General features: G+C 40.2%; 105 protein-coding genes (1 of these 105 cut by a window edge). 27 read left to right on the top strand and 78 right to left on the bottom strand.

Translation table 11 applies throughout. The annotated features are described in order from the left end of the window. Positions 1-132: 132 nt before the first annotated feature. The 15 genes from ybgF to PING_RS03745 form a co-directional block, all read right to left on the bottom strand. Entirely contained in the window at positions 133-900 is a 768-nt protein-coding gene (gene ybgF, locus PING_RS03815; RefSeq protein ID WP_011769140.1) for a tol-pal system protein YbgF, read from the bottom strand. Positions 901-906: 6 nt separating this feature from the next. Then, positions 907-1,494, bottom strand: a complete 588-nt coding sequence (gene pal, locus PING_RS03810) for a peptidoglycan-associated lipoprotein Pal (RefSeq protein WP_011769139.1) — start codon at positions 1,492-1,494, stop codon at positions 907-909. A gap of 28 nt (positions 1,495-1,522) precedes the next feature. Next, positions 1,523-2,836, bottom strand: coding sequence for a Tol-Pal system beta propeller repeat protein TolB (tolB, locus tag PING_RS03805; protein WP_011769138.1), 1,314 nt, complete (start codon positions 2,834-2,836; stop codon positions 1,523-1,525). Positions 2,837-2,850: 14 nt separating this feature from the next. Next, positions 2,851-3,765 (bottom strand): cell envelope integrity protein TolA, encoded by a 915-nt coding sequence (tolA, locus tag PING_RS03800; RefSeq protein WP_011769137.1) that lies wholly within the window; start codon positions 3,763-3,765, stop codon positions 2,851-2,853. Then, positions 3,762-4,199, bottom strand: a complete 438-nt coding sequence (gene tolR / locus PING_RS03795; RefSeq protein ID WP_011769136.1) for a protein TolR — start codon at positions 4,197-4,199, stop codon at positions 3,762-3,764. The genes tolA and tolR overlap by 4 nt, the downstream gene beginning before the upstream one ends. 8 nt (positions 4,200-4,207) lie before the next feature. Next, positions 4,208-4,891 carry a protein TolQ gene (gene tolQ, locus PING_RS03790; RefSeq protein WP_011769135.1) on the bottom strand — a complete coding sequence of 228 codons (684 nt, stop codon included), beginning with the start codon at positions 4,889-4,891 and terminating at the stop codon, positions 4,208-4,210. Then, a complete protein-coding gene (gene ybgC, locus PING_RS03785; protein WP_041765915.1) occupies positions 4,881-5,279 on the bottom strand; it encodes a tol-pal system-associated acyl-CoA thioesterase in 399 nt (132 codons plus the stop codon). Before ybgC ends, tolQ begins: the two co-directional genes overlap by 11 nt. 403 nt (positions 5,280-5,682) lie before the next feature. Further along, on the bottom strand, positions 5,683-5,811 hold the full coding sequence (gene cydX, locus PING_RS03780) for a cytochrome bd-I oxidase subunit CydX (protein ID WP_011769133.1): 129 nt from the start codon (positions 5,809-5,811) through the stop codon (positions 5,683-5,685). Positions 5,812-5,833: 22 nt separating this feature from the next. Next, entirely contained in the window at positions 5,834-6,973 is a 1,140-nt protein-coding gene (gene cydB / locus PING_RS03775) for a cytochrome d ubiquinol oxidase subunit II (protein WP_011769132.1), read from the bottom strand. Positions 6,974-6,982: 9 nt separating this feature from the next. Beyond that, complete coding sequence (locus tag PING_RS03770; RefSeq protein WP_011769131.1) at positions 6,983-8,563, bottom strand: cytochrome ubiquinol oxidase subunit I; 1,581 nt, start codon at positions 8,561-8,563, stop codon at positions 6,983-6,985. A gap of 775 nt (positions 8,564-9,338) precedes the next feature. Then, the gene (ruvB, locus tag PING_RS03765; protein WP_011769130.1) at positions 9,339-10,343 is read right to left on the bottom strand and encodes a Holliday junction branch migration DNA helicase RuvB; all 1,005 of its coding nucleotides are present in this window, start codon (positions 10,341-10,343) and stop codon (positions 9,339-9,341) included. A 30-nt stretch (positions 10,344-10,373) separates the two neighbouring features. After that, positions 10,374-10,997 carry a Holliday junction branch migration protein RuvA gene (ruvA, locus tag PING_RS03760; protein ID WP_011769129.1) on the bottom strand — a complete coding sequence of 208 codons (624 nt, stop codon included), beginning with the start codon at positions 10,995-10,997 and terminating at the stop codon, positions 10,374-10,376. Between the two features lie 97 nt (positions 10,998-11,094). Then, on the bottom strand, positions 11,095-11,979 hold the full coding sequence (rarD, locus tag PING_RS03755) for an EamA family transporter RarD (protein WP_011769128.1): 885 nt from the start codon (positions 11,977-11,979) through the stop codon (positions 11,095-11,097). Between the two features lie 50 nt (positions 11,980-12,029). Beyond that, positions 12,030-12,551 (bottom strand): crossover junction endodeoxyribonuclease RuvC, encoded by a 522-nt coding sequence (ruvC, locus tag PING_RS03750; protein ID WP_011769127.1) that lies wholly within the window; start codon positions 12,549-12,551, stop codon positions 12,030-12,032. A gap of 356 nt (positions 12,552-12,907) precedes the next feature. After that, positions 12,908-13,285, bottom strand: coding sequence for a DUF3461 family protein (locus tag PING_RS03745; RefSeq protein WP_011769126.1), 378 nt, complete (start codon positions 13,283-13,285; stop codon positions 12,908-12,910). 1,081 nt (positions 13,286-14,366) lie between these two features. Here PING_RS03745 and PING_RS03740 point away from each other — a divergent pair. Genes PING_RS03740 through PING_RS03735 form a run of 3 tightly spaced genes read left to right on the top strand, consistent with a single transcriptional unit; the run spans position 14,367 to position 17,635 of the window. Beyond that, entirely contained in the window at positions 14,367-16,151 is a 1,785-nt protein-coding gene (locus PING_RS03740) for an ATP-binding protein (protein WP_011769125.1), read from the top strand. Positions 16,152-16,166: 15 nt separating this feature from the next. Next, entirely contained in the window at positions 16,167-16,298 is a 132-nt protein-coding gene (locus PING_RS21580; RefSeq protein ID WP_011769124.1) for a response regulator, read from the top strand. Continuing rightward, a complete protein-coding gene (locus PING_RS03735; protein WP_011769123.1) occupies positions 16,295-17,635 on the top strand; it encodes a sigma-54-dependent transcriptional regulator in 1,341 nt (446 codons plus the stop codon). Before PING_RS21580 ends, PING_RS03735 begins: the two co-directional genes overlap by 4 nt. A 31-nt stretch (positions 17,636-17,666) precedes the next feature. Here PING_RS03735 and sfsA read toward each other — a convergent pair whose 3' ends face one another. From sfsA to PING_RS03680, 11 genes are all read right to left on the bottom strand, one after another. Next, positions 17,667-18,353, bottom strand: a complete 687-nt coding sequence (gene sfsA / locus PING_RS03730) for a DNA/RNA nuclease SfsA (protein ID WP_011769122.1) — start codon at positions 18,351-18,353, stop codon at positions 17,667-17,669. A gap of 224 nt (positions 18,354-18,577) precedes the next feature. Next, the gene (locus PING_RS03725; RefSeq protein ID WP_011769121.1) at positions 18,578-19,951 is read right to left on the bottom strand and encodes a TRAP transporter large permease; all 1,374 of its coding nucleotides are present in this window, start codon (positions 19,949-19,951) and stop codon (positions 18,578-18,580) included. Between the two features lie 2 nt (positions 19,952-19,953). Further along, positions 19,954-20,577 (bottom strand): TRAP transporter small permease, encoded by a 624-nt coding sequence (locus PING_RS03720; protein WP_011769120.1) that lies wholly within the window; start codon positions 20,575-20,577, stop codon positions 19,954-19,956. 116 nt (positions 20,578-20,693) lie between these two features. Then, positions 20,694-21,692 carry a DctP family TRAP transporter solute-binding subunit gene (locus PING_RS03715; protein WP_011769119.1) on the bottom strand — a complete coding sequence of 333 codons (999 nt, stop codon included), beginning with the start codon at positions 21,690-21,692 and terminating at the stop codon, positions 20,694-20,696. Positions 21,693-22,135: 443 nt separating this feature from the next. Then, a complete protein-coding gene (locus tag PING_RS03710; protein WP_011769118.1) occupies positions 22,136-24,091 on the bottom strand; it encodes a cation:proton antiporter in 1,956 nt (651 codons plus the stop codon). A 424-nt stretch (positions 24,092-24,515) separates the two neighbouring features. Beyond that, a complete protein-coding gene (locus PING_RS03705; RefSeq protein ID WP_011769117.1) occupies positions 24,516-24,824 on the bottom strand; it encodes a 4a-hydroxytetrahydrobiopterin dehydratase in 309 nt (102 codons plus the stop codon). A 200-nt stretch (positions 24,825-25,024) separates the two neighbouring features. Beyond that, positions 25,025-25,687 (bottom strand): DNA-methyltransferase, encoded by a 663-nt coding sequence (locus PING_RS03700; protein ID WP_011769116.1) that lies wholly within the window; start codon positions 25,685-25,687, stop codon positions 25,025-25,027. Positions 25,688-25,881: 194 nt separating this feature from the next. After that, a complete protein-coding gene (locus PING_RS03695; protein ID WP_011769115.1) occupies positions 25,882-27,591 on the bottom strand; it encodes a bifunctional protein-serine/threonine kinase/phosphatase in 1,710 nt (569 codons plus the stop codon). 162 nt (positions 27,592-27,753) lie between these two features. After that, positions 27,754-28,566: a formate/nitrite transporter family protein gene (locus PING_RS03690; RefSeq protein WP_011769114.1), complete on the bottom strand. Its 813-nt coding sequence runs from the start codon at positions 28,564-28,566 to the stop codon at positions 27,754-27,756. A 143-nt stretch (positions 28,567-28,709) separates the two neighbouring features. Beyond that, positions 28,710-29,150, bottom strand: a complete 441-nt coding sequence (cynS, locus tag PING_RS03685) for a cyanase (protein ID WP_011769113.1) — start codon at positions 29,148-29,150, stop codon at positions 28,710-28,712. 576 nt (positions 29,151-29,726) lie between these two features. Beyond that, positions 29,727-30,425, bottom strand: a complete 699-nt coding sequence (locus tag PING_RS03680; RefSeq protein WP_011769112.1) for a DUF2202 domain-containing protein — start codon at positions 30,423-30,425, stop codon at positions 29,727-29,729. A 352-nt stretch (positions 30,426-30,777) separates the two neighbouring features. Between PING_RS03680 and PING_RS03675 the strand changes: the two genes are divergently transcribed. Then, complete coding sequence (locus PING_RS03675) at positions 30,778-31,386, top strand: OmpW family outer membrane protein (RefSeq protein WP_011769111.1); 609 nt, start codon at positions 30,778-30,780, stop codon at positions 31,384-31,386. Between the two features lie 239 nt (positions 31,387-31,625). On the opposite strand, the gene aspS is transcribed toward PING_RS03675, so the two are convergent. Further along, positions 31,626-33,404, bottom strand: a complete 1,779-nt coding sequence (gene aspS / locus PING_RS03670) for an aspartate--tRNA ligase (RefSeq protein ID WP_011769110.1) — start codon at positions 33,402-33,404, stop codon at positions 31,626-31,628. A 158-nt stretch (positions 33,405-33,562) separates the two neighbouring features. Between aspS and cmoA the strand changes: the two genes are divergently transcribed. The 3 genes from cmoA to PING_RS03655 all read left to right on the top strand — a co-directional run bounded on the left by cmoA (position 33,563) and on the right by PING_RS03655 (position 36,615). Then, positions 33,563-34,291 (top strand): carboxy-S-adenosyl-L-methionine synthase CmoA, encoded by a 729-nt coding sequence (gene cmoA / locus PING_RS03665; RefSeq protein ID WP_011769109.1) that lies wholly within the window; start codon positions 33,563-33,565, stop codon positions 34,289-34,291. Positions 34,292-34,855: 564 nt separating this feature from the next. After that, positions 34,856-35,842, top strand: coding sequence for a tRNA 5-methoxyuridine(34)/uridine 5-oxyacetic acid(34) synthase CmoB (gene cmoB / locus PING_RS03660; RefSeq protein WP_011769108.1), 987 nt, complete (start codon positions 34,856-34,858; stop codon positions 35,840-35,842). Between the two features lie 179 nt (positions 35,843-36,021). Further along, the gene (locus tag PING_RS03655; protein ID WP_011769107.1) at positions 36,022-36,615 is read left to right on the top strand and encodes a CoA pyrophosphatase; all 594 of its coding nucleotides are present in this window, start codon (positions 36,022-36,024) and stop codon (positions 36,613-36,615) included. A 288-nt stretch (positions 36,616-36,903) separates the two neighbouring features. Here the strand turns inward: PING_RS03655 and PING_RS21750 are convergent, their stop codons facing one another. Further along, positions 36,904-37,068 (bottom strand): diguanylate cyclase domain-containing protein, encoded by a 165-nt coding sequence (locus tag PING_RS21750; RefSeq protein ID WP_157035301.1) that lies wholly within the window; start codon positions 37,066-37,068, stop codon positions 36,904-36,906. 329 nt (positions 37,069-37,397) lie between these two features. Between PING_RS21750 and nhaD the strand changes: the two genes are divergently transcribed. Further along, positions 37,398-38,825, top strand: a complete 1,428-nt coding sequence (gene nhaD / locus PING_RS03650) for a sodium:proton antiporter NhaD (RefSeq protein ID WP_011769106.1) — start codon at positions 37,398-37,400, stop codon at positions 38,823-38,825. 80 nt (positions 38,826-38,905) lie between these two features. On the opposite strand, the gene PING_RS03645 is transcribed toward nhaD, so the two are convergent. Further along, a complete protein-coding gene (locus PING_RS03645) occupies positions 38,906-39,835 on the bottom strand; it encodes a DUF368 domain-containing protein (RefSeq protein WP_011769105.1) in 930 nt (309 codons plus the stop codon). A 270-nt stretch (positions 39,836-40,105) separates the two neighbouring features. Further along, positions 40,106-41,113, bottom strand: coding sequence for an adenosine deaminase (locus PING_RS03640; protein WP_011769104.1), 1,008 nt, complete (start codon positions 41,111-41,113; stop codon positions 40,106-40,108). Positions 41,114-41,644: 531 nt separating this feature from the next. On the opposite strand from PING_RS03640, the gene PING_RS03635 reads away from it, so the two are divergent. Together PING_RS03635 and PING_RS03630 are read left to right on the top strand one after the other, a co-directional pair. Then, positions 41,645-43,474, top strand: a complete 1,830-nt coding sequence (locus PING_RS03635) for an ABC transporter ATP-binding protein (protein WP_011769103.1) — start codon at positions 41,645-41,647, stop codon at positions 43,472-43,474. Between the two features lie 283 nt (positions 43,475-43,757). Beyond that, positions 43,758-44,753 (top strand): OmpA family protein, encoded by a 996-nt coding sequence (locus PING_RS03630; RefSeq protein WP_011769102.1) that lies wholly within the window; start codon positions 43,758-43,760, stop codon positions 44,751-44,753. 269 nt (positions 44,754-45,022) lie between these two features. On the opposite strand, the gene PING_RS03625 is transcribed toward PING_RS03630, so the two are convergent. After that, on the bottom strand, positions 45,023-45,901 hold the full coding sequence (locus PING_RS03625; RefSeq protein ID WP_232279399.1) for a sterol desaturase family protein: 879 nt from the start codon (positions 45,899-45,901) through the stop codon (positions 45,023-45,025). 92 nt (positions 45,902-45,993) lie between these two features. On the opposite strand from PING_RS03625, the gene PING_RS03620 reads away from it, so the two are divergent. Then, a complete protein-coding gene (locus PING_RS03620) occupies positions 45,994-47,283 on the top strand; it encodes an imelysin family protein (RefSeq protein ID WP_011769100.1) in 1,290 nt (429 codons plus the stop codon). 67 nt (positions 47,284-47,350) lie between these two features. Then, on the top strand, positions 47,351-48,826 hold the full coding sequence (locus PING_RS03615) for a di-heme oxidoreductase family protein (protein ID WP_011769099.1): 1,476 nt from the start codon (positions 47,351-47,353) through the stop codon (positions 48,824-48,826). Positions 48,827-48,917: 91 nt separating this feature from the next. On the opposite strand, the gene PING_RS03610 is transcribed toward PING_RS03615, so the two are convergent. Further along, positions 48,918-50,033 (bottom strand): site-2 protease family protein, encoded by a 1,116-nt coding sequence (locus PING_RS03610; protein WP_041765909.1) that lies wholly within the window; start codon positions 50,031-50,033, stop codon positions 48,918-48,920. Between the two features lie 228 nt (positions 50,034-50,261). On the opposite strand from PING_RS03610, the gene PING_RS03605 reads away from it, so the two are divergent. Next, on the top strand, positions 50,262-50,840 hold the full coding sequence (locus PING_RS03605) for a thymidine kinase (RefSeq protein ID WP_011769097.1): 579 nt from the start codon (positions 50,262-50,264) through the stop codon (positions 50,838-50,840). A 385-nt stretch (positions 50,841-51,225) separates the two neighbouring features. Then, complete coding sequence (locus PING_RS03600; RefSeq protein WP_011769096.1) at positions 51,226-52,188, top strand: glucosaminidase domain-containing protein; 963 nt, start codon at positions 51,226-51,228, stop codon at positions 52,186-52,188. A 105-nt stretch (positions 52,189-52,293) separates the two neighbouring features. On the opposite strand, the gene PING_RS03595 is transcribed toward PING_RS03600, so the two are convergent. After that, positions 52,294-53,472: a cystathionine beta-lyase gene (locus PING_RS03595; RefSeq protein WP_086004600.1), complete on the bottom strand. Its 1,179-nt coding sequence runs from the start codon at positions 53,470-53,472 to the stop codon at positions 52,294-52,296. 222 nt (positions 53,473-53,694) lie between these two features. On the opposite strand from PING_RS03595, the gene PING_RS03590 reads away from it, so the two are divergent. Continuing rightward, positions 53,695-54,189 (top strand): YcxB family protein, encoded by a 495-nt coding sequence (locus tag PING_RS03590; protein ID WP_011769094.1) that lies wholly within the window; start codon positions 53,695-53,697, stop codon positions 54,187-54,189. Positions 54,190-54,219: 30 nt separating this feature from the next. On the opposite strand, the gene PING_RS03585 is transcribed toward PING_RS03590, so the two are convergent. The 3 genes from PING_RS03585 to PING_RS03575 form a co-directional block, all read right to left on the bottom strand. After that, the gene (locus PING_RS03585) at positions 54,220-54,576 is read right to left on the bottom strand and encodes a structural toxin protein RtxA (RefSeq protein WP_011769093.1); all 357 of its coding nucleotides are present in this window, start codon (positions 54,574-54,576) and stop codon (positions 54,220-54,222) included. 64 nt (positions 54,577-54,640) lie between these two features. Continuing rightward, the gene (locus PING_RS03580; RefSeq protein ID WP_011769092.1) at positions 54,641-55,246 is read right to left on the bottom strand and encodes a prepilin-type N-terminal cleavage/methylation domain-containing protein; all 606 of its coding nucleotides are present in this window, start codon (positions 55,244-55,246) and stop codon (positions 54,641-54,643) included. Continuing rightward, positions 55,240-55,752: a GspH/FimT family pseudopilin gene (locus tag PING_RS03575; RefSeq protein ID WP_157035300.1), complete on the bottom strand. Its 513-nt coding sequence runs from the start codon at positions 55,750-55,752 to the stop codon at positions 55,240-55,242. Before PING_RS03575 ends, PING_RS03580 begins: the two co-directional genes overlap by 7 nt. A 301-nt stretch (positions 55,753-56,053) precedes the next feature. Between PING_RS03575 and PING_RS03565 the strand changes: the two genes are divergently transcribed. Continuing rightward, positions 56,054-56,251 (top strand): DUF3545 family protein, encoded by a 198-nt coding sequence (locus tag PING_RS03565; protein WP_011769090.1) that lies wholly within the window; start codon positions 56,054-56,056, stop codon positions 56,249-56,251. Between the two features lie 331 nt (positions 56,252-56,582). Here PING_RS03565 and PING_RS03560 read toward each other — a convergent pair whose 3' ends face one another. The 14 genes from PING_RS03560 to mazG all read right to left on the bottom strand — a co-directional run bounded on the left by PING_RS03560 (position 56,583) and on the right by mazG (position 69,456). Further along, positions 56,583-56,783: a hypothetical protein gene (locus tag PING_RS03560; protein ID WP_041765901.1), complete on the bottom strand. Its 201-nt coding sequence runs from the start codon at positions 56,781-56,783 to the stop codon at positions 56,583-56,585. A 202-nt stretch (positions 56,784-56,985) separates the two neighbouring features. Beyond that, positions 56,986-57,954 carry an RNA polymerase sigma factor RpoS gene (gene rpoS / locus PING_RS03555; protein WP_011769089.1) on the bottom strand — a complete coding sequence of 323 codons (969 nt, stop codon included), beginning with the start codon at positions 57,952-57,954 and terminating at the stop codon, positions 56,986-56,988. 131 nt (positions 57,955-58,085) lie between these two features. Beyond that, on the bottom strand, positions 58,086-58,943 hold the full coding sequence (locus tag PING_RS03550) for a peptidoglycan DD-metalloendopeptidase family protein (RefSeq protein WP_011769088.1): 858 nt from the start codon (positions 58,941-58,943) through the stop codon (positions 58,086-58,088). A 468-nt stretch (positions 58,944-59,411) separates the two neighbouring features. Beyond that, the gene (surE, locus tag PING_RS03545; RefSeq protein ID WP_041765899.1) at positions 59,412-60,152 is read right to left on the bottom strand and encodes a 5'/3'-nucleotidase SurE; all 741 of its coding nucleotides are present in this window, start codon (positions 60,150-60,152) and stop codon (positions 59,412-59,414) included. Continuing rightward, entirely contained in the window at positions 60,149-61,183 is a 1,035-nt protein-coding gene (gene truD / locus PING_RS03540) for a tRNA pseudouridine(13) synthase TruD (RefSeq protein WP_011769086.1), read from the bottom strand. Before truD ends, surE begins: the two co-directional genes overlap by 4 nt. Continuing rightward, the gene (gene ispF / locus PING_RS03535) at positions 61,180-61,662 is read right to left on the bottom strand and encodes a 2-C-methyl-D-erythritol 2,4-cyclodiphosphate synthase (protein WP_011769085.1); all 483 of its coding nucleotides are present in this window, start codon (positions 61,660-61,662) and stop codon (positions 61,180-61,182) included. Before ispF ends, truD begins: the two co-directional genes overlap by 4 nt. 13 nt (positions 61,663-61,675) lie before the next feature. Then, on the bottom strand, positions 61,676-62,365 hold the full coding sequence (gene ispD / locus PING_RS03530) for a 2-C-methyl-D-erythritol 4-phosphate cytidylyltransferase (RefSeq protein WP_011769084.1): 690 nt from the start codon (positions 62,363-62,365) through the stop codon (positions 61,676-61,678). Positions 62,366-62,368: 3 nt separating this feature from the next. Beyond that, positions 62,369-62,647 (bottom strand): cell division protein FtsB, encoded by a 279-nt coding sequence (gene ftsB, locus PING_RS03525; RefSeq protein ID WP_011769083.1) that lies wholly within the window; start codon positions 62,645-62,647, stop codon positions 62,369-62,371. 167 nt (positions 62,648-62,814) lie between these two features. Further along, a complete protein-coding gene (locus tag PING_RS03520; protein WP_011769082.1) occupies positions 62,815-63,384 on the bottom strand; it encodes a hypothetical protein in 570 nt (189 codons plus the stop codon). A 235-nt stretch (positions 63,385-63,619) separates the two neighbouring features. After that, positions 63,620-64,927: a phosphopyruvate hydratase gene (eno, locus tag PING_RS03515; protein ID WP_011769081.1), complete on the bottom strand. Its 1,308-nt coding sequence runs from the start codon at positions 64,925-64,927 to the stop codon at positions 63,620-63,622. 109 nt (positions 64,928-65,036) lie between these two features. After that, positions 65,037-66,674, bottom strand: a complete 1,638-nt coding sequence (locus PING_RS03510; RefSeq protein WP_011769080.1) for a CTP synthase — start codon at positions 66,672-66,674, stop codon at positions 65,037-65,039. Positions 66,675-66,882: 208 nt separating this feature from the next. After that, positions 66,883-67,122 carry a hypothetical protein gene (locus tag PING_RS20400; protein ID WP_011769079.1) on the bottom strand — a complete coding sequence of 80 codons (240 nt, stop codon included), beginning with the start codon at positions 67,120-67,122 and terminating at the stop codon, positions 66,883-66,885. A gap of 163 nt (positions 67,123-67,285) precedes the next feature. After that, a complete protein-coding gene (locus PING_RS03505; protein ID WP_011769078.1) occupies positions 67,286-68,260 on the bottom strand; it encodes a porin in 975 nt (324 codons plus the stop codon). Positions 68,261-68,637: 377 nt separating this feature from the next. Beyond that, positions 68,638-69,456, bottom strand: coding sequence for a nucleoside triphosphate pyrophosphohydrolase (mazG, locus tag PING_RS03500; RefSeq protein WP_011769077.1), 819 nt, complete (start codon positions 69,454-69,456; stop codon positions 68,638-68,640). Between the two features lie 442 nt (positions 69,457-69,898). Between mazG and PING_RS03495 the strand changes: the two genes are divergently transcribed. Next, positions 69,899-70,927, top strand: coding sequence for an efflux RND transporter periplasmic adaptor subunit (locus PING_RS03495; RefSeq protein WP_011769076.1), 1,029 nt, complete (start codon positions 69,899-69,901; stop codon positions 70,925-70,927). Further along, positions 70,927-74,124, top strand: a complete 3,198-nt coding sequence (locus tag PING_RS03490; protein ID WP_011769075.1) for an efflux RND transporter permease subunit — start codon at positions 70,927-70,929, stop codon at positions 74,122-74,124. The genes PING_RS03495 and PING_RS03490 overlap by 1 nt, the downstream gene beginning before the upstream one ends. A 129-nt stretch (positions 74,125-74,253) precedes the next feature. On the opposite strand, the gene PING_RS03485 is transcribed toward PING_RS03490, so the two are convergent. The 14 genes from PING_RS03485 to paaZ form a co-directional block, all read right to left on the bottom strand. Then, the gene (locus tag PING_RS03485) at positions 74,254-74,844 is read right to left on the bottom strand and encodes an acyltransferase (protein WP_011769074.1); all 591 of its coding nucleotides are present in this window, start codon (positions 74,842-74,844) and stop codon (positions 74,254-74,256) included. An 18-nt stretch (positions 74,845-74,862) separates the two neighbouring features. Continuing rightward, positions 74,863-75,792, bottom strand: coding sequence for a PaaX family transcriptional regulator (locus tag PING_RS03480; protein WP_041765896.1), 930 nt, complete (start codon positions 75,790-75,792; stop codon positions 74,863-74,865). Positions 75,793-75,979: 187 nt separating this feature from the next. Beyond that, positions 75,980-77,275, bottom strand: a complete 1,296-nt coding sequence (gene paaK / locus PING_RS03475) for a phenylacetate--CoA ligase PaaK (protein ID WP_011769072.1) — start codon at positions 77,273-77,275, stop codon at positions 75,980-75,982. 66 nt (positions 77,276-77,341) lie between these two features. Further along, positions 77,342-78,547, bottom strand: a complete 1,206-nt coding sequence (gene pcaF, locus PING_RS03470; RefSeq protein ID WP_011769071.1) for a 3-oxoadipyl-CoA thiolase — start codon at positions 78,545-78,547, stop codon at positions 77,342-77,344. Next, entirely contained in the window at positions 78,540-78,980 is a 441-nt protein-coding gene (gene paaI / locus PING_RS03465; protein ID WP_011769070.1) for a hydroxyphenylacetyl-CoA thioesterase PaaI, read from the bottom strand. The genes pcaF and paaI overlap by 8 nt, the downstream gene beginning before the upstream one ends. Beyond that, on the bottom strand, positions 78,970-80,505 hold the full coding sequence (locus PING_RS03460) for a 3-hydroxyacyl-CoA dehydrogenase (protein WP_011769069.1): 1,536 nt from the start codon (positions 80,503-80,505) through the stop codon (positions 78,970-78,972). Before PING_RS03460 ends, paaI begins: the two co-directional genes overlap by 11 nt. A 3-nt stretch (positions 80,506-80,508) precedes the next feature. Further along, positions 80,509-81,297, bottom strand: coding sequence for a 2-(1,2-epoxy-1,2-dihydrophenyl)acetyl-CoA isomerase PaaG (gene paaG, locus PING_RS03455; protein ID WP_011769068.1), 789 nt, complete (start codon positions 81,295-81,297; stop codon positions 80,509-80,511). A 4-nt stretch (positions 81,298-81,301) separates the two neighbouring features. Beyond that, complete coding sequence (locus PING_RS03450; protein WP_011769067.1) at positions 81,302-82,087, bottom strand: enoyl-CoA hydratase-related protein; 786 nt, start codon at positions 82,085-82,087, stop codon at positions 81,302-81,304. A gap of 12 nt (positions 82,088-82,099) precedes the next feature. Continuing rightward, entirely contained in the window at positions 82,100-83,155 is a 1,056-nt protein-coding gene (gene paaE / locus PING_RS03445) for a 1,2-phenylacetyl-CoA epoxidase subunit PaaE (protein ID WP_011769066.1), read from the bottom strand. Positions 83,156-83,168: 13 nt separating this feature from the next. Next, positions 83,169-83,675, bottom strand: coding sequence for a 1,2-phenylacetyl-CoA epoxidase subunit PaaD (gene paaD, locus PING_RS03440; RefSeq protein WP_011769065.1), 507 nt, complete (start codon positions 83,673-83,675; stop codon positions 83,169-83,171). An 8-nt stretch (positions 83,676-83,683) separates the two neighbouring features. Further along, positions 83,684-84,442: a 1,2-phenylacetyl-CoA epoxidase subunit PaaC gene (gene paaC, locus PING_RS03435; protein ID WP_011769064.1), complete on the bottom strand. Its 759-nt coding sequence runs from the start codon at positions 84,440-84,442 to the stop codon at positions 83,684-83,686. Between the two features lie 15 nt (positions 84,443-84,457). After that, entirely contained in the window at positions 84,458-84,745 is a 288-nt protein-coding gene (gene paaB, locus PING_RS03430) for a 1,2-phenylacetyl-CoA epoxidase subunit PaaB (RefSeq protein WP_011769063.1), read from the bottom strand. Between the two features lie 14 nt (positions 84,746-84,759). Continuing rightward, positions 84,760-85,689, bottom strand: coding sequence for a 1,2-phenylacetyl-CoA epoxidase subunit PaaA (gene paaA, locus PING_RS03425; protein WP_011769062.1), 930 nt, complete (start codon positions 85,687-85,689; stop codon positions 84,760-84,762). Positions 85,690-85,945: 256 nt separating this feature from the next. After that, complete coding sequence (paaZ, locus tag PING_RS03420; RefSeq protein WP_011769061.1) at positions 85,946-87,997, bottom strand: phenylacetic acid degradation bifunctional protein PaaZ; 2,052 nt, start codon at positions 87,995-87,997, stop codon at positions 85,946-85,948. Between the two features lie 237 nt (positions 87,998-88,234). Between paaZ and PING_RS03415 the strand changes: the two genes are divergently transcribed. From PING_RS03415 to PING_RS03405, 3 genes are read left to right on the top strand one after another with little or no spacing between them, the layout of a single operon-like run. Continuing rightward, positions 88,235-89,272 (top strand): TRAP transporter substrate-binding protein, encoded by a 1,038-nt coding sequence (locus tag PING_RS03415; protein ID WP_011769060.1) that lies wholly within the window; start codon positions 88,235-88,237, stop codon positions 89,270-89,272. A 9-nt stretch (positions 89,273-89,281) separates the two neighbouring features. Next, the gene (locus PING_RS03410; RefSeq protein ID WP_011769059.1) at positions 89,282-89,803 is read left to right on the top strand and encodes a TRAP transporter small permease; all 522 of its coding nucleotides are present in this window, start codon (positions 89,282-89,284) and stop codon (positions 89,801-89,803) included. 2 nt (positions 89,804-89,805) lie between these two features. Further along, a complete protein-coding gene (locus PING_RS03405; protein ID WP_011769058.1) occupies positions 89,806-91,110 on the top strand; it encodes a TRAP transporter large permease in 1,305 nt (434 codons plus the stop codon). 115 nt (positions 91,111-91,225) lie between these two features. Here PING_RS03405 and PING_RS03400 read toward each other — a convergent pair whose 3' ends face one another. The 8 genes from PING_RS03400 to lepA all read right to left on the bottom strand — a co-directional run bounded on the left by PING_RS03400 (position 91,226) and on the right by lepA (position 100,324). Then, the gene (locus PING_RS03400; protein WP_011769057.1) at positions 91,226-92,377 is read right to left on the bottom strand and encodes a glycerate kinase family protein; all 1,152 of its coding nucleotides are present in this window, start codon (positions 92,375-92,377) and stop codon (positions 91,226-91,228) included. A 257-nt stretch (positions 92,378-92,634) separates the two neighbouring features. Then, a complete protein-coding gene (locus tag PING_RS03395) occupies positions 92,635-93,861 on the bottom strand; it encodes an aminotransferase class V-fold PLP-dependent enzyme (RefSeq protein WP_157035299.1) in 1,227 nt (408 codons plus the stop codon). Positions 93,862-94,139: 278 nt separating this feature from the next. Next, positions 94,140-94,874 carry a pyridoxine 5'-phosphate synthase gene (pdxJ, locus tag PING_RS03390; RefSeq protein ID WP_011769055.1) on the bottom strand — a complete coding sequence of 245 codons (735 nt, stop codon included), beginning with the start codon at positions 94,872-94,874 and terminating at the stop codon, positions 94,140-94,142. A gap of 21 nt (positions 94,875-94,895) precedes the next feature. After that, positions 94,896-95,597 carry a DNA repair protein RecO gene (gene recO, locus PING_RS03385; RefSeq protein ID WP_011769054.1) on the bottom strand — a complete coding sequence of 234 codons (702 nt, stop codon included), beginning with the start codon at positions 95,595-95,597 and terminating at the stop codon, positions 94,896-94,898. 148 nt (positions 95,598-95,745) lie between these two features. Further along, positions 95,746-96,648 carry a GTPase Era gene (gene era, locus PING_RS03380; protein WP_011769053.1) on the bottom strand — a complete coding sequence of 301 codons (903 nt, stop codon included), beginning with the start codon at positions 96,646-96,648 and terminating at the stop codon, positions 95,746-95,748. A gap of 91 nt (positions 96,649-96,739) precedes the next feature. After that, positions 96,740-97,426: a ribonuclease III gene (rnc, locus tag PING_RS03375; protein WP_011769052.1), complete on the bottom strand. Its 687-nt coding sequence runs from the start codon at positions 97,424-97,426 to the stop codon at positions 96,740-96,742. After that, positions 97,423-98,328 carry a signal peptidase I gene (gene lepB, locus PING_RS03370; protein ID WP_011769051.1) on the bottom strand — a complete coding sequence of 302 codons (906 nt, stop codon included), beginning with the start codon at positions 98,326-98,328 and terminating at the stop codon, positions 97,423-97,425. The genes rnc and lepB overlap by 4 nt, the downstream gene beginning before the upstream one ends. A 199-nt stretch (positions 98,329-98,527) precedes the next feature. Next, complete coding sequence (gene lepA / locus PING_RS03365) at positions 98,528-100,324, bottom strand: translation elongation factor 4 (RefSeq protein ID WP_011769050.1); 1,797 nt, start codon at positions 100,322-100,324, stop codon at positions 98,528-98,530. 777 nt (positions 100,325-101,101) lie between these two features. Here lepA and PING_RS03360 point away from each other — a divergent pair. From PING_RS03360 to PING_RS03350, 3 genes are all read left to right on the top strand, one after another. Further along, positions 101,102-101,584: an RNA recognition motif domain-containing protein gene (locus PING_RS03360; protein ID WP_011769049.1), complete on the top strand. Its 483-nt coding sequence runs from the start codon at positions 101,102-101,104 to the stop codon at positions 101,582-101,584. Positions 101,585-101,702: 118 nt separating this feature from the next. Beyond that, positions 101,703-104,141, top strand: a complete 2,439-nt coding sequence (locus PING_RS03355; protein ID WP_011769048.1) for a cation:proton antiporter — start codon at positions 101,703-101,705, stop codon at positions 104,139-104,141. A gap of 166 nt (positions 104,142-104,307) precedes the next feature. Beyond that, positions 104,308-106,089: a choice-of-anchor I family protein gene (locus PING_RS03350; RefSeq protein WP_041765889.1), complete on the top strand. Its 1,782-nt coding sequence runs from the start codon at positions 104,308-104,310 to the stop codon at positions 106,087-106,089. Positions 106,090-106,139: 50 nt separating this feature from the next. Here the strand turns inward: PING_RS03350 and PING_RS03345 are convergent, their stop codons facing one another. From PING_RS03345 to PING_RS03335, 3 genes are all read right to left on the bottom strand, one after another. Continuing rightward, positions 106,140-106,739, bottom strand: coding sequence for a DUF4202 domain-containing protein (locus tag PING_RS03345; RefSeq protein WP_011769046.1), 600 nt, complete (start codon positions 106,737-106,739; stop codon positions 106,140-106,142). 143 nt (positions 106,740-106,882) lie between these two features. Continuing rightward, positions 106,883-108,937, bottom strand: a complete 2,055-nt coding sequence (locus PING_RS03340; protein ID WP_041765886.1) for a S9 family peptidase — start codon at positions 108,935-108,937, stop codon at positions 106,883-106,885. A gap of 134 nt (positions 108,938-109,071) precedes the next feature. Next, positions 109,072-109,620, bottom strand: coding sequence for an HPP family protein (locus PING_RS03335; RefSeq protein WP_041766857.1), 549 nt, complete (start codon positions 109,618-109,620; stop codon positions 109,072-109,074). Positions 109,621-109,912: 292 nt separating this feature from the next. Here PING_RS03335 and PING_RS03330 point away from each other — a divergent pair, with 292 nt between their 5' ends. Together PING_RS03330 and PING_RS03325 are read left to right on the top strand one after the other, a co-directional pair. After that, complete coding sequence (locus PING_RS03330) at positions 109,913-110,356, top strand: RrF2 family transcriptional regulator (RefSeq protein WP_011769043.1); 444 nt, start codon at positions 109,913-109,915, stop codon at positions 110,354-110,356. A gap of 61 nt (positions 110,357-110,417) precedes the next feature. Then, positions 110,418-111,602 (top strand): NnrS family protein, encoded by a 1,185-nt coding sequence (locus tag PING_RS03325; protein WP_011769042.1) that lies wholly within the window; start codon positions 110,418-110,420, stop codon positions 111,600-111,602. Positions 111,603-111,644: 42 nt separating this feature from the next. On the opposite strand, the gene murI is transcribed toward PING_RS03325, so the two are convergent. Next, the gene (murI, locus tag PING_RS03320; protein ID WP_011769041.1) at positions 111,645-112,451 is read right to left on the bottom strand and encodes a glutamate racemase; all 807 of its coding nucleotides are present in this window, start codon (positions 112,449-112,451) and stop codon (positions 111,645-111,647) included. A gap of 139 nt (positions 112,452-112,590) precedes the next feature. Between murI and trmA the strand changes: the two genes are divergently transcribed. Next, the gene (trmA, locus tag PING_RS03315) at positions 112,591-113,688 is read left to right on the top strand and encodes a tRNA (uridine(54)-C5)-methyltransferase TrmA (RefSeq protein WP_011769040.1); all 1,098 of its coding nucleotides are present in this window, start codon (positions 112,591-112,593) and stop codon (positions 113,686-113,688) included. Positions 113,689-113,720: 32 nt separating this feature from the next. On the opposite strand, the gene PING_RS03310 is transcribed toward trmA, so the two are convergent. Further along, a complete protein-coding gene (locus PING_RS03310; RefSeq protein ID WP_011769039.1) occupies positions 113,721-114,551 on the bottom strand; it encodes a prephenate dehydratase in 831 nt (276 codons plus the stop codon). Positions 114,552-114,664: 113 nt separating this feature from the next. Continuing rightward, positions 114,665-115,343 carry the 3' portion of an RNA polymerase sigma factor RpoH gene (gene rpoH, locus PING_RS03305; protein WP_011769038.1) on the bottom strand. Its footprint extends 173 nt past the window's final position, so 679 of the gene's 852 nt are visible here — the last part of the coding sequence; its start codon lies off the right edge, out of view — the gene reads right to left on this strand; its stop codon occupies positions 114,665-114,667.

Genomic DNA, 115,343 nt, shown 5'->3' with positions numbered 1-115,343 from the left:
GCGGCGTATACTATACAATATTATGAATATCGCAACAAAAAACGCTTGTTTTTTTTCTGTTTGCCGACAAAGTAAACAAATTGCAAAACAACGGGGATTGCAACTTGTTATATGATTAAATCCTAATCGTATTTATAAAGCATTTAATTGTTTTTGTGCGAGCCCTGCGGCCGATGAATTTGGGTATTCTTTTAACACTTTTTGATAAAACTCTTTTGCCGAAGCTAATTCTCCCAAATATTCATCAATAATACCTATTTTAAATAAAGAATCCGCACGTTTAACCGACTCGGGAAACTTTTCACTCACCGTCAGGAAAGCGACGCGCGCTTCTTTACGTTTTTTCTGCTGATATAATACTAGCCCCAACCAATAATGAGAATTTGCGATATATTCGGATTCCGGATAATCAATAACAAATGCCTCAAAAGCAGTAATTGCCTGATCATAATCCTTATTAACTAAAACCAAATCCACAGCAGCTTGATAGGCCAATTGTTCACCTGCAGAACTTGCGGTTGCAGTGCTATTAGCAGTAGTAGGGGTTGAGACGGCCTTAGGCTGGTCAACCAGTTGGTATAGATTACGTTGGCGATTTTCAATCTCACTGATTTTATGCTCAAACAGCTCCATGCCCCCCTTAATTTCTCTCAACTCTTTAGATAGTTGAGTCAATTGGTTTTGCATGATGATTTGCATTCTATTACGTGATTCCAATAGACGAGCAAACTTTTCTAATTGTTTTTCAACACTCACTCCTTCTGCGGCTGTTACGACACTGACAGACCCAGTTACGCCACTCGCAGAGCCAGTTACGTCACTGACGGGTGCAGTAGCAAAAGTGGAGCTTGAAAAAAAAGTGGCCAGAATAATAGCCATTTGAAGATTATTTTTTTTCATTTATTATTAATAAACCAGTTCTGCGCGGCGGTTATCTGCCCAAGAAGCTTCAGAATGTCCAAAGTTAAGCGGTTTTTCTTCACCGTAGCTTACAACGCTAATTTGATCTGGTAAAACACCCATATTTTCCAGATAAACAGAAACTGACATTGCTCGACGTTCACTTAAGGCGATATTGTAACCAGGCGTCCCTTTTTCATCGGTATGCCCTTCAATCGTCACTTTTTTCGAAGGATTGTTGACTAAGAATTTAGCATGCGCATCCAAAATAGAAGTAAACTCTGGTTTTATCATAGAGGTATCAAAATCAAACTGAATGGTTTTTTGCAAGATGGCATCTGAATACTGCTGAGCCATTAACTCTTCTTCAGTTAGCTCTACCACTTGAAGCCCATCTGTTTCAATTTTATTCTCTTCCGCAGCTCGTTCCATCGCAGCTAGTTCCATCGCAGCTTTGTCCATCGCCGCTTGTTCCATTGCCGCTTTATTAGCTTCCATCGCCGCTGAATCGTTATAACTCTTTGAACTACAAGCACTCAAAGCTAACAGTGGCAGTGCAATTAATAAACTTTTTGAAATCATACTTAGTTTCATATTTTTCCCTTTTTAGTTGTTAATTAACTTACTTTAAAAATGGAGACCACGCAGGCGATTTAACCTCGCCACTTTGTGCAGGAATATTCGCTTTAAAACGACCGTCCATAGAGACTAACGCCAGACCTTGACTACCTTTATAAACAGTACTGTAAATTATCATACTGCCATTCGGCGCAACGCTTGGTGACTCGTCTAAATGTGTTTTGGTCAAGGTTCTTAGTTCGCCAGAGGCCAGATCTTGTGCGGCTATTTTATAATTACCATCAAGGCGGCTAACGAGCACTAGATTAGCACCATCGGGGGTAATTGCACCACCTAAATTAAGATCACCTTCCCAGGTAAGCCGTTTTGTCACTTTCGATTGAAGATCAACTTGATAAATTTGAGGCCCTCCACCGCGAGTAGAAGTAAAAGTTAAACTATTGCCGTCTGGCGACCAATTAGGTTCGGTATCTATAGCGCGATTATTAGTGATTCTACGTAACGCTTTGCTTTGTATTTCTAAGGTGTAGATCTCGGGCTGCCCGTCTTTTGATAATACTATTGCCAAAGATTTACCGTCTGGGGACCAACTGGGTGAGCCATTTATTTTTGGAAAAGAGGTCATTAACTCACGTTTTTGGCTATATAAATCTTGTATATAGACTTCTGAACGGCGGTGCTCAAAGCTAACATAGGCCAATTTTCTTCCATCCGGAGACCATGTTGGTGACATAATAGGCTGTTTTGAACGCAGTATTAATTTTTCGTTATAACCGTCATAATCAGAAATACGTAATTGGTAGGGATAGTCACTTTTGCGATCCACTGCAATATAGGCAATCCGGGTTAAAAATACGCCTTTTTCACCCGTTAATTTTTCATAGGCAACATCACTAATACGATGTGCAAAGCGACGTAATTGAGTTTTATTTACGGTGCCACGGCGACTTTCTAAAATAGGACTGTAGTCAGCAATATTTGCATTTCCCGCCACAACGTCTACCAATTCATAGGTAACAATATATTTCCCGGCTTCCGGTGAAGGTGAGACTTCCCCCATCAATAAAGCTTCAATCCCCATTTTATGCCACAGGGCATAATCAAGGCCGAGACTCTTTGACGGAGTATTAGGCATTTGCTCAATAGGAAGGGGACTAAATTGACCACTACGTTGTAAATCTGCAGCGATAATCTCTGAAAAATTTCCCGGTTTTTCGCCATCACCTAACCACTTAAATGGAATAACAGCGATCGGCCTAGCAGTATTAACCCCTTCGGTAATTAAAATTTCTAAGCGGGCAGAAGCCTGAGACGACAATATAATCATTGAAATTGATAAAAATAAACGTAACAGCATATGGCTTGGTTTCCTTAAAATTCAGGTTTTAAATTAAGATCAAAATCACGGAATTTTGCTGAAATATCCGGATCTTTAGGTATAGGTAATGTGTTTGCTTTTAACGCAGCACGCTTAGCTGATTCACAAAGTTGAATATCACCACTGCTCCGCTTTGCGCTAATCACTAACCCATCTGCGGCTAAACGAATGCTCAAGGTGCAGCTTTTACCTTTCATACTGGGCTCAATTTGCCAGTTTCGTCCTATCTTATCTTGGATAAGCGCTGTGTAGCGGGCAATTTCGGATAATTGTCGAGAGCTCTGGGCATTTGAAAAGGTATCTTCAAATTGCGCGTCCATCTGCTTATCAAGTTCAGCTCGACGTAAACGTTCCTTTTCTTGTTCGGCCTTAACTTTAGCCGCTGCAGCCGCTTTTTCAGCGGCCGCTTTTTCTGCAGCCGCTTTTTCTGCAGCCGCTTTTTCTGCAGCCGCTTTTTCTGCAGCCGCTTTTTCTGCAGCCGCTTTTTCAGCAGCTACTTTTTCAGCAGCTACTTTTTCAGCAGCTACTTTTTCAGCAGCTACTTTTTCAGCAGCCGCTTTTTCAGCGGCTACTTTTTTAGCTTTTTCTGCATCCTGTTTAGCTTTTAACTTTTCTGCGGCTTGTTTTTTTTCTGCAGCAACCCGTTCGGCTGCTTTTTTCTTCTCTTGTTCAATACGCTGTTTTTCTTGCTCTACTTTCTTTCTTTCAGCTTGTTTTTTTTCACTTTGACGCTGAGCCAAATTATCAAGCAATTTTTGGTCAACAACGGTGGCATTGATAATAGGTACTTCATTTTTAGGTTTTATTTTAGGGTTGGAAAAATTCACATTCAAAAGCAACAGAGTGCCAACAATAATATGCATCAAAAGTGCGCCAATAAACGCAATTAATGTTGATCTATTTTTCATTCTTCTTCTGGCTCAGTCATTAGTCCAATGGAAGGCACACCAGCAGATTGCAACAAAACCATTAAGTCTATAACGCTTTTATAGTTAACATCCCCATCACCTTTAACCACAAATTGAGCATTGGGATCGATCGCTAATTGTGCGCGAACTAAAGCCGTCATCTGCTGCCCATCAATCGGCGACTCAATACTCTCACCAACACTTAAATAATAGCGACCCTGTTTATCGATGGAAGCGATCATTGGCGGTTTACTGTCTTCCGCCAGGGTTTCTGCGGCAGCTTGCGGCAAATCAACTTTAACTCCCTGTGTCACAAGGGGAGCGGTTACCATAAAAATAATTAATAAAACCAACATAACGTCGATATAAGGAACGACATTAATTTCAGCAATAACGCGGCGTCTTTTGGGGCTTCGATATGAATATTGTTGCATAACCTTCCCTAGTCACTTTCAGTCGTTGACTGACGGTGTAAAATGGAGGTGAATTCTTCCATTAAGTTAATATATGCCGTTTCTAATTTACCCACTTGTGTCGAAAAACGATTATATGCCATAACAGCAGGAATCGCTGCAAATAACCCCATCGCAGTGGCGATTAACGCTTCAGCAATACCCGGGGCGACCATAGTCAAAGTGGCTTGCTGCACTTCTCCTAATGCAATAAAGGAGTTCATAATCCCCCATACTGTACCAAATAATCCAATATAGGGACTAATAGAGCCTATTGTCGCTAAAACAGGAAGACCCGTTTCTAACTCATCAATTTCCCTTGATAAAGTAACACGCATAATACGATGAGCACCTTCAGTCGTACTGTCGACAGTGCGCCCTGGAATCCGATGTAAACGTGAAAACTCCTTAAAACCGCCATGAAATATTTTTTCACCACCTGTAATTCGCTCACTACGGGCAGCCGATTCTTTGTATAAACGGCTTAAATCATGACCCGACCAGAAACGCTCTTCAAAAAGTTTCAGTGCTTTTTCTGACGATTTAAGATTTTTTGTTCGGGAGAAAATCAATGTCCAGGAATAAATGGACATTCCAAGCAAAAGAATTAATACAAATTTCACAAGCCAACTAGCTTGTAAAAACAGACCTAAAAAAGACATATCAGCATGCACTGGCGATTACCTCAATAATTTCAGCCGGAATAGCTGCGGGTTTCATTTTCTGTAAATTAACACAGGCGATTAGAGTGCTAGCTTGGCATAGAAGTTCCCCGTTTTCATGAAAAACTTCTTGTTGAAATATTAAGCTAGCTTTTTTGTGACCGGTTATTTGTGTTTTCACGCTCAGTAACGCATTAAAACGGGCAGGTTTAAGACAATCCATCTCCACTTTACGCACTACAAATGCAATATTTTTATCCAATAATGTGTCTTGTTGGATGTCAAGCTCACGTAAAAATTCAGTACGCCCGCGCTCAAAAAATTTCAGATAATTTGCGTAATAAACAACACCACCGGCATCGGTGTCTTCATAATAAATTCGTACGGCTAAAGTTGACATGAATACACAGTTTTTCCAAAAAATAATAAAAGCTAAAACTACTATAAATACCATATTTTGTCGAATAATGTCAGATATTTTAGTCAATCAAAAAAAAAGAGGCAGTAATTGCCTCTTTTGCTTTTAGGATTGTTAAATCACACTATGCGATTGAATATGAAAATCACCAATATTCCTCAGGAAAAAGTATTTTTCACAGCCGATAATAAAGATAAAACCTACTCCAGGGATAAACGCTGCACTTAATGCCTGAATCCGTAACCATAAACCCATTGAGCTGAACTTGCGGCTAGATGATTAAAATATATAAGCAGTAACCCACTTAAAAATAACGCGAGCAACAGTGAAACAACCCGCGTTATTAAAAACTTAAATAGACACTGCAATATATCGATATAAACATTTAAGAGTGCTGATCTTCATCAATACCCTCCGCATTCTCGTTTGCTTCAACTTGCTCGTACCACAGGGCATTAATAATACCTAATGAGCAAGCCAACAAAACCCCTAACATCCACGCTAAATACCACATAAAATTCCCTTATTATAAATTATTAATATGCTGAATTTTTATTCTGTTCCATATGTTTTTTGCCAATTCGACCAAACATTTTGAAATAACACCAACAGGTATAAAGTAAAATAATGGGCAAGAAAATAGCAGCCGCCATGGTCATAATATTAAGCGTCATCTCACTTGAGACTGCATCCCAAACCGTTAAACTGAAATTGGGCTCAATGCTTGATGGCATAATAAAAGGGAATGTACTAACGGCAAAAGTCATTAATACACCCACTTGGGTAACACTGCTAAAGAAAAAAGCAAAAGCATTACGATTAAACTTACTGGCAATCCAAACTAATATTGGAAATGACAACCCTACTAATGGTGCAATCATAGTAAGCGGATATTTGTCATAGTTAGCTAACCAGGCACCCGATTGCAACTGAGCAGATTTTAGTAACGGGTTAGCCGGCCCGTTTAAATCCATTAATGAGGTGATCACATAACCATCAATACCGTAAGCGACCCAAACTCCCGCCAATGCAAACAACAGCATGGCTAATGGCGCACAATATAATGAAAGCAAACGTGCTCGTTGCTGCACAACGCCTTCAGTTTTCATTTGCAGCCAAGTTGAGCCCTGTAAAATAAATAAAGTTAAAGAGAAAACTCCCGTTAACAAAGCAAAAGGGTTTAACAAGTCAAAAAAACTACCCTGGTAAGTTGAACGCAAGTATTCATCAAAGACAAAGGGCACGCCTTGCAGCAAATTACCAAAAGCGACACCAAAAATGATCGGTGGCACAGCGCTACCGATGAAAATCCCCCAGTCCCAACTGCTTCTCCAACGCGGATCGCTGATTTTATTGCGGTAATCAAAGCCTACCGGGCGGAAAAACAAAGCAAACAAGGTCAGCATCATCGCTACATAAAAACCAGAAAATGCAGTGGCGTAAACGGTCGGCCAGGCAGCAAAGATAGCCCCGGCTGCCAGCACTAACCAGACCTGATTTCCTTCCCAATGCGGCGCAATGCTATTGATCATAATCCGCCGTTCCTGATCGGTTTTACCCATAAAAGGCAGCAGTGCACCCACTCCCATATCAAACCCATCGGTAATAACAAAACCAATCAGTAAAACACTTATCAATAACCACCAGATTAATTTTAAGGTTTCGTAATCAAACATAAGAATCTCCTATCCCTGTTTATTGTTTTGTGTTTGTGTGTGATCAGCTAACTGCTCGAAATGATATTTTCCTGTTTTAAGGGTACTTGGCCCTAACCGGGCAAAGTGGAACATTAAGTACATCTCAACCGCTATTAATACGGTATAGAATGCGGCAATTGAAATAATGCTAAAGAGCAGTTGTTCACTTGAAATACTTGAGACACTCATATGGGTTGGCAATATTTCTGCAATCGCCCAGGGCTGACGACCATACTCGGCAACAATCCATCCTGCCTCTATTGCTATCCAAGGTAACGGCAGACTATAAAGTACAATTTTAAGGAAAGTTTTATTTTTGCCTATCCGGCTACGAGCTGATTGATAAAATGCAAATAAGAAGATAAATAACATCAACAAACCACAGCCGACCATGATTCTAAAGGCCCAAAAAATCGGCGCGACCCCGGGAATACTGTTATCAACAGCCATCTGAATTTGTTCTTCAGTAGCATCAACAACATTTGGCGCATATCTTTTCAGCAATAGTCCGTAACCTAAATCTATTTTCACGGCTTCAAAGGCGGCTATTTTTTCAGCCGATTCATCACCATTGCGCAGATCCGTTAAATGGGCGTAAGCAATCATTCCGTTGCGAATACGGGCTTCATGTTCCACCATTAACTCTTTTAATCCAATGACTTCCTCATCGAGTGAACGCGTTGCAATAATACCCAAAGCATAGGGAATTTTAATGGCATAGTCGGTACGCTGCTCGTCCTGATTAGGGATGCCAAACAGCGTGAAAGCCGCGGGAGCAGGATGGGTTTCCCATTCGGACTCAATCGCGGCGAGTTTGACTTGCTGCACATCACCTACCTCATAACCACTTTCATCACCTAATACAATAGTTGATAAAATACCGGCGGTACCAAAAGCTGCAGCAATGGCAAAAGAACGTTTGGCAAAGGCAAGATCACGCCCTTTCAGCAAATAATATGCGCTGATTGCCAATACAAACATGGCGCCTGTGACATAACCAGAGGCCACGGTATGCACAAATTTGACTTGTGCAACCGGATTAAAAACTAAATCAGCAAAACTGGTCATTTCCATGCGCATGGTTGTATAGTTAAACTCAGCACCAACCGGGTTCTGCATCCAGGCATTGGCAACTAAAATCCATAACGCCGACATACTTGAACCGAATGCCACCAAAAAAGTAGCCCCTAGATGCTGCAATTTACTCAGTCTCTCCCATCCGAAAAAGAATAAACCCACAAAGGTGGACTCTAAAAAGAAGGCCATCATGCCTTCAATAGCTAAGGGTGCACCAAATACATCACCAACATAATGCGAATAATAAGACCAGTTAGTACCAAACTGGAACTCCATGGTTAAACCCGTGGCTACACCAAGCGCGAAGTTAATACCAAATAGTTTACCCCAAAACTTGGTCATATCTTGGTAAACTTGCTTACCGGTCATTACATATAACGATTCCATGATCAGCAATAACCACGCCAAGCCGAGTGTTAGCGGTACAAATAAAAAGTGATACAAGGCGGTCATTGCAAATTGTAACCGCGATAAATCAACTATGTCATCCATTCGTTTCTCCTAAATAAATAATTATTTGTTATTGTTCTGCAGCAATATTTCTTGCGAGGCAACTTCTCCAAAAAGATGATCTTCATAAAACGCAATAGGATCTAAAAAACAAAATCACTTAATGGTAAAAAACAATAACTTTAATAATTAAAATCAGTAATTAAAATCAGTAATTAAAATCAGTAATTAAAATCAGTGTTATTTCACGGATTAATGGCATTGAAAAGATACCGTGTTGCGGTAAATATTTTTAATAATGTTCTCATCTGAACGATAAAAAAAGCAAGCTACCAGCTCAATGTTAATAAGCTGTTAACCACGGCAACATTCTCCACTTCAAGTTTAACAATACTTTAACATCAATGAGTTACATCATAACTACGTGTTATTTATACTCAGTAATTTGATTTAGATCAAGCTTTCATTTGTAACAGACGACCCCTAAATTCTTTATTCAGATGACCAGATTGAGGAATCGTTTTATCTTTCAAAGGGAGACTAAAATGCAATAGGTTAGTTAAAAAGTTAGTTAAAAGGTTAGCTAAAAGGTTAGCTAAAAATTTAAGCGCTTTATCTTGTATTGAAGGGTGTTCTATAACTAATGATTATCAGGAGAGAGCAAGTCTTAAAGGGTGAGTGGCAAGAGAGAATATTAACCATCTGACAGGGTATTGAACAAAATCAACAGACATTAATAATTAATATTGTTATTGATTTCCTTACTCTTTGAAGACACCTGGGCCCTCAAAGAGTCTTATATTTTTTTCATCTTACGTTATTGAGGTTTATCAAACCCAAAGTGTAGATAGGTTCTATTAGTGGCAATGCGTCCGCGAGGTGTACGCTGTAAAAACCCCTGCTGAATAAGGTAGGGCTCTAGGACATCTTCAATGGTTTCTTTCTCTTCACCAATGGCAGCGGCTAAATTATCTAAGCCGACCGGTCCGCCCATAAAAGTATCTAAAATCGCCATCAACAATTTTCTATCCATATAATCAAAGCCTTCATTATCCACTTCGAGCATATCCAGGGCTAATTTTGCGACATCGTCATCAATAACATTGGCTTTTTTAACCTGAGCATAATCCCGCACCCGACGTAATAAACGATTAGCGATACGCGGTGTACCGCGTGAGCGCCGGGCAATCTCAACGGCACCTGCTTCACTCATATTAAGCTTAAAATGTCCGGCACTGCGCAGCACTATCCGCGTGAGTGATTTAAGGTCGTAATATTCAAGGCGCTGCACAATACCAAAACGGTCTCGCAAAGGAGAAGTTAAGGATCCTGCTCGCGTTGTTGCACCGATTAAGGTAAATGCGGGGAGATCAAGTTTAATAGAGCGCGCAGCGGGACCTTCACCAATCATAATATCCAGTTGGTAATCTTCCATCGCAGGATATAATATTTCCTCCACAACCGGGCTTAATCTGTGTATCTCATCAATAAATAACACATCATTTTCTTCAAGATTGGTTAACAACGCCGCTAAATCACCGGCCTTTTCAAGAATAGGTCCCGAGGTGGTTTTAATATTCACCTCCAGTTCGTTGGCAACAATATGAGATAAGGTTGTTTTACCCAATCCTGGCGGACCAAAAATAAGCAGGTGATCTAATGCCTCATTACGTTGACGTGCCGCCTCAATAAAAATTTCCATCTGCTTATTAACCTGCGGCTGGCCTTCGTAATCGGCTAAAAATTTTGGACGGATAGCCCGATCAATAAAATTTTCATCAATCTTTTGTGTGCCTGAAATCAGACGATCTTCATCTATCATTTTTTACCCGACCTTTCTTATGATTATCGTTTAGAGCATACTTTTTAATGAACTGCGGATCAAAGCCTCACAATCCATGCCTTCCACATAAACTTGCTGGATCGCTTTTTCTGCCAAAACTGGCTTGTACCCTAAACTTACCAGCGCACTGATAGCTTCATCTTTGGCATTACCGCTCGCAGCGCTATTGGTAAATTCGTTTTCAAAGACCATTTTGTCTGATGCCGGTGTTAATAAATCGGCACCCGTCCAGTTTTTGAGTCGGTCTTTCATTTCAACCACTAAACGCTCCGCGGTTTTTTTACCCACCCCCGGCAATTTAACTAAAGTAGTGACGGCATCATTATGAATACACTGCACGAATTGATTTGCTGACATGCCCGACAAAATAGCCAGTGCTAACTTTGGACCCACCCCATTCACTTTTATTAATTCACGAAACATCGCACGTTCATGTTTATCAGCAAAACCGTATAATAGCTGGGCATCTTCACGCACCACAAAATGCGTATAAATAATGGCTTCTTGCCCTGCATCGGGTAAAGCATAAAAAGAGCTCATCGGCAATTGTACTTCGTAGCCTATACCTGACACTTCTATTAACACTTCTGGAGGTTGCTTTTCTAATAAAACACCACGTAATCGTCCAATCATTCTAACATCCTAGCTAATAATATAATGCGACAAGCATAAAAAACAACTGAGTAAATATCCAGTATTATTTTTTAGTAACTACTCTGATAAACCAGACTTATAACCACTTTTTAAGCTTATTCTCACCAGCAAATAACAAGATACCCGCCCAGATAAAGATAAAAGTGATGATTCTCGCCAAACTTAATACTTCACCATAGATAAACACTGCCATCAGAAACATCATTGAGGGGGCAAGATATTGGAAAAATCCCAGAGTTGACAGTTTTAAACGTAATGCCGCTTGTGCGAAAAAGAAAAGCGGCATCGCGGTCGCAATACCGGTAAACATTAACCAAAGATTTAACGACCAATTATTATTAAGCATATTCACGTTTTCACCGTTAGCGACAAAAAACAGGTAATATAATGCCACGGGTAACACTAATAAGGTTTCAAAAAACAAGCCAATTAGGGCTTCAATTTTAATTTTTTTACGCAATAAACCATAAAACCCAAAACTAATGGGCAATACTAAAGAAACCCAGGGTAAACTGCCTACCTGTACAACCTGAATAAGCACACCGATCAGGGCTAATGAGACAGCAATCCATTTGACTCTGCTTAAGGCTTCATTCAGGAAAACCAAACCCAAAACAACATTAATAAGCGGGTTAATAAAATACCCTAAACTTGCCTCTAACATACGTCCATTATTTATCGCCCAAATAAAAACGCTCCAATTGACCGAAATTAAGAGACTCGTACAGGTTAAAAATAAAATGTTTTTAGGTGTTTTAAGGATACTCAGCGCTTTTCCCCATCCCCCCAGAAAAGTGATAACAATGGCGATAAACACCACCGACCAGATCACCCGATGCGCGAGTATTTCATAAACAGGAATAAACCCAAGATACTTAAAAAAGATGGGGTTAATTCCCCACAGGAGATAGGCACTAAGCGCATAGACAATACCAAGCTGCGTTTGAGAAAGATCTTTCATTGTTACCTCTAAGGCGAGTCGGGGGGAGAATAAAGCGTGTTAAAAATAAGTTAGCGAAACCTGCCACGAACGGTTTTAGAAACCTTGCCGGACATTGCAACAATAGTCTGGGCTGTATGCGCATGGCATATGGCAACCGCCAGACCATCGGCAGCATCGGCCTGAGGTCTGCCTGAAAGATTTAAAATCTGCATCACCATCTGTTGGACTTGTTCTTTAGTTGCACCGCCACTACCGGAAACAGCCTGCTTAATCTGCCTGGCTGAATATTCACAGACATATAAATCAGCCTGAGTAGCAGCAACAATGGCAGCGCCGCGAGCCTGCCCGAGTTTTAATGCAGAATCCGGATTTTTTGCCATAAAGACTTGTTCAATACCAAACTCAGTGGGTTGGTATTGTTTGATAATTTCGCTGATACCATTAAAAATCATATCCAGTTTGGGGGCTAGTGTATCGCCTTTAGTACGGATACAACCACTGGCAATATAAATACATTTACTGCCTTTTTGCTGAACAACACCATACCCGGTGATTCGTGAACCGGGATCTATACCAAGAATAATACTCACAACAAAACCTTAAAAAAAGATCACAAAATATATAACTAAACGGCTTCAAAATGCGCATCAAAGAGATAGTTATATATACTCAGCAAAAGTCGCTAACTGTACGCTTTGCGGTGAAATAGAGCAAAGCAAAATCACAAAATTTTTTTATTTTTTTTGAATAGAGAGAGTTAGAATAAAGGTCACGGTAGCCGGCTATTTGCTTGCCTTCCAAAAATAGAGCAAGGCCATTAACCCTTTAATTATCGAAAGGGATAGCGCTATAGTTAACAAAATGAAGGGTAATATGGAGCTGATACAGATCAAAAGAGCAACTTTAATGCTCTCTTGATTCAATTATTTGTAACGCTTAAAAATAATTACATTTGCTCTAGTTTGCGTTCAATTTCTTTTATTTTACTTGCAACCACAGATTCCAAATGTTTTAAATCCTCCAATACCTGCACTTTTAGTTCTTTCTCTTCTTTGACATGTTCCGTCAACGAATCGAGCTCTTTTAGAACATAACGCAGGGTGCTACCAATCTCAGAAACATTTCTAAATCCGCTACTGCCGTGATCCTGACTTATTTTTTTTCTCTGCCTTGGAAATTTAAACTTAAGACTTTTAGCCAGAAACTGGCGCGAAGCCTTACGAAAATATATTTTTAGAATATCAGTATCGCCTTCCTGGCGAAGTGTATATTTATCGATATTGTCATAATTTACAACACCAATGCTTTTTAAATTTGAGTACATAATAATTCCTTGAAATAAGTGATGAACTTATGTAATACGGATTAAGCTGAGTGTATACCCATGTTACTTCAACATGCTTTGTCAGGCGCAAGGTCTTCGATCAGAGCAAGACGCAACATGACCTTTCGAGCGATTAACTGCGTTAATCCTCTAGCGGTAGATGTAAATAGTTATTCCCTTTTCGATTGATGCAACGCAGCGTTGGTTTTCGAACTTGCACCCCATAGGGCAAGGAAAATGGTGCCAATCTGTGTTGTTATAAAATCGCTATGTAGAATAACGATACTTCAATTTTATGCCTAGCATCTCAGCACAATTTTTCTTGCTGACTTTGCATCTTGAAGTATCATGGGTATAAAATTAATTTAATTAAATTAATCTTAGATTACCGTTTTAATTGTTCCCCTAAAAGTTTTAAATACACTATGTATTAACTATTAGACCTTGCTTACATTATTTTTATAAAAACATTTTATAAAAAATTAACATATCGAACGGTTGGGTGTTTTTCTTATTGCATTTAAACCCAGCTAATAAACCAGAGCAATACTCATTTTACAATAAGTCACTCATCCAGTGATGCTATTCCGCTAAAATAAAGGCTTCTAGCCACCCATATTCAATCCTTTTTCTGCTGGATTCGATGAGCATTGGAAGCCATCTTGAATATGCTTACTGGTTAGGAAAGTGCATTAAGCTTAATCTCGCTTTCTTTGAGTCTTAGGCACTGAGCATATTGAGCATACTTAGCGGTTAGCAGAAAATTATTTTAACATCTCAGATTATCTGCCTGTACTGTTATAAATATACTTTATCCTTTTCACTTATCAAACCTCCAGTCAGAAACTGTTGCTTCGACACGCTTAAATACCCACCATTTAAAACGAGAACCCCTTGTAAATAAACAGTAAATTCCAGATCTTCCCGCCTTTTTATTCATTCCCCTTCAGCCCACTGAATATTCAGCCCCTAATTTTGTGAGTCACTTGGCAAATGAATAAAAGGCTAATAGTAAAAAATCAGGTAATCTATACCCTATATCCAGAAATTTAGGAGTTAACAGCAATGGCACCCACCCATAATGAGTCATAGTCATACCCAACGAATAACACTTGTACTTATTTTTTTCTATTTTCTAACCCTTATTCTGTCTGTTAATTGGTTATGGAAATTTAGTTATGAACGTCTTATCACGACCAATCAGGAACAACTTGAGCGCTTTAGCCGTCACCTTGAAAGTCAACTCGAACGCTTTGTTTATATTCCACAACTGTTATCTCGACAAGGGATATTGATTGACACATTAAATTCAGTCAATAACCCAGCTCAACGTGATATCACTAACCGCCACCTAGCGTCTATTAATGAAATTATTGGCGCATCGGACACTTACCTTCTCGATGCTAAGGGAACAACTATTGCGGCCAGTAATTGGTCAACGAGCACCTCTTTTGTTGGCAAAAATTTCGCTTTCCGCCCCTACTTTCAACAGGCGATAAATAATCAGCGGGGACATTATTTTGCGCTGGGTTCCACTTCTGGTCAGCGCGGTTATTATTTTTCCTATCCCGTTAAATATGCCGCAGGAGTGTTAGGTGTGGTGGTCATTAAAATGGATCTTTCTTCAATAGAAAAAAATTGGTCGGGAAAAGATCAGCATTTTCTGGTTACTGATAAAAATCATATTGTCTTTATTTCCAGCGAAAAATCTTGGTTATTCCACAGTATGGCCCCGCTTTCAACTCAATTAAAAAATCAGATTTTAAATAGTCGCCGATACCTTTCTCGAGAAATCAAAACATTATCCTTTTCAGGTGAGTTAGATAAGAGCCCTGCGGCGCTCAGTTTAAATACTAATAAACGATTAGGGAAAAATTATTTATCACTCACCAAAACGTTAAACAATGCGGATTGGCAGGTGCGGGTGCTTGTCCCGACAACATCCTTATTAATTAATGTCAGCATACTTATTGTGTTTCTTTCCTTGTTTTATTTATCCGTCTATCTTATTTACATTTTGATAAGTCAAAAACAAAATAGACGCCATGAACAAACGCGATTACAAGATAACGCTAAGCAACAACTTGAATTTCAGGTGATGCGCCGCACCTCTGCATTACATGCGGAAATAGATGAAAGACGCAAAGCTGAACGGGCGCTGCGGGAGACTCAAAAAGAGTTGATCCAGTCTGCCAAATTAGCCGTGTTAGGGCAACTTTCAGCCAGCATTAGTCATGAGTTGAATAACCCTCTGGCGGCCATTCGCAGTTATGCTGAAAATGCCATTATATTTCTTGAGCGTGATAAAATAGATAAAGTTTCCAATAACTTAATACGCATTACCTACCTTACCGACCGGATGGCAAAAATTAGTTCTCAGCTCAAAGCTTTTGCACGAAAATCAAACGGCGAGCTTTCTATTATCTCTTTACAGCCGGTGTTAATGGCATCCTACGAATTGGTTAAACCCCAACTTAAGGCAAGCCGAGTATTATTACATATGAACCTGCCCGATAAACCGGTTCAGGTAAAAGCTGAGCCTATTCAGTTAGAGCAAATAGTGGTTAATTTACTTTCCAATGCCATTCAGGCAATGGAAGAATGTAAAGAAAAACAGATTGAAATAATATTATCAGTGAATGGTCAACAGGCACAGATTGAAGTGATAGACACCGGTATAGGTATTAATGAAAGTGATTTAGCAAAATTATTCGAACCTTTCTTTACCACTAAAGAAATGGGGCTTGGTTTAGGTCTGTCAATTTCCCAGCAGATCATAAAAAATATGCACGGTAAAATTTGGGCGAAAAACAGACAAGATCAGGGTGCCAAATTTTGTGTTAGCCTGCCATTACAGAATGAATGAAGGAAGAGTAGAATTATGAATCCGGTTTTTTTTATTGATGATGAATATGATTTACGTAGCGCAAGTGAACAAACTTTTGAATTGGCAGAGATTGATGCGCGCTTTTTGAGCGATGCCGAGTATTACAGCATTAAGGAAGAGTTATGAATCCGGTTTTTTTTATTGATGATGAATATGATTTATGCAGCGCAAGTGAACAAACCTTTGAATTGGCAGAGATTGAGGCGCGCTTTTTTAGCGATGCCGAGTCTGCGTTATTAGCAATGAAAAACACACTTCCGGTGGTTGTGATAACGGATATCCGTTTACCGGGTTTATCTGGCCAGCAATTATTAACCACGCTGCACCAGCGAGATCCGGACTTGCCGGTTATTCTAATCACCGGACATGGTGATATTTCAATGGCGGTTCAGGCGATTCGCGCCGGCGCTTATGATTTCATCGAAAAACCTTTTTTATCGGACAGGTTAATTGAAACCACCCGTAAAGCCATTGAAAAACGCCAGCTTACCCTGGAGAATCGCGATCTTAAAAAAGCACTGCAAAGTAAAGAAACACTGGGTCCACGTATTATTGGTCATACCCCGAGTATTATTTTACTAAAGAAAATGGTCAGCCAAGTTGCTGATAGCCAGGCCGATATTTTATTATTTGGCGAAACCGGCACAGGTAAAGAATTAGTCGCACGCTCCCTGCATGAGCAAAGTCAGCGTAATACAAAAAACTTTGTCGCGGTTAATTGTGGCGCGATACCGGAAAATCTTATCGAAAGTGAACTTTACGGACATGAAAAAGGCGCGTTCACCGGGGCAGGTACGCAGCGTATAGGAAAGTTTGAGTATGCGCAGGGGGGAACTCTTTTTCTCGATGAAATTGAGTCCATGCCGATGCAGGCACAAGTGCGTTTGTTAAGAGTATTGCAGGAACGCAGTTTAGAACGTATTGGCTCAAACAAGGCAATTTCCTTAGATATCCGTATTATCGCTGCCACCAAAATAGATTTAAAAACGGCCCCTGATTTCAGACAAGATTTGTATTACAGGCTAAATGTTGTCACTCTTGATTTACCCACTTTAAAACAACGCAAAGAAGATATTCCGACCTTATTTCATCACTTTTTATTAGTTGCAGCAGCGCGTTACGGTAAAGCTGCTCCCGCGCTTCCGGCGAATGCGCTACAGGCATTATTAGCCCATGACTGGCCGGGAAATGTGCGCGAGCTAAGAAATGCGGCCGAACGTTTTATTTTACTCGGATCATTAACCGGATTAAATAACGATAATAACGTTGCCGATAGCGGCTTAAGTTTATCAGCTCAGGTAGAAGCATTTGAAAAAGCCTTAATAGAACAGGCGCTAAGTGTCACTGGCGGCAGCATTAAAGAGACGATGACCACACTCAATTTGGCGCGTAAAACCCTTTACGATAAAATGCAAAAACACGATTTGGAAAAACAAAATTATAAAGAGCCGGAACGCTCTTAAACTGCGCGAAGCAGCCGCTTTATGGTGCAAGTTATTCTTCAAGGCAAGGCAGGGTCAATTCAGGATAATAACAATATACTTCTACGCCTGCTTTTTTAGCCTGCTCAAATAATTGTGCATATTTCACGTCAAGGTGCCCCGCTGCCTGCACCGATTTAATACCACTATGAAGTACAGCAAACAGTAAGACACTGCGATGACCCTGTTGTTTCATTTCTATTAACTCGCGAAGGTGTTTTTGACCACGCGTTGTGACGGTATCAGGGAAAAAACCTTTGCCTTCGGCAAGGGGCTGTTCAAGCAAAGTACAACTTTTCACTTCAACATAACAATCGGCTTTATTTTCATTGCTTAGCAGAAAATCGATGCGGCTATTTTCAGTACCATACTTCACTTCTGCTTTAATCTGGCTATAACCCGAAAGCGCTTCGATTTCGCTATTATGTAGCGCCTCTTTAACCAACTGGTTAGCCCTGGCTGTATTCACGCAAATCCAGTGACCGCCTTTAGTAAAAGTGAGCTCCCAGGTGTACTTATATTTACGTTTAAGATTGTTTGAGGTGCTGTACCAAACCTGATCGCCCGGCTCTGCACACCCGGTCATCGCTCCGGTGTTGGGACAATAAATGGTCAGAACATTCCCATTATGCAATTCAATATCGGCCAGAAAGCGCTTATAACGCCTGATCAGTATCGCTTTTTGTAAATTTTCAAACATATTTTAAACTTACCCCAGTTGGTTAAATTTTAAGCGGAAAAGGTCCGGCACATTAACTTAACAGTTGCGGATCAGCTTATTTTTAATAACTATCCGCCGTAAATGAATTAATGAAATGAGTCACTGTTAAGCAGGATAAATTAACCAGAGAGTTTAAGAAACTTAAAAGCCGATAAATAAGTTTATTTATCGGCTTTTAATAGCAAATGAAAAATGCGCTGCTGTTAGTGAGTAATGATTTCAGGTCCCATCATCAGGGTGGGTAACCAGGTTGAAACCCATGGCACATAAGTGACTATCATCAAAAACAGGAACATAACACCGACCAGCGGTAACGCGGCTTTCACGACCCTCATCATCGACATCTGTGCGACACCTGCGGTCACAAACAGATTCAGTCCCACGGGCGGGGTGATCATGCCTATCTCCATATTCACCACCATCATAATACCGAGGTGAATAGGATCAATTCCCAATGATGTGGCTATCGGAAAGACCAAAGGCGCAACGATAATAAGCAGGCCGGAGGGCTCCATAAATTGTCCACCGATTAATAAGATGATATTAACCACAATCAGGAAAGTAATAGGTCCTAGACCGGCATCCAGCATTGATGCGGTGATCATTTGCGGAATCTGCTCTTCAGTTAAAACATGTTTTAAAATCAATGCATTGGCAACAATAAACATTAACATAATTGTTAATTTTCCCGCTTCATAAAGGGTTTTACGGGTATCTTCATGAAAAAATACACGTGACGCTTTACGCCAGTACGCTTTAGCCCGTTTATCTTCAGACTCTTTATCGGATAAAGGCCCCATATCTTTATAGATAAAATTAGAGATAAAAAAGGCATAAACTGCCGCTACAGCCGCGGCCTCGGTCGGTGTAAAGATACCGCCATAAATCCCGCCAAGAATAATAACAATCAGCAGTAATCCCCAACCCGCCTCTTTAGCCGAATCAAAAACCTCTTTCCAGCCAACAAAAGGCTGAGCCGGAATATTCTTAATCCGCGCATAAATATAGATAGCAATCATCAGCATTAAACCCGCGAGCAAACCCGGTATGACGCCACCTAAGAACATTCGCCCGACAGACACATCCGTCGCCGCCGCATAAACCACCATCACGATCGAGGGCGGAATCAAAATCCCTAAGGTGCCGGCATTACAGATAACACCTGCCGCAAAATCTTTGCTGTAACCATTTTTAACCATTCCAGCAATCACGATCCCGCCAATTGCAACAACGGTTGCCGGAGACGATCCCGACAGTGCAGCAAACATCATACAGGCAACCACCGAGGCCATTGCCAGACCACCACGCAGTGAGCCCACTATTGCGATTGCAAAACGTATAATCCGCTTAGCGACGCCACCCGTTGCCATAAAACTGGACGCTAATACAAAGAAAGGGATAGCCAATAAAGTATAATGTCCGGCAAACGCGTTAAACAGTGTTTGCGCAACTGACGCTAAGGACGCATCAGAATGTATTAATAAAAAGATCATACTCGACAGACCCAGTGAAACCGCAATAGGCACACCGACCGTCATAAATACAATCACCATTAGAAAAAGGGTTAACATCGCCATAATTATTCTCCTTTCTCTGAATTGTGTAACGAATCTAAATCTTCTTCGGCTTCATGACTTGCAATCATCTTATCTATTTTGTTGGTTGCAACCAGCCAGGCAATTTGCAGAAATCGATAGGTCATCATTGCCATGCTCAGTGGCAGCGCAAAATAGGGGATAAAACGGGGTAATTTTTCATATCGTTCACCTTCATTGAGCCAGCCAGATAAAAATTGTAAGAAATCCGGCATTGGAATATCCTGGGTTTCATACCAGGCCTGGTCGGTTATAAAAGGGAGCCAGTAGTCCCAAGAACCAATTAATAATAAAATTGAAAACGTTAAGCATGAAGCAACGGCGATTAATGCAAAGACTTTTTTAAGCCCTGCAGGCGCAAGATTAATAATCACGTCGACCCCGATATGAAAATGTTTTTTCACCAGATAAGAGGCACCAACCAGCACCATCCAGGCAAACATAAACACGGTCAGCTCCAATGCCCATAAAATATTATCATTGAATAGATATCGGACAACGACATTGGCAAAGGTTAACAGGGTCATCAAACCTAAAAAGAGCGCAATGAGTGTCTCTTCCATATAGTCAGTTATTTCCCCTAATCGGGTAAAAAATCCATGCTTCATTTCCCACACTCCGGGCTTATTGGTTATTAGCTATTAGCTATTAGAAAAAACTTGCTGTCTCATTCTCCCATTTGCAAATACAGTACTGCGTATTGGCAAATGGGTAGATAATAATATTATTTATTTGATGCTATTGCAGCTTCAAGAAGATCACTACCAATATCTTTTTCGAATTTTTTCCAGACAGGTTTCAGTGCGTCAACCCAGGCTTGACGCTGCTCAGCTGTTAAAGTGCGCACCACGCCACCGGCATCAATAATTTTTTGTTTATTTTCTTCATTAACTCTCATTGACTCACCATTTCTAGTTTGAGTCACTTCAGACATTATTGTGCCTAACTGCTCACGTACATCTGTTGGTAAACCCTTCCACCAATCATCAGATGTCACAACCAGGTAATCCAGAATACCGTGATTCGTTTCGGTCACACCATCTTGTACTTCGAAGAATTTTTTGCCGTAGGTATTTGACCAGGTATTTTCCTGACCATCGATAACTTTGGTTTGCAGGCCACCATAAACTTCACTGAAAGACATTTTTTGGGGGTTGGCGCCAAGTTGTTCAAATTGAGCAACAAGCACATCGGATGCTTGGACTCGGAACTTAAGACCTTCAGCATCACTTGGCAATAACAAAGGTTTGCTCGCTGACATCTGTTTCATGCCATTGTGCCAAAATGCCAATCCTTTGATTCCTCGACGGACCATCGAATCTTTCAAAATATCACCGGATGCTGAATTTTGAAAACGGTCTACGGCGGCCACGTCAGCGAATAAAAAGGGAAGATCAAAAATGCGGAATTTTTTAGTTATTTTCTCAAACTTAGATAAAGAAGGAGCAGCCATCTGCAGATCACCGCTTAAAATAGCTTCTAAGGCCTGGTCATCATTATAAAGCGTGGTATTAGGAAAAACTTCCATACAAGCCTTGCCATCCATCTCTTTATTCACTCGCTCAGATAATAAAGAAGCGGCGATGCCCTTAGGGTGGCTGGTCTCATTGGTTACATGGCTGAATTTGATCACTATTTCACCCGGCTCGCAACTTGCTGATGCATTAAAGCTTGCAAGTACAGCAACGGTGCCAAGGGAAAGGGTCATTAATTTTTTTAACATGTTGTACTCCTGTACGATAGTTTTAGTCTAATTGCGCATTGATGATGCAGGACGCTGGTTGAACTACATATTCTTTATAGTAATTAACACATAGCAATCAACGTTGGATTAGCAATTAACGTGCCAACATCAAAAGAAGGTTACAAAGGCCGCTCAATCAAACAATCTTCTGAATAAGGTTAACCTGAATTCTTATTAAAAAAGGTTAAAGTGGGTGGAAAACCGCCCACTTAAGTCATGTTATGGGTGAACTATTACCAATTTACTTTTAATCGGGGAATTAAACTTGGAATGGGGGGTGAAATGATATTTAAAATGGTTATCTAATAGCATATTGAAAAAACGGTGGGATAGCATTATACGCAGCCCCTGAATGTCGTTTCCAGCGACTTGCTTCGCTCATTTATTTTGCGTAATGCAGATCCTGAACCGCAAATAAGAAATTAAGTTTTTTTTGCTTTGCCGTTGTGATTAATGCTTTTTGTTATCAATGTTTTTATTTTTTCATAATGATTTGGATTCTTATCACTCTTAGGACTTTGGGCGCTTAAAGACTCCTGTTCTCGCGCTTCTTGTAAGACCTGCTGCTGTTTTTCAGCCCATTTTGTACCAAGATGTTGAGCTGATACCGGCAATAAACTAATCAATTCAATGTCACTGCTCGGTATTGACTCTGATGCGGTATATATAAATACTTTTTCATTTTTTATGTACACAAGTGGCAGTGCAGAATCACCATAACAGGTACGGAAATTGGTAAAAGTAAAATTTTCCGTAAGATTGGTACTTTTAACCACAGCACCCTGATATATTAAACTGACTAATTTAGCGTAGGAAACTGTTTTACCAAATAAACATAACCGTTGCCGGTATGTTTCTGACAATTGGTGCCTGGGTTTTTTTACATCCCCGTTATCTAACCCATATACATTTTCTTTACCCAATAAATCTTGATACTGGAAAACCACCAGAGGATTAAGCTCTGTGTAGGGAGACAGCACTAATAATCGCCCTATGCCGGTCATATCTAAAAAATTAAGTGCATGCGCCGATGCCGGGTTGCCATAATAGACAGGAATATTCATCATGCGCGCAAGTCTGATATTATCCCAATTATTATCAGCGAGCAGCATATTGATATTCTTTGACATTAAAACGGCCGCTAACTCTCTCGAAAAACGGGAAGCGCCAAAAATAAGCAGTCCCTGTGATTTTTCTTTGTTGACGCGTAAAAATTTTGCCCAAGGCCCTGCTGTCAGACTTTGAATAACCACGGTTCCAATAATAATCAGAAAGACTAAAGGGACAATTAATTCGGCTCCTTCTACCCCTATTTTTTCCAGTTTAATAGCAAACAGGGATGATACCGCTGCTGCGACAATGCCTCGCGGCGCCATCCAACTTAAAAACCATTTATCCTGTTTAGTTAAGGATGTGCCCAGTCCGCAACACCAAACACTTAAGGGGCGGGCAATAAACAGCACCACCAATAAAAGAACAAGACCTTGCCAACCTAAACTCAGTAGCGCCTCGGAATCGACACGAGCGGCGAGTAGAATAAATAAGACCGAAATCACTAATACCGTTAATGTTTCTTTAAACTCTAGAATATCGGAAACGCCAACACCACGCATATTCGCCAATACAATCCCCATAACAGTAACGGTCAGTAAACCAGACTCTTCCTGCATGAGATTAGCGCTGACAAATACACCCAGCATAATAGTGACCACAGCGGTATTCTTTAAATAATGAGGTAACAAATTATTTCTTAGCAGGTAGCCCAAATAATAACCACTGATCAGGCCAAAACCCAAGCCTATTACTAAGGTTGTGGCCAAAGCTGAAAGTATATGTACCGCTGGATCAGAAGTGAATGAAATGTACTCAAAAACCAGAACCGCAAGCACTGCGCCAACGGGATCAATAAGGATCCCCTCCCAACGTAAAATACTGGCTAATTCTGTTTTGGGTTTGATACTACGTAGCATAGGGACTATCACCGTAGGCCCGGTGACCACCACCAGCGCACCAAACAGAATAGCCATCGACCATTGAAATTCGAGTATAATATGTGTGGCGCTGGCAATACATCCCCATGTAATAAGCGTACCGAGAGAAACGAGGTGGGTCACCATTCGCCCGTGATTTTTAAGCTCTTTAAAGTTGAGCGTTAAAGCCCCTTCAAAAAGAATAATCGCAACCCCTAAAGAGATAATAGGAAAGAGCAGTTCGCCAAATAGCTCATCAGGTTTGAGAATATTCAATCCGGGACCAATAAGTAAACCACAGATCAACAGAGGTAATATAGCTGGTAATCGAATTTTCCAACCAATCCACTGACACAATAAAGATAAAATGCCCACCAAGCCTAGCATAGCGGTAATTTTGTCAACCATAAATTTCCCCTAAAACTTTTTCAATATAAAAAGGTAACTTCCTGAGTCGACATAGAACTACATTGGTGCGCTTGTTTTTTTAAAAATCATATCTGTAAAATATAAAAAAAACATTAAAGTTATAGCTCGATCATATTTTAATAGCAAGATAACAGCGTCTTTTTAATTTTTTCCTAAGATAGTAAAATAGCGCCTGACAGTTTAGAGAAAGACACTTAATTTATTGATAGTTAATAAATTACAGAGGATATAAAAATAAACAGCAAGAGCAGATTATTTCAAATGTTGATAAAGATTTGAAATTAAGTATGAATAGCACAGCGCAGAGGGAAATAGTATCATAGAGTAATACTCGCCAGCAGATGAAGGACGAGTATCTATAAAGCAGCAGTGCCTAACAACCGCGAATGCTGTAACGCTCAGTTTAAAAATGCGGGATAAATGATTCCATTTTTTTAGCCAAATCAAAATCTTTAAAGCTTATTCCCGCAACATCATGAGTGGTTAACTGAATAACAACTTTGTTATAGATATTAAACCATTCGGGGTGATGATTTTTCTTTTCCGCATAAAGAGCACTTTGTGTCATAAATGCAAATGCCTGCATAAAGTTTTTAAACTTAAAGGTTTTACTTAATTTTTCATCCTCAATTTTCCAGGGGATAGCTAAATCACAATTCAGTTTTTCAAGCTCAATCAATAACTCACTACCACTCAATTTTTTCAAATCCATTTATTCTCTCCTTTGCAAAGCCAGATAATTTCAAGGGTGCCAGCACCCCTTCTAATATAACGCGAAAAGGCTAAAAAGCTAAAAGGTGGGAAGGCGATAAAGCTGTAAAGCGATAATGCGGGAAGGCATAGCGAACACAGCAAAAAGGTTTGCCTGTCCTCGGTTAGCGTCAATAGCCGTTATGTGCCCCGTTAAATAACTTATCGTTTTTCAAGTATTCTATTTTGATAGTGTTGGTGTGCCGACTCTGAGAGATCACAGCCACTGTATCGGCGTTCCAGATTTTGTGCCGCTACCAACGTTGCCCCTGAGCCAAAAAAAGGATCGATGACCAACTCCCCCTTAACACTGCTTTGAGCAATCAAGGTTTCCATTAGCGGTACTGGTTTTTCTGTTGGGTAACCCCGGAAAACGCGTTTGTATTCAAGGATATCTGGCGTGGCTAAATTATTTAGTTTTTTCTTACCTTTTTCAAAAAACAGAATATATTCATGACGGGCTCTGTAATGATAACCCATGCCAATACAAACCTTATCCCAGATAATTGGCTTCCAAAATTTAAAACCTACTTTTTCAGCAATCGGCTTTATTACAAACATTGTTTCTTGATCACAGAATAAATAGAAATGTGAGTTTTTCTTTAGGACTCGATATATCTCGGTTAGCAAGCTTTCAAAACGATCATTGGAGAAGATACCAAACCATTCATTGCTTGATGCTTTACTCACTTTCAGTCTTGTCGTTGTGCCAATTTTCCGATGCTTCTCCAGTGACTCATAGGGTGGGTCTGTAATTAATAAATCAACACTCTCATCTGCAAGCGTTGAAAGCCAATTTACTGCGTCATCTTTATAAACTTGCATTATACCTCGATCTCAAAGTGCCACACACACGTCCATTTTTGTAAACGTTAGAGACTACACCTTTGTTCAGATAACGGCAATCTATACAATAGCTTCGCTAAAGGCTGGAGGGCTAGAATGCTTGAAGGCTCGAAGCTCGATGCCTGAAAACTGACGACTAACGGCTGACGGCTGACGGCTGACGGCTCGAAACATTATACAGCCAGTTGAATAACAATGATTAACAGTAAAATCAAACTAATACCCTGCCAAAACATAACCGGATCACGTTCTATTAGCGGCCTGCTGCTACGGGATATAAAGGCTTTATTTGGGTGGTGCAGATCATGTACAAATTCTGATAACTCCTCATAACGTTTTAAGGGTTCAACGTTTAATGCTTTACGCAATGTGTCATCAATCCAAATTGGAAATTCGATATCATCATTAATTAAACTCTTATAAATTAAACGACGCTGTGCAGAAAGGCTTCTAACTTGTGCTATTTCAGCATGGTATGGAAAACGCCCCGATAACATTTGATAAGTAATAACGGCTAATGCGTATATGTCCGAACGTGAGCTACCGACTTCTCCTAAAAAGTATTCTGGCGCTGAGTAGCGCATAGTGCCACGTACCGCTTCTTCGTTTTTGATATCGGTTACACCGGCAATAAAAGTTGATCCAAAATCAATAATTTTAACCACGTTATTGCAGTCGATCATAATATTATTGGGTCGTAAATCTTGGTGAATCATTTCTTGTCGATGAAACGCCTGCAGTCCTTTTGCCGTTTGTTCGATAATTTTTCTAACTTGATTAATCGTCGGTTTCGGGTTATCAGTCATCCATTGTGTGAGTGTAATACCATCAATATATTCGCTCACCAAATATAAAAAATTCCGCTTGCGTGTCGGCTCTATGGCTTTAGCAACATGGGGATTATTCAGGCGCTTAGCTATCCACTCTTCCAGCATAAAGCTTTCAAGATATTGCCTATTATTACGTAATTCCGTTGAGGGCGTTTTAATCACCACGGTTTGCCCGCTTTCACTGTCGAGCGCTAAAAAAACATGGCTACGGCTACTGATATATATTTCACGCAGTATTTCATAACCATCAAACTGCATTCTGGGCGTTAATCTAGGCGGGAGTGGCAGCAGTGTAATATGCTGTTGTAATTCACTCAGTTGATAGTTTGGCAGATGTTCAATGCGCACAATTTGAATGCTGAGGTTGTCATCACTTCCTGCGGAAATGGCTTGTGTGATGATCTGTTGGGCCGCAATATCTAAGGTTTCTGAGTCGACAATACAGCTTAGTATCTGCTGGTGACTAATAAATTCATACACGCCATCGGTCGCAATAATAAATACATCACCTTTTTCAATGGTTTCACTGTGGTAATCAATTTCTAATACTGGCTCAATGCCTAAGGCGCGCGTTAAATAATTGACTTCAGCCGAAACAACCCGGCGATGATCCTTGGTTAATTGTTCTAATTGATTACCTAAAAGTCGAAAAATACGGGTATCACCCGAATGGAATAGATGAGCCGTATTAGATTTCAAAACTAGTGCGCTAAAAGTCGCCACATAGCCTTTATCTCTTTCGAAACGGTAGGGGCTGTTACGAGTTTGTGCATACAGCCAATAATTAATCGACTTAATGACTTTTTCCGCTGATGTTTTAACCGCCCAGGCATCAGAAGTACAATAATAATCATCGAGAAAACTAGCAACGGCCGTACTGCTAGCTATTTGGCTCACCTTACTTGAGCTAATGCCATCTGCCATTGCCAAAACAATACCCTTAGTGCTTAATAATGGCTCCTCGGGAATACAATGACCAATAGCGTCTTGGTTAATTTCTTTCACACCTTTATTGGTGGCTTGCCCAATACTAACGCTTAACGGTTGGCTCATTATTTACATCCTAATCTATGGGGCATTTTTTTGTGAGTATGAGGGTAAATATTGCCTATAAAATCATTCTCTTTATGTGAATAATTTTATAGCTAATATTTATAAAAAAGCGCCAAAGTGTTATTACTTTGGCGCTTTAAAGGTATTAATTAAAGGTTTCTATTAAACAAGTTTACGCGCTGGTGATGTCTTAACATGTGTATAATACAAGGGTAAAGCTACAAATAATAAGCCACCTACTAAGTTACCAAGAACAGTAGGTACTTCGTTCCATAATATGTAATCAGTCACGGTAAATTCACCGCCCATAATCATAGAGAACGGGAATAAAAACATATTTACAATTGAATGCTCAAATCCCATGTAGAAGAACAACATAACAGGCATCCACATTGCCGCCATTTTAGCACCCGCAGAAGTTGATATCATTGCACCAACAACGCCCATTGATACCATCCAGTTACATAACATACCGCGAACAAAGATAGTGAGCCAACCACCAACACCATGTTCTTGATAACCTAAGGTTCTTGATTCACCAATAGTACTCACCTTAGCGGCGATAGCACCACCGTCCGTTGAATAACCATAGGTTAAAATAAAAGACATTAAAAAGGCAGTTGTTAATGCTCCAGCAAAGTTACCAAGAAATACTAGACCCCAATTGCGCATGACACCGCCAAAGGTTACCCCAGGACGTTTATCCAATAACGCCAGTGGCGCAAGTGTAAATACACCGGTTAGTAAGTCAAATTTCATTAAATACAGCATAATAAAACCAACAGGGAAAAGAACTGCGCCTAATATAGGGCTACCTGTTTTTGTTGCCACCGTTATTGCAAAAACGGCAGCTAAACCTAAAATAGCGCCGGCCATGAATCCACGGATAAGGGTGTCTTTAGTAGACATGTATATTTTTTGTTCACCAGAATCAACCATCTTGGTAACAAATTCACTCGGTTCAATATAAGACATTTAAATTCTCACTTTTAATATTAAATTATTCAATAACATGCATTTCAATGACAAAGACAAGTGGAAAACTGCTAATTTCCACTTATTTTCAAAAAGATCTTGTGAAATAACAACTTACGATAAAGACTATCAACAATAAAAATTTACCAGGCACTATAGGGTAAAAACTTACCATTTAGGGTTAAAATGACACGGTCACCTTTAGGATTTTCTTCTTTTTGAACATCCATAGAAAAATCGATAGCACTCATAATACCGTCTCCAAATTTTTCTTGAATCACTTCTTTTAGCGTATCTCCATATACACCGACCACTTCGTATAATCGGTAAACTAAAGGATCTTGCGGGACTGATTTATCCCACTCTTTAGTTGGATATTCCATTAGTACTGATTTGGTTTCTGCTGGTAAGCCTAGAAACTCAACCAGTTTATCGGCTACCTCGGATGAACAACTATTCATGCCTAAACAGGCTGAGGTTGTCCAAACCACGGACATTCCCGCTGCGTCTGCAATCGCCTGCCAAGATAAGTCATTCTCTTTTTTGGCAGCAAAAATAAGTTCAGTTACGTCTATTTTAATCATAATAATATTCCTAATAATGGTGAATACTGAATGTGCATAAAAAAATCAATATTGTTTAGTAAGCTATTGTGCAAGCCAAGTTAATCAAACAATCAAATCATGGCGTACAATTGGCAGATAAAATCAGCATGCAATTAATAAATAATTAACATACTAGGTAATAAGCAAAAACTATGCCATGTTTTCAATTTCTTTATTATCAACGTGTTAGGTTTTTTATTTGTTTTTTTGTATGAAGATTAGCACCAGAAAGGTTAAATTATATTGTTATTGCACCAAATGGGGCACGATCAAAGCTATTGGTAGTTATGATTTTTAAATTAAGGCAACACAATAAATAGAAGTGTTTTTAGTTAAGCGGAAAAGTAATGATTAATTATTTTATAGCTAATCTTTTTCTTGAAATTCTATGTTGATAAAAACGCACGGTTGTACCAATCAATAGAGCGAAGTAATACTTGCTGACTTTTAATCAAGGTTAAAAAGCCGAGTTGATCTTGGTTTTTTGTACCTTGGATCTGAGGCTTTTTTATAAGGATTATAAAATTGAGGACACTCAACCATCAAACCAGTAAGTCAACGGCCTAGAATGGTATCCATTTCAGCTTGAGTTAGATATTGAGCCTCATAATCACCCTCTCCAATCACCGCCTCGATCCGCCTCACAAAAGCGCGCAGGTGATTTTCTGATCCGCTAAGTAATGTGTTATATGCGGTTTGTAAGGCTTTTTGAGTGGTATAGGCTAAACCGCATGGAGAGGGATATCCATTATCAATCATTACGTCTGGACACAGCGCAATATCTTTTATGTTTAGCTCTTCAATATAAGCCGCGACGTATAAGGCTTCAAGCTCGCTGATCATGCCTTGATCTATTAAAAACTGATACTGTTCAGTAAAGTACCAGCCCCATTCCGCTCCAGCAAAAACACCGATAATATCGGACAAATTATCGCTATTAGGATTTGGATCTGGCACATTAAACATCTCCAGTTTATCACGCATCATATCAGTATGAATTTGCTCTGCACCCGTCGCTATAAGCTTAAAAATTTTTTGCTGTGGATATTGCTCTGCCAAAGTTAAGTAAACATCACGTGCGAATTTTTCTTCTTCGCGCATAAAGGTCAAATGGGATACTTCTACAACATCGAGCGCGACTAATGGAGGTACAAGCACTTTTTCTGCCTCTGCTCCATAATATTTTGCAACCAAAGTATTAGCCCCCAAAAGAGCAATTAATATAAAAATAACACTGATCAATATTTTATTCATAGCGAGCCTCTGGTTAGCCTTTTTTCACACAACGATGACATTGAATGATTTATTCAATCTCGGTTTAATTATAGAATATTATCCTTTTTATGCGGAACTGGAATGCTAAAGGCTAGAGGCGGGAAGGCGGGAGGGCTTGAAAGCTGACGGCTGACGGCTAAAAGCTCGAAACTCGAAGCTCAAAGCTCAAAGACATTTAATTTTAAATTTTTGCTTTTTATTGACCTATGTTGGAGTTTTATAACACTTGCAGATGAAGTTTAATCAAAAATTGATCTAGATTAATAGTTCCCCGCATGATGCTTGTTAGCTTGCATGTCATTGATATTTTGTTTAATAAAAAAGGAATCTGATGATGAAAGCTATTCTATCTGTTGCACTTGTTTCTACCCTTTGTTCTTCTGTTGCTCTTGCTCATAATGCTGGTGACTTATTTGTTCGTGGTGGTGCTGCTATTGTTATGCCAAATGAAAGCAGTGATAAAGTGGGTGGCAATGAGTTAAAAATTGATAATAATACTCAAGCTGCGGCCACATTTACTTATATGACAACTGATAAAATAGGTATCGAGTTGCTTTTGGCGACACCCTTTACACATGATGTTTCTCTAGATGGCAATAAAGTGGCTGAAGTCTCTCAGTTACCCCCTTCTTTGATGGTGCAATACTATTTTGGTCAGCCAGATAGTCAATTTCGTCCTTATGTTGGTGCGGGTCTGAACTATACTTTTTTCTTTGAAGAAGAAGGGTATGGAGCATTATCTGGAACGGATGTTAGCGTAGATAATTCTCTGGGTGGGGCTGTTCAAGCTGGTTTGGATGTAAAACTTGATGAACATTGGTTTGCTAATGTTTCTGTTTGGTATATGGATATTAATACTGATGTTCATACCGCTGTTGGTACTATCAATACTGACATTGATCCCGTGTCTGCTATGTTGGGTCTTGGTTACACTTTTTAATTTAGCCTAATCTAAAGTGTTTTTTAAAAACCTTGGTGTTTTAATGACATCAAGGTTTTTTATTTTCTATCAGACAGAAAGGCGGAAGGCGGAAGGCTTGAAAGCTGACGGCTCGAAACTCTAACGCATTAACGCCTTAACGCCCGAAAGCTCAAAGCTCAAAGCTGACGGCTGACAGCTGACAGCTCGAAACCCTCAAGCCCCAAAGCCCTAAAGCCCCAAGCCTTAAACCCCTAAGCTTATTCACTAATAACTTTCTTCGGATCGGCAACAACAGCAACGTTTAACTCAGCCAGCACCGCCGGGTTAGCAAAACTTGGTGCATTGGTTAAAGGACAGGCAGCAGAAGCCGTTTTCGGGAAAGCAATGACGTCACGAATTGAGCTTGTGCCGGTCATTAACATCACTAAACGGTCTAAACCAAAGGCTAAACCTGCATGCGGTGGAGCACCGTATTTAAGGGCTTCTAATAAGAAACCAAATTTATCTTCAGCTTCTTCATCGCTGATCTTTAGAATGCGGAAAATAGCCGCCTGCATATCTTGTTTATGGATACGCACACTACCACCACCGAGTTCACAACCGTTTAAGACCATATCGTAGGCATTGGAGATAGCGCCAACAGGATTTGCTTCCAATTCTTCAACTGTTAAACCAATGGGCGCGGTAAAAGGATGGTGCAGCGGTGTTAATCCGCCATCATCCAGCGGTTCAAACATCGGGAAATCGATAACCCAAAGCGGTTTCCATTGATCTTTAACCAACCCTAAGTCTTGCGCGACTTTAAGACGTAATGCGCCGATAGCTTCGCTGACAATATTTGATTTGTCAGCGCCAAATAAGATGATATCACCATCTTTTGCACCCGTACGGATGAGTAACTCTGTGACAATTTCTTCATTTAAGAATTTAGCAACCGGTGATTGTACACCTTCTAAACCTTTAGCCACTTCATTGACTTTCATCCATGCAAGTCCTTTAGCACCGTAGATAGTCACAAATTTTCCATATTCATCAATATTTTTACGCGAAAGTTTTGCGCCACCCGGTACACAGATAACGGCAACACGGCTGTCCGGATCATTTGCAGGACCGGAGAAAACGTTAAATTCAACGTCTTTCATTAAATCAGCAACATCATACAGTTCAAAATCAATACGCAGATCAGGTTTATCACTGCCAAAACGGCGCAGTGCTTCGGCATAAGTCATTTTAGGAAAGTTGCCTAAATCAACATTGAGCATCTCTTTGAAAAGCTTCACTATCATCTCTTCGCTGATCTCCATCACCTGATCCGCATTCATAAAGGAGGTTTCAATATCTATTTGGGTAAATTCAGGCTGGCGGTCGGCACGTAAATCTTCATCTCGGAAACATTTAACAATTTGGTAATAACGATCCATACCGGACATCATTAATAATTGTTTAAACAGCTGTGGAGATTGCGGCAAGGCAAAGAATTTCCCTTTATGGGTTCGGCTTGGCACTAAATAATCACGCGCGCCTTCCGGTGTCGCTTTGGTCAAAATAGGCGTTTCAACGTCTAAAAAATCCTGATCATCGAGGAAACGACGCACAAAACTGCTTACTTTAGCGCGGAACTGCATCCGTTTGGCCATTTCCGGGCGACGTAAATCCAGATAACGGTAACGTAAACGCTGCTCTTCACTGTTCTGCTGGTTGCTATCAAGCGGTAATGGCTCTGAGCGGTTTAATATTTCGAGTTCAAGGCCTAGAATCTCAATCCCACCGGTGGTCATATCTTTGTTGACTTGACCTTCGGGACGCGCGCGAACTAAGCCTTTAATTTGGATACAGAATTCATTACGTACCGTAGTCGCAAGTGCCGTTGCTATGGGTGTATCTGCATCAAAAAACACTTGTACAATACCGGCACGGTCGCGCATATCTAAAAAGATTACACCGCCTAAATCGCGCTGTTTATTGATCCAACCTACTAACTGAATTTCCTGACCTAAGACGGCTTCAGTCACTTCGCCACAATACATAGTGCGCATTATCGATTCCTGTTTTAAATATCATATAAAAATAATGCGTGCATTATAGAAGAAAACAGTTAATAGCAACACAGCTAAATAAAAAAATGACCATCTGCTTTATTTTAAGTAAAATACGGCGCAACATCTCAGCATGAATCACTAACGGGTAAACTAACATGAGTAAAACGGACAATATCTACAGCAAACGGCGCGCACAGATCGACGGATTTAGTTTTGATGAGCAGGTCGTGCAGGTATTCCCGGATATGATCAAACGCTCGGTGCCCGGTTATGAAACCATTATTAACAGCATCGGTACTATCACCGAACGCTGCGCGGTTGAAAACAGTAATCTCTACGATTTGGGCTGCTCACTTGGTGCCGCAACCCTGTCGATGCGTCGCGGGCTGAATAAAGCAGGATGCCAAATCATTGCGGTGGACAACTCACAGCAAATGGTTGAACGCTGTGAGCAATACATTCATGCTTATAAATCCGATACACCTGTTCAGGTCTTATGTGATGATATTTGTAATATCCACATTGAAAATGCATCTGTTGTGATCTTGAATTTCACTCTGCAGTTTTTGACACCTGAAAAACGTTTAAACCTGCTTACCAATATCTATAACGGCTTATTACCAGGCGGGGTTTTAGTGCTGTCGGAAAAATTTGTTTTTGAGGATCCGCTTAACCACCAGCTATTAAACGATCTGCATTTAGACTTTAAACGCAGCCAGGGTTACAGTGAACTTGAAATTAGCCAGAAACGTGCCTCATTAGATAACGTTTTAATTGCCGATACCGTTGAACAACATTATTTACGTTTACGAAAAGCCGGCTTTAAGCATAACAATCTCTGGTACCAATATTTTAATTTTGGCTCAATCATCAGTATTAAATAACTCTTTAAATCGAGGGTTAACAATCAGCATTAAATAATCCTTTAAATCGGGGGTTAACAATCAGCATTAAATAACCCTTTAAATCGAGGGTTAACAATCAGCATTAAATAACTCTTTAAATCGGGGGTTAACAATCAGCATTAAATAATCCTTTAAATCGGGGGTTAACAATCAGCATTAAATAACCCTTTAAATCGAGGGTTAACAATCAGCATTAAATAACTCTTTAAATCGAGGGTTAATAATCAGCATTAAATAACCCTTTAAATCGAGGGTTAACAATCAGCATTAAATAATCCTTTAAATCGGGGGTTAACAATCAGCATTAAATAACCCTTTAAATCGGGGGTTAACAATCAGCATTAAATAACTCTTTAAATCGAGGGTTAATAATCAGCATTAAATAACCCTTTAAATCGAGGGTTAACAATCAGCATCAAATAATCCTTTAAATCGGGGGTTAACAATCAGCATTAAATAACCCTTTAAATCGGGGGTTAACAATCAGCATTAAATAACCCTTCAAAAAGGGAAGATACACATAAAATTATCACAAGGTTCGCCATGATCGACTTTACAAACTTCTACAGCAGCATCGCTAAAAACCGTTTAAGCCATTGGTTACGGACTCTGCCAATGCAGTTACATGAATGGGAAAATACCCATGTGCATGGCCAATTAGCCAGTTGGATTAGGGTCTTAAATAAGTTTCCTGATATTAAAACGAGTCATATCGAGCTTAAAGATCGTGTTGAGATAGGATCTGCCACTGAATTATCACCGGGTGAAACCAAAAAACTGGAAAATTTATTACAAAAATTTCATCCCTGGCGCAAAGGCCCCTTTGTCATTCACGGAATACATATTGATACAGAATGGCGCAGTGATTGGAAATGGGATCGGCTACTGCCGCATATTAGCCCGCTTAAATACCGTTATGTCTTAGATGTGGGTTGTGGCAGCGGTTATCATATGTGGCGTATGCGCGGTGAAGGTGCTGAATTTGTTGTTGGCATTGATCCCAGTGAGCTGTTTTTATGCCAGTTTGAAGCTGTGCGCCATTTTGCCAATAAAGAGCAAAATGTACATTTATTACCTTTAGGTATTCAGGAACTGCCTAAGTTAGGCGCTTTTGATACGGTCTTTTCAATGGGCGTTTTATATCACAGAAAATCGCCCATGGATCATATTACCCAGTTGCAGGATCAGTTGGTCGAAGGCGGCGAACTGGTACTCGAAACCCTCGTCATTGGCGGTGATGAAAATGCGGTATTAGTGCCTCAGGACAGATATGCAAAAATGCGCAATATCTGGTTTTTACCCAGCGCACAAGCGTTAAAACTATGGGTTGAAAAGTGCGGTTTTGAAAATGTGCGCATTGCCGATATTAACGATACCTTAACTGGCGAGCAGCGCAGTACTGCCTGGATGACCAATGAATCACTGGAGGATTATTTAGATCCTAATGATCCCAGCAGAACAGTAGAAGGTTACCCGGCACCAAAACGTGCCTTATTAATTGCTAAAAAAGCCATAAAAGCATTAAGTTAAACAGGTAAAATTAATAGTGATTAAGCTTTGAACTGGAGGGGTGAGGGCTGACGCAGTGATGTATGAGTGACTGTGTTAAAACCATTATTGCTAAAATAAGCCGCGCGTCCAGCAACTTTGTGCCATGCACTCCTTTGCTGTTATGATTAATACACCCAATATTTTTTAGGTTTTTTTGAATGAATAAACAAATTTTTTTAAGTCGTTTTTTATTTCATAATAGACAAAATGTTTCTGACCTGATCGCGCATAAGTCCCCTCTTAATTTAAACCAACAAGGGTTAAAAAAAGCCGCTGTTTTGTTACCTTTGATAAAGCGCCAAAATGGCTTAAACCTAATATTTACTGAACGGGCTTTACATTTACGTCACCACCCTGGACAAATTAGTTTTCCTGGCGGCCGATATGAGCCATCGGATCATTCTTTACAGCAAACAGCCCTGCGCGAAACAGAAGAAGAGATCGGTATTTTACAGCGCCAGGTAAGTCTCTTTGGTTCATTGCCTAATCTACCGACAGGAAGTGGATTTATGATTAGCCCTTTTCTCGGTTTTATCGATAATGAGCATACTATCGCAATTGAGCCGCAGGAGGTACGCAGTGTTTTTGAAGTGCCCCTTTCTTACCTCTTAGATGTCAATAATTATTATAAACAACATTTATTTACCCATAAAAAACGTCACTTCACTTATTGTATTCCATACCAAAACAGATTAATTTGGGGAGCAACAGCGCAAATTCTTAAAAACCTACAGGAGCATTTAGCCAAGTAATCCCCTTAATCTTTAATTAAAAAATAAAACTCACAAAAAATGACTCAATACGCACCAAAATTACGGCTGGCCTTTAGTGCTTATTTACAAAAAAATAAACAGATCAAGAAAATGCAAAGTAGCAAAGCCTCTGATTGAGTCATCGTAATTACTGCGAATGAAAAAAGACGTTCTTGTCCATTTCCCCTATACCTAGATGAAGGTATTAGCTTGCAGCGCAATCCTATAGTTTTCCGCAGACAGTTAGGCTCGATAGAGGGCTTTATCAGCGCGTTCCATCATACTGTCCTAGCTGTCTCCATAATGAAAAATACTTATGCCAAAAGAACAGGTAACACAGCCAAACGAAGGGAAGTTGTGCTGCTCAATTATTTCTCGGATTTTATCTGCGAGCTGTTTTGCACTTTTAAGGTCATTTTCGGGGCAAATAATTAAAAACTCTTCCTTCCCCATCGGCCTACTGTATCAACGCGCGGATATTTTTTTAAAATAGTAACTAATTCCCGGATAACTTGATCCTCCGATTAAGCTTAAGGGTATTAATTAAGCACCATTATTAGCATCCTATTTACCTACAACCATAAAAACAGTATTGACAGTATTATGCTTACTCTTCTCTTTGGATTTTTTTCTAAAAAACCCAAAAATCAAGTGCCTGTCATAGTATTTTTGGGGATGTCGTGCCATGATTTCTAACAGGAAAAGTGACTGTTCAAGACTGTAACCCCGCAGGTACAGACGCCTCAAAAATGAAAAATTAACTCATTGCAGACAGGAAGAGTATGGTGAAATTTAGAATCTTATTTACTTTGATCTTAACTCTATCAAGTTTTGGCGCACTGGCCAGCCAAGCAACAACATCTATGGTCGGTACACCCGTTGCCTGGTTTGCACTGATCATTTTTGTGCTCGCTTATTTGTTAGTGGCGAGCGAAGAGGTCCTGCACTTGCGAAAATCAAAACCCGTGTTAGTTGCCGCGGGTTTAATTTGGCTGGCCATTGGCTGGCATGCTTATGGTACCGGTGATGCTGAAACAGTGCAGCTGACCTTTCGTCATAACCTTCTGGAATATTCCGAGTTATTGCTGTTTTTATTAGTCGCTATGACCTATATCAACGCCATGGAAGAGCGTCGTTTATTTGATGCCTTGCGCAGCTGGATAGTCCATAAGCGTTTATCCTATCGCAGCTTATTCTGGCTTACCGGCCTATTGGCCTTTTTCATTTCTCCTATTGCTGATAATTTAACCACCGCATTGCTGATGTGTGCCGTGGTTATCAAAGTGGCCCCCGGAAAAAAACAGTTTATCAACCTTGCTTGTATCAACATAGTGGTGGCTTCCAATGCGGGGGGGGCATTTAGCCCCTTTGGTGATATAACCACATTGATGGTTTGGCAAAAAGGACTAGTGGCATTTGATCAGTTTTTAGTCTTATTTATCCCCTCTCTGGTCAGTTTTATACTCCCGGCATTAATCATGTCATTTTTTATTGGTAAGGGGCCCATCAGCGATATATCTGAGCGCGTTGAATTAAAACGTGGCGCAAAACGGATCATCGCACTGTTTTTATTTACTATTTCAACGGCTGTCGCAAGCTTTAGTTTATTTAGTCTTCCGCCCGTATTGGGTATGATGATGGGCTTAGGGTATTTGCAGTTTTTCGGCTATTTTTTACGTCAAACATTGGCCTCAAGTCTTGCCAAAAAAAGAGCCTGTGCTATTGCTAGTGGCGACGATCAAAGGTTGAATTATCTGGGTAATGTTGTGCCTTTTGATGTATTTAACCGTATCGCTCAAGCCGAATGGGATACACTGTTATTCTTTTATGGCGTGGTGATGTGTGTCGGAGGTCTGGGATATATAGGTTACCTTGAACTGGTCTCGAATCTTCTCTATACCCAGTGGGATCCGACTTATGCCAATATTGCCGTAGGATTATTGAGTGCGGTTATCGACAACATCCCAGTTATGTTTGCTGTCTTAACCATGCAACCGGATATGGCCTTAGGCCAGTGGTTATTGGTTACACTAACAGCCGGTATTGGTGGCAGTTTATTATCAATCGGCTCAGCAGCTGGTGTTGCACTGATGGGACATGCGCGCGGCAGTTATACCTTTGTCGGACACTTACGCTGGTCACCTGTTATTTTGCTTGGTTATGTCGCTGGCATTGCCTGCCACTTGTGGTTAAATCAACATTTTTTTTAGCTCAATCAATAAAAACTTTACGCTTTAGTATAAAAAGGCGGTCAAATTTAGCCGCCTTTTAGCTTCCTATTATTGACAGATTAAAGATTATTTACGTTTTTTTCGCCCAATTTTTCCAGTGCAAAAACCACCAGCAAACCTGAGATCATTAATAATATACAAGGTAAAAGCTGTGCAGAGTGACCCGTTATTAGCTCAAAATCAGCCGGTAGAACATTGGCTTGAGTCAGTGGTTTTTCAATACCATGTGAGTCGGTATACACAGATAAAACGGCTTTCCACGGCCACACCAAATATAAAGATCCCGCAATAAATCCAGCTAACAGCGCAATAACACGTTGATGATAATGATCCAGTAACCAGGTTAAAATCCTCACAAAACTCAACAAACCGACCACACAACCACTGCCAAATAACGCCAGAGTAGTTAGATCTAATGCTTTGATTGCGCCTAATACATGGCCATAAACACCCAGTAACAAAAGAATAAAACTGCCTGAAATTCCCGGCAGGATCATGGCGCAGATAGCAATCGCACCAGCCATAAATATATAGGCATTACTTGCCACCACCTCAGCAGGACGCAGCTGCCCAATGGCAACCGCCAAGGCAATGCCTGCCACCAACAATATGATGCCCCCAACATTCCAACCTCGCATTTGCCGTAATACAAAAATACTAGAAGCGATAATAAGACCAAAGAAAAAAGACCAAACTAATAAGGGGTGAGACGCCAACAAATAAGTAACAAGTCGGGCTAAAGAGAGGATACTAACAATAATTCCTAATCCCAGACTCAGTAAAAAATATCCGTTAATATGTAACCATGCAGCTTTAACCCCTTGATTTTTTAATATTGTAATAAATTGCAGATTAAAACGGCTGAGGCTATGTAATAACTCAGAGTAAATACCCGTAATAAATGCAATGGTTCCCCCGGAAACACCGGGTACAACATCTGCAGCCCCCATTGCCAATCCACGTAAAAAAATACCGAAAAAATGTTTCATTTACAAAACCTTAGTTTAAAAAACGACTGATAATAGAGCAATATACCCAAACTATTTTAAGACGCAGGTATCTGCATCTTAATTAGTTTGGGTATAAAATAGCCTGATATGACAGAACTTTTATCAGGCTCCGTTAATAGTAAATTTTATGAATTATGATTGCCAGATAATAATCAGATAGCTTAATGGCTTTGCTTTTAATGCATTGAGCCTTACTTGATTAAAGCAGTAAAAACTTAAAAACTGACTAATAACATTAGTCCATAATAATTAACGATAATCAGCAAGTTGTTGCTGCATTGTGTTTTTATATTCAAGCGAGGTAAAACTGCCCTTAATACTATTGCTCACTAGCCGTTTTGCTTGTGCTTTTGTCATGGCTAATGAATCCCTCAAGACAACAAAGTTTTCGGTCATATAACCGCCGAAATAGGCAGGATCATCAGAATTGACCGTCACACAAACACCCAGTTCCAACATTTGTAAAATAGTATGCTCAGACATATCAGCAAACACTTTCAACTTGGTATTGGATAACGGGCAAATCGTTAGCGGCATCTGTGCCGCAATTAAATACTCCATCAGCGCCTTATCGAAAATGGCACTGACACCATGATCAACACGTGATACTTTTAAATCATTAAGCGCAGTCCAAATATACTCAGCAGGCCCCTCCTCTCCCGCATGGGCCACGGTTAATAATCCCAGCTCCCGCGCTTTGGCAAATACTCGACTGAATTTTTCCGGCGGATGCCCTTTTTCCGAGCTGTCTAAACCAACTGCCTTAATTTTATCTAAATGGGGGATGGCCTGTTGTAATGTAATAAAGGCGTCATCTTCGCTAAGATGACGTAAAAAACACAGTATTAATTCACTGCTGATACCTAATTTTTCACGTCCATCAACTAATGCACGGTTTATCCCATCGATAATGGTTGAAAAATCAATACCGCGTGCCGTATGGGTTTGCGGATCAAAAAATGGTTCAACATGCAATACATTTTGTTGCTGACATTTCAATAAATAAGCCCAGGTTAAATCATAAAAATCCTGCTCAACGACCAAGACGTCTGCGCCTTGATAATAGATATCTAAAAAGTCCTGCAGATTATTAAATTGGTAGGCTTCTTTAATCTGCTCAACGGACGTAAAAGGGATCTTCACATTATTACGTTTTGCCAGTGTAAACATTAACTCTGGCTCTAAACTGCCCTCTAAGTGCAGGTGTAATTCAACTTTTGGTAATGCATTTAACCAATCAAAATTTATTTCTGACATACTTACGTTCACCTTCTCATTTTTATTATTATAAGCTTAACGCTTTAAGTTTTGACTCTTGTTGTAGCTTAGCTTTTATTGATAAATCATCTTCCAGCATTTTGCTTGGTGCGAAACATTCGATTGTCCCTGCGGAATAATAATTTATTGTTGTTTTTCTTGCCCGTAAGCGGTCGCACAACACTTCTAATCAGCAGCAGAAAAATAGTTTTTATTGATACCTTTCCCACTTACTTATTTGAATATAGGAAAGTGATTAATATTATCGGTTAAAATCACCAATACAGGCGTTTTTTGTCTTTCTACAAAGCGAGCAGCCTTAAATTTACCCGCACAAATCATGGGCCATCATTTGCACAATATGTTATAAAAAATCGATGGATAAGACTAAAACATACATTTATATCGAGCACTTAGTGTAAACTCAAGCGTCACGCATTTCACTTACTGTTTTTCTGATTTATAAAATATAAAATATAAAATTTACAAATTACTAAGCTGCAGGGTATAGAGCAACCAAAAGGTAACCAGATGTTTAACTTTTTCGAAAAAATAGTCCCCGCATTGAATGACGCGGAACCCAAACAACCCCCAAACACACTACTGGCTTTTTGTCTTTATTATACAAATGGTTATAAAATACCACTTGTATTGATGACAGTTTTAACCGCTTTGTTAGCCATTCTTGAGGTGCAATTATTTGGTTTTATGGGGCAGCTCGTTGACTGGTTAATCACTAAAAATCCAGAAACCTTATTAAGCGACGAAAGCGACACATTACTGGCCATGTCAATTATGGTACTGGTGATTATCCCGTTACTTATTCTGTTCCACTCATTAGTTGTGCATCAGGTTTTACTTGGTAACTACCCAATGTCTATTCGTTGGTTCGCGCATCGTTATCTGCTCAAACAAAGCATTTCATTTTACCAGGACGATTTTGCCGGTCGTATTGCCACTAAGGTAATGCAAACCGCATTGGCCGTTAGGGAAACGGTCATGAAGCTGCTCGATGTAATGGTTTATATCACAGTGTACTTTATCTCGATGGTGGTGATGCTTGCCAAAGCCGATATACGTCTGGCGATTCCAATGCTTATCTGGTTAGTTATTTATGTCATGCTGCAAACTCATTTTCTGCCTAAATTAAGAAAAATAGCCACTGAACAGGCCGATGCACGCTCTACTATGACAGGTCGTATTGTTGATAGTTATACCAATATATCAACGGTTAAGCTCTTTGCTCATACGGATGCAGAGTCCGCCTATGCAAAACAGGGGATGAAAAGCTTTTTGAATACCGTTTACCGGCAGATGCGTTTAGTCACCTGCATTAATGTCAGCGTACAAGTTTCAAATTATATTTTAGCTTTTGTTATCACTGCACTGGCGATCGGATTATGGATGCAAAGCGCCATCACTATTGGCGCTATTGCAATCGCAATCAGCTTAGCCCTGCGTTTAAATGGTATGTCGCAATGGATAATGTGGGAAATAAGTTCACTCTTTGAGAATATCGGCACTGTTACCGATGGTATGTCAACGCTTGCAAAACCCAATATTATAGAAGATAAAAAAGAGGCAAAACCTCTGGTGGTGAATCAGGGTGCAATATATTTTGATAATGTCAGTTTTCATTATGGCGAAGAAAAAGGCATTCTCACTGATCTCAATCTACAGATAAAAGCAGGCGAAAAAATTGGTTTAGTAGGCCGCTCCGGTGCTGGGAAATCTACCCTGGTCAATTTACTGCTGCGTTTTTATGATGTTGAGAAAGGCCGGATTATCATTGACGGGCAGAATATTAACGATGTTCAGCAGGAAAGTTTACGTTTTAAAATCGGCATGGTCACCCAAGATACCTCCTTATTACACCGCTCGATTCGTGAAAATATTCTTTACGGTCGTCCAGACGCGACCGAAGAAGATATGATCAATGCCACCCAACAAGCACAGGCCCATCAATTTATTTTGGGCTTAATCGATAATACCGGCAACACAGGTTATGATGCGCAAGTCGGTGAACGTGGCGTAAAACTTTCCGGTGGACAACGCCAACGTATCGCTATTGCCCGCGTTTTGCTTAAAGATGCACCCATTCTGGTTTTAGATGAGGCAACATCGGCACTGGACTCAGAAGTAGAAGCTGCAATTAATGAAAGTTTGTATAACTTGATGCAGGACAAAACAGTGATCGCTATTGCTCATCGTCTATCAACCATCGCCGCGATGGATAGGTTAATTGTCTTAGATGAAGGGAGAATAGTTGAGCAGGGTACGCATAGCGAACTTATTCAGGGTAAAGGTATTTATGCTCAGCTTTGGGCTCATCAAACGGGTGGCTTTTTAGGGATGGATTAATAATCGCATAAGCACTAAAAGTGTTTTTTCTTGCTTGCTGAGATTACCCCTGACGGTGCCAAAAGTTTTATTCACTCTGTTTTTAATGTTGAGTGAGTAGACTATTTGAAATTATATTGCTTAAAAACAACTTATTTATTATCAAACGGTTATAATAAAAGCGCAAGATATACTGTATAGGTAAGAGTAGGAAAAAATAAAGAATTAACTTACCAAAAGTACAAAAGCTTCTCACATTGTAGAGGCAATGATAAAAACTATACATAACTAAAAGGATATAACTATGTCTAAAATGAATTACATACTGCCATTGGCATTACTGGTCTCCGGTGCAGCAACTGCCGCAACCGAAGCAACTGAAAACCCTTGGTATACCGGTGCCCGCTTGGGTGGCGCTCACTATAGTGATTTTGCGGAGAACATCTGGACACCGGATAATCAAGATCAGAATGATCTTGCGGGCGGTATTTTCCTAGGTTATAACTACAAACCATGGTTGGCTGTTGAAACAGGTTACACATACCTTGGTGAAGCTCAGTTTGGAAACAATCGCTCCGTCGAACAACAAGGCATCGATCTTGTTGGTAAATTCACTTGGCAAGCAACAGATTCTCTTGATGTTTTCGCTAAGGCCGGCGGATTTTACTACTTTGCTGATGGCAAAGGTGAGTTTAACACTTCTCACGATAGAGGGCTGATTCCAACTACAGGTGCTGGTGTAGAATACTTTTTCAATAAAAACGTCTCTGCACGCCTTGAGTATCAATACTATCATGATATAGATCTTAAAGATTCAGGGGTCGATACTAGCTGGAATACGCATTTTTATGGTGTCAGTCTAGTTTATAGCTGGGGTGCACCTGCGCCAATAACAATGACAGCTATGGAACCAGCGGTTGCTGAGCCACAAAAAACAATTGACATTGAGCCACTGATCATTGAAATACCCTTTGCGTTTGATAGTGTTAAATTAGCACCTAAATATATCGACCAATTAAAACCCATTGCACAGCAGCTCATTAAATACCCGGAAGCAGAGTTAATCGTCATTGGTCATACTGATAGCACCGGCCCAGAGTCTTACAATCAACAGTTATCTGAGCGACGTGCAGCATTAGTTGCTGATTACTTAGCAACTCACTTTGCTATTGCTAAAAACCGCATCAAGGAAAGTGGTCGCGGCGAACTAGCGCCAAAAGCAAGTAATGCAACCAAAGACGGACGAGCGTTAAACCGTCGTGTATCAGTATTTACACCCGGCTTAACCGTTGTAAAATAAATATACTTACTTAAGTAGCAATTCGCATCAATAAAAAGGCTAATGTTACGCAGTAAAAATAAATGATTGTCAGGTATTTGATTGAGTAACAGCGGCTTATTACCAATCAAAGAAACGATCTTCGTTTTTATCTTAGTCGTGAAATTGATCTGATAATGATGCGGAATGCTATATAGTTTAACAAAAGTGTCCAGTGGCACTTTTGTTCTTTTCCGACATTGATAAATTATTTTGTTGTTATGATCATACAACATAATGACCCTTCTACTTTAGTACACAATGCCCGACCACTGTTGCTTTAATGTTTGCCTGTTTTTTAATTTTTGGTCAAAACCAAAAACCTTAACCTGCTCATTTTTACTCAATAATAAACTATTAAACAAAGCATCCCAAATAGCTAAGGTGGACCCAAAATTTTGATTAAAGTGCTTAATTTTAGCACTGTGATGAATTTGGTGCTGGGCTGGGCTGATAAAAAATCGCTCCCACTTGCCAAACCCCAGCCAAATATGACTATGACGTAAATTACTTCCTGCGACATCAAATAAAAAAACAAATAGATTAACCCCGAGCAGATCAAACACTGTGATCTTATTTTTAAACAGGTAAATAAAAAAAACACTGAGTAATACGTTCACTATCAGACCGCGCAGTGCATTGATAGTGAATTCAACAGGATGAATACGATATAGCGTTAAGGGTGTCATGCTTGTTGCACTATGATGTACAGCATGAAAACGCCACAGAAAGGGCATTTTATGCAGCGCTAAATGGAGCAAATATTTGGAAAAATCGTGACTTACAAACAATGCAAATGCAAAACCTAATGATAAATAACTATCATTGACATAAAACCAATGCCCTTCTCCAAAAAGCTGTTTAATTATTTGATTAAGCCATAAAATGCAACTTATCTGCATCGCCAGCATCGGCACGAGCAATAGTTTTGTCCCCCCTTGATTGACAAAAATCCACACAAGATCCACAAATGATGAGCTATTAATCCAGTGCTGCTTTTTAAAAATTAATGCACCGTAAAGCCATATAGACAAGATTAAAGCAGATAACAGATATAGCCAGTAAACCCTTTTATTGGGATCTAAGATAAAAAATAGCGGTTGCATTACCCCCTCAAACCCTTCCCACACAGCTTATTCCCCAAAAAATAAAGCACTTGCTTTTGATAATGATAATCAATACTATTCGTATTTAGGAATTGAATCAACAGGGTATTAACTTTATGTTTAAAAAAAATCTAATCATCACTCTCATACTGACCTTTTTCTGCTCAACCGCCTTTGCTGCATTTGCAGATAAAGCCGAGCATCGTAGCGCGAGTTCGACACAGGTTAGTGAATCAGAGGTTAAAGCCAACTATGTGAAAATGGCTTATGCAGCTTATGAAGACTCACTTAACAGTGCCTTATACTTACAAAATAACATAGGAAAATTGCTGGCAAGTCCAAGTGAAGGGCAATTACTACAAGCCAAAGCCGCCTATAAATTAGCCCGTATTCCCTACCAGCAAACAGAAATTATGCGTTGGGACACCGATATTACTATTACTGCAGAACTTGATAAAGATGGCGGACCGGCAAGCGTTGATCAGTGGGAAGGACAAGTGAATGCCTGGCCGCTAGACGAGCAGGCGATCGATTATGTTCAAGGGAATGCTAACGCAGGGATTATTAATAAAAAAAACGGCCCTGCTATTAACCCCGATTATTTAATTGCTCAAAATGGCATGGGAGGCGAAGCCAATGTTACAACCGGTTTTCATGCTATTGAATTTTTGCTTTGGGGACAGGATCTTAATGGTACCAACGCAGGCGCGGGTCAACGTAACGTTAATGATTTTCAGACCGATCTTAGCGGTAAATGCAGCGTCAATAACTGTGATCGTAGACGTACCTATTTACAAGCCGCCAGCCAATTATTGGTTGCGGATTTGAGAGAGATGCGTGATCAGTGGAGTGCAACGGCAAGCAGGCAACAAGGCACTCTGGCGTATAACTTTTTAGCTTCCGATGATGGGATTCGTTACATCTTATTTGCGATGAAAAGCATGGCAACCGATGAACTGGCTTCCGCACGCATGAATGAAGGATTAGACGGATTAGATCCCGAACAGGAGCATGATTGCTTTAGCGATCTCAGCCATCTTGCTATTTATTATAATTTTCAAGCTATTCGTAATGCCTTTTACGGCGGTTATCAAAATACTATGGGTCAATATGTTAGCGGTGCCAGTCTGGGTGATTATATCCACCAGCAAAGCCCGGCTATTTTTAAGCAGTTTGATGATCAATTCAATGACATTGAAAAAAACATGAAAATTGTTTTTGATGCCGGTGAGCGTATTAACAATCCAATTCGTTTTGACCAGATAATAGGTCAAGCAGAAACGGCTCCGCAACGCACCGCTGCCTTTAATGCTGTCTATCAATTGGTCGATTTACAATTCGCCTTTAATGATCTGCAGGCATTATTCTCCCTACCTGCTCTGATTATTTCCGGTGACGGTGACTAATCTGCCCGCAGACAGTTTATATAAAAATTCCACCCTATCAATTTTTCTTACAATAGCGGCTCTATTTATGATTAACAAAAATATTTTTCCTTTATCAGTGCTGCTTTCCTGTCTTTCCTGTAATAGTTTAGCGCTGGATAAAAATCAGCATCTAGCGGGCGGTACAGCCAGCGTGGACAACAAAATGGCCTCAGCCTTTTCAATGCATTCAGCGAATATGACCAAAGCCAAAAATATTTTAAGCTTTAACGGCGGCAATAAATTTTTTGAAGAGCCCTGGGCACAAAGTGTTGGTTCCGTAAGCTCTCAAGATGGGTTAGGTCCCCTTTTTAACAGTAATGCCTGTCAAAATTGTCATGTACGTGATGGCCGGGGACATGCATCGGAAGCTGCAAAGGGGCAATTGGGGAATGATTTTTCTACCCTGTTAATTCGCGCCTCCAAGAGTGAGCTAACAACAGCGCAAACAGCACGTATCAAACAATCATTGCAAGCGAATGTTGGTGATGCCTGTATTGGTGGACAACTGCAGCACAAAGCTGTGTTTGGTGTTACAAATGAAGCTAATCAACAACTGAGTTATCGTTATAAGACGGTTAATTTTGCCGATGGGAAAACTATTGAGCTGCGCAGTCCAATTTGGCATGTTAAGGGTATTAGCTGCGATATTGGGCAAGATACTGTTCTTTCTGCGCGCGTTGCACCCGCAATGATTGGTCTGGGTTTACTGGCGCTGATTGATAAGCAAGATATTTTAGCCAGGCAGGATATTGATGATGCCAATCAAGATGGTATCTCCGGTAAAGCCAATCAAGTTTGGTCAATCGCGGCGCAGGGTGTCACCTTAGGCCGTTTTGGCTGGAAAGCGGGACAGCCAAGCTTAAGGCAGCAGGCAGCAGGCGCTTTTTTAGGCGATATGGGGATTACTAGTGATTTAGCTACCAATGAAAACTGTTTAAGCACGCAATCCGATTGTCTTAATGCAAAAAATGGTAATAGTCATCATAACAATACACCGGAAGAATTTGAAGTGTCAACGCGGATCCTCGACAAGGTCACTTTTTATGCTCATCATCTCGCCGTCCCGATACGCCGCAACGCCTATGCACCAAAAGTTTTACAGGGTAAACAACTTTTTAATAAAATAGGTTGTGGACAATGCCATAGCGAAAGCTATACAACCCAAAAGAGTGAGCAGTTTAGTGAACTCTCCGAGCAAAAAATTTATCCCTACAGCGATCTGTTATTACATGATATGGGGACAGGGTTAACTGATTTTGATCAACACAGTAATGCCGTCGACGGTGAAATACCGGTTGAGTTTTTAGCGCAGGCAAATGAATGGCGAACCCCTCCTCTATGGGGAATTGGTTTGGCACAGACAGTTGATCCTAAAGCTACTTTTTTACATGATGGTCGCGCCAGAACCATTTTGGAAGCAGTTCTCTGGCACAGTGGTGAAGCGCAGACAAGTAAATTGGCCCTATTGAAACTGGATAAGGTCGAGCGTCAGGCACTGCTTGCTTTTTTGCACGACTTATAAGGAAATAAAAAAGCAGATCTGTTTTAATGCAGATCGGCTCTTTCACGCAATGACAATTACTAGCTACCTAACTTCCTGACTTCCTAACTTCCTAACTCCCTAAGATCTTCATTGGTAATGCCAGGATCTCTTCAGGCGAATCTGCAAAATACATAATAATAGCCACCAAAATGCCAACGGTTAACAGATACCACACTGTTGAAAAAATTTGCCCGTAACGATCCAGTGGAAGCAGATGACTTTGATGACGACCACGCCACTCCATAATAATTTCGACACTGCCAATTATTAGCAAAAAGCCTAATAAGGCTAATCCTAAACTATAGCTGATGAATACACCCAGCGCAGCGGCTAGCATACAAGCAACTAATCCAAGCTTACTATTGATTGAAAAGCTAATACTTTTTAGAATATGCCCACCATCCAGCGGTAAAATTGGCAGCAAGTTAAAAAGATTTAAAAGACTGTTAAAAACAGCCAGTCCGGCAAAAAAAGTAATATCGGTAGACCAATAAAGCAGCAGACAGGCAATCGACAGGAATAAACCAAAGGTTGGCCCCATAATGGAAATAACCACATTTTGCCAGCGTGTATTAATTTTATCATCGCTAACAGCCAGTCCCCCAAAAAAAGGGATCAGGTAAATACCCTTGGTTTTCATAGAAAAATACTGCATAGCACGAATATGGCCGTACTCATGAAAAACCAGGCAAGCGATTAATGACAGCGCAAATTGCCAGGAGAAAAACCAGCTATAGGCGGCCAAGCTCGCACCAGCAAGGATCACTTTAAATAATTTGGCACTTTTAAATAATTTAAGACCCAATGAGAGCAGTCCCACAGTGCTAAATTTCTTTTTAATCTGCGGCTTTTTTATCGGGACTTGCTGCTCGATATCTTTACTGTTACGGCTGCCTTGATCAATGATACGACCATCTATCATTAACTGATACTCAATAGTAAAGGGCTGCCAAGTTAAATCAATAGCGAGCTGACATTGCATTGCCGGTTGCGCCTGCTCTTCAGGCTCGACTGCCCGAGGCACGTTATTATGCAGCTCAAAATGATGACTCGATTTTGCGTCTAGATTTTCTGTTGCACTTAACTGCGAGACTAAATTATCCCCCCAATACAGCTCTTGCCACCCGGCAAGGGAGCCCTCGAGCCTTAATGTTTTTCCAAAATGTTCAAGTTGTAGCAATTCCACTATGCGCTTCCCGTTTGTTGAAGATAGCCATATTATGCCTTCATTGAATAACAACACAAGGGCTACTCCTAGTAAAAAAATACCTTCATAAATAACAAAAAAAGCAGAGCCCTTAGAAAAAAGACACTATTAATTGCCCATCAGCACTGCGAAATAAACAATCAATTTAACTAACAGAATGTTATTATCAGCTCCCCCAATTTCTCTCTCCCAATAAGGTACCTCTCTGTGGCGCAGCTCTATTTCTATCACTCAACCATGAATGCCGGTAAATCAACCTCTCTATTGCAATCCGCCTATAACTACCGGGAGCGTGGCATGCAGTGCTTGGTCATGACACCCAGCATTGATAATCGCGCCGGCGTGGGGAAAGTCGCCTCGAGAATTGGGCTGGAGTGTGATGCACAACTGTTTTCTGGTGAGGATAATTTAGCAAAAATGATAGAGATCGCCCATCGGGTAGAGCATCAGCATTGTATTCTAATTGATGAAGCACAATTTCTCACTAAAGAGCAGGTTAAACAGTTAACCTGGATCGTGGATAAGTTATCAATTCCTATTTTGTGTTACGGCATTAAAACCGATTTTCAAGGTGAATTATTTACCGGTAGCCACTATCTGCTGGCTTGGGCTGATAAATTGGTTGAGTTAAAAACCATCTGCCACTGTGGCCGTAAAGCTAATATGGTGTTACGACTGGATAAACAGGGTAAGCCAATCACCAAAGGAGCACAGGTTGAAATTGGCGGTAATGAAAGCTATGAATCCGTTTGCAGGAAACACTTTCGCATTTTTATATGGGATTAAATTTCTTTGATTTAAGCCAAATACCAGCAGGTTATCTTCATCATTTAGGACGAATCCTTCAACCGATAACAGCGAGCCTCTCTTAATAAAAGACTTAAAATATGTGCGTCTGTTTTCATTGCCAACTAAGATAATCTTATGGGCTAATCGCCATCCTTGCATGATCAGGCAATATAAAAATCTGCCACAGTACAAAAGATCTGCTAAAATCGCCTGTTATTACTTCAACAAAAGCTAAAATAACAGTTCAAATAACAGTTCAAATAACAGTTCAAATAACAGTTCAAATAACAGTTCAAATAGCAGTTTAAATAACAAGTAAGCCGTTTGAAGGATTAAACGCATTAATAAAATATATTCTCAATTATCCTTAGGAACAGCCTATATGAAAAAACACTTTTATCGCATAACATGCGTATTAGCCTTCGCTATAACACTAATTATAAGTGGATGCTCAACACAAAAAAAGCCCCTGATAATACCCAAAATAAAAACACCAAATCCGATTGTTAACATAAAGCAAGTGCCTGAAGGACCTCTTGAAATCAGCATTGTGTCGTTGCAAGAATTGGATAAATTATTTGATAAATACCAGTACAGCAGTGAAAATTGGGAAAACGGCAAGTGGGAATTACCACGTATCACCTTTGAAAAAGTGACAGATAATTGGCAAAAAAATTCGCAAAAACTTCCTGTCGAAACTAAAAAATCATTCTTTTTCCGCCTGATGGCACCCCTTATTTTAATGGCCAACGAAAATATTCTTGGTGAGCGAGAAATAGTCAAATACGATTCTTTAAATTCACCTGAACTGAAAAAAGTGGCCCTTAAATATCGTCTTATAAAAAATAAAAAAAACCGAATAACCGCCACGATGCGTAATATGTTATTGAATAAAGTTGATATTTTACCGCCCTCCCTTGCACTTGCACAGGCAGCCGAGGAAAGTGGCTGGGGCACCTCCCGTTTCGCAAAAGAAGGTAATGCTTTTTTTGGTCAATGGGATTTCAGTGGTAACGGCATGAAACCTAAACGACAACGTAAGGCGCTGGGAAATTATGGCGTAGCGCGTTTTGATAGTCCGCTGGCATCCGTTGAAGGTTATATGCTTAATATCAATACCAATAACGCTTATAAGAAATTACGCAGGGTACGTGCACAACTGCGCGATAAGAATCAAAAAATAACCGGTCTTAAATTAGTAGGAACATTGAATAAATATTCTGAACGTGGCCAGGCATATACCGAGGGTTTACGTAAGATGATCCGTTATAACAAACTGCAATTCATTGATAATAGCTATTTAGCCGATAATAGATTAATTCATTTAATCAGCGGACAAGAGTGATAAAAAAAGAGATTTAGTATCATTAATAAGATATGCGCACTGGGTTAAACTGCGCATATCTTTCTGCTGCCGGCAGCTAATATTAAACTTTTATTTACCTTAACGTTATTTACTTAAGGCTTTATTCATTCGTTCAAATCCGGCTTCTAAATCAGCAATCAGATCATCTACATTTTCCAGACCAACATGCAGGCGGATCAGCGGCTTGCTTTTATCCCACTGTGTTACCGTGCGTATTTTATCAATACCAAAGACGCCCAGAATAAGACTTTCAAAACCGCCCCATGAAAAGCCCATTTTAAAATAATCCATATTCTCAACTAAAGCAGTCACCGATTTTAAATTTCCCTCTTTTAAAACAAATGAAAATAAACCATTACTACCACTAAAATCGCGTTTAAAGAACTCATGACCCGGACAGGTTTCGAAAGCGGGATGACGCAGGTGATCAACTTCAGGGCGAGTTGCTAACCAATTAGCGACGGCAAGCGCATTTTTTTCATGTTGCGCCATACGTACACCTAACGTACGTAATCCACGACTGGCTAAATAAACATCGTCAGGCGAAGTACATTGACCCAATAAATAACTGTGTTCTCGCAGCGTTGGCCAATACTTGGTATTCGCCGTGGCAGTGCCCATCATAACATCGGAATGCCCAACGATATATTTAGTCGCCGCTTGAATGGAGATATCAACACCCATTTCGAAGGGACGTGAATTGATAGGAGAAGCCCAAGTATTATCTAACATCACTATCAGATTATTTTCATGGGCAATACGGCTTAATGTGGGTACATCTTGAATTTCCATGGTGATGGAACCTGGTGATTCAAGAAATAACACTTTGGTATTAGGCTGTATTAGCTCACTGATCCCCGCACCAATTAACGGGTCATAATAAGTCGTTTCGATACCAAATCCGGCCAGTAAAGTATCACATAAAGCACGGGTAGGTTCGTAAGCGTTATCAAGCATCAATAAATGATCGCCCGCTTTTAAAAAGGACATTAATGCACTGCTAATCGCAGCGGTACCGGAAGGATATAAGGCGGTACCAGCACCACCTTCAAGTTCAGCAATAGCCTCTTGAAAAGCAAAGTGAGTCGGTCCGCCACGGCGTCCATAATACATTTCGCCATTGTTTTTATTTTTGCCGGCAAAACGCATATCTTCCATCGTATCAAACAACATAGTTGAAGCACGCACCACCGGAGGATTAACCACCCCTTTTGTCCATTTTTTATTACGTCCTAGACATACAATTTGTGTTTCTTTTTTCATATTTATTTCCATCGGTAAATATCGCAAGTAATACCATATTAGCATTTCACAGAGTGATGAACAGTGAGAATAAAGCCATAGCTTAGAAGAAAAAATTGCTTTACGGGTTAATTTCGCAAAACAGCTCAGAATAATCCAATCAGTAATCTAATAAATTTATTACAACGCTAGAGACAATTATCTTATATAATTTGCAGGCGATACTCTATTAAGGTCTTAATCATGTTATTTCAGTCAGAATTTGTGCTCAACCGTGAACATTTTGAAGAATGTTTTGATCAATCATTATTGTTAGGGGGAAAAGCGACGCCGAAATATAAATTGATGGCCTTTCTTGTTTTTGCAGGTAGCGCGATTATCGTATTTGCTGACCAACAAAAGACAGTGGGTTTGTTTATTATTTCTCTCTCTTTTGTTGAATATTTCAGTTTTCGTTACCGCCGTGCATGGTGGTTAATGAGACAGATGTGGAGCAAAAATTCTCATAATACCATTACCTTAACGATCAGCGAACGGGGTGTAAAAACAGAAAGTTTATATAATAACAATGAACTGCTCTGGAATGAGATTAAACACGGGGTTGAAACCCCAAAAGGGTTGATGCTGTATTTGAAAAGTGGGGCTAAAAATTACCTCTCAAAATCCAGCTTAAATAAACAAGCGATTGCATTTATCAAGTTGAAAGTTGCTCAGCCAGTAATAAAAGAGCAGTCATAAGGCTGCTCCATCAACCCCGAAAAGGCTCATTCAACAGCCATTAAGCACAAGCTGTTTAGACTGAAAATCAAAATTTTCCACTGTTTTTATTTCCAGAACGGCATACGCGGGCATCTCATAGGGATGAGAGTTTATTAATGCTTGTAAAGCCGATTGAATTATCTCTGCTGAGCAGACCATTTCAACTTTATATTCGGCTATTTTTGTCATTTGATTTTTTGTACCAATAAAAGCATTACTCGCAGCAAGAGGACGATATTGGCCATCTCCCAGAGTTTGCCATGCACAACAATCATAATCCCCAATACGCCCCGCCCCTGCTTTAAATAAGGCACTTTTTACGCTTCCTAGATGTGAAACTGGTACATAAAAAATCAACTGATACATTTTATTTCCCTTTTATTAGCAGCCAATATGATTATCGAATAAGTAAACGTTATAATTCAAAAGGCTAGAGTTCAAGATTTCGAACTTGCACCGTAGTGTTAATGGCATATTTATAATCGCTATCGGCGGCCAGCTCGCCAGACAGATGAATTTCAACAGAACGTATGCTTGCCGATGCACTGGAAACAACTGATTCAGTAAAAGTCAGATCGGTTATTGTTATAAAATTGTTATCTGAAAGTCCTTCCCAGTAACCTGTTGAGTCACAATGAGCGGCAAGGGGATCAACTCCACTGCCAAATTTAATTTCATTCTCAGCAGGCAAAAATTTGAATCCCATTCGATTTGTATCAGTAATAGCGGTGGCAGAGTCATGATTGTAAGAATAGACGATGCACTTTAATGTATCGCTAGTAAATGTATCAACCATTTTAGTATCGCCACTGCCCACTAAAAAATCGCTGCCTCCGTATCCTGCCCGCCTGATATCAGTTTCCATAATTAACATAATCGACTGCAAATCAGTACGTAACCGTGAATATTTTAAACTTTTTGCACCGGAAGAGACACCGGTGACATACAGGCCAATCACCATAGATAACAGTACTGAGCCAAGTAATAGCGCCAGCATCAGTTCAATTAATGAATATCCTCTGTTTTTAGTTAACATTGTTCATATCCTAATCGAGCGCTGTCCGGAGAACATATTCTTAAACGTATTCTTGACTGGATCACTTTTAATGAGTCCCCGTTACTATTACTCAAGGTCACATTACCGAGATTAGTGTCAAATCGCATCGGCTGGTAGGAGGCTTGGTTACTGCCAAAATTTGTCGCAGCAAACAGCTTTTTACCGTCGGCTAACTGTTCCACTTTATTATGACCGTTTAACGAACATGAATCAGCGACAGGACTATTTGACATCGCCATTTTCCAACTATTAGAATTTGTGGCCTGGCAAAAATGTACATAAATCTGTCGATTACCTTTAATAGCCTGAGTCTGCGCTAAACGCAAAAAGTGATAAAGATGTTCAGTTTTTTGTATTAAAGTCTGCTGTGCAAAGAGAGCCCCGTAATTACTGATGCCAGCTGCTACCAGAATCATGATTACCGTTAGAGAAGCCAATAACTCAATGAATGTAAAGCCACGATTATTGTTATGTTTAATTTCCATATAAAACCTTTCAACAGCATCCATTTTGATCAAAAATTGAGGTCTTTGGGTTTATATATCCCTCAAAAAAGTTTGATGCAGAAATAATTTTTGCATCAACAAAGCTTAGTTTAAACAGATGCTTAATCAAGTAACTCTCTTTTTTTTTATTAAGAATTATCCGAATATTATTACTCGCCTTGCTGATGATTTTAGGTTGTAAAAAAATCAAAAAATCTTTTTAATGTCATAAAGTTGCAACAATAATTCCTTATTGTGTCCGTACGCAGAATTTTTCTGCCGTGAAACCAAGGAAAATAATATGCAATACAGCAAGACTGATACTGATATTTTTGCCGATGATGCTCTTTTTTTTACGGCAAAGAAAAAAATTCCAAAGGTGCGAAAATGGCGTGAAATTGAAGCCATTAAAGAACAGCAAAAGTTATCAAAAGAGTTACTTGATATGGGTTTAGACCTTGATTTTTCATTAAGCGAATGGGCTCAACTTAGATTATAAATTAATGACTTATCTCTTAGTTAATCTATTGATGGCATATAAAACACTGAATATGGAAATGCTTGGTGTTTTTATATGCAACCAAATTCGGCTCTGTTCTTAGGAGTCTTGTGCCCTCAATGTCCTGCGAGTCAATGTCCTGCCATACACTGCGAGTAACTGCAAACCTGCTAAATTTTTCTTGAAAAGGATGCAATTATGCCAAGCTGAACAGGCGCTACTAACAGATAGCTTATTGGTAATTCTTCTGATCACTGACCACAGTCATGCAAGAACGCTGAAGTGACCTACGAAAGCATTTCTTAGGATTGGTTTGTAGAATAATACCCGGCTAGCCACCGACTTTTTTTAGCGCGCTATTGCGCATTAATACATTATTATAATCAACCAGACTGCTTGCCTGCGGGTAACGGGTATCGGCAAATAGTGGATTTTTGTGTACTGAGTTTTTATGTACTGAACATTTGTGTGCTAAACATTTATGTGCTGAATATTTGAGTGCTAAACAATAGCGCTTTAATTCATTTAGCATCAATTTTTTCTAATATATTGTGATACATCTACTTGCTTGCAAATGATTTATATACCCATTTCTTTATTAAACAAAAAAATCCCCAACCTTTGACAAGATCAGGGATTATTATCTCTCTGTAAAATCGTTCCAGTTTTCTTAAAAAGTCCTTAACCTATCGGCATTGCATCAAAAGATGCTTTTTTTAATGCGCTTTTGATAGCTAAACTTGAAACAATGATTCGATTGATAAACCCTGCTCAGAGAGTACATCACGTAAATATTTTAGCGCTTCAACTTGTATCTGCCGCACACGTTCGCGTGTCAGACCGATCTCTTTCCCCACATTTTCAAGTGTTGCAGCTTCATAACCTAACAAACCAAATCGTCTTGCTAATACTTCACGCTGTTTAGGATTAAGGTCTTCTAACCACTTAACAATACGCAGTTTCATATCAGCCTCTTGCAGTTCATTTTCCGGTGAAGCCTCTTTTCGATCTGGAATAATATCCAATAATTCTTTATCAGAATTATTTCCTATGGGGATATCAACGGAACTAATACGCTCATTAAGTTTTAAAATCTTAGAGACTTCTTTCGCGGAGACTCCCAAAACTTCGGCGATCTCTTCAGCCGTTGGTTCGTGAGTAAGCGTGTGTGTTAATTCACGGGCAGTTCGTAAATACACATTTAATTTTTTTACTATGTGGATAGGCAAACGAATAGTACGGGTTTGATTCATTATCGCGCGTTCAATCGTTTGACGTATCCACCAGGTTGCATAGGTTGAAAAGCGAAAGCCTTTTTCCGGATCAAATTTTTCAACAGCCCGAATAAGCCCTAGGTTACCCTCTTCAACTAAATCTAATAATGATAATCCACGATTATTATAACGACGGGAAATTTTCACTACCAGGCGTAAATTACTTTCTATCATGCGTTTACGTGATACTTGATCACCGCGCAGTAAACGCCGGGCGTAATAAACTTCTTCTTCTGCTGTTAATAGTGGCGAGAAACCAATTTCACCTAAATAAAGTTGAGTTGCATCCATGCTTTTTACTTCATTAGCAACAGCTATCTTAGCGGCACTAAAATCTTCATCATCAATTGTATCTGTATCTGTATCTGCATTTTCATCCAGATCAAAAGGGAGACTTTTTTTGCTCTCTAATTTTAAATCCTTAATCATAACCACGTCCTCTTTAAAAAGCTTAACCTGCTATTACAAAAAACCTGTTATTTTATGTTAAGATTTATAGATATCTGCCCATAAAAAAGCTATTCCATTCATGAACTAATGATAATTAATTAAGTAAACTATTAGCGTTTAGGTAAATAACGCATGGGATCGATAGACTTTCCTTGATAACGGATTTCAAAGTGCAGTTTCACACTATCTGTACCACTATCACCCATTGTTGCTATTTTTTGGCCTGCTTTTACCTGTTGTTTTTCGCTTATTAGTAGCTGCTCATTATGTGCATAAGCACTTAAATAATCATCATTATGTTTGATGATAATTAAATTACCAAAACCACGAAGACCCGCACCTGCGTAAACAACCTCACCGGACGCTGCCGTGTAGATAGGCGTTCCACGCTGATTTGAGAGACTGAGCCCTTTCATTCCTGTTTCAGAGGAAGCAAAAGTTTTTGTCAATTTTCCTTTTGCGGGCCATTGCCAATGGCTTATTTTAACATTTAATTTTTTAGGCTTAGTTATTTTTACATCGGTTTTTCTCGTAGAGGAAGAATAGGTGATTGGATTTTTTTGTACAATAGCAGGTTGACTTTCTTTGCTATAAACTTGATCTGTGTTTGATATTTTTTTGTCTTTTATTGGGGGAGGCTTTCTTTTTACTGCTGGCTTTTTAACAGAAATGGTATTTCTCTTCTTGGCTGCGCTTAAATGTAAAGTTTGTCCTTCCTTAATAAGATAGGGTGCAGATAATTGATTGTAGTTCGCCAAATCATTAACATTAATATTCGCCCGCCAGGAAATAGAAAATAAAGTATCACCTTTTTGCACTTGATAACTTTTAGCAGTTATTCCCGATGTTTGCTGCTTAACGGTTTGATAGCGAGTGCTCCCCGTTACATCGGAAACAGGAACAGGGCCATATGAAGATGAGCAACCACTTAAACCTAAAGTGACTAACAGAAAAGCTAAAATTCTCACCGGTAATTAGTTCTCAGTAGCAGGGTATAAAAGAGCGCTAAAAAAAATATCAGCCAACTTTTAAAATAACCCTGTTTGCCAGAATTAGATCGCATTCCCTACCCTCCTAATAATATTAAAGGTGTGACTGAAAAAAGATCTAAATATAAGCCTAAAAATAGATTCCAGAAAACCAGCTTTAAACAAAAATCTAAGCAGTTTACCAGTCAATGACAAAATCACGTTACAATAAGAGCAAATGAATTAAAAAAGGGAGTATTAAATATTCCCCCTACCTGCGCTGCAGCTGTTTATTCAGAAGATCCTGTTATTCTCTCGATTGTGATCAGCTAAAGCGCTTCAAAATCCTTCCATACTATTATAGTTCAGACCATAATTGTGAAGCGAGAGTCACGAGCGTCTTGTTAACTGCGTAATACTTGAGCTCTCGTTTCTTATTTTATTACATTAAAATGAGTATTTTGTCGGTCACTTGTCTAACCATTTTGTCAGGTCGGATAACTGCTCAGTCGCGGTTAAATCAATCTTAAGGGGAGTGATTGAGACATATCCATTTTCAATAGCATGGAAATCAGTCCCGTCACCTGCTTCCGCAATCTTCCCGGGAGGACCAACCCAAAAGATTTCTTTTCCTCTGGGGTCAACACTTTTTTCAATCATTTCCGCTTTGTGGCGTTTCCCTAAGCGGGTTATTTTAATGCCTTTAATCTGCGCTAAAGGGAGATCAGGCACATTCACATTAAGCACTTGATCTGTTGATAAAGGTGATGCTAATAACTTGCCAACCAGCTGTTTTGCATAAAAAGCAGCACTCTCAAAATGCGTTTGACCCGCCAAAGAAATAGCAATAGCAGGCAGACCTAGAAATCGCCCCTCCATTGCTGCTGCAACTGTCCCCGAATAGAGCACATCATCGCCCATATTTGCACCATGATTAATCCCGGACACAACTAATTTAGGCACTGTTATACAGATTTTGTTAAGCGCTAAATGCACACAATCCGTCGGCGTACCACTTACCGCTATAAAACCGTTGTCTAAATACTGCAGACGTAATGGATTTTCTAATGTTAGTGCGTTACTCGCACCACTGTGATTTCGGTCAGGCGCGACCACTTTCACATCCGCCAGATCTTTTAATGCATGATATAACGCGTTTAAACCAGGCGCATAAACACCATCATCATTACTTATTAATAGGGTCATCAGCTTGCCTTTATTAATTCACGCAACACACTGGTTGCGTAACAACCAGAAGGTAAATAAAACTCAACTCTGACCGTTTTATTATCCAGCCAGATTGATGAAAATTTTTCAGGTACTAATAATAGCGGACGACGCTCCTGCTTTAAGCCATTTTTAGCCAGCCCCGCTTGAATCTCCTGATAGGGGGTTAACAGTTCACTTTCATATTGTTTTGCATCATCTAATGAAGTCAATTCGCCCGCTCCCCACAAAGGGGCTGTCAAACAAACTTCGCGGCTTTTTAACCGCTGCTTGGTCTGCTTGTCAAGTTCCGTTAGCGGGAAAAATGAACGGTTAGCCACAAACTGCACACAATCTCCGAGGATCGGTTTATCATATAAATCATCTTTAACACGTGCTGACACAACCTGATTAAACAAGTAACTGCGCGCAGCACTTAAATACATACCGCGTTTAAAACGATCTTTAATTTTACGGCCCCGGAACATTAATAATGCTGCATTAACATTGTGTCCATCAAAACCAAAACGCTGTGATCCATAATAATTTGGCACACCCCCTTGAACCTGCAATAGTGCTTTTTCCATTGCACTTTTATCACTAATTTCACGTATAACAATGGCAAAAGTATTACCCGCTAATGCCCCTATTTTAATCTTTTTATTATGGCGAACAACATTAAGGATAGTCACACCGGGCGATTCAAAGGTACTAAAATCAGGTGTTATCTTTCCGGGAATATGTAATGAAAACCACTGTTTAGTATCAGCATTTCGATCTTTAAGTCCTGCGTAGCTGACATTTTTAGCTGGAATAGCAGCAAACTTGGCTAATTCCCTGGCTAGATAGGCCGTATTTTCACCCACTTTTTGCACCCATAAGCAAACATGTTCCCCCTCACCCGTTAACTCAAACCCAAGGTTTTCCTCAACGTTAAAGTCTTCACATGACTGTTTAAATATACCTTCACTTTGTGGCGCGCCATACAGATAATTAAAATCTAAGTTAAATACTTGTTTTTCTTCTTCTGTCATATTTTTTTCTTCATTAATAAAACCACAGCATGCGTAGCGATTCCTTCGCTACGCCCAATCGCACCTAATCTTTCCGTCGTCGTCGCTTTGACATTAACATTTTGGATTTCAGTGTCGACGAGTTGTGAGATTTCGACGCACATATCTGGAATAAACGCGGCCATCTTAGGTTGTTCCGCAACAATAGTCAGATCTATATTTCCAATTTGATAACCGCGCTCTTTAACCTGCAGAAAAACATTTTCCAATAATTTTCGGCTATCAATCCCTGCATACTGCGGATCATTGTCTGGAAAGTGACGACCGATATCACCTAATGCTAATGCCCCTAACAGGGCATCACATAATGCATGTAAAGCCACGTCACCATCGGAATGTGCAATTAATCCCTGATGATAAGGGATTTTCACGCCGGCAATAGTGATAGGTCCTTGCCCACCAAATTTGTGCACATCAAAGCCATGTCCGATACGGATCATAAGTTACCCTTTATTATTTGCTTGTTGGTGATGATAAATATAATTCGGCGAGTGTTAAATCTTCAGATCGAGTCACTTTTAAATTATCACTACGCCCTTCAATGATGGCAACCGGTAATCCTGCCATTTCCATTGCCGATGCCTCATCGGTGATCTGCTCTGGAAATTCGGCGCTTTCTATCGCATTAATTAATACTTTATTTTCAAACATCTGCGGTGTCAAAGCATGCCAAAGATTTGTCCTACTGACAGTCTGAGTGATCTGACCATCGAAATCACTGCGTTTCATGGTATCGCGTACCCGAGTCCCAAGAATTGCGCCATGTTTTGACTGCACTGCCGTATTGATAAGTTTATTGATATCGGTGCTTTTAATACAGGGGCGTGCCGCGTCATGCACCAGAACATATTCCTCGCTCGGCAGCACTTTTAATGCACATAACACAGAATCAACACGCTCTTTTCCGCCAATAACCACTTTTATCTTAGAATTTTCAGCAAGCGGCAGCTGTGCAAACCAACAATCATTCTCTGCAATGACAACAATGACCTTTTTTATATCAGGGTGGTTCAAAAATGGCGCGATGCTGTGTTCGATAATTGTCTTACCTAACAGGGGCAGGTATTGTTTAGGGATATGGGCCCCAACACGTTGACCTATCCCAGCAGCGGCAATCACCGCATTTAAATTTAATCGACTCATTCATTAATCTTCTTTTGGCACAATACGGAAAAAAGTTTCACCCTCTTTAACTAAACCTAACTCATTGCGCGCACGTTCTTCTATTGCGTCCGTCCCCTCTTTGAGATCTTTTATTTCAGAAAACATCATCTGATTACGCTGCCTTAATTCACTGTTATTTTCCAGAATAAGAGTAACCTCTTCCTGCAAATTATGCCGATCCCCTAATCCATTTTTTCCAAACCAGAGGTGGTATTGTAACAAAACCAGCAAACAGAGCATAAAAAACACAAATAAACGCATAAAAGGTCAGGCTCCACAGTAAAACGAGTAAGGTTAATAGGAGGTTATTTTTACATATTAAGCGTTAAATTTAAACGCACGCTAACAAGTAAAAAATCCCCATCAAAAGACAAGGATCCACAAGCTATCATTTTCTAATACCCGATTTAATTAAGATGAATAAACGATTAAGCCGCTTTCCAAAATAATAGCTTGTTTTCAAGCTGTGGAAAAACCGGGTGAATAAAAATTTTATAAGTTGTCAGCATACCGACAATTATTTTAATCACCACCATCTGTTCAATGCCAAGCAGGTAATAGGCATAACCTCCGACGAACGCTGAGCTAAGCATTAAAATTTGAAATAAACGCAGACGTTTCATACTTAATGCGGTTAATATCACCGTAAAATCAACCCAAGTTAGTAACAATCCTAAGGATGGATTTGCCAAATAACTGTTAATTGCAAAATTGGCAAAATAAGCAAAACCAGCCAACATCAGTACTAACAATAGGTTAATAATTTTTTTAGGGGTCTTAGTAAAATCACAAGCATAACGGTATAAAGTAACACCACCAACGACTAAGTTCAGTAACACCTTAGGCATAACACCGATTAGCAATCCCCAAAGGGTATCATTAGCAACAGAAAGAAAAGAAGCAAGACGCACTCTTTTCATGCCATTAAAAACCAATAATAAAATATAAAAAAGGACACTCGTCCAACCTAAGACTTCGACTAATAATTCCATACTCATTTTTGACTACTATCTCCACTGTGACATTATTTTTAAAAGAGGCAGTAGTTTACTCTTTCTTTTTTTGTTAATAAATGATCTAACCCACTAAATTCGCCCAATCCCTTTGAGCATCGAGCCATCAGCCATCGAGCCGACAGCCATCAACGGACAGCCGACAGCTCGACAGCTTTTCTTCAGGCAAAAAAAATCCCCACCGGAGTGAGGATTATGATTCAAACTGAATTAGTTTAAATTAAAAGTTAAAAGTACCTTTAACTTCTTTAAGACCATTGTAAGGTGCTTTTGAACCTAGCGCTTCTTCAATACGTAGAAGCTGGTTATATTTAGCAACACGATCACTACGGCTTAATGAACCCGTTTTGATTTGGCCAGCAGCAGTACCAACAGCAAGGTCTGCAATAGTTGAATCTTCTGTTTCACCAGAACGGTGAGAGATAACAGCAGTAAAGCCAGCATCTTTAGCCATTTTGATTGCAGCAAGAGTTTCAGTTAAAGAACCGATTTGGTTGAATTTGATTAAGATAGAGTTAGTAATACCTTCTTTGATACCACGAGCCAGAATCTTAGTGTTTGTGACAAACAAATCGTCACCGACTAGTTGAATTTTATCACCTAGTAGTTCAGTTTGGTGTTTGAAACCATCCCAATCAGACTCGTCAAGACCATCTTCGATAGAAACAATTGGGTATTGGTTAACAAGATCTTCAAGGAAGTAGTTGAACTCTTTAGCAGTAAAAGTCTTACCTTCACCTTTAAGTTCGTACATGCCAGTTTCTTTGTTATAGAACTCAGATGCAGCACAATCCATTGCTAGAGTGATGTCTTTACCTAGTTCGTAACCTGCGTTTGCAACAGCCACTTTAATGGCAGCAAGTGCAGCAGCGTTAGACTCAAGGTTTGGAGCAAAACCACCTTCATCACCAACAGCCGTTGAGTGGCCATCAGCTTTAAGTACTTTAGCAAGGCTATGGAATACTTCAGCGCCCATACGCAGACCTTCACGGAATGTAGATGCGCCAACAGGTTGAATCATGAACTCTTGGATATCAACAGAGTTATCAGCATGCTCACCACCATTGATGATATTCATCATTGGAAGCGGCATAGAGTAAACACCGGGTGTACCGTTAAGGTCAGCGATATGCGCGTACAGAGGCACTTTTTTCGATACTGCAGCCGCTTTTGCTGCCGCCAGTGAAACAGCCAAAATAGCATTTGCGCCAAATTTAGCTTTGTTTTCAGTACCATCTAAATCAATCATGATTTGATCAAGTTCAGCTTGTTTAACTGCATCTTTACCAATAAGCGCTTCAGCGATTGGGCCGTTAACAGCAGTAACAGCTTTAAGCACGCCTTTACCTAAGTAACGCGCTTTATCACCGTCACGCAGTTCTAATGCTTCACGAGAACCGGTAGATGCGCCAGAAGGTGCTGCAGCCATACCGATTGAACCGTCAGCTAAGTGAACTTCAGCTTCAACAGTTGGGTTACCACGTGAATCCATGATTTCGCGACCAAGTACTTTTACGATAGTGGACATAATTGTTCCTTTAGTTGTATTAAAAATAAGTTTAAAAATGGGTTATATAATTCCAGATCACTTTAATGCGTTATTTTTTAACAAAAAAAAGTGATCTGGTCAACAAAAACTATTCAAATCGGCCCTGTTGATGATCTATCGCAGATTTTATGAAACCTTTAAATAAAGGGTGTCCATCTCTTGGTGTCGAGGTGAATTCCGGATGGAATTGAGAAGCAACGAACCAGGGATGATTTGGGATTTCAATAATTTCGACTAATTTTTTATCTTCAGATAAACCGGTGACCACTAGCCCCGCTTTCTCTAAAATAGGTAATAAATTATTATTTACCTCATAACGATGACGATGGCGTTCAAATATCTCTTTTGTGCCGTACATATCAAACACTTTAGAACCTTTTTTAAGGTGGCAAAGCTGTGCACCTACCCGCATCGTGCCCCCTAAATCCGAATTTTCGGTGCGCTGTTCAACTTCACCGGTTTTATCAAGCCACTCAGTGATCAAGCCAACAACAGGTTGGTCACAGTTAGCCTCAAATTCCGTTGAATGGGCATTTTTAAGGCCAGCGACATTGCGTGCAAACTCAATGATCGCAACCTGCATCCCTAAACAGATACCTAAATAAGGTATTTTATTTACGCGTGCATATTGAGCCGCGAGGATTTTACCTTCAATACCGCGTTCACCAAAACCGCCCGGCACTAAAATCGCATCAACGCCTTCTAAAATAGAAACGCCTCTCACTTCAACATCCTGCGAGTCGATGTATTTTATTTTGACCGATGCCGCATTTTTAAGCCCGCCATGTTTAAGCGCTTCATTAACAGATTTATAGGCATCTGGCAGTTCAGTGTATTTACCTACCATGCCAATGATAACTTCATTTGAGGTGTTCGCTTCTTCAGAAACGACTTGCGCCCATTCGCTTAAGTCAGCTTCGGGGCAGTCAAGACCAAAACGTTTGACACAAATCTCATCAAGACCCTGCGCTTTTAACAAGGCTGGAATTTTATAGATAGAATCTACATCGCGTAATAAAATCACCGATTTTTCGGTGACATTACAGAATAAGGCGATCTTCACACGTTCGTTAATGGGAATATTCACTTCAGAGCGGCAGACTAAAATATCTGGCTGAATACCTAAACTGCGCAACTCTTTAACCGAATGCTGTGTGGGTTTGGTTTTAACTTCACCGGCGGTTTTTAAGTAAGGCAGTAATGTCAGGTGCATGTAGATAACACTGTCACGCCCGACTTTTAGCCCCAGCTGACGAATCGCTTCCAAAAAGGGCTGTGATTCAATATCACCTACCGTGCCACCGAGTTCAACGATCGCAATATCATGGCCTTTACCACCAGCAACAATACGTTCTTGAATCTCGTTAGTAATATGTGGAATAACCTGGATGGTTGCACCAAGGTAATCACCACGACGCTCTTTAGCCATCACTTCAGAATAAACACGACCCGTTGTAAAGTTATTACGGGCGGTCATTCTGGTGCGGATATAACGCTCATAATGCCCTAAATCAAGATCTGTTTCTGCACCGTCATCGGTTACAAAAACTTCACCATGTTGTATTGGACTCATGGTGCCAGGGTCTACGTTAATATAAGGATCTAGTTTCAGAATGGTGACATCCAGACCACGTGCTTCTAGAATAGCAGCCAGTGAACCTGCTGCAATGCCTTTACCGAGTGATGAAACAACACCACCCGTTACGAAAATATATTTTGTCGTCATAGTAACCCTGAAAATTTAGGAATGGGAAAAATAAACTCAGCTTCAATTGTAAAAATAAAAACGCAAAAAACCATCAGCTTACGAAATCACTGAGGTTAATAATAAGCAGGTAATTTATTACAATTTTAAAATGAGAATTTAGAGCATTTAGATGGGAATATAGTATAGCAAGAGCGCTCATTTTCGACAATCTTTTCTATTCATTAACTTAAAAACATGCAGCTATGTTAATGACTAAAAAATTTAGCACTTTATTGTTGATCGCGAGCAATGCGCAGAAGAGATCTGCCGGGTGAATTTTTAGTGGCGTTATTTCAATTTTATCTTTTCTTAAAACGGGGTTATTGCCTGTTAACGGAGTGATTAAATGAATTAACGGAGTGATTAAATGAATTAACGGGGTGATTAAATGAATTGACGGGGTGATTAAATGAATTGACGGGGTCATTGAATCAATTTTTTGGTTTATAGAATAAGGGTCTACAACAGCTAAGTTGATATTAATTGATTATAAATTAAAAAAACGGTCTTAAATGCTTTATAGATGCATTCAAGACCGTTCCAATATTATCTTAGTTTAAAAACCGAGGTTTTTTAGACAACACTATACCTTATAGGTATAAACGTGCACCAAGTGCCCACTTGTTATCATCTGCAGTAGTAGCATCGTCGTCACCAAGATCAACCTGGTAACCAACATAAGTCAGAACATTGTTAAACGGCTTGTATTCTACCTGGAATGCCGTTGATTCATTTAATGTCTTATTAGTTAGATCATTTTCAACAGTTTCATAGTTAACACTGAGGTTTACGCTGCTTGGTAATGCGTAAGCTGCAATCGCGCTTGTCTGCGATGTTTCAGCAAGTGCATTGTTCATAAACTCGTTGTCAGCATAAGAAACGGCTGCATATAATCCGTTACCGTAAGAACCATATTTTGCTGAAACAATATTTGAAACAGCTTTGTCTGCAGCAACATCACCGGTGTTGTGTGCATAACCTAGAGTTACGTCCATTACTGAGTAGGTTAATGCCGCTTGCACACGAGTATCATATGCAGCGTGCTTACCCTGCCAACCTAGACCTAATTTAAGCGCGCCTGCAGTGCCTAAATCTAGTTTATTGCTGTAACTGACCATTCTTTCAGCACGTCCTGTACCAAGATTATAGTGGTCGCTGTATAAAGATCCGTTAGCGAATGCAACAGGTAAATCTGCAACGCCACCAACACTGTAGTATGGAGACCATTGTGTACCGATGATAGCAGTACCGTTGTCTGCATGGCTAAGCCCAAGGTAACCTAAACGTGTGGAAAATGAGTTTGCTCCGCCGTCTAATGTATTTACTGACCACTCAGTGCGAAGAAACATAGTGTAACCTTCGCCTAAATCACGAGTAGCTTCAAAATTGATACGCGGTGATACTGAAGCTACCTGAGTTTCGCCTTCATCTGATCCAGCTAAACCCATTGCAACATGGCCGCCGATAGAAAAAGTATTAGCTGCATCGTTGTATAATTCAACCGCTGAACTTGCGTTGGCGAATAAAAGTGCTGGGATTGCGACTGCTAGTAATGTTTTTTTCATAGTTTTCCTGTTTATCTTTTTTTTAGGTTAAATGCGCAGGCAATACAGCATAATAGTGTATGCTCGGCGCTAATCTTGAGTAAAGTCTGCCTCATTATTACCAGGTAATAAGAAATGTTCTTTACTCTGTATAATTTACTAGCTTGCCACCTAGCAAACGTTGATAAATTATTTACTGCCCGTATTAAACACCCTGTCTAATTCGTCAAGGTTACTTTAAATATTGCCAACATTAACGAAAGGCTATCGTACCTATAATATAAAAATAAACAGTGATCGAACTCGAATATTGCAAAGGTACTTTTTTATCGTTTCTATTTAAATAACCCTTGCTTTTTAAGGGGGTTAGCAGTTATCAGCTATCAGCCGACAGCACTTTAACCCTGCTGCTTTTTGACTTGTTCCCAAACTGCATCCAACTCATCGATGGTGCAGTCCTGCATTTTTTTCCCCTGTTTTAATACAGCTAACTCAACCAGACGAAAACGTTTTTCGAATTTACTGTTCGCCTGACGTAATACTTGTTCAGGATTGCATTTTAAATGACGCACTAAATTCACATTTGCAAATAACAGATCCCCTAACTCTTCTTCAATACGCGCCTGTTGTTGCTGCTCGCTGAGATCATCACGTTTTACTTCCACTAACACTTCGTCTATCTCTTCATAAATTTTATCAACAACAGGCGGCAAACTATCCCAATCAAAGCCCACACTCGCACAGCGTTTTTGAATTTTATAAGCACGGTTTAATGCCGGTAAGCTTAAGGGAATATTATCTAATAGACTGTCGCTTTTATTTTCTGACAACGCTTTTGCGGCACGCTCCTTGTCTTTTTCAGCTTCCCAGTTGGCATGAATGGCGTCTTCACTGGCAAACTCGGCCTTGGCAAATACGTGCGGATGGCGACGAATCAGCTTTTCGCTGATCGCCTCAATAATATCATTAAACTCAAACAGCCCCTGCTCTTTTGCCATCTGCGCATAAAAGACCACTTGAAATAATAAATCCCCCAGCTCCCCTTTTAACTCATCGAAGTCTTTCAGCTTTATAGCGTCAGCAACCTCGTAAGCTTCTTCTATAGTATGAGACACAATGGAATCAAAGGTTTGTTTGTTGTCCCAGGGACAGCCATTTTCAGGATCGCGCAGTTGTTCCATAATCTTTAACAGAGGTTGTAAATTAGCCGTTGGCATAAAGAGATCCTTAATAACATTAATAAATAAACTGCTAAGAATAAATGAATTGTCGAAGATTATAAACAGGATATGAATGATCACGGGATATACAGACGCACACTACAATAAGGTGCTGTTAAGCAGCCACTGAGATCTTTGCTTTATAGCCTTATAGCCTTATAGCCTTATAGCCTTATAGCCTTATAGCCTTATAGCCTTATAGCCTTATAGCTTTATAGCTTTATAGCCTTATAGCCTTTATCCCATTACAGCCTTACCGCTTTTTAGCTTTACAGCCTTATGGCTTTTATAGCTTTTATCGCTTTTTAGCTCAGAAATCAAACACAACCGGGCAGATAATAACTACATTTAATGATATAACATTTTGAGCTTGGAAATAAGATAAAACTATATTAGCATAAGCTAATTAAAATTAAGGTTCATTGTCAAGGGCGCACTCATGAAATCAAAATATTATTCACTCTCAGCATTTTTTATAAGCTTGTTTTTTGCCATTATTTACAGTAAATCGCTTTTAGCAGATACATTGTTTGAAGTAATCGATCAGAAAAAAGAACAGATCGTCGTTTTAGATGCCACCATTGAGGCCATTAATAAAGCAACGGTTTCTTCACAAACCAGCGGGCGTATTACAAAAATTAATTTTGATACAAATGATTATGTCGAACAAGACAGCATTATATTGGAAATGACCAACAAAGAGCAGGGAGCACAGCTCGCCGCTGCGGAAGCTAATGTATTACGCACTCAGGCGGCCTATAATGAATCAAAATTAAATTATGATCGTTATAAAAAACTTTTTCCTAAAGGTGCTATTTCACAAGGGCAATTAGATCAGGCTGCAGCGACAGCTGAAACCAATAAACAGCTTATAAAGGCAGCCCAGGCGGGTTTAATCCAAGCCAAAGAATCCTTAGATTATACTATTATCAAAGCCCCCTTCGCAGGTGTTGTGACCGAACGGCATGTCGAGATTGGTGAAACAGTCAATCCCGGCGCGCCACTTTTTTCCGGTATGTCATTAACCAACCTGCGTGCGATAACTGAGATTCCGCAACGTTATCTTGTGGCGCTGCGTAATAATCCAGAGTTTATTATTACTCTCAGTGATGGCAGTAAACTGTTTTCGAATAAAATCACGTTATTTAACTATGCCGATCAACAGTCTCATGCTTTTAAGGTCCGTATAGACTTACCGCCTACCGAGAAACTCTTATTACCCGGAATGTGGGTGAAAGTACAATTTGTTTGGGGAGAATCAAAAATGATTAGCGTACCCAGCAGCGCAATCTTGACCAATAACGAACTGAATGCAGTCTATCGGGATGTTGATGGTAAAGCGGTGTTAACTCAAGTTCGATTGGGTAATAGTCTGGATAACGAGGTTGAAATTTTATCCGGATTACATTCCGGCGATAAAATCAGTATTGATGCTTACCAAAAGCTACAACAGCTAGGGGCTAAATAATGAATTCTCAACTCAATATTTCAGGGAGAATTGCACAATATTTCCAAGGGGCTGCCATCACCCCTTTGCTTGCTATTGTCGGATTATTATTAGGTTTTTTCGCTATTATGGTAACTCCCAAGGAGGAGGAACCACAAATCGATGTCACTTTTGCAGATATCTATATCCCCTTCCCCGGCGCCTCCCCTAAAGAGGTAGAAAACTTAGTGACCATTCCGATGGAACAGGTGATTTCTGAAATAAAAGGGATTGATACTACTTACTCTTTTTCGCAACCCGATGGTGCGATGATCATCGTTATTTTTAAGGTGGGTGAACAACGTAACGATGCGATTGTCAATTTGTACAACCAAGTTTATTCCAATATGGATAAACTGCCGATGAATGCAGGTATCGGCCAACCCTTGATTAAACCGCGCGCCATTGATGATGTACCCATCTCCTCATTAACCCTTTGGTCAAAAGATAAAAATGTCACCCCACAGCAATTGACTCAGGTTGCTCATGGCTTGGAAAGCGAACTTAAACATATTAATGGCACCCGTGATATCTATACGGTTGGCGGGCATCAACTGATTGTTGATATACGTATCGATCCCATAAAAATGAACAGTTTTGGCGTCAGTTTTGATCAGATCAATCAAGTGTTAGCCAGTAACAATGCCAGCTCATCGCCGGTTTCTTTAATACAGAATAACCAGCAGATAAAAGTACAAACAGGGCAGTTTTTACAAAACATTTCTGAAATAAAAAAATTGATTGTTTCGGTTAAAAGTGGTTTTCCAGTTTATTTAGAAGATGTCGCCGAAGTTAATCTGTCCGCCGATATTCCAACGAAAAATGTGTTACACGGTGAAGATGGCAAGTTATATCCCGCGGTAACGATAGCGATTGCCAAGCAGCCCGGTAAAAATGCCGTTGATGTCACCAATGCAATAGCAGCGCGCATTAATGAAATTAAAAATGTGCTTATCCCAAACAATATTGAGGTGACCATTTCGCGCGATTATGGCGCCACCGCGGAAGATAAATCCAACACGTTAATTGCTAAACTTATCTTCGCCACCAGCGCAGTAATTATTTTAGTGTTATTAACCATGGGCTGGCGGGAAGCAGTTGTGGTAGGCGTGGCTATTTCGATCACTTTGACTATTACTCTGTTTGCCTCATGGGCCTACGGATTTACCCTGAACCGGGTTTCTCTGTTTGCACTTATTTTCTCGATAGGGATTCTGGTCGATGATGCGATTGTGGTAGTGGAAAATATTCACCGCCATATGAAGTTAAGTAATGAAAAACTCAGTAAAATCATTCCCGTTGCGGTCGATGAAGTTGGAGGGCCGACTATACTTGCAACCTTTACGGTTATTGCAGCCCTTTTGCCAATGGCTTTTGTCAGTGGCTTAATGGGCCCTTATATGAGTCCCATTCCCATTAATGCCAGCATGGGAATGCTGATTTCATTAGCTGTTGCTTTTGTGCTTTCCCCCTGGTTAAGCGGAAAATTATTAAAATCTCACAGGCCAACTAAAAAGCCAATCACTCACGCAAGCGAAGAAGTTAAGCCGATCACAGAAAATTTTATGGACCGCTTATTCCATAAAATAATTGGCCCCTTTGTGCTGGGCAAAAAAGCGAAAATGGCGCGTTGGATTCTATTTGTTGTGGTGATGATTTTAATCCTGTTATCTGTGCTTCTACCCCTTACAAAATTAGTGGTTCTGAAGATGTTACCCTTTGATAATAAATCAGAATTTCAAATCATTGTGGACTTACCCGAAGGCAGTCCTATCGAAGAAACCCAACGTTTACTGGTGGAGTTGAGTACAGTTGTTATCGATGTCCCTGAAATTAAAAACTTTCAAATTTATGCCGGGACTGCGGCGCCGATTAACTTTAATGGTCTGGTGCGTCATTACGATATGCGCAGCACCCAGGAGCTCGGTGATATTCAGGTTAATCTTATCGATAAAAGTAAGCGGCAGCGCGATAGCCATAAGATAGCGCTCAGTATCCGCGGCCAACTGCAAAAAATAGCTCAACCTTATCAAGCCAATGTAAAAGTCGTCGAAGTACCACCGGGACCACCGGTATGGTCACCCATTGTGGCAGAAGTCTATGCCCCGAATGCGGCGCTTAGGCAGCAGACAGCCAAGCAGTTACAGGCCTTGTTTTATGGTACTGACGATGTAGTTGATGTTGATATAATGTATCCAGAGGATCAGGAAAAATGGCAAGTTAATATTGACCGCAGTAAGGCAGCGCGCTTAATGCTGTCCTATGCCAATATAGTGGACGCAGTATCAACCTCCATTGGCGGCAAAGATATTAATATTCTACACAGCGATAAACAAAAGTATGCCATCCCTATTCGTCTCCAGCTTAAAGAGGGTGATAAAGTCAATTTGGCACAGGTCTTAAATCTTAAACTCGCCAACCAGAATGGTAAATTAATTTCTCTGTCCGAGGTAATTGAGATTAAGAAAACCCTGGTGGATAAACCTATTATGCATAAAAACATGATTCCAATGATTATGCTGACGGCGGATATGACGGGACAATTAGACAGCCCTTTATATGGTATGTTCTCTATATACAACACCATCAAAGAAAAAAAATTAGATATCAATCAATATCTTATTAATCAACCTAAGGGTACTGAAGAAGTCGCCATCTTATGGGATGGTGAATGGAAAATAACCTATGAAACCTTCCGGGATATGGGTATTGCTTATGGCGTTGGAATGATATTGATTTATCTATTAGTCGTTGCGCAGTTCCGCTCCTATATTGTCCCGCTTATTATTATGGCGCCCATTCCCTTAACTATTATCGGCGTGATGCCCGGACATGCCCTGTTAGGACAACAATTTGCTGCGACCTCAATGATCGGGATGATCGCCCTGGCAGGTATTATTGTCAGAAACTCAATTTTGTTAGTTGATTTTATTAATCATCAAACAAACAATGGGAAACCTTTTAGCGAAGCGGTTATTAATGCAGGGGCAGTACGTGCCAAACCTATTATTTTAACCGGCTTAGCGGCGATGATTGGGGCATTTTTTATTCTTGATGATCCCATTTTTGGCGGTTTGGCAATCAGCCTGATTTTTGGTATTTTTATCTCAACAATATTAACCTTACTGATTATTCCGGTGCTTTATTACGCCTTTATGCATAAGCGCTTTGAGTCCTAAGCTGCTTCTTTATTATTAGGGACGCATATAAAAAGACCGCCTAAATCGGCGGTCTTTTTATTTTTTTAAAGCACAATCAACCGTCTTTAACCCCAAACGACTTGAAGATGCCAAACCAGGCAGTTGAATTTATGTTTTCACACTGTGGGTTTTTTTAAAGATAATGCCCTCTCTATCTTTTTCTGGATAGGGTAGTGGAGCCGTTTCAATAAGTGAACTCTTACAGCGCTCAACAAGCTCATGGTACATTACTGTGCCTTTAATTTTCCAGGTTAATTCATCATCTGAGACTGTACGTTTTACTGTCGCAGGACTGCCGAGTATTAAGCTTCTCGCATCAAAATGACTATTTGCCTTAATAAAACTGTGCGCGCCTACAATGGATTCTTTACCTATTACAGATAAATCCATTACCACCGCATTCATTCCAATAAGGCAATTTTCTTCGATATGACAACCATGAATAATTGCGCCATGACCAATATGACTATTTTCTTCTAATAGTGTTTCATAATCAGGAAAACCATGAATCACACAGTTATCCTGTATATTGCTGCCATCCATAATGCGGATACCGCCCATATCACCACGAACAGCGACTTGCGGGCCAATATAAACATTTTTTCCTATTATCACATCACCAATAATATCAGCACTGGGGTGCACAAAACTGCTAGGGTGAATGACCGGTGTTACTCCATCAATTTTATATATTGCCATGCTAAATCCTTTGTATTATTAAATATTACCCAGACCATTAAAACGAGAATAATAATCCGATGCAAGTAAAGGCAATAGCCCGTCAATTGTTTCACCATGCTCTGTTATATGAGCTTTGGCTTGTAAATGAATTTTTTGGTATATATTGATTGTAATTTCTTGCGCACGCCGTCCACTCCAATTATGAGGCAAGAATTCATCGGGAAGCAGAGGATCACGAATAATAATACGTCTATAAAAATGGATCAGGAGAAGGCGTAATTTGAAACAATCTTCATTATCTAAGGCGTCACTGCCTGCCTCTTGTATCATTAACTCTATTGGGTCAAACATATTGACAAAAGCGCCGTAATCGTCATTGATTTTATCTAAATTCCAAGTATCAGAAACAAATTTACTTTTGTTTTTTTCCTTGCATGAAACAAGCTCTGCGCCAGTCAAAATAGTTGCATCTGAACATTTACTTAAGATCCGTTTAAAGCTAGGTTGCAATGCTTGTCCTTGATCTGCCTGAATATACATTCCTTTATTGAGTATTCCAAAACCATATTTAGCCAGTTCTTTGCCTTTAAGGTTTGATTCAGTGATCGTAGATGAGGGAATATGAATAAAATTCCATCTTCCATTCCAGGCCGGCTTTTCGGTATTATAAATTTTTTTGTTCGCCTCTCTTATTTCATCAAAGCGCTCAGGCGTCATATAATAATAGCTTTTCCTGCCTACTTTTTTTGCATCAACCCAACCGTCTTGTTTTAATCTAAACAGGGATGAGCGTACAAAACGTTGATTGAACCCTAAAGATTCAAAGAAGTTTATTAAGCTGCTCATCCCTATTGCACTGTCACTATGGCAAAGATAATCACCCAGGAAAGTCATCACTAAGGATCTTCCACTAATATAATTATGCTCTATTGCTAAAGTGAAAAATTCGTTTAATTTTGTTTTCAAAAAACCTCAATATAATTATTTTTAAGTCTAAAAAGTAAGGAGTAAGCACATTTATAATGAACTTTATATGCTGGCCATCTTACTATAACTTTCATATGATAAAGAATAAAATTAAAGACATTACTTAGTTTTATTCTTTATTTATTAACTAATAATAAAGAGGAGAAGCTTTTTTTTTATAAAATATTTAGGATGCTCTTAAATCAAAAACACGCTGTGCTTTGCCTTCCGAGCGAGGAATAACGCCACTAGGTTGAATCAATATTTTTGAAGATACACCAATCATTGTTTTGATTCGATGCTTAAGTTCAGTCACCATATTAATACTTGTTTGGTTGTCTATCGTGCCTTTGAGTTCAACTTTGACTGTCAATGTATCAAGGTTTCCCTGCTTATTAATTTCAAGTTGATAATGTGGATCGAATCCGGCAACACTGAGAATTTGTTCTTCTACTTGTGATGGAAATACATTTACGCCGCGGATAATCAACATATCATCGCTGCGACCGGTTATTTTATCCATACGTCGCATTGTTCTTGCTGTACCGGGTAAAAGCCGGGTTAAATCGCGCGTTCTATAGCGTATAACAGGCATCGCTTCTTTTGTTAGCGAGGTAAAGACTAATTCACCATGTTCATTATCAGGTAGAACATCACCACTAACAGGATTAACAATTTCAGGGTAAAAATGATCTTCCCAAATGGTTGGACCATCGGCTGTTTCAGCACATTCCATTGCAACCCCAGGGCCCATCACTTCGGTTAAACCGTAGATGTCTAACGCTTTAATGCCTAAGCGGTTTTCGATTTCTTTGCGCATAGAGTCAGTCCAAGGCTCGGCGCCAAAGATACCAATTTTCAGTGAACAATTTGAGGCATCACCGCCGTGTTTTTTCTCAAGTTCATCAATCAAATTTAAACAATAAGAAGGCGTCACCATAATAATAGTGGGTTTAAAATCTTCAATTAATTGAATTTGTTTTTCGGTTTGTCCGCCGGACATTGGAATAACAGTCGCACCCAGTTTTTCAGCACCATAATGTGCCCCCAACCCTCCGGTAAACAGGCCATAACCATAAGCAATATGGATAATGTCTTCTGAACTACCGCCTGCCGCTCGAATTGAACGAGCCACAATAGTTGCCCAGGTATCAATATCGTTTTGAGTGTAGCCGACAACGGTCGGTTTTCCGGTTGTGCCCGATGATGCATGGACACGGACAACATCTTTCATTGGGACTGCAAGCGTACCAAAGGGATAGTTTTGACGAAGATCTTCTTTGGTGGTGTAAGGAAATTTATTAATGTCTTCCAAGCATTGAAAATCTGAAGGCTGTACGCCGGCATCATCAAATTTTTTCTTATACATTGGAGAGTTTTGATAAGCGTGTTCAATGGTCCATTTCATACGCTCAAACTGTAAAGCACGCAGATCTTCAGATGATGCTTTTTCAATTGATTCTAATTTATTATAAATTGTCATTGTTCTCTTTCCTTTTTAATATATCACTCTGTTTTTATAGCCCTAACAACAGAGTTAAATAAGCAATTAAACGCGTTCAATGATCATGGCAATGCCTTGACCAACACCGATACACATGCAACAAAGCGCATATTTTCCTTTACGTCGTGTTAACTCATTAGTGGCAGCCATAACAAGTCGAGTACCGCTCATTCCCAGTGGATGCCCTAATGCAATGGCACCGCCATTTGGGTTGACATGATCAGCATCATCAGGCAACCCTAATTCACGTAATACGGCTAATGATTGTGCTGCAAAAGCTTCATTTAATTCAATTACATCCATATCATCAATTGATAAACCCGCTTTTTTAAGCACTTTTTTAACCGCAGGTGCTGGACCCATTCCCATTATGGATGGCTCAACCCCGGCAGTTGCACAGGCAATCACTTTTGCTTTTGGTAATAAACCGTATTTAATAACCGCTTTGTCGCTTGCGATTAACATTGCAGCAGCACCATCATTAACACCAGACGAATTGCCAGCAGTCACACTGCCATTTTCAGCAAAAGGAGTACGTAAATTAGCTAATTGAGAAAGCGTTGTTTCTGGACGCGGGTGCTCATCTTTATCAATAATGGTTGGTTCAGATTTGCGATTTAAAATGGTCACCGGCACAATTTCTTCTGACAGTCTTCCCGATTTCTGGGCTTGTTCAGTGCGGTATTGACTTCTTAGGGCAAAAGCATCCTGATCTTCGCGGGAGATATTGTATCGGGCAGCGACATTTTCTGCTGTTTCAGGCATAGAGTCCGTGCCAAACTGTTTTTGCAGCTCTTTATTTATAAAGCGCCATCCAATGGTTGTATCGTACATTTCTGCATTGCGGGAGTAAGCTGACGTCGCTTTACCCATCACAAAAGGAGCGCGTGACATTGATTCAACACCACCAGCAATCATAAGCTCTGCATCACCTGCCTTAATACTTCTTGCAACAAGTGAAATAGCATCCATACCAGAGCCACATAAGCGATTAATAGTGGTACCTGATACTTCTTCCGGCAATCCGGCAAGCAGCAGACTCATGCGCGCAACATTACGATTATCTTCTCCAGCCTGGTTTGCACACCCATAAATAACATCATCAATTTCTCGCCAATCAATATCCGGATTACGTTCCATAATGGCTTTAATGGGTAAAGCGCCCAGATCATCCGGACGTATTGGTGAGAGACCGCCGCCGTAACGACCTATTGGTGTTCTTATTGCATCGCAGATATATGCATTAATCATTGTTGTTATCTCCTAATATTTGAGTGCCTAACCGATACGCTTTCCCTCTAAATAGAGCGACCAATTTTTGCTGTTGATTGGTGACTTCAACATCATAGGTACCGGTTACTTTTCCCTGGGATTTCATATGCGCCGTTGCCGTAAGTATGTCGCCCTCAAACCCCGGGCGAAGATATTCAATATTGCAACCCGCAGCCACAGCAGTCTGATTCTCACTGTTACATGCAAAGGCAAAGGCTGAATCTGCAAGGGAAAAAATCATTCCGCCATGGCAACTTGGAAAACCGTTTAACATAGTGTTACTGACAACCATATTAAGCACCGCATATCCCTTACCCATGTCTTCGATTTTCATTCCTAAGAAATTAGAGCAAGCATCATTGTTATACATTTTTTTGGCACAACGCCATGCTAATTCTTGACTATTCTCCATTAATGACTCCGTAAGATAATTGTCTTAATAAGGGGGATGGCCGGTAGCGCTCTTCACCATAAAAAGCCGTTAAAGACTCCAATGTTTCTTTGACGTTTTTCCAGCCTAATTTCTCACCCCACTCAACGGGCCCTAAGGGATAATTGACGCCGCTTTTCATTGCGATATCAATATCAGCTTCGGAGGCACCCTTTTTATTAGCTAAATCTAATGCTTCGTTACTCAACATACTTAATGTGCGCCAAACAATCATGCCGGGATAATCTTTTATTAGAATGACTTGTTTATCCAATAACTGTAGAAAGGCAATGACTTTATCCGTCTGGGCATCGCTGTTTTGCAGTGCACCTGAGACAGCAACAACCGAGGTAGACAAATAATCACGGCAGTAATCAATAGTGACCACCGCGGAGCCTAATTTATGGGAAAGTTCTGTTGCTGTCTTCCCTCTTGTTGGAATAATAAGAACGTCATCAACTTTTAGAATGGCGCCTTTCGCTAACAGAGCATTATTCAATGTTGTATTTTTGTTATCACCAAAGGATTGGTTAACAAGCTCTTTAAGTGTTAATTCTGAGTCATCCCAATGGGTCGCCAGGGTGACAGCATTAATATCCATGGTCACCGGGCGGCAAGTATTATAATTATTTTGATATGCCTTTTCGCTGTAATCATAAAAACCCCGCCCACTCTTACGGCCAAAAAATCCGGCATCGACTAATTCTTTTTGAGCCAATGAGGGTTGATATCTGCGATCTTGATAACAGGCATCAAATACGCTTTTGGTGACCGCATAATTAACATCATGACCAATCAAATCCATCAGCTCAAAGGGCCCCATATTAAACCCGGCCGACGCACGCATCAGGTGATCAATATCATCAATAGTTGCAACGCTCTCTTCAAGTGCTCTTAACCCTTCAGCATAAAATGGCCGAGCGACGCGATTGACAATAAAACCGGGAATAGAGCAGGCAAGAACAGATTTTTTCCCGCAGGAGCGTGCCCATTGTTGCGCTGTTTCTGCGATATTATCAGCCGTTGCGACACCTTGAATCACTTCGACTAATTTCATCACTGGTGCAGGATTGAAAAAATGCAGGCCAATAAAGCGTTCAGGCGATTTTAATGCACTGGCAATCGCGGTAATCGATATTGATGATGTATTCGACGCTAAAATACAATCCGCTGAACAGATTGTTTCTAATTCTTTAAATAAGCCCTGCTTTATTTCAAGATTTTCAACAATAGCTTCAATCACCAGATTTGCTGACGCTATTTCAGATAATTCCGATGAACAGTGAATTCGCAGAAGAGTGCTTTCCAGTGTCTGTTGTTCCATCCGTCCTTTTTTAACGCGACGCTCAAGTTGTTTTTCGATATTCTCTTTTGCTTCTTCAGCCTTGCCTTTTGCAAGATCAAATAAATAAACTTGATAGCCAGATTGCGCTGCAACTTGAGCAATACCCGCTCCCATTGCACCCGCGCCTATCACGGCGACGGTTTTAAATAGTAATTTTTCCACAGTTTATTTCCCTTTAAAGACCGGTTGTCTTTTTTCAAAGAAAGCCGTAACACCTTCACGGTAATCATCAGTACGCCCTGCAAGACGTTGCAGGTCGCGCTCTAATTCAAGTTGTTCTGATAATGTATTATCACTACTGTGATTAAGCGCTCTCTTTATATAACCGAGTCCCGTTGTTGGTTGCGTTGCAAGATGATCAGCTAATGTCATCGCTTCTGACATTAGTTGGTCATCTTCAACGCATTCCCAGATCATGCCCCACTCTTTAGCCTGCTGCGCGGGTAACTTATTGCCGAGCAGCATTAATGCCTTTGCCCGTGCCGGGCCAATTAATCGCGGCAGTGTCCATGTGCCCCCGGAATCCGGCACTAGCCCAAGTTTGCAGAATGCCTGAATAAAACTCGCGGATTTCCCTGCAATCACAATGTCACAAGCGAGCGCCAGATTTGCACCTGCACCTGCCGCCACGCCGTTAACCGCTGCAATAATGGGCTTGTTGATTGCAACAAGCATATTTATCAGCGGATTATAAAATTTCTCAATACTTTCACCGAGATCGGGTCTGGCTTGATCTGCGCTAATATTACGATCGTTTAAGTCTTGTCCCGCACAAAATGCGCGACCTGTACCTGTAATGACAATGGATCGTACTTCATCATTTCTGTTGGCATTTTTTAATGCACTCATTAATGCTTGGTGCATTTCAGGGTTAAAACTATTTAATTGTTTTGGTCGATTAAGAGAAATAAGGCAGACGCCATTTTCTATTATTGTCAGTACGCTATTTTCCATCAATCTAACTCCCTTTATAGGTCGGTTGACGCTTGTTAAAAAAAGCATCAATGCCTTCTTTTCTATCGTTGCTTGCGGCTAATGTGACAAACAATTGACGCTCGAATTTTAAGCCTTGATCCAAGCTGCTATTAGGAACTTGCTGCAGAGATTGTTTGGCAGCTTTTATCGCAAGCGGCGCGCGTTTTGCTATTGTTTCGGCAATGATGATGGTGCGCTCAAGTGTTAACTCAGGAATAACAACTTCACTAATAAGACCTGCTTGTAAAGCGCGTTCGGCCGTGATCGGAAGCCCAGTCAGTACCATTTGATTAGTCAAAGATTTACCGACTGTCCGCGCTAAACGTTGTGTGCCACCAGCACCCGGTATTAATCCTAAGGTTATTTCCGGCAAACCAAACAGGGCTTTTTGTCCTGAAATGGCAATATCACACAGTAGAACTAACTCAAGGCCGGCTCCTAAGGCATAACCATTCACAGCGGCTAATAAAGGTTTGCTAAACTTATTTAAACGCGCCCATAATTCAGGTCTGGGGTTCAACCAGGTATCAATAGCACCTTGCGTTGCTAACTCATTAAGATCTGCACCTGCAGCAAAACAACGTTGTCCACCGGTTAGCACGACCGCAGCAATATGATTCTGTTGCTCGGCTTTATCTAATACCCCTGCCAGTTCATTAAGGCAGTCATTTGAAAGTGCATTACGTTTTTCGTAATGCGTAAATTGTATTAACAGCACACCCTTTTTTTCAGAGCATTGAAGAAAATTTGATTCATTATTTAAAGTCAATATCCCTGCCTCCTAAGCATCAAAGTCAACGGTGACTGCATTTGAAGTCGGTACAGCCTGGCAGCTAAGAACAAAACCTTTATTAACTTGTTCATCTTCCAAACTATAATTAACCGACATCTCAACGGTACCCGATGTCACTTTACAAATGCAGGTTGCACAGACGCCCCCTTTACATGCGTGAGGAAGATCAGCACCTTGTCGAAGCGCTGCATCTAAAATACTATCGTCATCTTCAGTCATTTCAATTGACATAATACGGCCATCACGTTTTACTGTTATCTCGCTTTTTTCAACATGACTCTCAATTGCTCGTCGTGGACTTTTTGAAATATTAAAGCGTTCAACATGAAAGTTCTCTTTGCGCAGTCCGCCTTTATTTAAAACGCTGTAAGAAGGCTCTAACATCTCCTCCGGACCACACAGATAGCACTCATTAAATTTACTCCAATCAAAAAAGGAATGACCTAAATCTTGAAGTTTTTGCGCATCCAGCCGGCCGTTTAGCAGTTCAGCCTCATGACTTTCACGGGAAAATAAATAAACAAGCTGCAATCTGTCCGTAAAGCGATTTTTATAATCGGATAATTCTCTTTTGAACATAGTGGAATTCAGTGTTTTATTACCATAAAGCAGCGTAAATTGACTTTCAGGCTCGGCTTCTAAGGTGCTTTTTAACATCGAAATAATAGGCGTAATGCCTGAGCCAACGGCAATACCTAAATATTTTTTATTGGTGTTTTTTTCAGGTTCAAAGCCAAACTGACCTTTTGGAGACATAACATCAATCGAATCTCCCACTTTTAATTCTTTATTTGCATATTGTGAAAAGCGCCCATCGGGGATTTCTTTAATGCCAATACTAAGATCGCTGTCGTTAGCAGATGAGCATATTGAATAACAACGGCGCAGCTCCTCATTATCAAGCGTTGATTTCAGCGTCAGGTATTGCCCTGGCTTAAATTTAAACTCTGCTGATAATGACGCTGGAATTGCAAATGTAAGCACGACGGCATCATTCGTTTCATGTTGTATTTCTTTTATCATAAGCGGGTAAAATGTTGTCATAATTAGTTCTCGATTAAATACATTTAAAGTAATCAAAAGGTTCATAACAAGTAAGGCATTTATAATGTGCTTTACAGGCTGTTGATCCAAACTCACTGATTAATTGGGTTGATTGACCACCACAATTTGGACAGTTAACGCTGGGTGGTAAAGAGCCCTCAAAACAGGCTTTACCTTGAGGTGGCGCAATGCCGTAATCAGATAATTTTTTTTTGCTTGCCTCGGACATCCAATCCGTTGTCCAGGCAGGATCCAGACTGACATTTACCTTAACGGGTGTGTGCCCTGCTGATGTCATTGCTTGTGTAATGTCATTAATCAGCATTTCTGTTGCCGGGCAACCAGAATAGGTTGGTGTAAAAGTCACTACCCATTGTTCGTTTTCAAAATCAACGGCGCGTAGCATCCCCAGTTCAGCGATCGTAATCGCTGGAATTTCTGGATCCGGTATCGCTGAAAGTAATTTCCAGGCTGATACTTTTTGAGGATGATCAAGCGTTTCTAAATTTTTAACAACCATTTCAACCCCTACCATTCACAGTTAGGATAAGATCTTTGTATGTGCTGCATTTCAGCTAACAGAAAACCAAGATGTTCACTGTGTAAACCTTCCTTGCCACCTTGGCGGGTGTTTGTTGTTTTAGGTAGAACAAGATTTGCCTTGGCTAATGTGCTTTCTATTTCCTGTTGCCACGTTGGCTGCAATGCTTGAACATCAACAGCAAAACCTTGTGAAATAAGGTTTTTCTCATTGTCTGTCGGGGTAAACATTTCATGACTGAAGCGCCACATTTCATTGAGTGCCATTTGCATTTTTTGATTACTTTGAGCCGTGCCATCACCTAATCGAATCATCCAATTCTGGCTGAAACGTTTATGGTAGCTGGCTTCTTTAATTGATTTTTTTGCAATAACGACTAATTGAGGATCGCTACTATTTTGAAGTTCTGTTAAGAAATGATAGTGAAAAACATCAAATAGGTATTGGCGTGTGATAGTAATATCAAAGCCTTCGTTCGGCTGTTCACTTAAGAGCAGATTATAATAAGCAGATTGATCTCGAAAATAAGCAAAATCGTCTTCTTTGCGATTTTCAGTATCGAATTCACCCGCATATTGATATAAATTACGCGCTTCGCCAAGCAGATCTAAACTGATATTGGTCAGCGCTAAATCAATTTCAAGCTCAGGCGCAATACCGCAGAGTTCCGCTAAACGATGTGATAATACAAAACTAGTATCAGCTAGCTGCAGTACATATTGTAGTTTAGGATCAATATTATTCATTCTTAACTCCTTGAATTACATATGCTTAATGTTAGATGGAATAGTATAAAAACGAGCATGACGGTAAATTTTATCATCTGCCGGTTCAAAAAGCGGACCGCTTTCACTTGGCTGTGAAGCGGTAATAAGTGATGATTTAACCACCCAAATAGAAACACCTTCACTTCTGCGTGTGTATAAATCGCGTGCACCTTCTAATGCGGTTCTGTCATCGGCACCACGTATGCTTCCTACATGTTTATGATCAAGACCTTGCTTACTTTGTACAAAAACTTCATATAACGGCCAGTTAGTAGATGTCATTTTTATTTCCTTATTTACGCTGATTTTTGTTGTTGTTTATTGGCATAAGCAGTCGCCGCTTCTCGTACCCACTCGCCATCATCCCAAGCACGTTGCTTCGCTTGAATGCGCTCATGGTTACAGATACCGTTTCCTTTAATGACTTCCATAAATTCATTCCAATCAATTTCACCGTGATCAAATTGATTGCTTGATTCATTCCATTTTAAGTCTGAATCTGGAATATCCATGCCTAACGCTTCGACCTGATGAACCGTATTGTTAACAAATTTTTGACGTAATTCGTCATTACTCAAGAGTTTTATTTTCCATGCCATACTTTGTTCTGAGTTAGGCGAGTTATCATCGCTTGGACCAAACATCGTTAACACCGGCCACCACCAACGGTTGATCGCGTCTTGTAACATTTGTTTTTGTTCTTTCGTTCCTTTCGCTAATACAGTAACGGCTTCATAACCTTGTCGTTGGTGAAAACTCTCTTCTTTACAAATTTTCACCATTGCACGTGCATAGGGTCCATAGGATGTTCTGCAAAGTGCAACCTGATTAATAATGGCAGCGCCATCAACTAACCAACCAACAACACCAATATCTGCCCAGTTTAAGGTTGGGTAGTTGAAAATGGATGAATATTTCATCTCACCTTTAAGCATTTTTTGGTAAAGGTCATAACGATCTCCACCCAGTGTTTCTGCTGCGCTATAAAGATACATACCGTGGCCGGCTTCATCTTGTACCTTGGCAAGTAATATCGCTTTGCGTCGTAAAGAAGGCGCACGAGTGATCCAATTTGCTTCAGGCAGCATGCCTATTATTTCCGAATGAGCATGCTGCCCAATCTGACGAATTAATGTTTTTCGATACTTTTCCGGCATCCAATTTTTTGGTTCGATTGGAATTTCTTTTTCAATTTTCGATTCAAAAGCAATATTATCTAAGGACACTATCAACCTCCAGTTGCGATACGCTTATTTATTTTTGTGTTAATAAATGTATCATTAATGGATTAAATAACAAGATAGAATTAACATTTAAGATCACATTAATTGATTTAAATTAACATTTAATTAACACTTTGAGTGTAATTAGAAGGGGGAGATAATATTGAGGCGGTTTTTAATATTTTTTTTGAAGTAAAAAAAACAGCTAATCGATAATGATTAGCTGTTTAAAATAATAATTATCTGTTGGGGATAATCATTAAAAGTCTCCCTTTTCCCGCGCGACAAGGGTTAGTATTGTATAAAGGGCAACGGGGTTACCATGTTGATTAGTGACTTCTACATCCCAGGCAACCACACCTTGAGGCGTGTCCTCTTCGAGCTTCTGGCGCTTTTTAGTTTTCTTTTGGCAGGTTAATACTACCTGAATAGTATCGCCAATTGCGACCGCTTCAACAAACCTGAGACTTTCCATACCATAGTTTGCTAAAACAGGACCAGGAGCGGCTTCAACAAATAAACCAGCAGCGGCGGAAATAATAAAATAACCATGTGCAACCCGTTGACCAAACATCGATTCTTTTGCTGCAATATCATCCATGTGCGCATAAAAATGATCGCCACTTAAACAGGCAAAGTTAACAATATCAGTTTCTGTTATGGTACGCCGTGCGGTTTTCAAGCTTTCGCCAACGGCAATATTTTCAAAATATTTCTTAAAAGGATGGACGAGATCGGTTGTTGTTTGCGCGCCTCGAACCCATTCTTTGCCTACACTCGCAATCATGGTTGGTGATCCTTGAATAGCAGTACGTTGCATATAGTGCTTAATACCACGTAGCCCGCCCATTTCTTCCCCGCCGCCGGCACGGCCAGGACCACCATGAATTAACATCGGCAGTGGTGAGCCGTGACCTGTCGATTCTTTAGATGATTCGGCATTTAGGATATGCAAGCGCCCGTGCAGATGACCGATTCGGCTTACCATTTCTGATGCAAAGCTGCCTGATGCTGTCACAAGACTGCCAACAAGACTGCCTTTACCCAGGGCAATTAACTCAGTAAGAGAATCACGATCCTGGTATGGCATTAATGTACAAACAGGGCCAAAGGCTTCAACATCATGAATAGTTGTCGATGCTTGAGGTTCATTACAGACTAATAATGTGGGTGGGAAATAAGCGCCATTTTCAGAGCCTTGTGGCGTGAAATTTAACATATCACCACCGGTAACAATCTCACAATCATGGCTTAGTAAAGCTACTTTTTCTTTAACATCATCAAGTTGAGACTGACTAATAAGCGGTCCCATAGTAACGTCTTTAATACTTGGGTCACCGACCACTATTCTTTCAAGGCGTATTTTTATTGCATCACGTGCTTCACTAAGCAGGTGGGACGGCACCATTGCACGACGAATAGCAGTACATTTTTGTCCTGCTTTAATGGTCATTTCACGACAAACTTCTTTAACAAACAACTTAAATTCGGGTGAGTCAATGGTGACATCATCGCCAAGGACAGCGCAGTTTATAGAGTCAACTTCCATGGTGAAGGGAATTGATTTTTTAATCAGATTATCTGTTGCTCGTAACATGTGCCCGGTTTTAGCTGAACCTGTAAAAGTGACGACATCTTGATAATCAACACAATCGAGTAAATTACCAACAGATCCACAAACAACTTGAATGGCCCCTTCTGGTACCAGACCGCTCTCAACGATCATTTTAACCATGGCCTGGGTTAAAAATGCAGATTCAGAACCGGGTTTAATAATGGCAGCCATTCCACCAAGCCAGGTTGGGGCAAGCTTTTCTAACATACCCCAGCAGGGGAAATTATATGCATTGATATGGATTGCGACACCCGGTTTTGAAGTCAGAATATGTCGTGCTGCAAATGAGCCACTTTTAGATAGCGGGATTAAATCATCTTCTGCCCAGATGGTTTCATTGGGTAATTCGCGATTAGCAAGACCTGAATTATTAAAAAAAGTTGCAGCGCCACCTTCAATATCGACCCATGAATCAACACGTGTTGCACCCGTCTGTGCCGACAGTGCATAGAGCTCTTCTTTATGAGCCAGTATGTATTTAGCAACCTCTTTTAACATATTTCCTCGTTCAAGAAATGTCATTGAAGCCAATGCTTTACTGCCTTTTTTTCTACCGTATTCAAGCATTGCCGCATTGTCAATACCAGAACTGTCCAGCTCATAAAGTCCTTCATTAGTGAGTGCGCTAGACGTTACTCGCGGTTTGTTTTTTCCGTAATACCAATTTCCCATAACGTAACTGTGTAGTTTCTGCATTATTTTATTCCTATTGATTATGAATGAAATCTTATTGCCCTATTGTGCGTTGTCACTTTTTAAGGTTAAAACTTATTTTTCATCTGAACGTTAAAACTTCGTTTTCGTCTAATTGTTACCTTTGATCACAAATGTAACATTTACGCTACATTTTACAAACAAAAATGACTCTATTATTTTGCTTGTTAATATTTCCTGTGTCATATTATTTCAACATTAAAACTTAAAGGATATAATATGTTTAATAATCTGTTAAAAACCAGCATCACAGGATTTGTCACCTACGTCTGTTTTTCAAGCATGTCATGGGCATCTGGCCCTGAGCATGTACTGCGTGTTGGGACATGGCTAAGTCCGACTCATACAATGAATCAAAATGTGCTTCCTACTTGGGGCAATTGGATTGAAGAGGCAACGGATGGCCGAGTCACCATTAAACTTGAGTATGATGTGGGTCATCCTAAAAGTTTGATTGATCTCGTTGAAGATGGCGCGATTGCTGCATCTTGGACTTTCCACGGGTATTTACCCGGACGCTTTCTTTTGCCGCAAATGGCAGAACTGCCAGGCGCTGATGTTGGCGCAGAGGCTGCATCTGTCGCTCATTGGCGAATTAACGAAAGATTTTTCCAAAAATCAGGCGAGTATGATGGTGTTGAGGTTGCGGGGCTTTTTGTTCATGGTCCAGCCCAAATTCATACAACCACTCCGATAGCTTCAATTAAAGAACTTAAAGATAAAAAAATTCGAGTCGGCGGTGGTACTGCGAGTGAAATTGGCGAACGCCTGGGTATTATTGGCGTGAATGCGCCTGCCAACAAGGCATATGAGATGCTTTCTCAAGGTGTTGCTGATGGTATTTTTATGCAAATGGATATGATGAAAGTCGGTCGGTTTAAAGATGTCGCACCTTATACTCTTAAAATACCTGGTGGTTTATATCTTGGCTCATTTGGTATCTTTTTAAGCCCTGACTTTATGGATGGACTTTCAGAAAAAGATCAAGCAGCGATTAGAAGCGTTTCAGGAGAGCGTTTATCTGCGCTTGCAGGCAGATCATGGGCTGAAGCTGATAAAATTGGCGAAGCAGATATCATTGCAAGTGGCAGTCAAGTTATTGACGCATCGGCAGAAGATATTGCCTATTTTAATGAAAAAATCAAAGGAATGGATGAGCAGTGGATTAAATCAGCCAATAGTCGAGGCGTTGATGCAGAAGCCGCATTAAAGGCATTTAGAAACGAAGCTGAGAACTATCAACCAATTGATTTATAGGATTGTTATATGACCTTTTTTATTGGAAACATGATTAAATATTGGGAAGTTGGCGCTGAGTTTTTAGATAAATGTCTCAAATTGTTGACTGCATTTGTATTGTTTGGATTAATGACCATAACCTGTATCGATGTTATTGGCCGCTATCTATTCTCTGCTCCTCTTATTGGAAGTGTAGAATTAACTCGGCTCCTGCTCGGGTGCTTGATTTTTTCTGCACTGCCTATTATTACATGGCGTAAAGAGCACATAAGTGTCGACATTATGGACTCTTTTATTCCGAAAAAGGTTAAAACATTTCGTGACAATGTATTTAATATCGCTATTGCAACGAGTCTTTTTGTTATAGGTGGCAAGGTTTGGGGTCTTGCCGAACGTTCACAGCGTTATCATGAAATAACGCTGTATTTGGAAATACCTGTTTATTACTTGACTTACTTCCTTGCGTTAACATGTTGGTTAACAGCTATTACCTCGCTTGTTTTGGTTTTAACTGAAACACTTAATAAACAATATAAAAACCAGGGATAAGCATGCTAATTACATTAATTGGATTCACAGCGTTAATGGTATTGATTTTACTGAGAATGCCCGTTGCTTTTGCAATGGGGATTGTTGGTTTCATTGGTTATTCAGCGTTAGGCGATTGGAATTTTGGCGGGGCACTGTCAATCAGTGCTAACCGTTTAATAGATACCTCTCAATCTTATGGTCTTTCTGTTATCCCCCTGTTTATTTTAATGGGGAATTTTATTACCAAAGCCGGATTATCCCAGGAACTGTATCGTGCTTGTTATGCCTTTTTAGGACACAAGAGAGGCGGTCTTGCAATGGCGACTATTGCCGCGTGTGGGGGGTTTTCTGCAATATCAGGATCAAGCCTTGCGACAGCTGCGACAATGGCAAAAGTTGCTATGCCACCGATGCGTAAATACGGTTATTCCGATGGTTTGGCTTCCGCATCAATTGCCGCTGGCGGTACGTTAGGAATATTAATTCCACCCAGCGTCATTTTAATTATTTACGGTGTGATGACCGAACAAAGCATAAGAGATTTATTTGCAGCAGGCTTTATTCCCGGTCTATTAGGTATACTTTTTTATATGCTGGCAATACGTTTTGTTGTTTGGCGTAATCCCAAGGCTGGGCCTTGTGGAGATAAGATGGGTAAAAGTGAAAGATGGAATGCGGTTCGCTCCGTGGCGTCTATTTTAGGTTTGTTTATTGTTGTTATGGGCGGAATTTATGGCGGTATATTTACACCGACGGAAGCCGCGGGAATTGGTGCCGGGGGCGCGTTCGTTATTGCGCTTTATCGCCGGTCATTAACCTTTGTGATTCTGCGCGATATCCTTATTGAAACTGCCCGTACAACTACCATGCTGTTTGGTGTCATTATTGGGGCATTAATATATTCAAATTTTGTTAATCGCGCCGGCTTGCCCGCTGAACTTGTTAATCTAATTACCTCTATTGGTGCAGAGCCGATTATGGTTATGCTGGCAATACTGGGTATTTATATTTTGTTAGGGACAGTATTTGAAAGTTTATCGATGCTGTTATTAACCATCCCGGTGTTTTATCCACTGGTGCAAGCAATGGGATTTGACCTTGTTTGGTTTGGTATTGTGGTGGTGGTTGTGACTGAAATCAGTTTGATTACTCCACCCGTAGGATTAAATATATTTGTGTTAAGCAGTGTGATTAAAGACATTAAAACCAGTACCATTTTTAAAGGCGTAACCCCCTTTTGGTGTGCTGATATTATTCGTCTTTTATTATTACTTTTTATTCCTGCTTTATCACTTTGGTTACCACAGATGCTGTATAGCGCTTAGCTTAATTAAGAAGTGAAAGATCTCCTTTTTTAACTTTAATTTAAAGAAGAGTGATATTTAAAATATCACTCTTCTTTTTATAACTCTGCGGAAAATTTTTAATCAAAACCGCTTATTATTTTAGATAAATTTCATTTCCTATTAATAAGGTTGCAGCAATATTTCTTGCTGTGCGCGTTAAGTTCCCTTCTGCCTCACTTAATACCTGCGCTAAAGGCTGCGCTGAACGCACTGTCCCAAATATGCTGCCAATATTTTCATATAAGCCTTCCACTTCAGTGCCTAAGGATCCGGCAATCGCAATCACGGGAATACCTCGCGCTTGTGCGCGTTTAGCAATACCATAAGGCGTTTTACCATTAAGCGTCTGGTTATCCATCTGCCCTTCTCCAGTGATCACCAAATCAGCCCCCTGTAATACATCATCCACCTGTAAAATATCCAGTACCATATCAATACCGGCTTGAATTTTAATATTAAAGGCTAAGGACAAACCCAATGGTGCGCCGCCTGCCGCACCAAATCCGGCACTTTTTTGCTGCTTGATATGGGTGCTCTGCGCAGCAATATCGGCAAAATGACTTAAGGCACTATCAAGTAACTCAACCATCTCCGGTGTTGCCCCTTTTTGTGGTCCAAAAACGCGACTTGCGCCATTATCTCCAGTTAAAGGATTTGATACATCACAGGCAACAATAAATTCAACATCGGCGCAGCGTTTATCAAGCTTGCTTAAATCAATAGCCGCTAAGCCTTCAAGCGCCGCCCCGCCAATGGTCAGTTGATTACCTTGTGCATTCAATAATTGCCCACCAAGGGCCTGTAAAATACCCGCTCCCCCATCATTACTTGCACTGCCCCCTAAGCCAATGATTATTTTGTTAGCGCCTGAATCCAGTGCTTGAAGTATAATCTGACCCGTACCAAAACTGGTGCTTATCAGCGGATTACGTTGTTCTGGAGTAATTAAATCAAGACCGGAAGCGGCCGCGATTTCTATTAATGCCGTTTTAGATTGACCATCATTAAGCAAAGCCCAGACAGCATTAACATTACCGGAAATAGGCCCCTTTACCTCTTTATATTGTTTTTTCCCTTTTAGCATATCAACTAAAACATCAACAGTCCCTTCTCCGCCGTCAGCCAGAGGAATCTTGATAAATTCACAGTCAGGAAAAATTTGCGAAAAACCGTTTTCGATGCAGGTTGCCACAGCCATGGCTGAAAGCGATTCTTTAAATGAATCGGGTGCGATAACAATTTTCATAATTTCACCTATTCCTCTTATGACCGGGCTAATTTTAATAAACTAAAAAGACAGCTTAGAATTTAACACAAAAAGTCCTCGCTTGGCATAACGCGATCCAGCTTGCCACAGCCATGGCCAAAAGTGATTTTTTAAATAAGTCGGGTGCGATAAAAATTTTGAAGAAGCGGTACAGCATACAAAAGGGGCAAGGAATAAAAAATAAGCCGCATCAATCAGTACGGCAAAGGGCTTGAAGTCGGCTAACCGATAAAAACTTACTCTAACATTTCCAATATTTTTTTCAGCGCTTCAATAAAACGCTCAGCTTCCTCATGGGTATTATAAATTGAAAATGAGACTCTTACGGTGCCTTTGCAATTAAGTTCCGCCATTAGGGGCATAGCACAATGCATTCCACTGCGCACAGCAATACCCTGCGCATCTAATAACATCGCAATATCACTTGGGTGTTCACCTTTAACCGCAAAACTGAGCGCACCAGACTTAACTCCGCCTTCATAAAAAACAGTGATAGCAGGGAGCTCTAATAACGCTTTTTCCGTGAAAGTTAATAATGACTGTTCATGATCAATCAAATCCTGGCGGTTAAAAACACGGATAAAATCAATGGCTGCACCCATCCCTATTATACCGGCAATATTAGGCGTACCCGCTTCAAACTTAAAAGGTAATTGGTTAAAAGTACTTTTTTCAAAACTCACCGTTTTAATCATCTCTCCGCCACCCTGCCAGGGAGGTAGGGCTTCTAAAAGGTGCTGTTTGCCGTATAAAACACCTACTCCTGTTGGGGAAAATAATTTATGGCCGGAAAAAACGTAATAATCACAGTCAAGATCCTTTACATCAACGATTAAATGCCCAACTGCCTGGGCACCATCAATAATAACCTGAGCGCCAACCTGATGAGCCAGTTTTATTATCTCTTTAATAGGATTAATAACGCCTAATGCATTGGAGATATGGGTGACCGATACAATTTTGGTTTTTGCACTTAATAGTTTCTGGTAACTCTTTAAATCTAAATCCTGCTGCAGGGTCAATGGAATGATTTTTAAAACGATACCCAGTGATTCTACCAGCATTTGCCAGGGCACAATATTTGCATGGTGCTCCAATGCACTGATAATGACTTCATCACCGGCTTTCAAGCCTTTAGATAATACATTGGCTAATAAATTAATGCCTTCCGTTGTGCCTTTTGTCCAGATGATTTCTTTTGTGTTTTTGGCATTAATAAATGTTTTTACGGTCTCTCTAACGCCCTCAAATGCGGCCGTCGCGCGAAGGCTCAGATGATGGCTGCCGCGGTGTACATTGGCGTTATCACGCAAATAATATGCAGCAATGGCATCCACCATAGCTTGGGGTTTTTGGGTCGTCGCCGCGTTATCTAAATAGATCAAAGGATGTTCATTAATCATTTGATCTAGAATCGGAAAATGCTGACGTATTTGATAAACGCAAAAAGAAGAGTTTGACAAAATTATTTCACCTTTTAATTCCGTAACAAAAAACAATACCGCGATGATACCCTCAGTACAAGTACTGCATAATATTCAGCTAATTGTTGTATACCAATTCCACTAATTAAGTGATCTATTTAGGCGCCGGGAAAACGCATAAAAGCAAGGCATTGATTGCAGTAACTAGTTGTTCTAATTATAAAATCAAGCACAAAGACTAAAACGTAGTTTTATGTCTAGCTAGTATGTGTTTTAACCAGCATAAATGAACAGAAAATTAATGGATTTGGTATTATTTAGCCGTTACGGCCTTCAACCATCAGACGCTTCATTTCTGCAACTGCAGGTCCAAAACCATCAACAAGCGCACGGGCCACAATCGCATGCCCGATATTAAGCTCGATAATTTCAGGCAATGCTGCGATAGGTTTCACATTATGGTAATTAAGACCATGCCCGGCATTCACTTTGATACCCGCTTGGCTTGCATAAGTTGCCGCTTTTGCGACGCGCATTAACTCAAACTGTTGAATATCTTCAGACGGCGCATCAGCATATTTCCCCGTATGCAGCTCAATATAAGCGGCACCGGTTTTAATCGCAGCATCAATTTGCGCGTTTTCAGGATCAATAAATAATGATACCTGAATAGCGGCCGCATTTAACCGGCTCACGGCAGAGGCAATTTTAGAAAATGAAGCAACCACATTTAAGCCACCTTCAGTGGTTAGCTCTTCGCGTTTTTCAGGTACCAGGCACACAAAGGCGGGTTTTGTTTTTAGCGCAATATCGACCATCTCATCGGTTACCGCCATTTCCAAGTTCATCCGCGTTTGCAGCGTTTGTGCAAGTACTGCGACATCCCGATCATTAATATGGCGACGATCTTCACGCAGATGAATAGTGATACCATCGGCACCGGCACACTCGGCAATAGCCGCTAAATGAGCAGGCTCAGGATAACAAGTACCACGAGCGTTACGTAATGTTGCGATATGATCGATATTAACGCCAAGTAAAATTTGACTCATTTACAAATTATCCTTTATTGTTTATTTAGCCGTAAAGAGTGCCCGACTATGTAATGGTTTGCCACCTAAGAGATTAGCTAATGCTTGCCGGCAAAATCGTTTTGCTGATTTTAAGACATTTTGATTTGAAAAATCACGTTGTGCTAATGCAAGTATATCCTGCCCACTGTAAACGTCATGCTGTTTATGAATAGCTTGTTTAGCAAAAAAACCTGCTTGATGCTGATATTGATATTCGTAACCGCTTTCAATTAATTCACCGCTATAAATATCTTCGCTAAAATTAACCCCGTAACCTAAGGTTTCAATCAGTGTCAACTCAAAAAGACGCAATGCTATTTGCGGATCCACAGCGCCGGCAATAGCTAATAAGGTTTGCTGATAACACTCAAATAAACCATCGCAGGCCGTTTCTGCCTGCAATAAACGATACAATAATTCGTTGATATACATCGCCAGAAAAAGTCGCTGCCCGACTAATGGGACAACTTGGGTTTGCGCTTCAAAGGATTTAACTGTTTTTAAACTGCCGCGGCCAAAATAACTGACTTGCAATAGAGTAAAAGGTTGCGCCGTACCACGTCTCATACGCGTACTACTGCGCCCACCTTTATAAACCAGGCTTACTTTACCAACGTCCTGACAGAAAAGATCAATTAACTGACTGGTTTCCCGATAAGGACGTCGATGTAAAATAAAAGCATTGTGGCACTCAATGGACATTCAATAACCTCAGAAAGTGGCGGGCGAGAAGCTGTCAGCTGTTGGCTATCAGCTGTCGGCTATCAGCTGTCGGCTATCAGCTGTCGGCTATCAGCTATCAGCTATCGGCTGTCGGCAGAAGGCTAAAAGCTGACAGCCTTTCACCTGACTAACCTAAATAATCATCACCATAACCTAAACTGCGCAGGGCGCGATCATCATCAGCCCAACCTGATTTAACTTTGACCCAAATTTCCAGAAAGACTTTTGAATCAAATAATTCTTCCATATCAATACGCGCTTGTTTACCTATGGCTTTCAGTTTTTCACCTTTATTACCGATAACCATGCGTTTTTGACCTTCCCGTTCGACCAAGATCAAGGCATTAATGTGTAAAACACCATTGGCCTGCTGCTTAAACTGCTCGATTTCTACCGTGACAGAATAAGGCAGTTCATCACCTAGAAAACGCATTAATTTTTCACGGACCATTTCTGATGCCATAAAGCGTGAGGAACGGTCCGTGATGTAGTCTTCGGGAAAATAATGCTCCGATTCTGGCAGCACTTCTTTTGCCCAGGTCCGAATTTTTTCTATATTATCGCCCTTTTTAGCCGACATAGGTAAAATATGTTTAAAGTTATAACGTTTACCCAGTGCTTCTAAATGTGGCAGTAATAATTCTTTGTCTTCGACGTTATCAATCTTATTAACCGCTAAAACAACCGGACATTTTAAGTACTTAAACTTACTCAGTACCATGTCGTCATCTTCATTCCAATGTGTGCCTTCAACAACAAAAATGACCATTTCAACATCATTGATTGAGCTTGATGCTGCGCGGTTCATTAAGCGGTTAATCGCACGTTTCTCTTCGATATGAAGCCCTGGCGTATCAACAAAGATAGTTTGGTAATCCCCCTCGGTATCAATACCTAAAATACGGTGACGGGTGGTTTGCGCTTTACGCGACGTAATACTTACTTTTTGCCCTAAAAGAGCATTAATAAGGGTTGATTTACCTACGTTAGGACGACCCACTATTGCCACTAATCCACATTTTTGAGTCATTATTTTTCTCCCAACATTAGAAATTCAACATTGATTTCTATTAATATTTCAAGACGTTCTGCCAGTGCAGCACATTCACATTTCTGGATCATTATTTAGCTCCTGATAAGCTATCTAACATTTTATTTGCCGCTATTTGTTCTGCTTTACGACGACTGGTGCCCTGTCCTTGTACTGATTTTAAACCGTCTATTGAACAGCTCATGGTAAAACGCTGATTATGCGCTTCACCTTTAATTTCCAGCACCTCATAAATCGGTAAAGGCTGTTTACGGGACTGCAAATGCTCCTGCAGGCGGGTTTTAGGATCTTTTTGGCTGATACCAGGCTCGATTGTATTTAAACGACTATCAAACCATTTTAAAATGAGTTTTTTGACCGTATCAATATCTGAATCTAAAAAAGCGGCACCAATAATCGCTTCTACACCATCGGCGATAATCGAATCGCGTCGAAAGCCACCACTTTTTAATTCTCCCGGCCCTAAAATCAAACAATCGCCGAGTTGGAATTCTCGTCCAATTTCAGCCAGCATTTTTCCGCAAACTAAGGTTGCCCGCATGCGGCTTAAGTCACCCTCGTCGACCTTTGGGAAACGAGCATAAAGATCTGTTGAAATAGCATAACTTAGAATAGAGTCACCTAAAAACTCTAAACGCTCATTATGATTTCCCAAGGCACTGCGATGGGTTAATGCCTGTTGAAGCAGTGAAAAATCTGAAAAAGTATAATCAACACGTCTTTCTAAACGTTTTAATTCTGCCTGTTTGATCATCATTTTATCCCACCAACTCGGTCAAAACGCACACCACTTGGGACCCAAGAAGGGAGAATACTGCGGCTGCTACGCTGAAATTCAAAACTAATCCAAATAGCAACGGCTTTACCGACTAAATTTTGTTCCGGCACAAATCCCCAGTAACGACTGTCTCTGCTGTTATCACGGTTATCACCCATCATAAAATAATGCCCTTCTGGCACAATCCACTCATAAGCGACAGTCTCGGGCTGTTGGTAATAACGGGCAGGTTGATCAATGCGCATTGGGTTAATCAGTATCTGATGTGCCACTTGGCCTAACATTTCGTTGTAAACCTGCATTGTGCTTTCTTCATCAACGAATTCCTGCTCACCGATAAAATTCATCTCTAACGCTTTGTATGAAGCACATGGCTCGCTTGCGCATAAATATAACTGTTTATCTTTATAAACAATATGATCCCCAGGTAGACCGACAACACGTTTGATAAAATCAACACGGATATCTTCCGGGTATTTAAAGACGGCAACATCACCGCGTTTTACCTTGCCCATGGGGATTAAGGTATTTTGCCATACGGGCTCTTTTACACCGTAGGAAAATTTTTCCACCAGTATAAAATCACCCACTAAAAGCGTTGGCATCATCGATCCAGATGGAATTTGAAAGGGCTCATAAATAAACGAACGCAGTATAAAAACAATCAGGATCACTGGAAAAAGTGAACGTGCATTTTCAATCACTACATTTTCAGGATGAATGGTCGCAAGCACCTCTTCATCAAGTTTAACCGTCGCTTTTTCCTGTGCAGCCTTTTGAGCGGCCCGTCGTGCAGGTCCCCATTTTATTTTATCTATAATCCAAATAATACCGGTTACAAAGGTTGCAATAACTAAAATAAGAGCAAAAGTATTTGCCATGTTAATTCCTATAAAAATGGGTATGTCAAAATCACATTATTTAAGCGGACATAATTGAATCAATTGGTTCAATATCGGTTTAACTAATATGACTGGTCAGTCAATCGCAGTGTTGACAACGATTGGGGATTTAAAAACACAAAAATGCGCAGATTAAAAACCGGCGCATTATGCTTTTATTGCCTTGTTGAAAATGCAATTATTTGTCTTTACCTATGTGCAATACAGCCAAAAACGCTTCCTGCGGTATATCTACGTTACCCACAGATTTCATGCGTTTTTTACCTTCTTTTTGCTTTTTCAACAATTTTTTCTTACGGCTGATATCACCACCGTAACATTTTGCCAATACATTTTTAGTCAACTGTTTAACCGTAGAACGGGCAATAATCTTACTTCCAATAGCAGCTTGTAATGCAATATTGAACATTTGGCGAGGAATGAGATCTTTCATTTTATCCACCAGATCACGCCCATAGCTTTCAGAGTTTGCACGATGCGTAATTAACGCTAAGGCATCCACACGTTCACTATTGATTAAGACATCAACGCGGACCATATCGGCCGCTTCAAACTTAACAAAATTATACTCAAGCGAGGCATAACCGCGACTGGTTGATTTCAAACGGTCAAAAAAGTCCATTACAACCTCGCCCATCGGAATATGGTAAGTTAACGCCACTTGCTTACCGTGATAGACCATTTTGGTTTGCATACCGCGTTTCTGAACACAAAGTGTGATGACATTACCCAAGTACTCCTGCGGCACTAAAATATTACATTCCGCAATGGGCTCGCGGATTTCCTCAATATCATTCATCGCCGGGAACTTAGCGGGGCTATCAATGTGGAGCACTTCACCCCTAGTTGTTTCGACTTCATAAACAACCGTTGGCGCAGTGGTAATAAGATTCAGGTCGTATTCTCGCTCCAAACGTTCTTGCACGATTTCCATGTGCAATAAACCGAGGAAGCCACAACGGAAACCAAATCCTAATGCAGAGGAGTTTTCTGGTTCATAAAAGAGTGAAGCATCATTAATACTTAACTTCGCTAATGCATCACGAAAGTTTTCGTAATCATCGGAACTGACCGGAAATAGTCCCGCATAAACCTGAGGTTTAGCACGTTTAAAACCGGGTAATGCTTTCGCAGCCTCATGACCTGAAATGGTTAAAGTATCACCGACGGGAGCACCTAAAATATCTTTGATACCCGCAATAACATAACCCACTTCACCCGCTTTTAGAATGCCGGTTTCTTTTTGTTTGGGTGTAAAGTAACCCACTTTAGCAACCGGATTAACCTGCCCAGTAGACATCACTTTCATGCGATCGCCCACTTTAATTTGGCCGTGCATAACACGTACTAATGAGACAACACCCTGATAGTTATCAAACCATGAGTCGATAATTAATGCCTGCAGCGGTCCGGTTAAATCGCCCACAGGAGGTGGAATACAACGAACAATCTCTTCCAATACCAAATCAATACCAACGCCCGTTTTTGCAGAACAACGCACCGCATCAGCCGCATCAATACCGATAATATCTTCAATCTCTTTGGCCACACGATCAGGATCTGCGGCGGGTAGATCAATTTTATTTAAAATCGGCACCACTTCTAAGTTCATTTCCATCGCGGTGTAACAGTTAGCCAATGTTTGCGCTTCAACACCTTGACCTGCATCCACCACTAATAAGGCACCCTCACAGGCGGCTAATGAGCGCGATACTTCATAAGCGAAATCAACGTGTCCGGGAGTGTCGATAAAGTTAAGCTGATATGTTTCACCGTCTTTTGCGTGGTAATCTAAGGTGACACTTTGCGCTTTGATGGTAATGCCACGCTCGCGCTCAATATCCATTGAATCTAATACTTGAGATTCCATTTCCCGGTCACTTAAGCCGCCACAAGTATTGATTAAACGATCTGAAAGAGTCGACTTACCGTGGTCGATATGGGCGATAATCGAAAAGTTACGAATATTTTTCATGAAGCCTTTAAATACCTTTTTAGTTGCATGCCAGCTGTTTAGCTCATGCCGTGCTTACCACGATAACACCTAAAAACACGCTAATCTGCATTGATAAGTGATTTGGGTGTATATTACAGGGTATTCTATCGAATTTATCCTACAATCGCTATCTTTATAGCTCCCTGCCGAGTAACGAGAAAAAAACTTATTATTAACATTAACAATAGCGAAGAAAATCACCCCGTTTAAAAACTGGTGGCTTGATTAATGAAGAGAACCACTGAGCTTAACCTTTACTTTTAAGCCGTTGAGCGCCTTCTAAAAGCCTTAAGCTGTTGCTCGAAAGTGCACTGATAGACAAAAAAACCTTGCCATATTGATAAACAACATCTTGTTTTTAGACAAGATAATCAGTCTTTGACTGCCAATCAGCTATTTTCAACGTGTTCTATTTCACAAAATGGCATTACAATGATCAAATTAAAATCTAATATTGTTAAAGAATTAACTTAATTGTTAAATTTAGCTTACAATGTAATTGCTTTTTTAAGTATGGTTGCTGGCCGGGTATAGGACATTTTTGTCAAGCCAAAAACACCAAAGAAAGAGATTACCAATTAAATTAAGTGATACTGGCTACGCGCTTCTGGGAAATACCCATTTTAGAGGTGCGATTATGACCAAATAAGCGGGTATTAAATCGGAACGCAACGTTTGCGAAGCAACAACTTAATTTAAACTATTGGTAACTCCACACTCATTATTTTTTCTATTTATCTTTGAGGTTATTTTATTATGAAATCAAACACATCCGTGTTGCTTTCAATCGTCATTGCGATTGTAGGTTTTGCTGTGATTAAACTATCCCAGTTAACAATTGATGGCGCATTTTTATTCGCAATCGGCGCATTAGCCAGCGGAATAGCGCTTCAATTTCGTGGTACAAAAAAATCTGTTAGTCCTAAAAAAGAGGTCAGTGAAGGTGATTTTTCCACCACAACTCTTTATGTAGGTAACTTACCTTATCGGGCAAATGAAATGGCGATACGGTCTCTTTTTTCTGAGCATGGTCAGGTTCTTTCAGTACGTTTAATGAAAGATAAACACACCGGCAAACGTCGTGGTTTTGGGTTCGTCGAAATGCCTGAAAAAGATGCTAATAATGCAATCAATGCATTAAATGAATTTGAGTTCCAAGAACGTTCTTTAAAAGTTCGCGAAGCAAACGAACGAGCTCCTCAAGCAGAATCAGCGCCAACATCAGATAAGCCTCTTTAAATTTAAAGTGACATTTCAAACGCTCTTTGGAGCGTTTTTATGCTTTGTTGCCACCATCGATTATCATCAGAGCCCCTAAAAGCGAGACGAATACCCCCTTTACACTAAGGAGTTAGATATGCATTTAGACAGCAGTGTCTTAATGGTGATCTTTGTTATTTTATCTTTACTGCTTGGTGCGTTGATAAAATCGGTTTCCAAAACACTCTCCTCCCCCTATTGTGTTATTTTATTGCTAGCTGGCCTAAGCCTTGGTCTCTATGGGCGTACAGAGCACATACAGGCGAATTTACCCGGATTAAACAGTGCACTAAGCACTTTGGCACAGGTTGATCCGCACCTTATTCTATTATTATTTTTACCCACGCTCATTTTTGAATCTGCATTTTCCATGGATCCCCATCTGTTTAAACGTATGATCAAACAGATAATGGTATTAGCGGTACCCGGATTGATTTTCTCCACCGCGCTAACCGCTGTTTTAACCTTCTATCTTTTTCCCTGGCAATGGTCATGGACAGTGTGCTTTTTATTTGGTGCCCTGATCAGTGCAACGGATCCTGTTGCCGTTGTCTCCTTATTAAAAGAAATCAGTTCACGAAAACGCCTGGAAACCCTGATTGAAGGAGAATCATTATTAAATGATGGTACCGCCATTGTATTATTCAGCCTGTTTTATGGCTTATTAACCTCAGGAGGAGAGGCTGATTTAGATATTCTGGCAATATCAAGCAGTTTTATCTCAGTGGTATTGTTAGGCCTGTTGACTGGTTTAGCAGTTGGGGCAGTATTTTTATTTTGGATTGGGCGTCTATTTAATCAGGCAATCATTGAAATAACCCTGACTATTTCGGCCGCGTATATTGCTTATTTTATTGCGGAAAATGTATTTCATGTGTCTGGGGTTGTCGCTGTAGTGAGCTTAGGAGTGCTGGTTGCAAGCGTAGGACGCACCCGCATTTCACCTGGCGTCAGTGTTTTTTTACATCACTTTTGGCAAATGATGGCGCACATTGCCAATACGCTTATTTTTATTTTAGTGGGTATTATTATCGCCTCGCGGATCCGTTTGGACAACTGGGAATGGTGGGTCACCTTAGCGGGGTTATATATTGGCATTCAACTTATACGGGCGGTGACGGTATTCACTTTTATGCCGATCTTAAAACAGGCGGGTATCAGCAAAGAAAAAGCGATTGTTGTTATCTGGGGCGGATTGCGGGGAGCGGTCTCTTTAGCATTAGCTCTGATTATTGCTCAGGATAACTTCTTACCAAAAGAACTGGGTGATCAAATCTTATTTTTAACGGCAGGTATTGTGGTATTAACTATTCTTATAAACGCAAGCAGCATGAGCCTGCTATTGCGGTATTTTGGTTTAGATAAATTACCCGAAGCGAAACAGGCCAGCCTGATAAAAGCGCAGCAAAGCATTAAACAACATTTGACAAATGACTTACTTTTATTGCAAAAAAACGAATTTTTACAACGTGCCGATTGGAAAAGCTTAACTGAGCCCCTCCAAGAAGCTCAACCCATCAGCGCGGTGCAGGAAGCTGATTTTCTGGTCGCTTTCAGGCACCGTTTATTAGAAACTGAAAGACAATTTTATTGGTCACAATTTAGCCAAGGAGCCTTAACCGGACAGGCAACCAAACACTTGGTCACCGCAGTTGAATTTGCCTTAGATGGTAATGCTGAAATTTCGCCCCGCAAGACACTTTTTGAGTCTTGGAAAACCCCCTATTATATACGTTGGTTTTATCACATCCCCTTGTTAAATAAAATAGTGGTCAATTTTTCATTTGAACGCTTATCACTCAGTTATGATACTGCCCGCGGCTTTATTCAAGGGCAGGAAGAGATCCAAAAACATCTGCAGTCACTGTCCCCTTCAGAGCAGGACAGACAATTAGTGGAGCAGGAAATTGAGGACAATAAAAAACACACTCGTTTATATATTCAAAAGATCAGAGAAAATTTTCCCGCACTATCCTACAGTCTGGAAACCTATGCTGCACATAGATTACTGCTTCATTTAGAACGTGTTTATTTGAATGAGTTAATCGCCGAGGGGGTCTTTGATGAGAGCGAAGCTAAAAAACTGACGGAGGAAATAGAGTATAAAATAATACATCTGGCGAAACCACCTCATAGCATTAGCTCCAAACAAATCAGTCAACAGTTAGCTTTAATGCCATGGACAAAAAACGTCAAGGAAAAAAGTCTATTTCTCCTTAGTCGCTTAGCCATACGGGAAATTTACAATAATAGCGAGATGATTTGTCATCAAAATAAAAGTACAGACTCAATCGCCTTAATTTTACATGGCAAGGTCGTATTAATGAGCAGTACTCATGAAGAGATTGTTGAAACAGGCGCTGTGATTGGTATTGATGCTTTTCTAACCCATCGCTTTAAGATCAGTGCAAAAGCGATAACCCCTGTTGAACTTATCTGGTTAAATATAGAACACTTAAAAAAAGTCATTGTACAAGATAAACAACTTGAGAAAATGTTTGACAGCAACTTAACCCACCAAAACCACCGGGAATAAGTCTCTATTCTCTTCTACAGAAAAATCATCCTGCAGCGCAGACGCAGAAAAGTAACTGCTTGCGCCCCATAAACGTTGACTCTATTAATGTTATTTTCATCTGTCTGTCATATTAGTCAGGTATAAAAGTGGCTAACTTCTAATTCCAGCCATGCAAAGAGATTTTATGAAACTTAATATTTTAACCTCCGTTATTTTATCAACGACACTTATCGCTTGTTCAGCGACTCCACCGCAAACTAATCTTATTGAAAAAAAACAAACTATTCAATTAGTTGAGCAAGGTCGTTATCACTCGAACATCTTTGATGAAAGTGCTGCTGAGATTGTGACTTACGACAAAAAAACGCAAAATACCTTTGTGGTTAATGCGGAGTCGGGCAAAGTCGATGTTGTTCGCAGTGCTGATATTAATAAACCAACATTACTGAGCAGCTTAAATATTGGTGCTGATATACAAAAACATCTTAATAAACAAGCAGGTGCCGCTAATAGTGTTGATGTGTCTGATGGATTGCTTGCTGTCGCCATTGAAGCCGAAAATAAAACAGATACAGGCTGGGTAGCCTTTTATGACACCCAAAACCTGACATATATTGATGCTGTTTATGTTGGGGCTCTCCCTGATATGGTGACCTTCAGCGCAAATGGTAAACAGTTAGTGGTGGCTCTTGAAGGTGAACCTTCGGATAAAAATTATGCGCTAGATCCCGTGGGTGAAATAGCAGTCATTGATATCGACTGGCAAAAAAATACATTAAAAACGACGGTGACACGGATTAATTTCCATGAATTTAATCAGGGAGGTACGCGATTTAATGAATTACCCGAACAGTTGGTATTAAATGGTTTTCAAGCAAGCGTGGAACAGGATTTAGAGCCCGAGTATATTGCAATAAATAAAAGCTCAACCAAGGCCTATGTGAGTTTGCAGGAAAATAACGCCATTGCAGTAATTAATCTGGCTGATAAGTCTATTGAAAAAATAATGGCATTAGGTTTTAAAGATCATTTACAATCGGGTAATGAGTTGGATGGTAATAACAAAGACAAACAAGCCTTGCTTAAGAATGAACCTGCCCTAGGCATGTATCAGCCGGATTCCATTGCCGTGGTCACTATTGGCGGAACTGATTATGTACTGACAGCGAACGAAGGAGATGATCGCAGTGATTGGCTAACTGATTTATCTATAGCTGATTGTGAAGCGGGTGATTATTATTTTAATTTGGAAGACAAAGCCTGTGGCGATGATATTAAATTAAAAGATGCCTTTGACGGTGGTATTTATAAACCTTCGGATCAGCAAAACAGGTTGGATTTAAGCAATTTTCAGCAAGGGGGTATTTACCAAGATGCGGTTAAAACGCTTAAATTTTCTCACTCTGCCACTAAACAATTTGGCGACTTAAATGCTGATGGAAAAATTGATCGCATACTGACCTTTGGTGGACGTTCATTTTCCATTTGGAATGTCGATGCAGAGCAATTGATTTTTGATTCAGGTAGTGATTTTGAACGCATTACCGCACAGAAATACGGTGCTAATTTCAACCAAACCCACAGTAAAAACAAAGCTGAGAATCGTAGTGGCAAAAAGGGCCCTGAGCCTGAAGCCTTAACGACCGGTATTATTGATGGGATAACTTATGCCTTTATTGGCCTTGAGCGAATGGGCGGCATTATGGTTTATAATATTTCTGATCCTGCTAATGCACAGTTTGTACAGTATCTTAATAACCGGGATTTGAGCGTGGATCCCAAAGATAATATTGCAAAAGATGCCAATCACGTAAAGACCTATAACGTCGATGCCGGTGATTTAGGACCCGAAGGTTTCCGTTTTGTGGCCGCTAAAGACAGCCCCACTAACAACCCTATTCTTATTGTCGGTAATGAAGTCAGCGGTACAACAAGCTTCTATCGTATTGATTCATTAGCGAAATAAAAATGATATAAGGTAAGTGCCTGCGCTTACCTTATTTATGCAGTTATTTGTTATCCAATCGACTGATGAATCAATTCCAGCAAAGGTGCGGGTAATTTTATGTTACCTGCCAGTACAAATTGATGTCCGTCATTGGACATTTTTTTCCATGTTTTGCTAATCATGCCGATCCATTTTTCCTGCGAGTATTCAGGATGTTTTTCAGCAAAAGCTAACATGTAATGCTCGATAAAAACTAAGCTTGCAATATCTTCAACTAACTGGCTATCTGGGTTTATTTTAATGGATTTTTTACTCACTGCATTTTTGACGCGCTCTAATGCAGTGTCATCATAACCGGCTTGGACCATCAGGCTTGCGACACTTTCAGCATGAAAAGTATAAAGATTTGTTCGCCACTGGTGATATCCCTGTTTACCCGTAGGGTAGTCACTGCGTGGTGATTTCCAGCGCTGAATATGCTGCCCGTGAACCGCAATTTTCAAAAGATCATCAGCGTCTGGTTTAAAGCGTGCAAGCATTTCTGACATACGCTGCGAATAGAGATACTCTTTTGGCCATTCTTTATTCTCAGCGCTTTCCCTATTTGGATCTTCACCGTTTACTGCATCGATCAAAGAAATGACCTGCTCAAAGATTTGTTGACTCATAGTACTACTCCAAAGTAAGTGGCAAAGGCTCAGAATAACTGACTATTGCCCCTGATTGCCAGTTATAAATAATACTGTTGCAGCGGCAGCAGCGCAGTTAATCTGACCACTACGGCAAAGAATGCAAGCTCACACTGCGGCGTTTATTTCACTAAAGAAAGAATAAAGGCAAATTCTCTGGCGGTATCCTCAAAGTGTTTAAAGCGACCCGATTTACCACCGTGTCCGGCTTCCATATCCGTATATAAAAGTAATTGGTTGTGATCCGTCTTTAAGGCGCGCAATTTAGCCACCCACTTGGCAGGTTCCCAATATTGCACCTGTGAATCATGTAAGCCGGTGGTCACCAACATATTAGGATAGTCCACGGCTTTCACTTGATCGTAGGGGCTATAGGAAAGCATATAGTGATAATAATTTTTTTCATTTGGATTACCCCACTCATCATATTCCCCCGTGGTCAGCGGAATGGATTCGTCTAACATCGTTGATACTATGTCAACAAAGGGCACCACTGCCACCACCCCTTTATATAATTCCGGTGCCTGGTTAATTATTGCCCCCATCAATAATCCCCCCGCGCTTCCGCCCATCGCAAAGACCTTCTCCTCTGACCCGTAACCAGTGCTGATTAGGCTTTTCGTTACATCAATAAAATCATTAAAGGTATTTTGTTTCTTAAGCAACTTCCCCTCTTCATACCAAGACCGTCCTAACTCTTCTCCACCTCGAATATGTGCAATGGCATACACAAAACCGCGATCCAGAAGACTTAAGTTTGAAGAATCAAAACCAATATCTAAACTATGGCCATAAGAGCCATAGGCATAAATAAGTATTGGATTTTCGTGATTAAACAATTTTTTACTATAAACCAGAGAAACAGGAACCTGTACACCATCACGCGCGGTGACCCAAACACGTTCGCTTTTATAGTCATGACTGTCAAACTCGCCCATTACTTGGCTTTGTTTTAATAGAATGGTTTCACCGCTGTTTAAATCCAATTCATAGACCGATGAGGGAGTGGTAAATGAGGTATATTGATAGCGAAATTTAGCTGTATTAGCTTCAGGATTAAAATGACTAAAAACGGTATAGACAGGATCACTAAACGTTAAGGTTTTTGACTCACCGGTTTGATGATTAATCTGCCGTAACAGGGGTAAACCATCTTGACGCTCTTCAACAATTAACCACTCCTTCATCAATTCATAACCTTCCAACAGCACATCGTTACGCGCTTCAATAATAGTAACCCAAGCATCTGCATTGTGATTGATCAGTAAAGTCGATGTTTTTAAAGCAAAGTTTTTACCACTGTTATTGGTGCGAATATAAAACTGTTCCTGGAAATGATCAATACTGTATTCATGCCCGCGTAACCGGGGTAAAAATGAGACAAACTCTCCCATCGGCTGATCAGCATCTAACACTAAACATTCAGAGGTGGTGGTACTGTCAATGGCAATAACCAGATACTGCTCGGAACGTGTTTTGTCAAGACTCACGTAGAAGGTATCATCCAGCTCTTCATAAACTAATACGTCATCCTTTATTCTGTCACCTAATCTGTGGCGGTATACCTGGTAGGGTAATAAGGTTTCCGGGTGTTGTTTAACATAAAAAACGGTTTGATTATCATTTGCCCAGACCACGTCAGAAACATCTTCAATAAGATCATTTAGAATCTCACCTGTCTCAAGATTTTTAAAACCTAAGGTATATTGACGGCGACCAACCACATCTTCGGAGAATGCCATCAACATTGAATTACTTGATAGGGTCACATCACCCAATTGATAATACGAAAGCCCCTGTGCACGTTCATTGCAATCGACAAGTATCTGCTCTGAGGCCGCCATCGATTCTTTTCTACGGCTATAAACCATATAATCTTTGCCTTCTGCAAAGCGGACGGTATACCAAAACCCTTGTTTAAAATAAGGAACAGATTCAAGCTCAGGCTCCTGCCGTGCCACCATCTCGTCATACAACTCAGTCTGCAGGGGAGCTAAGGGGCTCATCTCCTGCTCGGTAAAGGCATTTTCTTGCTCTAAATAATCGATCACCTGCTGATTCTGACGATGATCATCACGCAACCAAAAATAATCATCTTGACGTAAATCACCATGAATTTCATGAATGTGGTTTTTTTTTAGCGCTTGGGGGGCTGACAGTTTAAGTTTTAAATTCATGATTTTCTCTGCTTGTTGTAAGTGTGACAATATTAGCATTGAGCCGAGTTTGGGGAAAGGTTGCCGTTGAGATAGACCATTCAGGCAGCATTATAGAAAAGGAATTAATCATCAAAGATAACAGCCTAATAACACTACAACCAGTACCTTGGATAATGTCGCTGCGGATGACCCGATAAATTATTTACAAAAAGCGCCACGACAAGCAAAATTATCGCACTACTCAATATTGGAAAGACGATAAATAAGTAGCCTTGGCTGTGTACTTCCGGATCACCAATAACCGCTATTAGTGCGGTAGCACCGCCGGGTGGGTGTAAAGTACGAGTAAAATGCATAGCAAAGATGGAAAGCGAAACGGCAAGGGCTGCCAATAGTGTCACGTCGAAGGGGAGATGTTTATAAATCGCTACCCCTGTCGCGGCAGAAATAATGTGTCCACCCAGCAGGTTACGTGGCTGTGAGAGTTCGGCCTGCGGGGCGCCATAAAGTAATACGGCCGATGCGCCAAATGAAGCCACTAAAAACAAACTGTTGTGTAAATTTTCATAACTATATTTACTTAATATTGCAATCAGGTAGATCCCAATAAATGCCCCTAACCATGACCATCCAATTTTGCTTAATGGTTTTCTGGGTGGACTGAATCCTCCCCCCTGCATTTTTTTAAAATATTTTCTGATCATATTTTGCCACTTATCCTATTACCTTAGAGCCTTAGAGCCTTATAGCACTATAGCTTTATAGCTTTATAGCTTTATAGCTTTACAGCCTTACAGCCTTACAGCCTTACAGCCTTACAGCCTTATGACCCTATTGCCTTAGCGAAAAACAGTCAAGAAAATAACACTGTTCACAAGTCGTTTTTTGTAATCAATGATTGTGTGACTCTTTTTATTGGAAAACTATTTTACAATAACCCTAAAAGATGTAAAATAAATACATCTTTTATTAATACCTGACAAGGTACTTACAATGCACATTACCCGTTATACCGATTATTCATTGCGCATATTGATTTATTTAGCCATCAATAACGATCAGCTAAGTACCATTAATGAGATAGCCCAAAGCTATCACATTTCCAAAAATCACCTGATGAAGATTGTTCAACAACTTAATGTTAAAGGGTATTTATTAGCGATTCGCGGAAAAAATGGCGGCATTAAATTAAACCGCGATCCTGGTGATATTAATATTGGCAGCCTGGTACGGGAAATGGAAGACAGCAACAAATTAGTAGAATGCTTTAGTGATAATAACCACTGCGTGATCAGCCCAAGTTGTCAATTAAAAGGTATTTTTGCCGAAGCGCAAGAGAGCTTTTTTAACACTCTGGACAAATATACTTTGGCTGATTTAGTGGCTGTGAAGAGACAAACCGAACTAGGCGAATTACTGGATATTAATGTTTTATAACTTGAAATTATTCAGATATAAACCGAAAAATTAACTGTTAGATGACATTGAGACTTTCATTATGATCAATATTTCAAACCCTAAAAGTAATCCTAAACCCGACATGGCATTTTTTGAATTCGCCTTTCGCCCCTTTTTTTTACTTGCTTCCCTGTTTAGCATTTTCAGTTTGTTAGTATGGAATGGTATATTAACCGGAAATATTGCTCTGAATCTTTATGGCGGTCCCCTGTGGTGGCACATGCATGAAATGTTATTTGCTTTTGTGGCCGCTATTATTGTTGGATTCTTATTAACTGCGGTACAAAACTGGACTGGAGTACGGGGTTTACATGGTAAAGGATTGTTGCTTATCGTTGCTCTCTGGCTAACCGCTAGAGTATTATTTTTCTTTCCCAACAGCCTTTCTCACTCGCTTATCGCTATTGTGGATATCGCCTTTCTGCCTGTGGCGGCGATAATATTAGCTTACCCGATTGTCAGCGTTAAGCTCTGGCGCAACCTTCTGTTTATCCCAATATTATTAATAATGGCCGCCACTAATGCTATGATGCATTACAGTATCATCTCTCAAAATCTGCAATTAATGGGAACAGCCAGTAGTGCAATGATTTTACTGGTGACCTTGATGATGTGTATTATGGGCGGCAGAGTATTTCCCATGTTCACCGCCAATGGAACAAAAACGGCCCGGGTAATGTCTATCGCTTGGCTTGAGAAACTTGTTATAGGCAGCACGTTACTCGCTGTATTAACCTCCTTTAATTTTATTCCACTACCTTCAATTTTGATCGCAGTTATCTTTTTTGTCGCAGCAAGTGCTAATGCACTACGCGTTTTTCGTTGGAAAAGTTGGGTAACCTTCAAAACACCTTTAGTTTGGTCTCTGCATCTAAGCTATTGGTGCATTGCGATCGGCCTGTTGATGATTGGCTTATCAGAAATAACGGCATCGGTCAGCCACTCACAGGCGATTCATACGTTAACGATTGGCGCTATGGCAAGCATGATTCTGGCGATGATTTCACGCGTTTCATTAGGTCATACCGGCAGAAATATGGTTGTTGGTAAAGTGATGACAATGGCTTTTATCGCTCTAATTTTGGCCTTTATTATGCGCGTTTTTGGCAGTTATTGGGTCGCTAACTATAGCCACGTTATTTCCATCGCCATTGGTTTTTGGGTGATTGGTTACGGCTGCTTTGTGGCGCTCTATTTCCCAATTTTAACTAAACCTCGGCTGTGAAATTTATTATTATCATGTCCTACGCAACGTTTTAAATGCAGATTAAATATACAGCTGTAATGAGTTAAAACCGTAAGCTAAAAAACTGCGCTGCAAGGCGCTGAAATTAGTGGATTCATCAAGCTGATAAACCTTGGTAAAATAAGCTTGATGGGTATTTTCTTTTGCTGTCATCTCACTTTCCCCAAGCAGTTGGGTTACCCGCTGCGCAATCGCATTACCCGAGTCCACTAAGTTAATTTTATCTTTGAAGCAGCGGAAAATTTCCGCTTTTAATAAAGGAAAATGAGTACAACCTAAGACTATGGTATCGGGCATTGTGTCTAACATTAACCAGGCTGCTAATACCCCTTCGATATCTGCCTGCTGTATTAATTTCCCCTGCAGCTTTAACTCTGCCAGTTTAACCAATTGCGTTGAACCAATTTTCAATACTTGCTTATCGGCTGCAAATTCATCAATTAGTCGAGCGGTATAAGCACCATTAATAGTCGCGGGAGTGGCTAATAAACCAATCACCCCATTTTTTGTTAAAAATGTTGCGGGTTTAATTGCCGGTACCACACCTACAATGGGAATAGAGAAAGATTCACGCAAATACTGTAATGCAACTGTGCTGGCTGAATTACAGGCAATCACAATCAAATCAATTTTGTGCCTGCCCAAAAATGAACTCAGTAAACTCATTAAACGCTGAATAAGAAAATCAGCCTGTAATTCACCATAGGGGAAATATGCATTATCAAATAGATAAAAGCATTTTATCCCCGGTGACTGTTTTCTCACTTGATCAAAGACAGATAACCCCCCTACACCGGAGTCAAATATAAGCACCTGTTTTACTGACATTATTGATCCATTTAAATTTTATCGACCGGACTATTTTAACCTTTTATAAATAAATTAAGAAATAAAATGAATTTATCTGGCCAAGCTACGGCTGCTACTTTAACATTCGGCCCTTATATCTGCCACCAAAAGGTTAAAAATGACTCTGCAATTTGTTGATCCTGAAAATTATGAAACACTGTTAGCCGCTAAAAAAGAGCATCTTAATAAACAATTTGCCATCTTTAACCCGCCGGCTTTGGAATGTTTTGCATCACCCAAATTACATTATCGGATGCGTGCTGAGCTTCGCGTATGGCATGATGGTGATGAACTTTATTACATTATGTTTGATAAAAAGACCAAACAAAAATTCCGCGTGGAGCAATTCCCCCCGGCAAGTGAATTAATTAATAACTTAATGCCTGTCTTGCTTGAATTAGTAAAATCGTCCGAGATACTGCGTTATAAACTGTTTCAGATTGATTTTTTATCTAACTTAAAAGGTCAGGTAATTGTAAGCCTGCTTTATCACAAACAACTTGACGATAACTGGCTGGTGGAAGCAAAGCGTATTAAAGCTGAATTATTAAAGCAGTTTGATATCAACTTTATTGGTCGTGCCAGAAAACAAAAGATATTGCTCGATTACGATTATGTGATCGAAGAATTACAGGTTGATGGCAATAAACTGTTTTATCAACAAATTGAAAATAGCTTTACCCAACCAAATGCAAAGGTCTGCGAAAAAATGTTGGAGTGGGCAATTGACTGTACCCGCGATAGCCAAGGTGACTTACTGGAGCTTTATTGCGGTAATGGTAACTTCTCATTGGCACTGGCGAAAAACTTTAATAAAGTCTTAGCCACTGAGATAGCAAAACCATCGGTTGAGTCAGCGCAGTTTAATATGGCCCAAAATGGTATTAATAACGTCACTGTTATTCGTATGTCTGCTGAAGAATTTACTCAGGCAATCAATGGCGAACGTGAATTTTATCGCTTAAAAGAGATCACTTTAAGTGATTACCAATGTAATACTATTTTGGTTGATCCGCCCAGATCGGGCCTTGATGATGAAACGGTCAAGATGGTGCAACACTACGACAATATTTTATATATCAGCTGCAATGCGGATACCTTATCGCGTAACCTGGAAGTCCTTAGCAAAACACATGAAATAAAACGTTTTGCTTTATTTGACCAATTCCCTTATACCTACCACAGCGAAGCGGGTGTTTATTTGGTTAAACGATAAGCGAAACAGCTGCCTGTATCCTACTTCACTTTTTATTTTGATGCTTTGATATAGGAGCCAAGAATAGTAACCGGGTGCTGTCTCATTATTTGTTGCAGTGCCCGATCCACATCAGGATCTTCCTGGTGCCCATCAATATCAATAAAGAAGTGGTATTTACCAAATTCTGATTTGGTTGGCCGTGACATAATTGAAGTGAGATTCACTTTTTGTTCCGCAAACGCAGCCACAATATTGCCCAAAACACCGGGAGAATCTTTTTCATTTTTAACTACTAACGTTGTTTTATACTGTTGCTCAGCCAGGCGCGGTTGTGGTTTATCGGTTAATACCAGAAACCGAGTTTGATTATTCTTATAATTGGTGACATTTCCCCTAATAAGCGTCTGATTTTTAGCCATATTTAAAGCATGTTGGGGGATAATGGCACCGGCCCCGTCACCATGCTTTTGTGCAAGGAGTAAAGACTCAATATTACTTTGGGTATTATGCACTTTGATATTACCTAACTTATCAATAAATTCAGAACACTGACCATGCGCAACAAACTGCACATAAAGATCCGTCAACTCTGACAAGTTTGCACAGGACGCGACAAAAGAAAATCGAATCGGTAATAAAATTTCAGAAATGACCACTAAGTTCGTATCAAAAAGATGGTCTAATACGACTTGGACATATCCCTCGGACAGGTTCTCTATTGGCAAGACCCCCATTTCACAATCGTTACCGATCGCAGCAAAGGTTTCAGGAAGGCTATTAAAATATTTAATTTCATATGCACGGTTTTGGCTTTGTAAATATTGTTGCGTAGCCAAATCGGAGAATGTTTCTTTAGGACCAAGGGTAGCAATTTTAGGCATGGGGCACCGGGTAGTAATTACACTGACAAAGAGATCTTTTAGCGCTTTTGTTAAGGTAGCGACTATAAAAAAAACCAACAAAAAAGGTAAGCATGATACTTACCTTCTATTTTTTAGTCTAAATCCATATTAGATTGTAGCTTTTTCATCGCATTTTCTTCTAGCTGGCGAATACGTTCTGCTGAAATACCATATCGGGCAGCCAAGTCATGCAGTGTTGCTTTAGGTTCACTTAACCAGCGCGAGCTTACGATATCCTGGCTACGTTCATCAAGCGTTGAAAGTGCCGAATAAAGTTTATTTTTGGTGTGCAGCTGAGTATTCTCAGTGGCGACTACCTGAAAAACATCTGCACTTTTGTCCTCAAGGTATTGCACCGGTGCAAATCCGCTTTCATCGTCATCACTGTCGCTTAAATCAAAGGATTGATCCTGCGCGTTTAAGCGTGACTCCATTTCCAGGACATCTTTAGTACTGACATTTAAATTTTCTGCCACAGTGGCAACTTCATCATGGCTAAACCAGCCAAGACGTTTTTTGGCTCTACGCAGATTAAAAAACAATTTACGTTGGGCTTTGGTGGTTGCAATTTTTACCATGCGCCAGTTACGAATAACATATTCATGAATTTCTGCTTTAATCCAATGCACAGCAAAAGAGACTAAACGCACACCCACTGACGGATCAAAACGTTTAACGGCTTTCATTAAGCCAATATTACCCTCTTGAATTAAATCTGCCTGGGCCAGACCGTAACCTGCATAACTTTTTGCGATATAGACGACAAAACGT

This window comes from Psychromonas ingrahamii 37, assembly GCF_000015285.1.
GTDB lineage: Bacteria > Pseudomonadota > Gammaproteobacteria > Enterobacterales > Psychromonadaceae > Psychromonas > Psychromonas ingrahamii.
The sequence above is the reverse complement of the archived record's forward strand: the minus strand, read 5'-3'. Positions and strand labels throughout refer to the sequence as shown.

What these genes read in the sequence shown, in the direction of transcription:
- PING_RS03520 (WP_011769082.1), bottom strand. Translation starts at nt 63,384, where the DNA reads ATGAGTATGGAATTATTAGTCGAAGTCTTAGGTTGGACGAGTGTCCTT.
- paaG (WP_011769068.1), bottom strand. Translation starts at nt 81,297, where the DNA reads ATGGAAAATAGCGTACTGACAATAATAGAAAATGGCGTCTGCCTTATT.
- PING_RS03630 (WP_011769102.1), top strand. Translation starts at nt 43,758, where the DNA reads ATGTCTAAAATGAATTACATACTGCCATTGGCATTACTGGTCTCCGGT.
- PING_RS03510 (WP_011769080.1), bottom strand. Translation starts at nt 66,674, where the DNA reads ATGACGACAAAATATATTTTCGTAACGGGTGGTGTTGTTTCATCACTC.
- paaB (WP_011769063.1), bottom strand. Translation starts at nt 84,745, where the DNA reads ATGACATCTACTAACTGGCCGTTATATGAAGTTTTTGTACAAAGTAAG.
- PING_RS03405 (WP_011769058.1), top strand. Translation starts at nt 89,806, where the DNA reads ATGCTAATTACATTAATTGGATTCACAGCGTTAATGGTATTGATTTTA.
- lepB (WP_011769051.1), bottom strand. Translation starts at nt 98,328, where the DNA reads ATGGCAAATACTTTTGCTCTTATTTTAGTTATTGCAACCTTTGTAACC.
- PING_RS03595 (WP_086004600.1), bottom strand. Translation starts at nt 53,472, where the DNA reads ATGAAAAAAGAAACACAAATTGTATGTCTAGGACGTAATAAAAAATGG.
- truD (WP_011769086.1), bottom strand. Translation starts at nt 61,183, where the DNA reads ATGACAGAAGAAGAAAAACAAGTATTTAACTTAGATTTTAATTATCTG.
- PING_RS03620 (WP_011769100.1), top strand. Translation starts at nt 45,994, where the DNA reads ATGTTTAAAAAAAATCTAATCATCACTCTCATACTGACCTTTTTCTGC.
- PING_RS03560 (WP_041765901.1), bottom strand. Translation starts at nt 56,783, where the DNA reads ATGCTAAATGAATTAAAGCGCTATTGTTTAGCACTCAAATATTCAGCA.
- tolR (WP_011769136.1), bottom strand. Translation starts at nt 4,199, where the DNA reads ATGCAACAATATTCATATCGAAGCCCCAAAAGACGCCGCGTTATTGCT.
- PING_RS03350 (WP_041765889.1), top strand. Translation starts at nt 104,308, where the DNA reads ATGAAACTTAATATTTTAACCTCCGTTATTTTATCAACGACACTTATC.
- PING_RS03745 (WP_011769126.1), bottom strand. Translation starts at nt 13,285, where the DNA reads ATGTACTCAAATTTAAAAAGCATTGGTGTTGTAAATTATGACAATATC.
- ybgC (WP_041765915.1), bottom strand. Translation starts at nt 5,279, where the DNA reads ATGTCAACTTTAGCCGTACGAATTTATTATGAAGACACCGATGCCGGT.
- PING_RS03575 (WP_157035300.1), bottom strand. Translation starts at nt 55,752, where the DNA reads ATGGAAATTAAACATAACAATAATCGTGGCTTTACATTCATTGAGTTA.
- PING_RS03345 (WP_011769046.1), bottom strand. Translation starts at nt 106,739, where the DNA reads ATGAGTCAACAAATCTTTGAGCAGGTCATTTCTTTGATCGATGCAGTA.
- PING_RS03355 (WP_011769048.1), top strand. Translation starts at nt 101,703, where the DNA reads ATGCATTTAGACAGCAGTGTCTTAATGGTGATCTTTGTTATTTTATCT.
- PING_RS03690 (WP_011769114.1), bottom strand. Translation starts at nt 28,566, where the DNA reads ATGTCTTATATTGAACCGAGTGAATTTGTTACCAAGATGGTTGATTCT.
- pcaF (WP_011769071.1), bottom strand. Translation starts at nt 78,547, where the DNA reads ATGATTAATGCATATATCTGCGATGCAATAAGAACACCAATAGGTCGT.
- ftsB (WP_011769083.1), bottom strand. Translation starts at nt 62,647, where the DNA reads ATGCGTTTATTTGTGTTTTTTATGCTCTGTTTGCTGGTTTTGTTACAA.
- PING_RS03740 (WP_011769125.1), top strand. Translation starts at nt 14,367, where the DNA reads ATGAGTCATAGTCATACCCAACGAATAACACTTGTACTTATTTTTTTC.
- aspS (WP_011769110.1), bottom strand. Translation starts at nt 33,404, where the DNA reads ATGCGCACTATGTATTGTGGCGAAGTGACTGAAGCCGTCTTAGGTCAG.
- pal (WP_011769139.1), bottom strand. Translation starts at nt 1,494, where the DNA reads ATGAAACTAAGTATGATTTCAAAAAGTTTATTAATTGCACTGCCACTG.
- ybgF (WP_011769140.1), bottom strand. Translation starts at nt 900, where the DNA reads ATGAAAAAAAATAATCTTCAAATGGCTATTATTCTGGCCACTTTTTTT.
- mazG (WP_011769077.1), bottom strand. Translation starts at nt 69,456, where the DNA reads ATGCCAACGGCTAATTTACAACCTCTGTTAAAGATTATGGAACAACTG.
- ispD (WP_011769084.1), bottom strand. Translation starts at nt 62,365, where the DNA reads ATGAGTCGATTAAATTTAAATGCGGTGATTGCCGCTGCTGGGATAGGT.
- PING_RS03325 (WP_011769042.1), top strand. Translation starts at nt 110,418, where the DNA reads ATGATCAATATTTCAAACCCTAAAAGTAATCCTAAACCCGACATGGCA.
- paaD (WP_011769065.1), bottom strand. Translation starts at nt 83,675, where the DNA reads ATGGTTGTTAAAAATTTAGAAACGCTTGATCATCCTCAAAAAGTATCA.
- sfsA (WP_011769122.1), bottom strand. Translation starts at nt 18,353, where the DNA reads ATGTTTGAAAATTTACAAAAAGCGATACTGATCAGGCGTTATAAGCGC.
- PING_RS03585 (WP_011769093.1), bottom strand. Translation starts at nt 54,576, where the DNA reads ATGTATCAGTTGATTTTTTATGTACCAGTTTCACATCTAGGAAGCGTA.
- rarD (WP_011769128.1), bottom strand. Translation starts at nt 11,979, where the DNA reads ATGAAAGATCTTTCTCAAACGCAGCTTGGTATTGTCTATGCGCTTAGT.
- PING_RS03340 (WP_041765886.1), bottom strand. Translation starts at nt 108,937, where the DNA reads ATGAATTTAAAACTTAAACTGTCAGCCCCCCAAGCGCTAAAAAAAAAC.
- PING_RS03675 (WP_011769111.1), top strand. Translation starts at nt 30,778, where the DNA reads ATGATGAAAGCTATTCTATCTGTTGCACTTGTTTCTACCCTTTGTTCT.
- PING_RS03410 (WP_011769059.1), top strand. Translation starts at nt 89,282, where the DNA reads ATGACCTTTTTTATTGGAAACATGATTAAATATTGGGAAGTTGGCGCT.
- PING_RS03485 (WP_011769074.1), bottom strand. Translation starts at nt 74,844, where the DNA reads ATGGCAATATATAAAATTGATGGAGTAACACCGGTCATTCACCCTAGC.
- murI (WP_011769041.1), bottom strand. Translation starts at nt 112,451, where the DNA reads ATGTCAGTAAAACAGGTGCTTATATTTGACTCCGGTGTAGGGGGGTTA.
- ruvB (WP_011769130.1), bottom strand. Translation starts at nt 10,343, where the DNA reads ATGATAGATGAAGATCGTCTGATTTCAGGCACACAAAAGATTGATGAA.
- nhaD (WP_011769106.1), top strand. Translation starts at nt 37,398, where the DNA reads ATGGTGAAATTTAGAATCTTATTTACTTTGATCTTAACTCTATCAAGT.
- cmoA (WP_011769109.1), top strand. Translation starts at nt 33,563, where the DNA reads ATGAGTAAAACGGACAATATCTACAGCAAACGGCGCGCACAGATCGAC.
- PING_RS03655 (WP_011769107.1), top strand. Translation starts at nt 36,022, where the DNA reads ATGAATAAACAAATTTTTTTAAGTCGTTTTTTATTTCATAATAGACAA.
- PING_RS03330 (WP_011769043.1), top strand. Translation starts at nt 109,913, where the DNA reads ATGCACATTACCCGTTATACCGATTATTCATTGCGCATATTGATTTAT.
- PING_RS03710 (WP_011769118.1), bottom strand. Translation starts at nt 24,091, where the DNA reads ATGGTTGACAAAATTACCGCTATGCTAGGCTTGGTGGGCATTTTATCT.
- cynS (WP_011769113.1), bottom strand. Translation starts at nt 29,150, where the DNA reads ATGATTAAAATAGACGTAACTGAACTTATTTTTGCTGCCAAAAAAGAG.
- ruvA (WP_011769129.1), bottom strand. Translation starts at nt 10,997, where the DNA reads ATGATTGGACGATTACGTGGTGTTTTATTAGAAAAGCAACCTCCAGAA.
- PING_RS03720 (WP_011769120.1), bottom strand. Translation starts at nt 20,577, where the DNA reads ATGAAGCATGGATTTTTTACCCGATTAGGGGAAATAACTGACTATATG.
- tolA (WP_011769137.1), bottom strand. Translation starts at nt 3,765, where the DNA reads ATGAAAAATAGATCAACATTAATTGCGTTTATTGGCGCACTTTTGATG.
- era (WP_011769053.1), bottom strand. Translation starts at nt 96,648, where the DNA reads ATGACTCAAAAATGTGGATTAGTGGCAATAGTGGGTCGTCCTAACGTA.
- PING_RS21580 (WP_011769124.1), top strand. Translation starts at nt 16,167, where the DNA reads ATGAATCCGGTTTTTTTTATTGATGATGAATATGATTTACGTAGCGCA.
- trmA (WP_011769040.1), top strand. Translation starts at nt 112,591, where the DNA reads ATGACTCTGCAATTTGTTGATCCTGAAAATTATGAAACACTGTTAGCC.
- PING_RS03505 (WP_011769078.1), bottom strand. Translation starts at nt 68,260, where the DNA reads ATGAAAAAAACATTACTAGCAGTCGCAATCCCAGCACTTTTATTCGCC.
- paaZ (WP_011769061.1), bottom strand. Translation starts at nt 87,997, where the DNA reads ATGCAGAAACTACACAGTTACGTTATGGGAAATTGGTATTACGGAAAA.
- PING_RS03495 (WP_011769076.1), top strand. Translation starts at nt 69,899, where the DNA reads ATGAAATCAAAATATTATTCACTCTCAGCATTTTTTATAAGCTTGTTT.
- tolB (WP_011769138.1), bottom strand. Translation starts at nt 2,836, where the DNA reads ATGCTGTTACGTTTATTTTTATCAATTTCAATGATTATATTGTCGTCT.
- cydX (WP_011769133.1), bottom strand. Translation starts at nt 5,811, where the DNA reads ATGTGGTATTTAGCGTGGATGTTAGGGGTTTTGTTGGCTTGCTCATTA.
- recO (WP_011769054.1), bottom strand. Translation starts at nt 95,597, where the DNA reads ATGTCCATTGAGTGCCACAATGCTTTTATTTTACATCGACGTCCTTAT.
- PING_RS03635 (WP_011769103.1), top strand. Translation starts at nt 41,645, where the DNA reads ATGTTTAACTTTTTCGAAAAAATAGTCCCCGCATTGAATGACGCGGAA.
- paaE (WP_011769066.1), bottom strand. Translation starts at nt 83,155, where the DNA reads ATGACAACATTTTACCCGCTTATGATAAAAGAAATACAACATGAAACG.
- PING_RS03645 (WP_011769105.1), bottom strand. Translation starts at nt 39,835, where the DNA reads ATGAAACATTTTTTCGGTATTTTTTTACGTGGATTGGCAATGGGGGCT.
- PING_RS03770 (WP_011769131.1), bottom strand. Translation starts at nt 8,563, where the DNA reads ATGGATGACATAGTTGATTTATCGCGGTTACAATTTGCAATGACCGCC.
- PING_RS03400 (WP_011769057.1), bottom strand. Translation starts at nt 92,377, where the DNA reads ATGAAAATTGTTATCGCACCCGATTCATTTAAAGAATCGCTTTCAGCC.
- paaK (WP_011769072.1), bottom strand. Translation starts at nt 77,275, where the DNA reads ATGACAATTTATAATAAATTAGAATCAATTGAAAAAGCATCATCTGAA.
- rpoS (WP_011769089.1), bottom strand. Translation starts at nt 57,954, where the DNA reads ATGATTAAGGATTTAAAATTAGAGAGCAAAAAAAGTCTCCCTTTTGAT.
- PING_RS03725 (WP_011769121.1), bottom strand. Translation starts at nt 19,951, where the DNA reads ATGGCGATGTTAACCCTTTTTCTAATGGTGATTGTATTTATGACGGTC.
- PING_RS03615 (WP_011769099.1), top strand. Translation starts at nt 47,351, where the DNA reads ATGATTAACAAAAATATTTTTCCTTTATCAGTGCTGCTTTCCTGTCTT.
- ispF (WP_011769085.1), bottom strand. Translation starts at nt 61,662, where the DNA reads ATGATCCGTATCGGACATGGCTTTGATGTGCACAAATTTGGTGGGCAA.
- PING_RS03600 (WP_011769096.1), top strand. Translation starts at nt 51,226, where the DNA reads ATGAAAAAACACTTTTATCGCATAACATGCGTATTAGCCTTCGCTATA.
- PING_RS03590 (WP_011769094.1), top strand. Translation starts at nt 53,695, where the DNA reads ATGTTATTTCAGTCAGAATTTGTGCTCAACCGTGAACATTTTGAAGAA.
- pdxJ (WP_011769055.1), bottom strand. Translation starts at nt 94,874, where the DNA reads ATGAGTCAAATTTTACTTGGCGTTAATATCGATCATATCGCAACATTA.
- eno (WP_011769081.1), bottom strand. Translation starts at nt 64,927, where the DNA reads ATGTCCACTATCGTAAAAGTACTTGGTCGCGAAATCATGGATTCACGT.
- PING_RS21750 (WP_157035301.1), bottom strand. Translation starts at nt 37,068, where the DNA reads ATGGGGAAGGAAGAGTTTTTAATTATTTGCCCCGAAAATGACCTTAAA.
- PING_RS03715 (WP_011769119.1), bottom strand. Translation starts at nt 21,692, where the DNA reads ATGTTAAAAAAATTAATGACCCTTTCCCTTGGCACCGTTGCTGTACTT.
- PING_RS03640 (WP_011769104.1), bottom strand. Translation starts at nt 41,113, where the DNA reads ATGTCAGAAATAAATTTTGATTGGTTAAATGCATTACCAAAAGTTGAA.
- PING_RS03490 (WP_011769075.1), top strand. Translation starts at nt 70,927, where the DNA reads ATGAATTCTCAACTCAATATTTCAGGGAGAATTGCACAATATTTCCAA.
- lepA (WP_011769050.1), bottom strand. Translation starts at nt 100,324, where the DNA reads ATGAAAAATATTCGTAACTTTTCGATTATCGCCCATATCGACCACGGT.
- PING_RS03360 (WP_011769049.1), top strand. Translation starts at nt 101,102, where the DNA reads ATGAAATCAAACACATCCGTGTTGCTTTCAATCGTCATTGCGATTGTA.
- rnc (WP_011769052.1), bottom strand. Translation starts at nt 97,426, where the DNA reads ATGATGATCAAACAGGCAGAATTAAAACGTTTAGAAAGACGTGTTGAT.
- PING_RS03415 (WP_011769060.1), top strand. Translation starts at nt 88,235, where the DNA reads ATGTTTAATAATCTGTTAAAAACCAGCATCACAGGATTTGTCACCTAC.
- PING_RS03310 (WP_011769039.1), bottom strand. Translation starts at nt 114,551, where the DNA reads ATGCCTAAAATTGCTACCCTTGGTCCTAAAGAAACATTCTCCGATTTG.
- cydB (WP_011769132.1), bottom strand. Translation starts at nt 6,973, where the DNA reads ATGTTTGATTACGAAACCTTAAAATTAATCTGGTGGTTATTGATAAGT.
- PING_RS03695 (WP_011769115.1), bottom strand. Translation starts at nt 27,591, where the DNA reads ATGAGCCAACCGTTAAGCGTTAGTATTGGGCAAGCCACCAATAAAGGT.
- PING_RS20400 (WP_011769079.1), bottom strand. Translation starts at nt 67,122, where the DNA reads ATGACCCCGTCAATTCATTTAATCACCCCGTCAATTCATTTAATCACC.
- cmoB (WP_011769108.1), top strand. Translation starts at nt 34,856, where the DNA reads ATGATCGACTTTACAAACTTCTACAGCAGCATCGCTAAAAACCGTTTA.
- PING_RS03680 (WP_011769112.1), bottom strand. Translation starts at nt 30,425, where the DNA reads ATGAATAAAATATTGATCAGTGTTATTTTTATATTAATTGCTCTTTTG.
- PING_RS03565 (WP_011769090.1), top strand. Translation starts at nt 56,054, where the DNA reads ATGCAATACAGCAAGACTGATACTGATATTTTTGCCGATGATGCTCTT.
- PING_RS03580 (WP_011769092.1), bottom strand. Translation starts at nt 55,246, where the DNA reads ATGTTAACTAAAAACAGAGGATATTCATTAATTGAACTGATGCTGGCG.
- paaC (WP_011769064.1), bottom strand. Translation starts at nt 84,442, where the DNA reads ATGAATAATATTGATCCTAAACTACAATATGTACTGCAGCTAGCTGAT.
- PING_RS03700 (WP_011769116.1), bottom strand. Translation starts at nt 25,687, where the DNA reads ATGCAAGTTTATAAAGATGACGCAGTAAATTGGCTTTCAACGCTTGCA.
- paaI (WP_011769070.1), bottom strand. Translation starts at nt 78,980, where the DNA reads ATGGAGAATAGTCAAGAATTAGCATGGCGTTGTGCCAAAAAAATGTAT.
- PING_RS03705 (WP_011769117.1), bottom strand. Translation starts at nt 24,824, where the DNA reads ATGGATTTGAAAAAATTGAGTGGTAGTGAGTTATTGATTGAGCTTGAA.
- PING_RS03735 (WP_011769123.1), top strand. Translation starts at nt 16,295, where the DNA reads ATGAATCCGGTTTTTTTTATTGATGATGAATATGATTTATGCAGCGCA.